General features: G+C 43.7%; 95 protein-coding genes and 1 tRNA gene (2 of these 96 only partly in view). 32 read left to right on the top strand and 64 right to left on the bottom strand.

Features of this window, described 5'->3' with window-relative positions; translation table 11 throughout:
• On the top strand, window positions 1-501 hold the 3' portion of the coding sequence (locus tag M1L62_RS14890; RefSeq protein WP_254560376.1) for a hypothetical protein. Its footprint begins 273 nt before the window's first position; the window shows 501 of its 774 coding nt (coding positions 274-774); the start codon falls outside the window, past its left edge; its stop codon occupies window positions 499-501.
• A gap of 57 nt (window positions 502-558) precedes the next feature.
• Here the strand turns inward: M1L62_RS14890 and M1L62_RS14885 are convergent, their stop codons facing one another.
• From M1L62_RS14885 to M1L62_RS14855, 7 genes are all read right to left on the bottom strand, one after another.
• Window positions 559-1,800 (bottom strand): SAM-dependent methyltransferase, encoded by a 1,242-nt coding sequence (locus tag M1L62_RS14885; protein ID WP_254560375.1) that lies wholly within the window; start codon window positions 1,798-1,800, stop codon window positions 559-561.
• A 44-nt stretch (window positions 1,801-1,844) separates the two neighbouring features.
• Window positions 1,845-2,657: a DUF1365 domain-containing protein gene (locus M1L62_RS14880; RefSeq protein ID WP_256527694.1), complete on the bottom strand. Its 813-nt coding sequence runs from the start codon at window positions 2,655-2,657 to the stop codon at window positions 1,845-1,847.
• Between the two features lie 24 nt (window positions 2,658-2,681).
• Window positions 2,682-3,956 carry an NAD(P)/FAD-dependent oxidoreductase gene (locus M1L62_RS14875; RefSeq protein WP_254560373.1) on the bottom strand — a complete coding sequence of 425 codons (1,275 nt, stop codon included), beginning with the start codon at window positions 3,954-3,956 and terminating at the stop codon, window positions 2,682-2,684.
• A 2-nt stretch (window positions 3,957-3,958) separates the two neighbouring features.
• Window positions 3,959-5,077 (bottom strand): alpha/beta hydrolase, encoded by a 1,119-nt coding sequence (locus tag M1L62_RS14870; protein ID WP_254560372.1) that lies wholly within the window; start codon window positions 5,075-5,077, stop codon window positions 3,959-3,961.
• The gene (locus M1L62_RS14865) at window positions 5,071-6,111 is read right to left on the bottom strand and encodes an SAM-dependent methyltransferase (protein ID WP_254560371.1); all 1,041 of its coding nucleotides are present in this window, start codon (window positions 6,109-6,111) and stop codon (window positions 5,071-5,073) included. Before M1L62_RS14865 ends, M1L62_RS14870 begins: the two co-directional genes overlap by 7 nt.
• Before the next feature lie 95 nt (window positions 6,112-6,206).
• Window positions 6,207-7,001 carry a DUF1295 domain-containing protein gene (locus M1L62_RS14860; RefSeq protein ID WP_254560370.1) on the bottom strand — a complete coding sequence of 265 codons (795 nt, stop codon included), beginning with the start codon at window positions 6,999-7,001 and terminating at the stop codon, window positions 6,207-6,209.
• A complete protein-coding gene (locus M1L62_RS14855; RefSeq protein ID WP_254560369.1) occupies window positions 6,994-7,329 on the bottom strand; it encodes a DUF1475 family protein in 336 nt (111 codons plus the stop codon). Before M1L62_RS14855 ends, M1L62_RS14860 begins: the two co-directional genes overlap by 8 nt.
• Window positions 7,330-7,553: 224 nt before the next feature.
• On the opposite strand from M1L62_RS14855, the gene M1L62_RS14850 reads away from it, so the two are divergent.
• A complete protein-coding gene (locus tag M1L62_RS14850) occupies window positions 7,554-9,401 on the top strand; it encodes a chloride channel protein (RefSeq protein WP_254560368.1) in 1,848 nt (615 codons plus the stop codon).
• A 71-nt stretch (window positions 9,402-9,472) separates the two neighbouring features.
• Here M1L62_RS14850 and M1L62_RS14845 read toward each other — a convergent pair whose 3' ends face one another.
• The 8 genes from M1L62_RS14845 to mgrA form a co-directional block, all read right to left on the bottom strand.
• The gene (locus M1L62_RS14845; RefSeq protein ID WP_254560367.1) at window positions 9,473-10,312 is read right to left on the bottom strand and encodes a DUF4097 family beta strand repeat-containing protein; all 840 of its coding nucleotides are present in this window, start codon (window positions 10,310-10,312) and stop codon (window positions 9,473-9,475) included.
• Window positions 10,313-10,316: 4 nt separating this feature from the next.
• Entirely contained in the window at window positions 10,317-11,183 is an 867-nt protein-coding gene (locus M1L62_RS14840; protein ID WP_254560366.1) for a DUF4097 family beta strand repeat-containing protein, read from the bottom strand.
• A gap of 23 nt (window positions 11,184-11,206) precedes the next feature.
• Window positions 11,207-12,049 carry a HEAT repeat domain-containing protein gene (locus M1L62_RS14835; RefSeq protein ID WP_254560365.1) on the bottom strand — a complete coding sequence of 281 codons (843 nt, stop codon included), beginning with the start codon at window positions 12,047-12,049 and terminating at the stop codon, window positions 11,207-11,209.
• Complete coding sequence (locus tag M1L62_RS14830) at window positions 12,018-12,560, bottom strand: RNA polymerase sigma factor (RefSeq protein ID WP_254560501.1); 543 nt, start codon at window positions 12,558-12,560, stop codon at window positions 12,018-12,020. The genes M1L62_RS14835 and M1L62_RS14830 overlap by 32 nt, the downstream gene beginning before the upstream one ends.
• A gap of 410 nt (window positions 12,561-12,970) precedes the next feature.
• A complete protein-coding gene (locus M1L62_RS14825; RefSeq protein WP_254560364.1) occupies window positions 12,971-13,867 on the bottom strand; it encodes an NAD(P)H-binding protein in 897 nt (298 codons plus the stop codon).
• A gap of 50 nt (window positions 13,868-13,917) precedes the next feature.
• Window positions 13,918-14,502 carry a TetR/AcrR family transcriptional regulator gene (locus M1L62_RS14820; protein ID WP_254560363.1) on the bottom strand — a complete coding sequence of 195 codons (585 nt, stop codon included), beginning with the start codon at window positions 14,500-14,502 and terminating at the stop codon, window positions 13,918-13,920.
• Window positions 14,503-14,551: 49 nt separating this feature from the next.
• Window positions 14,552-14,905: a hypothetical protein gene (locus M1L62_RS14815; protein ID WP_254560362.1), complete on the bottom strand. Its 354-nt coding sequence runs from the start codon at window positions 14,903-14,905 to the stop codon at window positions 14,552-14,554.
• A gap of 64 nt (window positions 14,906-14,969) precedes the next feature.
• A complete protein-coding gene (gene mgrA, locus M1L62_RS14810) occupies window positions 14,970-15,956 on the bottom strand; it encodes an L-glyceraldehyde 3-phosphate reductase (protein WP_254560361.1) in 987 nt (328 codons plus the stop codon).
• A 212-nt stretch (window positions 15,957-16,168) separates the two neighbouring features.
• Here mgrA and M1L62_RS14805 point away from each other — a divergent pair, with 212 nt between their 5' ends.
• The 4 genes from M1L62_RS14805 to M1L62_RS14790 are packed head-to-tail and all read left to right on the top strand — an operon-like array spanning window position 16,169 to window position 19,598.
• Window positions 16,169-17,533, top strand: a complete 1,365-nt coding sequence (locus tag M1L62_RS14805; RefSeq protein WP_254560360.1) for a sensor histidine kinase — start codon at window positions 16,169-16,171, stop codon at window positions 17,531-17,533.
• 37 nt (window positions 17,534-17,570) lie between these two features.
• A complete protein-coding gene (locus tag M1L62_RS14800; protein ID WP_254560359.1) occupies window positions 17,571-17,951 on the top strand; it encodes a response regulator in 381 nt (126 codons plus the stop codon).
• Window positions 17,941-18,987: an adenylate/guanylate cyclase domain-containing protein gene (locus M1L62_RS14795; RefSeq protein WP_254560358.1), complete on the top strand. Its 1,047-nt coding sequence runs from the start codon at window positions 17,941-17,943 to the stop codon at window positions 18,985-18,987. The genes M1L62_RS14800 and M1L62_RS14795 overlap by 11 nt, the downstream gene beginning before the upstream one ends.
• Before the next feature lie 32 nt (window positions 18,988-19,019).
• On the top strand, window positions 19,020-19,598 hold the full coding sequence (locus tag M1L62_RS14790; RefSeq protein WP_254560357.1) for an HD domain-containing protein: 579 nt from the start codon (window positions 19,020-19,022) through the stop codon (window positions 19,596-19,598).
• A 53-nt stretch (window positions 19,599-19,651) separates the two neighbouring features.
• Here the strand turns inward: M1L62_RS14790 and M1L62_RS14785 are convergent, their stop codons facing one another.
• On the bottom strand, window positions 19,652-22,879 hold the full coding sequence (locus M1L62_RS14785) for a cyclic nucleotide-binding domain-containing protein (RefSeq protein ID WP_254560356.1): 3,228 nt from the start codon (window positions 22,877-22,879) through the stop codon (window positions 19,652-19,654).
• A 180-nt stretch (window positions 22,880-23,059) separates the two neighbouring features.
• Here M1L62_RS14785 and M1L62_RS14780 point away from each other — a divergent pair, with 180 nt between their 5' ends.
• Entirely contained in the window at window positions 23,060-23,425 is a 366-nt protein-coding gene (locus M1L62_RS14780; RefSeq protein ID WP_254560355.1) for a VOC family protein, read from the top strand.
• An 80-nt stretch (window positions 23,426-23,505) separates the two neighbouring features.
• On the opposite strand, the gene M1L62_RS14775 is transcribed toward M1L62_RS14780, so the two are convergent.
• From M1L62_RS14775 to M1L62_RS14695, 17 genes are all read right to left on the bottom strand, one after another.
• Window positions 23,506-24,990 (bottom strand): mandelate racemase/muconate lactonizing enzyme family protein, encoded by a 1,485-nt coding sequence (locus tag M1L62_RS14775; protein ID WP_254560354.1) that lies wholly within the window; start codon window positions 24,988-24,990, stop codon window positions 23,506-23,508.
• An 81-nt stretch (window positions 24,991-25,071) separates the two neighbouring features.
• A complete protein-coding gene (locus M1L62_RS14770; RefSeq protein ID WP_254560353.1) occupies window positions 25,072-26,004 on the bottom strand; it encodes an RraA family protein in 933 nt (310 codons plus the stop codon).
• 97 nt (window positions 26,005-26,101) lie between these two features.
• On the bottom strand, window positions 26,102-27,646 hold the full coding sequence (locus tag M1L62_RS14765) for a SusD/RagB family nutrient-binding outer membrane lipoprotein (protein ID WP_254560352.1): 1,545 nt from the start codon (window positions 27,644-27,646) through the stop codon (window positions 26,102-26,104).
• Between the two features lie 20 nt (window positions 27,647-27,666).
• Window positions 27,667-31,080 carry a SusC/RagA family TonB-linked outer membrane protein gene (locus M1L62_RS14760; RefSeq protein ID WP_254560351.1) on the bottom strand — a complete coding sequence of 1,138 codons (3,414 nt, stop codon included), beginning with the start codon at window positions 31,078-31,080 and terminating at the stop codon, window positions 27,667-27,669.
• 270 nt (window positions 31,081-31,350) lie between these two features.
• Window positions 31,351-32,442 carry a FecR family protein gene (locus M1L62_RS14755; protein ID WP_254560350.1) on the bottom strand — a complete coding sequence of 364 codons (1,092 nt, stop codon included), beginning with the start codon at window positions 32,440-32,442 and terminating at the stop codon, window positions 31,351-31,353.
• 185 nt (window positions 32,443-32,627) lie between these two features.
• A complete protein-coding gene (locus tag M1L62_RS14750) occupies window positions 32,628-33,242 on the bottom strand; it encodes an RNA polymerase sigma factor (protein WP_254560349.1) in 615 nt (204 codons plus the stop codon).
• Window positions 33,243-33,416: 174 nt separating this feature from the next.
• Window positions 33,417-35,411, bottom strand: a complete 1,995-nt coding sequence (locus tag M1L62_RS14745) for a plastocyanin/azurin family copper-binding protein (protein ID WP_254560348.1) — start codon at window positions 35,409-35,411, stop codon at window positions 33,417-33,419.
• A 42-nt stretch (window positions 35,412-35,453) separates the two neighbouring features.
• Window positions 35,454-37,178 carry a 3-keto-alpha-glucoside-1,2-lyase-like domain-containing protein gene (locus tag M1L62_RS14740; protein ID WP_254560347.1) on the bottom strand — a complete coding sequence of 575 codons (1,725 nt, stop codon included), beginning with the start codon at window positions 37,176-37,178 and terminating at the stop codon, window positions 35,454-35,456.
• A gap of 485 nt (window positions 37,179-37,663) precedes the next feature.
• Window positions 37,664-40,258 (bottom strand): DUF3857 domain-containing protein, encoded by a 2,595-nt coding sequence (locus tag M1L62_RS14735; RefSeq protein ID WP_254560346.1) that lies wholly within the window; start codon window positions 40,256-40,258, stop codon window positions 37,664-37,666.
• Window positions 40,259-40,670: 412 nt separating this feature from the next.
• Window positions 40,671-42,194, bottom strand: a complete 1,524-nt coding sequence (locus tag M1L62_RS14730; protein ID WP_254560345.1) for a glycoside hydrolase family 32 protein — start codon at window positions 42,192-42,194, stop codon at window positions 40,671-40,673.
• Window positions 42,195-42,272: 78 nt separating this feature from the next.
• A complete protein-coding gene (locus M1L62_RS14725) occupies window positions 42,273-43,982 on the bottom strand; it encodes a RagB/SusD family nutrient uptake outer membrane protein (RefSeq protein ID WP_254560344.1) in 1,710 nt (569 codons plus the stop codon).
• A gap of 13 nt (window positions 43,983-43,995) precedes the next feature.
• Window positions 43,996-47,154 carry a SusC/RagA family TonB-linked outer membrane protein gene (locus M1L62_RS14720; protein ID WP_254560343.1) on the bottom strand — a complete coding sequence of 1,053 codons (3,159 nt, stop codon included), beginning with the start codon at window positions 47,152-47,154 and terminating at the stop codon, window positions 43,996-43,998.
• Between the two features lie 19 nt (window positions 47,155-47,173).
• Window positions 47,174-48,055, bottom strand: a complete 882-nt coding sequence (locus M1L62_RS14715; RefSeq protein ID WP_254560342.1) for a carbohydrate kinase family protein — start codon at window positions 48,053-48,055, stop codon at window positions 47,174-47,176.
• 17 nt (window positions 48,056-48,072) lie between these two features.
• Window positions 48,073-49,395: a sugar porter family MFS transporter gene (locus M1L62_RS14710; protein ID WP_254560341.1), complete on the bottom strand. Its 1,323-nt coding sequence runs from the start codon at window positions 49,393-49,395 to the stop codon at window positions 48,073-48,075.
• A 265-nt stretch (window positions 49,396-49,660) separates the two neighbouring features.
• Complete coding sequence (locus tag M1L62_RS14705; RefSeq protein ID WP_254560340.1) at window positions 49,661-52,396, bottom strand: hybrid sensor histidine kinase/response regulator transcription factor; 2,736 nt, start codon at window positions 52,394-52,396, stop codon at window positions 49,661-49,663.
• A gap of 130 nt (window positions 52,397-52,526) precedes the next feature.
• Window positions 52,527-52,913 (bottom strand): hypothetical protein, encoded by a 387-nt coding sequence (locus tag M1L62_RS14700; RefSeq protein ID WP_254560339.1) that lies wholly within the window; start codon window positions 52,911-52,913, stop codon window positions 52,527-52,529.
• Between the two features lie 127 nt (window positions 52,914-53,040).
• Window positions 53,041-53,436: a hypothetical protein gene (locus M1L62_RS14695; protein ID WP_254560338.1), complete on the bottom strand. Its 396-nt coding sequence runs from the start codon at window positions 53,434-53,436 to the stop codon at window positions 53,041-53,043.
• 142 nt (window positions 53,437-53,578) lie between these two features.
• On the opposite strand from M1L62_RS14695, the gene M1L62_RS14690 reads away from it, so the two are divergent.
• The 4 genes from M1L62_RS14690 (at window position 53,579) to M1L62_RS14675 (ending at window position 61,013) form a co-directional block, all read left to right on the top strand.
• Window positions 53,579-54,487, top strand: coding sequence for a LysR substrate-binding domain-containing protein (locus tag M1L62_RS14690; RefSeq protein ID WP_254560337.1), 909 nt, complete (start codon window positions 53,579-53,581; stop codon window positions 54,485-54,487).
• 71 nt (window positions 54,488-54,558) lie between these two features.
• Entirely contained in the window at window positions 54,559-55,749 is a 1,191-nt protein-coding gene (locus M1L62_RS14685; protein ID WP_254560336.1) for a threonine synthase, read from the top strand.
• A 388-nt stretch (window positions 55,750-56,137) separates the two neighbouring features.
• Window positions 56,138-59,374 carry a SusC/RagA family TonB-linked outer membrane protein gene (locus M1L62_RS14680; protein ID WP_310589977.1) on the top strand — a complete coding sequence of 1,079 codons (3,237 nt, stop codon included), beginning with the start codon at window positions 56,138-56,140 and terminating at the stop codon, window positions 59,372-59,374.
• A 43-nt stretch (window positions 59,375-59,417) separates the two neighbouring features.
• Window positions 59,418-61,013 (top strand): SusD/RagB family nutrient-binding outer membrane lipoprotein, encoded by a 1,596-nt coding sequence (locus tag M1L62_RS14675; RefSeq protein ID WP_254560335.1) that lies wholly within the window; start codon window positions 59,418-59,420, stop codon window positions 61,011-61,013.
• A 95-nt stretch (window positions 61,014-61,108) separates the two neighbouring features.
• On the opposite strand, the gene polA is transcribed toward M1L62_RS14675, so the two are convergent.
• The gene (polA, locus tag M1L62_RS14670; protein ID WP_254560334.1) at window positions 61,109-63,982 is read right to left on the bottom strand and encodes a DNA polymerase I; all 2,874 of its coding nucleotides are present in this window, start codon (window positions 63,980-63,982) and stop codon (window positions 61,109-61,111) included.
• Window positions 63,983-64,142: 160 nt separating this feature from the next.
• Here polA and M1L62_RS14665 point away from each other — a divergent pair, with 160 nt between their 5' ends.
• Complete coding sequence (locus M1L62_RS14665; RefSeq protein ID WP_254560333.1) at window positions 64,143-64,688, top strand: collagen-like triple helix repeat-containing protein; 546 nt, start codon at window positions 64,143-64,145, stop codon at window positions 64,686-64,688.
• Window positions 64,689-64,850: 162 nt separating this feature from the next.
• Window positions 64,851-66,935, top strand: coding sequence for a S9 family peptidase (locus M1L62_RS14660; RefSeq protein ID WP_310589976.1), 2,085 nt, complete (start codon window positions 64,851-64,853; stop codon window positions 66,933-66,935).
• An 85-nt stretch (window positions 66,936-67,020) separates the two neighbouring features.
• Here M1L62_RS14660 and M1L62_RS14655 read toward each other — a convergent pair whose 3' ends face one another.
• The 7 genes from M1L62_RS14655 to M1L62_RS14625 form a co-directional block, all read right to left on the bottom strand.
• Window positions 67,021-67,614 carry a beta-class carbonic anhydrase gene (locus tag M1L62_RS14655; protein WP_254560332.1) on the bottom strand — a complete coding sequence of 198 codons (594 nt, stop codon included), beginning with the start codon at window positions 67,612-67,614 and terminating at the stop codon, window positions 67,021-67,023.
• Between the two features lie 229 nt (window positions 67,615-67,843).
• The gene (locus M1L62_RS14650; protein WP_254560331.1) at window positions 67,844-68,389 is read right to left on the bottom strand and encodes an NADPH-dependent FMN reductase; all 546 of its coding nucleotides are present in this window, start codon (window positions 68,387-68,389) and stop codon (window positions 67,844-67,846) included.
• Window positions 68,390-68,401: 12 nt separating this feature from the next.
• Window positions 68,402-69,373: a hypothetical protein gene (locus M1L62_RS14645; RefSeq protein ID WP_254560330.1), complete on the bottom strand. Its 972-nt coding sequence runs from the start codon at window positions 69,371-69,373 to the stop codon at window positions 68,402-68,404.
• A 35-nt stretch (window positions 69,374-69,408) separates the two neighbouring features.
• Window positions 69,409-69,702, bottom strand: coding sequence for a DUF3861 domain-containing protein (locus M1L62_RS14640; protein ID WP_254560329.1), 294 nt, complete (start codon window positions 69,700-69,702; stop codon window positions 69,409-69,411).
• Between the two features lie 97 nt (window positions 69,703-69,799).
• Window positions 69,800-70,324 carry a DinB family protein gene (locus M1L62_RS14635; RefSeq protein WP_254560328.1) on the bottom strand — a complete coding sequence of 175 codons (525 nt, stop codon included), beginning with the start codon at window positions 70,322-70,324 and terminating at the stop codon, window positions 69,800-69,802.
• Between the two features lie 68 nt (window positions 70,325-70,392).
• Complete coding sequence (locus tag M1L62_RS14630) at window positions 70,393-71,343, bottom strand: helix-turn-helix transcriptional regulator (RefSeq protein ID WP_254560327.1); 951 nt, start codon at window positions 71,341-71,343, stop codon at window positions 70,393-70,395.
• 19 nt (window positions 71,344-71,362) lie between these two features.
• A complete protein-coding gene (locus M1L62_RS14625; RefSeq protein WP_254560326.1) occupies window positions 71,363-72,376 on the bottom strand; it encodes an LLM class flavin-dependent oxidoreductase in 1,014 nt (337 codons plus the stop codon).
• A gap of 503 nt (window positions 72,377-72,879) precedes the next feature.
• On the opposite strand from M1L62_RS14625, the gene M1L62_RS14620 reads away from it, so the two are divergent.
• Genes M1L62_RS14620 through M1L62_RS14610 form a run of 3 tightly spaced genes read left to right on the top strand, consistent with a single transcriptional unit; the run spans window position 72,880 to window position 77,254 of the window.
• Entirely contained in the window at window positions 72,880-74,070 is a 1,191-nt protein-coding gene (locus tag M1L62_RS14620) for a T9SS type A sorting domain-containing protein (protein ID WP_254560325.1), read from the top strand.
• 16 nt (window positions 74,071-74,086) lie between these two features.
• Window positions 74,087-75,721 carry a DUF1800 domain-containing protein gene (locus M1L62_RS14615; protein ID WP_254560324.1) on the top strand — a complete coding sequence of 545 codons (1,635 nt, stop codon included), beginning with the start codon at window positions 74,087-74,089 and terminating at the stop codon, window positions 75,719-75,721.
• 12 nt (window positions 75,722-75,733) lie between these two features.
• On the top strand, window positions 75,734-77,254 hold the full coding sequence (locus M1L62_RS14610; RefSeq protein WP_254560323.1) for a DUF1501 domain-containing protein: 1,521 nt from the start codon (window positions 75,734-75,736) through the stop codon (window positions 77,252-77,254).
• A 21-nt stretch (window positions 77,255-77,275) separates the two neighbouring features.
• Here M1L62_RS14610 and M1L62_RS14605 read toward each other — a convergent pair whose 3' ends face one another.
• The 5 genes from M1L62_RS14605 to M1L62_RS14585 all read right to left on the bottom strand — a co-directional run bounded on the left by M1L62_RS14605 (window position 77,276) and on the right by M1L62_RS14585 (window position 79,983).
• Complete coding sequence (locus M1L62_RS14605) at window positions 77,276-77,554, bottom strand: osmoprotectant transporter permease (protein WP_254560322.1); 279 nt, start codon at window positions 77,552-77,554, stop codon at window positions 77,276-77,278.
• Window positions 77,555-77,696: 142 nt separating this feature from the next.
• Complete coding sequence (locus tag M1L62_RS14600; protein ID WP_254560321.1) at window positions 77,697-78,392, bottom strand: SDR family NAD(P)-dependent oxidoreductase; 696 nt, start codon at window positions 78,390-78,392, stop codon at window positions 77,697-77,699.
• A gap of 39 nt (window positions 78,393-78,431) precedes the next feature.
• Complete coding sequence (locus M1L62_RS14595) at window positions 78,432-78,866, bottom strand: DUF2141 domain-containing protein (RefSeq protein WP_254560320.1); 435 nt, start codon at window positions 78,864-78,866, stop codon at window positions 78,432-78,434.
• A gap of 21 nt (window positions 78,867-78,887) precedes the next feature.
• The gene (locus tag M1L62_RS14590; protein WP_254560319.1) at window positions 78,888-79,340 is read right to left on the bottom strand and encodes a DoxX family protein; all 453 of its coding nucleotides are present in this window, start codon (window positions 79,338-79,340) and stop codon (window positions 78,888-78,890) included.
• Window positions 79,341-79,401: 61 nt separating this feature from the next.
• On the bottom strand, window positions 79,402-79,983 hold the full coding sequence (locus M1L62_RS14585) for a Crp/Fnr family transcriptional regulator (protein ID WP_254560318.1): 582 nt from the start codon (window positions 79,981-79,983) through the stop codon (window positions 79,402-79,404).
• A 120-nt stretch (window positions 79,984-80,103) separates the two neighbouring features.
• On the opposite strand from M1L62_RS14585, the gene M1L62_RS14580 reads away from it, so the two are divergent.
• Window positions 80,104-80,334, top strand: a complete 231-nt coding sequence (locus tag M1L62_RS14580; protein WP_254560317.1) for a hypothetical protein — start codon at window positions 80,104-80,106, stop codon at window positions 80,332-80,334.
• A gap of 60 nt (window positions 80,335-80,394) precedes the next feature.
• Here M1L62_RS14580 and M1L62_RS14575 read toward each other — a convergent pair whose 3' ends face one another.
• Complete coding sequence (locus M1L62_RS14575; protein WP_254560316.1) at window positions 80,395-80,988, bottom strand: peptidylprolyl isomerase; 594 nt, start codon at window positions 80,986-80,988, stop codon at window positions 80,395-80,397.
• A 176-nt stretch (window positions 80,989-81,164) separates the two neighbouring features.
• Between M1L62_RS14575 and M1L62_RS14570 the strand changes: the two genes are divergently transcribed.
• Together M1L62_RS14570 and M1L62_RS14565 are read left to right on the top strand one after the other, a co-directional pair.
• On the top strand, window positions 81,165-83,285 hold the full coding sequence (locus M1L62_RS14570; protein ID WP_254560315.1) for a Tex family protein: 2,121 nt from the start codon (window positions 81,165-81,167) through the stop codon (window positions 83,283-83,285).
• 77 nt (window positions 83,286-83,362) lie between these two features.
• The gene (locus tag M1L62_RS14565; RefSeq protein WP_254560314.1) at window positions 83,363-83,818 is read left to right on the top strand and encodes an SRPBCC family protein; all 456 of its coding nucleotides are present in this window, start codon (window positions 83,363-83,365) and stop codon (window positions 83,816-83,818) included.
• Window positions 83,819-83,896: 78 nt separating this feature from the next.
• Here the strand turns inward: M1L62_RS14565 and M1L62_RS14560 are convergent, their stop codons facing one another.
• From M1L62_RS14560 to M1L62_RS14525, 8 genes are all read right to left on the bottom strand, one after another.
• Window positions 83,897-85,219 (bottom strand): putative porin, encoded by a 1,323-nt coding sequence (locus M1L62_RS14560; RefSeq protein ID WP_254560313.1) that lies wholly within the window; start codon window positions 85,217-85,219, stop codon window positions 83,897-83,899.
• A gap of 620 nt (window positions 85,220-85,839) precedes the next feature.
• On the bottom strand, window positions 85,840-86,277 hold the full coding sequence (locus M1L62_RS14555) for an SRPBCC family protein (protein WP_254560312.1): 438 nt from the start codon (window positions 86,275-86,277) through the stop codon (window positions 85,840-85,842).
• Between the two features lie 64 nt (window positions 86,278-86,341).
• Entirely contained in the window at window positions 86,342-87,037 is a 696-nt protein-coding gene (locus tag M1L62_RS14550) for a helix-turn-helix transcriptional regulator (RefSeq protein ID WP_254560311.1), read from the bottom strand.
• A gap of 88 nt (window positions 87,038-87,125) precedes the next feature.
• Window positions 87,126-87,953 carry a 4,5-DOPA-extradiol-dioxygenase gene (gene ygiD / locus M1L62_RS14545; protein ID WP_254560498.1) on the bottom strand — a complete coding sequence of 276 codons (828 nt, stop codon included), beginning with the start codon at window positions 87,951-87,953 and terminating at the stop codon, window positions 87,126-87,128.
• Between the two features lie 143 nt (window positions 87,954-88,096).
• Window positions 88,097-88,750 carry an NAD(P)-dependent oxidoreductase gene (locus M1L62_RS14540; RefSeq protein ID WP_254560310.1) on the bottom strand — a complete coding sequence of 218 codons (654 nt, stop codon included), beginning with the start codon at window positions 88,748-88,750 and terminating at the stop codon, window positions 88,097-88,099.
• A gap of 67 nt (window positions 88,751-88,817) precedes the next feature.
• Window positions 88,818-89,228: an Rrf2 family transcriptional regulator gene (locus M1L62_RS14535; protein WP_254560309.1), complete on the bottom strand. Its 411-nt coding sequence runs from the start codon at window positions 89,226-89,228 to the stop codon at window positions 88,818-88,820.
• A 373-nt stretch (window positions 89,229-89,601) separates the two neighbouring features.
• On the bottom strand, window positions 89,602-90,021 hold the full coding sequence (locus M1L62_RS14530) for a DoxX family protein (RefSeq protein WP_254560308.1): 420 nt from the start codon (window positions 90,019-90,021) through the stop codon (window positions 89,602-89,604).
• A gap of 299 nt (window positions 90,022-90,320) precedes the next feature.
• A complete protein-coding gene (locus M1L62_RS14525; protein WP_254560307.1) occupies window positions 90,321-92,528 on the bottom strand; it encodes a T9SS type B sorting domain-containing protein in 2,208 nt (735 codons plus the stop codon).
• Between the two features lie 61 nt (window positions 92,529-92,589).
• Here M1L62_RS14525 and rlmD point away from each other — a divergent pair, with 61 nt between their 5' ends.
• The gene (gene rlmD / locus M1L62_RS14520; RefSeq protein ID WP_254560306.1) at window positions 92,590-93,993 is read left to right on the top strand and encodes a 23S rRNA (uracil(1939)-C(5))-methyltransferase RlmD; all 1,404 of its coding nucleotides are present in this window, start codon (window positions 92,590-92,592) and stop codon (window positions 93,991-93,993) included.
• A gap of 160 nt (window positions 93,994-94,153) precedes the next feature.
• Here the strand turns inward: rlmD and dnaB are convergent, their stop codons facing one another.
• A complete protein-coding gene (gene dnaB, locus M1L62_RS14515) occupies window positions 94,154-95,782 on the bottom strand; it encodes a replicative DNA helicase (RefSeq protein ID WP_254560305.1) in 1,629 nt (542 codons plus the stop codon).
• Between the two features lie 235 nt (window positions 95,783-96,017).
• Here dnaB and M1L62_RS14510 point away from each other — a divergent pair, with 235 nt between their 5' ends.
• From M1L62_RS14510 to M1L62_RS14500, 3 genes are read left to right on the top strand one after another with little or no spacing between them, the layout of a single operon-like run.
• Entirely contained in the window at window positions 96,018-96,965 is a 948-nt protein-coding gene (locus M1L62_RS14510) for a PhoH family protein (RefSeq protein WP_254560304.1), read from the top strand.
• The gene (locus M1L62_RS14505; RefSeq protein WP_254560303.1) at window positions 96,946-98,280 is read left to right on the top strand and encodes a M43 family zinc metalloprotease; all 1,335 of its coding nucleotides are present in this window, start codon (window positions 96,946-96,948) and stop codon (window positions 98,278-98,280) included. The genes M1L62_RS14510 and M1L62_RS14505 overlap by 20 nt, the downstream gene beginning before the upstream one ends.
• Before the next feature lie 9 nt (window positions 98,281-98,289).
• Window positions 98,290-100,380, top strand: a complete 2,091-nt coding sequence (locus M1L62_RS14500; protein WP_254560302.1) for a ComEC/Rec2 family competence protein — start codon at window positions 98,290-98,292, stop codon at window positions 100,378-100,380.
• Here M1L62_RS14500 and M1L62_RS14495 read toward each other — a convergent pair.
• Window positions 100,369-101,484, bottom strand: a complete 1,116-nt coding sequence (locus M1L62_RS14495; protein WP_254560301.1) for a DUF922 domain-containing protein — start codon at window positions 101,482-101,484, stop codon at window positions 100,369-100,371. The two genes, M1L62_RS14500 and M1L62_RS14495, sit on opposite strands and share 12 nt — an antisense overlap.
• 42 nt (window positions 101,485-101,526) lie before the next feature.
• Between M1L62_RS14495 and M1L62_RS14490 the strand changes: the two genes are divergently transcribed.
• Window positions 101,527-102,009, top strand: coding sequence for a deoxycytidylate deaminase (locus M1L62_RS14490; protein WP_254560300.1), 483 nt, complete (start codon window positions 101,527-101,529; stop codon window positions 102,007-102,009).
• Window positions 102,010-102,122: 113 nt separating this feature from the next.
• Here the strand turns inward: M1L62_RS14490 and M1L62_RS14485 are convergent, their stop codons facing one another.
• Window positions 102,123-102,635 (bottom strand): FKBP-type peptidyl-prolyl cis-trans isomerase, encoded by a 513-nt coding sequence (locus M1L62_RS14485; protein ID WP_254560299.1) that lies wholly within the window; start codon window positions 102,633-102,635, stop codon window positions 102,123-102,125.
• A gap of 99 nt (window positions 102,636-102,734) precedes the next feature.
• Here M1L62_RS14485 and M1L62_RS14480 point away from each other — a divergent pair, with 99 nt between their 5' ends.
• Genes M1L62_RS14480 through M1L62_RS14470 form a run of 3 tightly spaced genes read left to right on the top strand, consistent with a single transcriptional unit; the run spans window position 102,735 to window position 105,004 of the window.
• Window positions 102,735-103,337 carry an acyl carrier protein phosphodiesterase gene (locus tag M1L62_RS14480; RefSeq protein WP_254560298.1) on the top strand — a complete coding sequence of 201 codons (603 nt, stop codon included), beginning with the start codon at window positions 102,735-102,737 and terminating at the stop codon, window positions 103,335-103,337.
• 44 nt (window positions 103,338-103,381) lie between these two features.
• Window positions 103,382-104,401 carry a DNA polymerase III subunit delta gene (gene holA, locus M1L62_RS14475; RefSeq protein ID WP_254560297.1) on the top strand — a complete coding sequence of 340 codons (1,020 nt, stop codon included), beginning with the start codon at window positions 103,382-103,384 and terminating at the stop codon, window positions 104,399-104,401.
• 42 nt (window positions 104,402-104,443) lie between these two features.
• Window positions 104,444-105,004, top strand: coding sequence for a sugar O-acetyltransferase (locus tag M1L62_RS14470; protein WP_254560296.1), 561 nt, complete (start codon window positions 104,444-104,446; stop codon window positions 105,002-105,004).
• Between the two features lie 19 nt (window positions 105,005-105,023).
• Here M1L62_RS14470 and M1L62_RS14465 read toward each other — a convergent pair whose 3' ends face one another.
• Window positions 105,024-105,737, bottom strand: a complete 714-nt coding sequence (locus M1L62_RS14465; RefSeq protein WP_254560295.1) for a 2OG-Fe(II) oxygenase — start codon at window positions 105,735-105,737, stop codon at window positions 105,024-105,026.
• A 120-nt stretch (window positions 105,738-105,857) separates the two neighbouring features.
• Entirely contained in the window at window positions 105,858-107,636 is a 1,779-nt protein-coding gene (locus M1L62_RS14460; RefSeq protein WP_254560294.1) for an ABC transporter ATP-binding protein, read from the bottom strand.
• Between the two features lie 404 nt (window positions 107,637-108,040).
• Here M1L62_RS14460 and M1L62_RS14455 point away from each other — a divergent pair, with 404 nt between their 5' ends.
• Window positions 108,041-108,955: a DsbA family protein gene (locus tag M1L62_RS14455; RefSeq protein ID WP_254560293.1), complete on the top strand. Its 915-nt coding sequence runs from the start codon at window positions 108,041-108,043 to the stop codon at window positions 108,953-108,955.
• A gap of 30 nt (window positions 108,956-108,985) precedes the next feature.
• Here M1L62_RS14455 and M1L62_RS14450 read toward each other — a convergent pair whose 3' ends face one another.
• From M1L62_RS14450 to M1L62_RS14435, 4 genes are all read right to left on the bottom strand, one after another.
• Window positions 108,986-109,291, bottom strand: coding sequence for a winged helix-turn-helix transcriptional regulator (locus M1L62_RS14450; protein WP_254560292.1), 306 nt, complete (start codon window positions 109,289-109,291; stop codon window positions 108,986-108,988).
• A gap of 116 nt (window positions 109,292-109,407) precedes the next feature.
• Entirely contained in the window at window positions 109,408-110,319 is a 912-nt protein-coding gene (locus tag M1L62_RS14445; protein WP_254560291.1) for a helix-turn-helix domain-containing protein, read from the bottom strand.
• 63 nt (window positions 110,320-110,382) lie between these two features.
• Window positions 110,383-111,183 (bottom strand): SDR family oxidoreductase, encoded by an 801-nt coding sequence (locus tag M1L62_RS14440; RefSeq protein ID WP_254560290.1) that lies wholly within the window; start codon window positions 111,181-111,183, stop codon window positions 110,383-110,385.
• A gap of 244 nt (window positions 111,184-111,427) precedes the next feature.
• Window positions 111,428-111,501, bottom strand: a tRNA-Met gene (locus M1L62_RS14435).
• Between the two features lie 199 nt (window positions 111,502-111,700).
• On the opposite strand from M1L62_RS14435, the gene M1L62_RS14430 reads away from it, so the two are divergent.
• The 4 genes from M1L62_RS14430 to pnp all read left to right on the top strand — a co-directional run.
• Window positions 111,701-112,093 carry an START-like domain-containing protein gene (locus tag M1L62_RS14430; RefSeq protein ID WP_254560289.1) on the top strand — a complete coding sequence of 131 codons (393 nt, stop codon included), beginning with the start codon at window positions 111,701-111,703 and terminating at the stop codon, window positions 112,091-112,093.
• Complete coding sequence (locus M1L62_RS14425; protein WP_254560288.1) at window positions 112,093-113,598, top strand: LptF/LptG family permease; 1,506 nt, start codon at window positions 112,093-112,095, stop codon at window positions 113,596-113,598. The genes M1L62_RS14430 and M1L62_RS14425 overlap by 1 nt, the downstream gene beginning before the upstream one ends.
• A gap of 106 nt (window positions 113,599-113,704) precedes the next feature.
• Window positions 113,705-113,980, top strand: coding sequence for a 30S ribosomal protein S15 (rpsO, locus tag M1L62_RS14420; RefSeq protein ID WP_090335674.1), 276 nt, complete (start codon window positions 113,705-113,707; stop codon window positions 113,978-113,980).
• A 123-nt stretch (window positions 113,981-114,103) separates the two neighbouring features.
• A protein-coding gene (pnp, locus tag M1L62_RS14415; protein ID WP_254560287.1) for a polyribonucleotide nucleotidyltransferase crosses the window boundary here: on the top strand, window positions 114,104-115,343 show its 5' portion. Its footprint extends 896 nt past the window's final position; the window shows 1,240 of its 2,136 coding nt (coding positions 1-1,240); its start codon is at window positions 114,104-114,106; the stop codon falls past the right edge of the window.

Raw genomic sequence — 115,343 nt, 5'->3', positions numbered from 1 at the left:
CAGAAAAAGGATTCTTATTCCCTGTTGTTTCCGGTGGTTATGAAAGAAGACCGCAAGGCGTTACGCAGGATTGATACAGATTTACCAAACAGCCTTGGCCTGGGGCTTTTGATCGATTCCTATAACAAGGAGGCCGTTTGGAAAGATAAACAGGGGCAACGTTTTATAAACCTCGTTGAAGCCGATGGCAGTATTAAGTCTCACATCAGCATGGATAAAAATGGGGAACTGACGCAGCAAATGGCAATACCTTTCAGCCTGCTCGCGATGAATACCAGGGAATCTTCCTTGTTGGGCGTCAGTATTAAAATTGACGGTGCTTCATCTTCGCAATCCGGTTTTTCTCCAAGAATTGGTATAGGTCTTGGCGGTGGAATTGGCATGGGAGGCGGTATGGGCGTTGGCATTGGAACCGGCAGCGGTTATGGTTCGCGATATGGTGCCAACGACAGGGGTGTTGATATACGCCTGGAAGTACAGCTGGCCCGTGGAAATGGCTGATTTTGTTCGTTTTATATAAGAGAAAATGCCCGCTGATGATTTCGACGGGCATTTTCTTTATAAGAAATTCGTATTGTTTGGCCGGCTATAAACCAGCTGCATGACGCTGATATTTCGCATGACAAATGCCGCTTCACAATAACAAAGGTAATAGGTCCATTTGCGGATAAATTGTTCGTCATAACCGAGACTTTTGATCTCGGCCAAACGTTCATTGAATTTATCCAGCCAGGCTCTTAAAGTGTACGCATAGTGCAGCCCGAATTCTTTCAGGTCTACCAGACTCATGTCGCCGGTTTTGTTCACAGACCGGTTAATAGCCGCCACAGAAGGCAGCAGTGACCCTGGGAAAATATATTTTTGTATCCAGTCGACACCTTTTTTCAAACTGTCGTAACGGGAATCCGGGCAGGTGATAACCTGTATGGCCAGGATGCCGTCTTTTTTCAGAAGGGAATTACATTTGCTGAAATAGCTATCAAGGTATTCATGGCCGACTGCTTCGAGCATTTCAATGGATACAATTTTGTCAAATGAACCCTGGATATTCCGGTAGTCCATCAGTAGAACCTGAACCCGTTCAGATAAGCCGGCATTGGATATACGTTCCGTGGCAAGTTTCTGTTGTTCAACGGATAAGGTAAGTGATGTGACTTTACAGCCATAATTTTTTGCCATGTATATGGCGTTCCCACCCCAGCCACTGCCAATTTCAAGGACGTGGTCAGAAGGCTGTAAGTTGAGTTTCTGGCAAAGACGATCATATTTTTCCAGCTGCGCCTCTTCCAGGTCCATGCCTTCATGACGGAAATAGGCACTTGAATAAGTCATGGTTTTATCCAGAAAAACGCCGAAGAAATCATTGCTCAGGTCATAATGTTCCGATATGTTTTTCCTCGATCCTTCAAGGGTATTGGAACGGGAGCTATGGGTTATTTTATTCCATAGCCTTAAAATATTCAACGCAAAAGTCCGTGATTTGCTGCCCGAAACGCCCGGTGCATTTTCAACATTAAGCAGTACCCAGTTAATCACGCTGGTGATGTTGTCCGTTTCCCAGAGTCCTTCCACATAGGCTTCTCCAAAACCTATGTCGCCAAACAGGGTGAGACGTTTAAAAAATTCCACATCCGTAATGGTCACAGAAGCCGATATCGGGTTGACCCCGTCACCGAAAAACTCAGTCCGCCCATCCGGAAATGTTAATGCCAGCTTCCCCAAATTCATCTTATGAAGCTGGCTTAAAACCAGTTGCTGGTATAAGCCAGGTTTTGTTGCAACAGGTTCCGTTTTATTCAATTTTGCGTGGGTTTTTAGCATAGTAATGATGGGTGTCTGGCCTGTTAAGATTTGTACCTTCTGTATACTTCGGTTTGTAATTGAGGGTTGTCTGCCTTGCGATGGAACCCGATTTGCTTGGCCCAAAGTTTTAATGCCTGCCAATGAATAAGCCAGGTGATCTGCATGGTAACAAGCGGAATACTGAAAAAATACCGGATCATATTGGCATCCGTAAGCGCTGCTTTTTCGCCCTGCAATGCGCTCATGAAATAAAGCTCACCCGACTCATCATAATCATTAATGGCAATATTCAGTCGCTCTCCCGGTACTTTCACGTTGAAATCAAAATAGAAATCAAGATCGATAAAAGGCGAAACGTAGAAATTTTTATAGGTATGAAGATGAAATTTATTGTCGTTAAACGTTTCGTTACCAAGGAAATAAGGTTTCATTTCTTTAAAAGTGTTACAAACTTCCACGACGGTACAGACGGGTTCGTCAAGCTCATTGTAACAGATATAAAATGAAACCGGATTGAACTGATAACCCATCGTACACAGATTGGTAAGCAACATAATCCGCCCGTTTCCAATATCTACCAGATTTTCAGCCAGGTATTGCGTAATGTGTTCCCTGATTTTTTTCGATTTATCCGGATTTTCAATCGGTAACTGTAAATGATCTGAATCCCGGAAATTGAACAGGTTGAAACGATTTCTGCTTAGCCATCTGAACTTCTGTGAAATGAAATCAAGCTCTGCCAAGTCCAGATAAAACATAAAAATATCGTAATGAAATGTATGTTTCTTTGGGTGAAGCCTGTTATGCATCACCCGGGCCTTGTATAAGCAAGAATTTAAATGATCCTGTTTCATGTATGGATATACGATAAAACGGCCTTAATGGATTTCGTTGTTTAAAATTTTTGCCGTTGTCAGGTTCGCGCACAAATCAACAGCACTTTTAAACGCATCCTCATGAAATCCGTATTTGAAATAACTTCCACAGAAATAAACCGGCCCTGTTTCGTTCAGTAATTTTAAGCTGCTCTGCGCGTGCATGGCCGGGACGTCAAAAAGCGGATGCTCGTAGTCGATTTCCCGTATGATCTTGTTTGCATTAAGATCGTCCTGAGGATTGATCGAAACGAAATAGTTTTTTTTGTCAGATACCTGTTGCAGCCTGTTCATCCAGTAAACCGTGCTTGGCGCGATTTCAAACTTGCTTTCGGCGATCCGGTAATTCCAGCTGCTCCACGCCAGTTTTGTATCAGGCATTACTTTTTCGTCGGTATGTAAAACCGCTTTATTGTATTGATACTTGAAATTCGACAAAATATTTTGTTCAAGCACGGTCGGTTCACTAAGCATGGCCAACGCCTGGTCCGCATGACTGGCGATGATCACACGGTCGAAAACTTCGCGGGTGCCGTCCGATGCGAGTACGGTAACCTTATCATTTTCCCGCTTGATTTTTACGGCCTTCCGGTTAACGTGGATTTTATTTTTAAATGGCTTGATCAGGATTTCACGATAAGACTGACTGCCGTTATGGAGCGTATACCATTGGTGTTGCGTATCAATGCCAAGAAAGCCATGGTTTTTGAAGAACCTGATCAGGGTTACAGCCGGAAAATCAAGCATTTGCTCCATGGGCGTGGACCAAACAGCCGAGCTCATCGGCACCAGATATTTCCATAACATATCGTCGCTGTATCCAAATTCCCTGATATATTGTCCAATCGAATAATTCGAAAACTGGGGGTCGTCCAAAATCTGCACACTGTCCCGGTTAAACCTTGAAATTTCAGAGAGCATTCTGATGTATTTCAGGTTGAACAGATTTTTGCGCTGTGCAAAAAGGTGATTAAGACTTGACCCACTGTATTCCAGGCCGCTGGGCTTGTGCTGAACACTAAAAGACATATCTGTTTTTTTTACCGACGCGTCAATCTCTTTAAACAGCCTGCACAAATTGGGATAGGTTTCGTAATTGAAAACCATAAAACCGGTATCAATGTGAACAGGTTTTCCCTCTTCATCCACGGTAACCGTGTTGGTATGCCCGCCAACATAGTCATTCTGTTCGAACAGTGTGATGTCGTCTGTCTGGTGCAGGAAATGACCGCAGCCCATACCCGCAATTCCGGTTCCTATAATCGCTGTTTTAAGCATCGCTAATTGGTTACAGATTTTAAGAAATACATTACGGCATAGGTGGAAAGCTGCCCTCCCGGACCGTTCAGGTTATAGTCAAAAGCGTGTGTTGCCCACGGCAGGGTGAGCAAATAATGTTTAACCCCGTTGGTGCTCAGTTTGGCATTAAGCCTTTTGCTATGCTCGTAAGCCACCAGAACGTCGTTCTCTCCGTGAATTAAAAGGGTAGGAGGCGACTGGTTTGAAACATATAACAAAGGAGAACTTTTCTCAAAATTCTGCGGATGGGTATTGTAACTTCCGCCCAGATAATCTTCCATCACTTTGCGCGAGTCCATGATAAGTGGATTCGACGGAATTGAATAACCCCAGACCATATCGGCAGGGCCATAAAAATCGATAACTCCCTTTACCTCCGGATCTTTGAGGGTAAAACCGGCAAGCAACGCAATCTGTGCTCCCGCAGAACGTCCGAGCAAAATAAAATTACCTGAATCAATATGCCAGGCTGCTGCCTTTTCTTTTAAAAAAGCCAGTGCATCTCTGACGTCTTCAACCGGCGCGGGATTTTGATAAGATGGCGCGAGACGGTAATTAATAGCGGCCACATGATATCCTTTACTTGCCAGGACGCTGTTCAGTTCTGGCAATTGTTTGCTATCCCCGCTTTTCCAGGAACCTCCGTGCACAACAATTACGCAGGGTTTTACACCAGGAATAGCCGATGGATAAAAATCCATGGTCAAATTACCCTTATCTGTTTTTTTATAACTGACGGTACTATACGGAATACTGATATTACTTTTAAAAAGACCGGGGTATGAAAATGGTTTTTGGCTGGCCACACTGTGATCACCAAAAGCGGATGCCATATCGTTACGTATCTTTTTGGATATGAAGTAGGCTCTCGCAATGGGCGATGCAAAAATGAACAGGGCAATAAAAGAAACAATAAGTGTAGGTGTCTGATATGCCGATGGCTTGAACGAAACGAGAATAACAACCAGTAAAACCGCTATAAAAACCCACGAAAATTCATCCGCTGCGATTGCCAGCAGCCATAAATAGAAGGCTGGTGCGGGCAAAATGGTCAGCAGTGAAATCAGAAACAGGATGATTGTCAGCGATAGTTTTACCATGGCGCCGGGATTTTATGAAACAGATAATGACTTACCATCCATTCGTTTCCATCGTCGTAATTCCATAATTCAGCGCAGGACATATAGAAAATACGCCAGTAGACCCACCATTTTAAGGCTTCGTCTTTGCCATAAGTCTGCTCGAAGAGTGGCATGATTTCGTCCCGGTGAATGTCCATGTTATTCAGCCAGGCTTCGGAAGTTTTTGCATAGTGCGTACCGTTAACAAGCCATTGCTTTTCCATGTTAAGGTCATCGTTGAAATGCAGCAAAAGATCATTGCTTGGCATTACCCCGCCACTGAAAAAATACTTGCTCATCCAGTCCGTTTCATCCTTTACCTCAAACAGGTACGCGAATTCTTTGTGTGTGAAAATATGGACAAACACTTTCCCGTGGTCATCCAGAAAGGAAGCTACTTTCTGCATCAGCAGTTTGTAGTTTCGCATATGCTCAAACATCTCAACAGACACAATCCTGTCAAATTTTTCATCCGTATGAAAGGTATTCATATCGGCAGTAATGACTTTCAGGTTCTGAATATTTCTCAAAAAAGCCTGTTCGTCAATGTGTTGTTTTTGCGTTCTGGAATTGGAAACAACGGTAAAGATACTGCCGGGATATTTTGCTGCCATAAAAAGTGACAGCGAACCCCAGCCACAACCCAGTTCAAGAACATTCTGCCCGTTTATAAGCTCGGCACGCTCACAGGTCAGTTCAAGCATATCCCGTTCCGAGATATCAATGTCCGTGACGCCGGGTTTCCAGAATCCGCAGGAATATTTCAGATTTTCGCCCAGGCAATATTGATAAAATTCTGTCGGCACTTCATAATGCTGTTCGTTTGCATCAGCCGTATTTACCGCAATAGGTGAATTTTTAAGCGTATTGATAAATTGTAATAAATGGCGTTGCTGTGCCTCGCCGCCGCCCTTATTTTCTTCGCGCAAACGTTGTTTTAAATATTTTCGTATTCCCATCCTGATAAGGAAATCGGGTATTTGGTTATTAACCAAAAGTTTATCGTACCACATGGAGGACTTGCAGGTTTTTCTTGATGAGATTATGACGGATATACGCAGATCAGCACACTTTAGATTTATTTCTGGCAGTTTTTTGGAATTTTAGCTCAATTACTTTTTTTAAACCATGGAAAAAATGCGCTTGTCGATTTTTGATACGCCTCGTATAATGCGCCTTTTGACCGCAGCGATTGTTCCTCCGTCGCAGGAATACCCGTCACGTTAAAAAGCAGATACAGAATAATGGCGGGGCTGATCATGGCAAGATATCCATACGGCGAACCCAGTGCGAAGATGAAATACGAAACCCAGATCAGCCATTCAAAAAAATAATTCGGGTGCCGCGAATAATTCCAAAGGCCACTATCGCAGACTTTCCCTTTGTTGCCGGGATCTTTCTTGAAACTGTCCAGCTGCCAGTCTGCAATGGCTTCTCCGGTTACAGCAATAATCCAGATTGCCAGGCCTGTATATTCCCAAAATGACAGCACCGGAGACTGGTTCTGTGTGATGATAAAAAAAGGTATTGCCAGCAATACATTGGATACTCCCTGTGCCTGAAAAAACCAGAAAAACTTCTTCTCAGCAATCGGAGCCCATTCTTTTCTTAATTGTGCGTAACGTCCTTCTTCTTCATGAATATGCGAAATGACGCGCCTCCCCAGATGCGTACCCAGACGAACTCCCCAGATCATAACCATAGCGCAGATCATGAGTTTTCGGGTCTCAAATCCATTGGCGAGAAAGAACACAATTACGGCAATTACGGGAAAGTTATAAGACCAGAATATGTCGACAATACCTGCATTTTTGATCTTTTTTGCCCATAACCAAACGGCCGTCATGATCATGCTGCAAACGAATAATGAAACGGCCACCGGGAGAAATACAGAATTATTCATGGCGTTTGGTTAAAAGGTCGATCAGGCCTTCACCCGGTTGAAGACGGAATAATTCAATCAGGATATAAGCACAGCTGGCAATGCTGCCCAGGAAAAACATTAACAGCAACCATACAATTTTTAACAGAATGCTTGGTTCTTTATAAAATATCCACAAATAAATGATGAAGGCGTTGGCATAAAAATCCCAAAGTGTGGCACGCATCCACGGGATCGACCCTAAAAAATCCCATTCTTTGAACAAATTGCTTTTGAGGCTCGTACTGATCACGACGTAACACATCCAGATTAGTAAAACGCTGAAAATTATTTTTAATGCGGTGATCATGATTAAGGATGGTAAGTGTTAGATTATGAGTATTGTATCAATATTTTTATCTCTTGGTAAACAATTTTGTCGCAATGATTATGGCAAAAGCCGCCTTTCTCCCGGCAAGTCTTTCGAGTTAATCGTACATTGTGATACTATTAGTACGATTTTTTCATCAATCCGGATTAAGTAGGGAGCATAATACCTCAAAAAGATATTTTTTTGATGACAAACAACAGGGAGTGAAAAGCAAAAACATAAAGAAATATTACAGCTTCTTAAAGTTCAGGCGGGACTTTACACGATTCAGTATCGACAAAGTCAGAAGTTATGAAATTGTGATTTACTGGCTGAAAAGTGTGCTTACCCGCAGCCAGTTTCTTATTCTTTCCGGTATTTTGGTGGGTTGCACGGCCGGTCTGGCCGGTGTGATTTTGAAATCGCTGGTGCATTATATTCACTATGTGATCACCTATAAGGTGCACTTTGAAGATCAGGTGTTGTTTTATCTCATTTTCCCGTTTTCCGGAATCGTCATCACAACAATTGTTGTTAAGTTGTTTTTCAATGGCATGGATAAAAAGGGAATTCCTGTTATCCTCCACGAAATTGCTCAGAATGCGAGTAATGTTTCTTCGGTTAAAATGTATTCACAGATTGTCCAGAGCGCGATAACCGTCGGATTGGGCGGTTCTGCGGGTCTGGAAAGTCCGATTGCTGTGACAGGTGCGGCTATCGGTTCAAATTTTGCTCAGACCTATAAACTTGACTACCGCGAGAGAACCCTGTTGCTTGCTGCCGGCGCAACGGCCGGTATTGCGTCTGCCTTTAATGCACCGATCGCCGGAATGATGTTTGCCTTTGAAATACTGCTTACAGGTGTCGTTTTTTCAGACTTTATCCCGCTGGTTGTTGCCGCGGTTTGCGGCAGTTTGATATCAAGGATTTTATTAAAGGAAGAGGTACTTTTCCAGTTCCACACACGTGGCGCATTTGATTATCATAACATACCTTTTTACCTGATTCTGGGCGTTTTATGTGGTTTGTATGCCCGGTATTTTCTTGTGATCACCCGGTATATTGAAGAGTTCTTCCATGGACTTAAATTATCAAAGATTCAAAAAGCAATGCTTGGCGGTGGTATTTTGTCGCTGCTGTGTGTGCTTTATCCGCCGCTATTTGGCGAAGGTTACGATACCATCAAATCCTTTACAAACGGAGAAATCAAAGAAGTGATGGAAAACAGTTTCTTCCGTTTTATCGGATATCGCGAATGGGTGATCATCGTTTTTGTTGCCGTGGTTTGTCTGTTAAAGGCTTTTGCAACGTCAATTACCATTCAAAGCGGGGGAAATGGCGGTAATTTTGCACCCTCACTATTTGCCGGGGGCTCTTTGGGATATGTTTTTGCACTGCTCTGTATACAGGCAGGAATTAAGGATGTACCAATGGTTAATCTGGTCATCGTCGGAATGGCAGGTGTTATGAGCGGTGTGTTGTATGCGCCCTTGACTGCCATTTTCCTGATCGCGGAATCCAGCTCGGGCTATGACCTGTTTATACCTTTGATGATCGTTTCGGTGATTTCCTTTCTGATGGCAAAATGGTTTTCTGCCGTTTCTCCTGATTTGGAAAAGATGGCCAGTGAGGGCAAAATATTTACGAAAGAGCACGACAGAAATCTCTTGTCTTTACTGCGTACCCTCGACTTATTGGATAAGGATGTTCAGGTTATCAGCGATAGGGCGTCGTTTGATGAACTCCGGGAAGTTGTAAAAAATGGGAAAAGAAACCTTGTAGCGGTTTTAAATGAAGATCTAACACTGGTAGGAATTATAACTCTGGACGATTTAAGGCCGATCCTTTTCAGTCGGGATCTGGACGGCTCATTAAATATCGGTGATCTTTTAAAAGAACCCAAGGCAGTGATTATCGAAAATGACTCCGTGGTAGAAGTTGCCAGGAAGTTTGATGAAACAGGGTTATGGCATTTGCCGGTTGTTACCGTGACGGGTAAATTTGCCGGATTTATTTCCAAGTCCAGTGTACTCAATAGTTATCGCCAGTTGTTACAAGCGCATTCCGGATAACGGGAAAGAGAAACTCCTGTTAAAGTATTGGGTTAACTTTAACAGGAGCTCCGTTATGGCCTTGGTAACAATTACTTAGCTTTTCTTACATAAATGTTGCCGTTCATATTTTTCATCATCACTTCTTTTCCGCCGCCGTTTACTTTTCCCTGTACCCAATCGGAAATGCTTACTTTGTATAAACCATCTTTGGTCGAACGTGTTGCCTTGGGCTGGGTTTTGTCGACATCTACATCAAAGTCGCTGTAAATCTCACCACGGTCTGATTTAAGTTTTACATCAAATTTTGCTGTTGCCGGAAACGTAATATCCACATTGCCATTCAGTGTAGAAAAAGCCATTGGTGATTCCGGATTAACGGACTTAAATACTGCTTTCAGATTACCGTTGACTGTATTGGCCACAACCGACCCGGAAATATTGGTAAGCTGGATAGCGCCGTTGACATTTGAAATTTCAAGTTCTCCGCTCACGTTATCAACCGTAACATCGCCTTCATTGATCGTCCCAACCCGTAAACCAAACTGAACGGGCACTTTAATGGTCAGATGCATCGGATGTCTGCCCATACCGGTCTTGATGCTGACATTATTTTTTTGCTCTTCAACAGTCAGGTCAAGATCGCCTCTTCCCGATGTGATGCGTTTTAATCCTTTTGCATTTTCATCTTTCGAATCGTCATTTTTCTCGGTCGACACTTTTGATACCGCATCAATGATGACATCTTTTCCCGCATACCCGATCACATGGATGGAGCCTCTGATCAGTTTTACGTTCAATGATCCCGGTTTTCCCGGATCCGAGAGTGCCACGGTCAACTGTTCTTTTGTTTCATTCTGAGCGAGTAGGGGAAGCGTTTTGATACTTGCGGCCATGATCAAAGCAATGGCCATTAATTTGTGGATTTTCATATAATCAGGATTGTTTTTTTAGATAGATATTTCCGTTGAATGTTTCGAATTTGAAGGTCCTGCCTCCGTTTCCGATTCTTATTGCTGTCTCTGCATTTAATTTATAAACCGTTTTATTGTGATCTGTTTCCTGGCTTTTTACCACTCTTGCAGGCAATGTTTCTGTATTCGGGAAGTCTGTATAAAAGTCACCGCGAAAGCTTTTGAGCTGGCAGTCGGCTGAAAGATTTTCCGGATAACTGATGATAAGATCGCCATTGAGTGTCTTGAACTGAGATTCGCCCGGAGGGATGCTCACATAGTTGGCTTCCACATTTCCATTGACCGTCCTGATTTCGGAAGCGCCCTTGGCATTGGTGAGTTTTATAGCTCCGTTTACATTGGAGACTTTAAGCGAGCCTGTTACGTCATCAACCGTTACTTCGCCGCCGTTTACGGTTGATACCTGCAAATTCATGGAGTAGGGCACTTTCACTGTAAATTCAAGATGGAAATCATATTTTCTTTCCTGTCTGCTTCCCCAGTTTTTATTGCCCCGGTTAGGTCGGGTGTCCACAGGTTCGGATATGTATGCCAGGATGCTGTCTTCTTTTTGTTCAAAATTGAGCTTAAATTCCTCTTTGGCAACATTCAGGAGTTCCTGCCCTTCGGCCGACAATGTTTTATCAACTTCAAGCATCACCTTATCCCCGTCATAACCCTTTACCTTGATAAACCCGTTGATGTTGTAAATGGCCAGCACATTCTTTCCGGAGCTATTTGATACCGTAAATTGCTTGCTGATATGCTCTTTGAAAAACTGTTTTTGCGCTGGCGCCTGGGTACAAGAAAGTACCAGCCCCACCAGAAATGGGATTATTATTTTTTTCATGGCTAATAAATTTGATTGGTTGTTTAAGAAAGATCTTTAATCGTTTGTTCGATTTTATTTTTCACCAGTTCATCCAGGTTTTCCTGTCTTAACATTTGCCTGAAAGCCTTGATGGAGCGTTTTTCCTGCAATTTTACCATCACATCAGCAAGTGCCACCTGCACCATGGGAGAGTCTTGCCGGGCCAGCGACTGCACGAGTTCTTTACGAACCAGCGGATCATTCGCAAACTGCGTGATGGCTTCCAGGGTCACAAGCCTTACATTCACATTCGGATCATTATTCAGCGTCGAAAAAAGCGCTTCAATCACTTTTTCGTCCGCGTGTGTGATGTCATTCGTGTAACTTACGGCCCTGAGACGCTCGGTAGCGGAAGGGTTTTCGATTAACGTCAGCATCATCATCTGCCGCATTTCCTGAATCTGGTTTGCCAGTGTATCGATTTGTTCAGTATAAGCTGTTGAAGCCTTTGGATCCTTATTCATCCTGAACCCGATAATCCAGCCAAGCCCAACCAGTAAAAGACTGAAAGTAAGCTGAACCGTCCACTGCGGTATTACAAACTGACGAACCGCGTCGATCAGGTGATCAATGGAATATTTGTCCTTTTCTTTAACCGTTTTTTTATAGTCGTGAAGCATGCTGTTGAAATTGACACGCATGGTTTCGCTCGGTACTTCCACCCGGACTTCGCCCATCATTTCCCATAAATCCCTGCTTTCCGCAAATTCTTTCTGACACTCCGGGCATTGTCCAAGGTGTTTTTCGATCCTGATCCGTTCTGGGTCAGTTGCAGGTTTGTTTAACCAATCGGTAAACTGTCCTTTTGTATGGTCACATGTCATGTGTTTTCCTTCGGTTTTCATTTTTCAAAAATACTTTCTTCAACTCACCCAGTGCACGGTGTACGCGCACTTTTACTGTCCCCTCCGTGATATTCAAAATGCCGGCAATCTCTTCATATTTAAGTTCCTGAAACCGGCTCAATACCAATATTTCCCGGTGATCCTCACTCAACACCGCCATGGCTTTATGCAGTGACTCGGCGTCCTGCTGTTTTTCAAAAGCTGCGTCGGCGGATGTTCCTCCATCAATCCTGTCCGCATAGGCATGGACATCTTCATGGTTTCTCGACTTGTTTTGCTTGACGGAATCATTCAATACATTTCTGGCCAGGTGATACATCCACGTTCTGAATTCGCCTTCTCCCGTAAAAGTATGGCGGTATTTCAGCATCCGGTAAAATACGTTCTGCACAAGATCTTCGCTGACATCCGCCTTGCCTGTCATATGATACAGGAATGAAAACAACGGACGGTGGTACCGCTCAAAGAGCAATCCCATCTTATCAAGGTCCCCGGATTTTACCCGGAGCATCAGCGAATTATCCGTTAGCGTGTTCAACAGTATTTACCTTTTTTAGTGTTCTTATAGTGGAAACCTGAGCAGCGGTAAAAGGTTACAGGAAATTGTAAAAAAAAGTAAAATATTTTTTTGGTATGATTAAGCCTTTGATAAAACAGGCACATACATTCTAGTGTTAAATATAACTGTTTTTTGTAAGTTATTGATTAAATGGTATTTGTGAGATTAATGGAGGGCTCCCGGAGTGACTGCAAACAAAAATCCCCGGCATGCTGCCAGGGATTTTTAAGAATATTTTCTCACCTCAAATACGCTGAGTATTTGACTGGTGGCAAAGATTAAAAACTTTATTCTGTTAAATAATGACGAAGGTCAGTTTTTTAAAAATATGCGTTCTTACTTTCTGAAATAGATTTAGGCTATTAACTATTCTGATAAACCGCCGTAAACTCTTTTGCAAAGTCATCCAGGGAAGTCTGGGTTGTGTTTTCAGGTGTCCGGACAAAGTCCGCAAGATATTTCCCGGAATTAAGCCCCTTCCACAATTCTGTATAACCTTCGGCGATCGGTGCCGGTACTCCGGCAGAAATCATCCCTTCTTTCGCGGCATCAGAAGGATACTGGATATACTGCAAAGCAGGTAAATTAATGGCTTCTCCCAGTATTTTAGCGGCTTCCTGAATGGTGTAATCACGATTACCAGAAACGAATTCGCGAGAGAAACCTTTAAAATCAAGTGCAAGCAGTTGTTTGGCAGCTGCCTCGCCAATGTCTTTTGTATGGACAAAAGGTACTTTAAGGTCGGCGTGAAGGGAATCACCAAATGCGCCCTGGCCTTTAATCTGTGGTATGTAGGCGTAAAGATTCTCCATGAAAAATCCCGGTCTCAGTGCGAGGACGTTCAAACCCGGGACATTCTGCAATTGTTGTTCCCACTCACCAAGTCCGCTTACAGGTCCTGCGCCAAAAGGAGCAAGCTGAGAACCCATTGAGCTCAATATCACCACATGTTTCACCCCTGCGTTTTCAATTGCATTGGTGATAGCCGTACCCACGCGGCGCTGATATGCACGCCATGATTCTGTAATACTCCAGATAGGAGGAATAATGGCGTACACCGCATCGACACCGGCAAATGTTTTTGTTAGAAAATCTTCGTCGGTGAGATCGCCAATGGCAGCGGACGCTCCCTTCTCTACAAGCGATTGTAGTCCTTCCGCTTTCCGGCCCACAACAACGACTTCCTGTCCGGCCTCCAGTAATTTTTCTGCCGCTACTTTTCCTGTCTTTCCGCTGGCTCCTGTGATAACGTATTTCATATGTTTATAATTTACATACATACTAGTTGGTATGTATAAAGTGAAAAAAATTATTGTTTATAATTATTTAAGATTTTGATCAGCTGTTCAACGCAAACGATGAATTTTGAATAACTGTTAAATGATTTGCCAATGGCGTAACTTCCTTCCAGTGAGGCTAAAATGAAAAGTGTCAAAGCATCTGCGTCAGTATCTGCAAGAATTGTCCCATCCGCAATTCCACCCTCAATACCTTGCCTGATCATTTTTCTTTCCTCGTTCAGGATGGATGACAATCGCTTATTAAAACCTTCATCAAGAGGAGACATTTCCTGGATCAGGTTATTAAGCGGGCAGCCCAGGTGAATGGTTTCCTGGTTTGAATATCCGGCAATACATCTTAAAGTATTTGAAATTGCATCAATCACGTGCACGCCCTGCGTGCTTAAATTTTTCCAGGTATTGATGTAACTGGGTGCAATAAGCTCATCCACAACTGCATAACCTACATTGAGTTTGTCTTTGAAATAATGATAAAAGGCGCCCTTGGTAATCCCCATTTGAGCGATTACCTTATCCGTACGCAACCCCTGAAAACCATGCAAACGCATGGCTTCAAAATTCTTTTGCAATATTTCCCCTCTCGTATCAAGCATGATACAAACGTACATACTAGTTGGTATGCACGCAAGCTTTTGACGAATTTTATTTTATTTTCCTGAAATAGTAATAGTAGCGTTTTAATAAGCCTCTGTCCGGAAGTATCTGTGAATCATAATGTTGCCATCCGTTATTTTCCATATGGTTCAGCACGGCAGCCGAAGAAAAAAACGTAAGTGTCTTGCCTGTCAGGTCAGTGATTTGGGTTGTGGTTTTTTTTGTTTTTTGCCCGTAATCAAGAAAAATATCCACTTTATCGCCTGCAAGCCCATACCCAATCATTTCGATGGTACAGACCTTGATACTGTCAGATTTGTTGATGTCTACGCCGGAAACAATGATCTGGGAAAAGGAGGGAGTGGAGATCAGAATAAGGCTGATCAGGATTAAATTTTTCATGTGCCAGTGTAATTGTTTGTTGAAAATAAAAAAGGCAGCATTGTTAAAAATGCTGCCTTGCGGATTAAAGAATACCGGCAATTTTTTCCAGCTCCTCATTACTGAATTCCTGGTTTTTCAGACAAGTCAATGAATCAAGCAATTGTGATACACGACTTGCTCCAATCAGTACCGATGTGATCCGGGGATCTTTCAGCAACCAGGCAAGTGCCATCTGCGCGAGTGTTTGTCCACGTTCCTGGGCTATGTCATTCAGTTTCCTGATTTTCTCAATAACCTCAGGCGTTACCTGATTTTGTTGTAAAAAACCTTCCGGTTTTGCAGCTCTTGAATCGGCCGGAATACCTTTGAGATATTTATCCGTGAGCAGTCCCTGTGCCAATGGCGAAAATGGAATACATCCCACACCTTCACGTTCTAAGACATCCAGCAAACCACCTTCCACCCAACGCTCAAACATGGAGTATTTAGGCTGATGGATCAGGCAGGGTGTCCCCAGTTGTTTCAAAATTCCAATGGCTTTCTCTGCGTCTGCCGCCTCATAATTGGAAATGCCAACGTACAAAGCTTTACCCTGACGAACGATCAGATCAAGTGCTGCCATGGTTTCTTCCAAAGGCGTATCAGGATCCGGGCGGTGGTGGTAAAAAATATCGACATAATCAAGGCCCATCCGTTTAAGGCTCTGGTCAAGACTAGCCACCAGGTATTTTTTTGAGCCCCATTCGCCGTAAGGTCCCGGCCACATCAGATAACCTGCTTTTGAGGAAATGATCAACTCGTCGCGATAAGGCAGAAAATCCTTTTTCATCAGCAACCCGAAATTTTCCTCGGCAGAGCCCGGAGGCGGACCATAGTTATTGGCAAGGTCAAAATGAGTTATGCCGTGATCAAAAGCAGTAGTAAGAATAGACCGGTAGTTTTCAAAAACGTCGACACCTCCGAAATTATGCCACAAACCAAGAGAAATGGCGGGCAATTTAAGGCCGCTTTTGCCACACCTACGATAGGTCATTTGCTCGTAGCGGGCAGGATCTGCTAAATAAGTCATTGAAATGTTGTAAAGAAAGAGTAAAGATTTAAATCTGCGGAAAAGATAGCCGTTTTATTCTGGTTCGGAAAATTAACTTTTCAGGAAATAATGTTCTTCAAACTGTTTTTAAGTAACCAACACGGCTATTTTTGCTGAAAATCCATACATTGTTTATAGATTCACGATTATAATCGCACATTCTAATTCTGACATTAATTTCCTTTCCGGATATGGAGTTTTTTTTACTTTCTTTTTTCCTGATTCAGTTTATTCGTAAAAGGCTGGAAACAGCTGTGAAATCTCCGGAGCTGGATAAGATACTTGTGTTTGCCCGATATGCCTCCATAGGTTTGATGGCTGCGTACTATATTTTTAATCAATCCACTTTTATCCACTGGCTTTGGTATCCTTTTCTGGGAGGGCTGTTTTGGTTTTTATATAATCATGGAGAGTATAAACAGATCCGGTCACTCGTGCAGTCGGCGATCCCGTTTATTATTGTTTCGCTGATTGGTGACTTTGCACACCTTGTGCTGCCTATTAAAATTTACAACCGCTGGGATAATTATATTGATACGGCCAAGGCGTTCGCTTTGTTATGGCTCTTTGCACTTTGGTACAATTCTCAGAAACAGCAAAAGGCGTTGGAGCGGGAGCGGGAAGAGCAGCGTAGAAAAGATGAAATTAACGAAGCTAAAAAAGACGCGCTGGAATACCTTGTCAATGAGCGGACCATTGAGCTGACAAGACAAAAGGAAGAACTTCAAAAAACACTGGATGAATTAAAAGCAACGCAAAATCAATTGATTCAGAGTGAAAAAATGGCATCGTTGGGGGAGCTTACTGCCGGTATCGCCCATGAAATACAGAATCCGCTGAATTTTGTCAATAACTTCTCTGAGGTTTCCGTGGAGCTGTGCCAGGAACTGGAAGAAGAAATCAATAAAACGACGATCGCTGATGCTGATAAGGAATATATTAACGGGATCATCAGTGATTTAAGCCAAAATCAGCAGAAGATAACGCATCACGGAAAACGTGCTGATTCTATCGTGAAAGGCATGTTACAGCATTCCCGAGCATCGTCGGGGACGAAGGAGCCGACAGACGTAAACGCCCTGGCTGACGAATACATGCGGCTTGCCTACCACGGTCTGCGTGCGAAGGACAAGGAATTTAACGCCGCGCTGGTGACTGATTTTGACCCTACCATGGGCAAAGTGGATGTGATGCCGCAGGATCTTGGAAGGGTATTTCTGAACTTGTTTACGAATGCATTTTATGCCGTAGCCGAAAAGAAAAAGCTGAATAAAGATAATCCGGCTTTTGCCAATTATAAACCGGAGGTTAAAATTATCACGAAATTGTTTGGCGGCAAATTGTATATCCGTGTTTCGGACAATGGAACGGGGATGCCGGAGAGCGTTATTTCCAAGATATTCCAGCCTTTTTTTACAACAAAACCAACGGGGCAGGGAACGGGTCTTGGTTTATCCATGAGTTATGATATTATCACAAAATCTCACGAGGGAACATTGGATGTGACATCAGTGGCGGGAGAAGGAACTGAATTTAAGATTACGCTGCCAGTCTGAATGCAGGTCAGACTGGTTTAAAATAATGATTACCCATATGAAAATACTTGTTGTTGACGACGAACCGGATGTGCAGGCACTGTTTGAGCAGCGTTTCCGCAGAGAGATAAGAAATGGCGAATTTCAGTTTTCTTTTGCTTTTTCGGGAGAAGAGGCGATTGGTTATCTGGAAGGTCACGCGTCGGAGGTCGTCATGATCCTGTCAGACATTAATATGCCGGGCATGAGTGGGATTGAACTTTTGAAATCGATCAGAAAAGACCATCCGATGGCGCCGCCGATCGTTATGATGATTACAGCGTACGGCGACACGGATAATTACGACCAGGCTATGAAATTTGGTGCAGATGATTTTTTGACAAAACCGGTAAATTTCACAGAACTGAAACAAAAATTACAGGAAAGATATGAAGGCTAAGATCCTTGTGGTTGATGATGAACCGGACTTACAGTTACTGATCAAACAAAAGTTTCGGAGGCAGATCCGCGAGCAGTTGTATGAGTTTATTTTTGCAGAAAACGGAGAAGCAGCATTGAGAATGCTGGCCGAACACCCCGATGTTGACATGGTTTTGAGTGATATCAACATGCCTGAAATGGATGGCCTGACCTTGCTTATAAAACTGGGTGAATTGAGTCCGTTACTGAAATCGGTCATCGTGTCGGCTTATGGCGATATGGAAAATATCCGCACGGCGATGAACCGTGGGGCGTTTGATTTTGTGACAAAACCTATTGATTTTCAGGATCTTGAAGTTACGATGGAGAAGACTCTGAAATACGTTGAACAACTGAAAGAAACACTGAAAGCAGTTCGGGAAAATGATATCCTGCGTATGTATGTGGATTCGTCGGTGCTGCAATTTATGTCGAAAGAGGCGTTTGAAACCTCGCTGACCGCCAGCGAAAACATTGAAGCCAGCGTGGTTTTTATGGATATGTGCGGTTTTACGTCGATTTCGGAAAGAGAGCCCGCGGACCACGTGGTGAAAATGATCAATAAGTATTTTGATGTGATGGTCAAGGAAATTTTGGCTCACGGCGGACTGGTTGATAAATTTATGGGTGACGCCATTATGGCTGTTTTCAAAGGGGATTATCATCTCGACAGGGCGGTTGAAGCATCATTGTCGGTAAGAAATCAGATCAAGGCATTTTCAGAACAGCTTAGCAACCAGACGGAATATTTTCCCGATGTGGCTATCGGAATTAATTCGGGGGAAATGGTAAGCGGCAATATCGGTTCGGCAACTTTACGAAGATTGGATTATACTGTGATCGGTGATGCTGTTAATGTGGCGCAGCGGTTGCAATCCGCAGCCGGACCAGGACAAATTCTGGTACCGGAATGGGCTTATGAAAAAATCAAGGAAGCGTTTCAATGTAAATTGATTGGTGAGGTCAATTTGAAAAATAAAAGAAATGCGATGCAGATTTATGAAGTATTAGAATAAGATCCTGCATTGCAAATTAAAGCATACAGATAATGGAAGTAGCCGCAGCTGAAAAATTTGTCCTGGATCTACTGGGTTCCCGTTTGTCGGAGACGCTGTATTACCACGGCCTTCATCACACACTGGATGTGGAAAGTGCGGTTTTGGTCCTGGCGAAAGAAGAAGGGATTGAAGATGAAGCGTCTCTTAAATTGCTAAAAACGGCAGCATTGTTTCACGACTGCGGTTTTATCAATACCTATAAGGATCACGAAGAAGAAGGCTGCCGGATCGCGCGGAACCAGCTGCCGTTGTTCAGCTATTCAAAAGAGCAGATTGATGTAATCTGCGGCATGATCATGGCAACCAAAATTCCGCAAAATCCACAAAATCGCCTGGAAATGGTTATTTGTGATGCAGACCTGGACTATTTGGGACGCGACGATTTTGACCCCATTGCCGCTAATTTGTTCAAAGAGCTGGAAGTGAGGCAACTGGTGACAGACATCAATACCTGGAACCAAATTCAGATAAGATTTCTCGAAGCCCATCGATACCATACAAAAGCAGCCCAACAAAAACGAGAAGCCATCAAACAGCAACACCTGAACAAGCTGCGCGAAGGAAAATAACCCAGTGCCGTAGGCACGACCGATTTTGTAGCCACGGATTTTAATCCGTGGAGCTAGGCGAGGCGCATTTTTTCATTTTGCACCCGGATGCGCTGGCAAAGGATACGCAGCACATTTCTTAAAATTTCATCCCGCTCTTCCATCAGCTCAAAGAAATCTTCCTGGTCAATCCGGAACAACAGCACATCCGATTCAGCCACAGTAGAAGCCGATCTCGGTTCCGTATCTAGCAGAGCAAGCTCCCCAAATATCTCCCCTTTATCAAACAAAGCCAGCTGTTTCGGACCATCATAAATACCGATTTCACCGGAATAAATTATAAACATGCTGTCGCCGGCATCTCCCTTGGCAAATATTTCCTGTCCCTCCTGATAAGTCACCTCTTTCATGATCGGCGCGATTGAACTCAACACATTTTCAGGCGTTTGTGAAAATAATCTCGTATTTTTCAGAACGATAACACGCTCCATTTCAGAGATTTGCTGGGAAGATTCAGAGGTATGTTTCATGAGTTTTTCGTCTTGACTAATAAATTTCTGGTTGGGGAATTTTTGATAAGCAGTCCTGGCAGCTTCACGAAGCAGGCGGACCGGGTGGCTGGCAAATATTTCAAGGTTATCGATCCCGGCAGTTTCCGGTGTCCATTTTCCGATAGCCAGTGCGATCGTCCAGGTTGTGAAATATTGCTCTTTTTGTTTTAAAACGTAGGAAACAAAGGGTTGCGCCGGAACGTCCTGAATATTTAAATACTGACGCAAAGCATCCAGTTTTTTCTGCAACGGAATAACCTCAAAAAGCGCCCTTAAACATGGATATAGTTCTCGCGGCAACAAACTTTCAACCATTTCCAGCGAATTGGCCCTCTTTTCCTGCGATGCATGCCGTACACCTTTCCAGGCATTTTGCACAGTGTCCTTATCGTACAACAGCATAAACAGATAAAACAGCCGCTGATTTACCTGTTGCAATTCATATTGAAGCGCAGCATTCCAAGTTTCATTTCCGACCTTTTCGTCAGTCGCGTTTAAAATCTGGTATGCGTGCAGCAGTTCAATATCAACATAATTCCTGACAACCAGTTTTTGGTCAGTCGTCAGCTCCTGGTGTGACAATGCACGCAATGCAGCCGTATGCAAGCGTAATGTGGAAGCACCAGCATCGCCTTTTGTTGTATAAATGCGGCTCGTGAAATCAAATAGCACGGGCCTTATTGCCGGATTGGCCTGTTTTTCCGCAGCTCTTAAAAATGTATAAATTTCCTTCTCAGAACTTGTCGATTGAACCCAATCCTGCAAAATGCTGACACCCGCATGACCGGATTTAACCAAAGCAAGACTTGCTGTTTTTGACAATTTTCCTGAAAGAAATGGTTGTACTTCCCTAATCAGATCTGCGTGCCCGTTCGTTCCAACGATTTCAATAGCCCGTTGCCTGATTCTTATATTTTCACTTTTAAGCGAATTACTGATCTGCGATTTATAAGTGTCAACATCAAGTCCTTCGACACAATCAAGCGCAGTAAGCTGAGATTCAGTCCGATCCGACGAGAATAAATCCTGTATGGTTTGGCGGACCAACGTTGCCGACTTGCCTGATTGTCTCGCGCCTAGCACAGCGCCGCGAACAATATCCAAATCCTGATGTGAAAGGTATTGACCCAGTTTTTCCTGTGTCATCGCCTCCGACGCGCTGGCAATCTGCACGGCAAGAGTCTGACAAGGTGTATCCGCTTCGTTTTCAATATATTGATAAAATGCTTGTGACGGCTGGTAATTCCCGGTTTCAACCAAAGCTTCCAGCGTTTTCAGCCGCACCAGCTCTGACGGATTTTTTAGCAGAAGATCCACATTTTTCGAAAATGAATTGGGCTTGTTTTTGACAAGCCACGCTATCGCGTTGATCACTTCCTCTTTTTTCTCGCTTTTCAGGTTTTCCTTGATGATCGGAAGTGCCTCGCCGGGAGAAGCCATTTCACCGCTTTTCAAAAATCTCTTGCTGATCGCACTTTTCAGTTCGAGCACATACTGGCTGTATGCTTTCCTGAAAATAATAAGTGCGACAAGGGAAAACAAGAGCGAAAGGTCGAATGTCAAGCCGATATCTGACCACTGCATGGTGTAAATTACCCAGAGTAAAACTCCGGCGATGAGCATTCCCAGTGGCTCATACAAGCCTTTTGCAAGCGTATGACCTTTCAACCGGTTCTTGGTCGAAAGCGGCTGGAAAAGTACCAGAAAAACGGGATCAAAAAGTGTTCTTCTGATCAGTTCGAAAAGTAGGTAGGCGATGCAGTAGTAAACCAGTAACGACGGCTCGTCTTTTCGGAAATAGGAAGAAACAATAAGTCCGAGTGATACCAGAACGGTCGTTAAAGGCAGCAGGTACAACGTAATTTTTACACCAAAACGCTCAACAATTTTTCCGGAGAACAGCAATTTTACAACGGTAGAAATCATATAAGTGGCCGTCAACAGAGAACCTACGAACACAATGGTGTCGTGCTGGCTGTGGAATTTGTATTTTACATTGACGAAAAAATGATACTCGATCCAGGTAGCTGCTGCTGCTATGGCAACGGTACCAAGGCATAATGCTGTGAGTAATCTGTTTCCTCCAAAATATTTCTGAACCAGTTTCGAATCGGAAAGCCCGGATTGACGCGGTCTGGCATGATGCGGATTGGGTACAGCAGTATGCTTGAAAGTTAATTTTTGAGTATAAAACGCCAGTGCAAAACACACCAGTGAAACGGCTAAAAGAATCATCAATACGGATGGCGAATGAATCAACACCGCGAGCACGGCACCCAGAGCCTTCGCAGGCATATCTCCTGAACCGATAACACTGAATAATCTTTTACTTTGGCGGACATCAAATACAACGGCCGATAATCCCCAGAATTCCAGGTTGATCAGCAGATAAATAACCCGGAAACCGACCATAATGGCAATCGCTATGGCCATTCCATGACCGATCCATAACAGGATCATGACGACCAAAACAAGAAAAAGAGACGAAAGCATGGTGCCCAGGCTCAGTTTTTCAAGTGCAAGGTGGTGTTCGTAATGTTCGTATATCTGTCCGGCAGCCATAACCGCCAGCGCAGCGATCATGTAGGCGAGTGGCAAGGAAGATTCAGGATGGTTTTCCAGCAATAATATATTGGCAGACACGTAAACCAGTGTTGTGCCGACATTGATAAAGAAGTTATGGAAAAAGAATAAAAGCGTCTGTGGGTTAATTGTACTATTAAATCTACTTTTTGTAATGGCTGATATCATATTTATCGAAAAGCTAGCGTCACTTATGTAAAATAAACACTAATTCTTCCTTTTAAAAACAGAAACTGTTCATGTTATCATGAAATTTGCAGAAATTTGAAATTACAGACCCGGCGAATTCTAAAAGTTACAGCTTTTAGGAGCGGCTCGGAGCAGACATTATTTTTTAATTACCCAGTTATGAAGATTGATTTTAAGCGGATTGACCACGTGATGCTTTGTTTTCCGGAAGGGAAGGAAAAAGAAGCGCGGAGATTCTACGAAGAAGTTTTAGGTTTGGAAGAAATCATTGATCCCGAAAGACCTCATCTGAGAGGCGCAATATGGTATCAGATGGGAAATATTCAGCTGCATTTGATGACCGACCAGGGCAGTAATGCTTCGGAACGCCATCCGGCATTTGAAGTGACCAATCTGGAAGAATGTCGTCAGCTTCTGGAAAGTAATGGCATTCCCGTTAAAAACCTGACGCCGATTCCTGGACGCAACCGGTTTTCGTTCCGCGACCCGTTTGAAAACAGAATCGAGTTTCTTCAATATGATTAGATCGTAACAGATATTTTTGAAGTTTTAATTAAGAAAAATGCCGCCCGATCACATCGGGCGGCATTTTTCGTTCCTATGAATTAGCTCCACAAACGGTCATGTGAACGTTTGTCGTTCCATTGGTCGGTTGGTGCAAAATAACTTTTGTCTTTTGGTGTCAGATGTTTTTTGACCTCTTCATCCACCAGCTCAATGCCCAGTCCCGGTGCTTCCAAAGGAACATTGGCATAACCTTTTTCAATCAGTTTACGGCCGTCGGTTGTTTTAACGATACTTTCCCACCAGGGTACATCCACAGAATGGTGTTCCAGCGCCAGGAAGTTCTGCGTTGCAGCTGCACAATGTACGTTGGCCATAAAACTTACCGGTGATCCCGCAAAGTGCATCGCCATCGCGATACCATGGTCTTCGGCGTAGTCGCCGATGCGTTTGGTTTCCAGTAACCCTCCCGAAGACGCAAGATCCGGGTGGATAATGTCAACCGCGCGGCCTTCGATCAAATCTTTAAAACCTTCTTTCAGGTATATGTCTTCACCGGTGAGCGTAGGTGTTTCCAAAGCGGCTGAAATTTGTTTCCATTGATCGGTGTATTCCCAGGGCACCATATCTTCCAGCCATGCGAGTCTGTATTTATCCAGTGCTTTGCCCAAACGGATCGCATTGTTCAAATCAAAGTGGCCATAGTGATCCGAAGAAATCGGAATCTCGTACCCGACGATGCCGCGTACATCTTCCACGACTTTCGCCATTTCTTCAAGTCCCTGCGGAGTAATTTGTATGGCTGTAAACGGGTGTTTGGTATTGGCATAAGATGAATAATCTCCCGCCCATTGCGAGAATCCGCCACCCCAGACTTTATTATTTACCACGCCGCCCGGTTTGTTTTTTAACATACCAATGGAGATGTCCATTTTCAACCAGGTATAACCCTGCGTTTCGGTCCGGAATTTGATTTTTTCTTTGAATTCATCCAGATTATCCGATTCCGGGGTGTCAGCATATAATCTCACTTTATCACGATAACGCCCGCCCAGCAGCTGCCAGCAGGGAACGTTGTAAGCTTTTCCGCAAAGGTCCCATAAGGCCATTTCAATCCCGCAAACCCCACCAGCCTGGCGACCGTGCATGCCGAATTGTTTAATGGTTTTGAAAAGCATCTCAACATTACATGGATTTTGGCCTAAAAGCCGGCTTTTCAGCATCAGCGCATAACGCTCATCGGCACCATCACGCACTTCTCCCAAACCATAAATTCCCTGATTGGTATCAATGCGGATGATGGGCGTGCGTCCCACGTTCTGGATCACGCAGTAACGGATATCTGTTATTTTCAGGTCCGAAGGTTTTGAAGCACGGCTTACTTTGGAGGTAGCCTGCGCAACGGTATCTTCAATGGACATCGACATAAAAGTGCCCAGGGCAATACCACCAACAGCCGATTTTCTTAAAAAGTTACGACGGCTGTCTTTCGTGGCCGGGTTATTGATTTCAGTCTGAACGGCCAGTTTTTCGGCTTTTTCGACTTCTTTATTGGATGCAATGATTTGATTTAGGATGCTCTTCATGATTTTAAAGATATTTAGGAAGTATGGAATAGAATAAGGCTAAAAGCTATTAGCTGTATGCTAAAAAGCTGATAACGAAGGTTAGTAATTACGTTCTTTCAGATAGTCGTCGAGTTCTTTTTTGCTCATAGGCAAGCGACCGGGGTAGGCGTTAACCCATTTCAGGAAGTCCTTTGAGATCGCATCTGTCCATTTGGTATCGATTTCACCGGGTGTATATTTTCCTTCTTTAAGGCGCTGATGACCAAATTCATCACGAAGCGCGGTCACTTCGGAAGTAATCACAAGATCTTCCACCAGATGCGAAGGGATGAAAATCGTTCCGTATTTCTTGGCAAGAACAACGTCACCGGGCAATACAATCGCACGGCCGATTCGGATGGGGACGTTGATCCCGGTTAACATCATTTGCTGGATGTAGGAAGGATCCGATCCTTTGATCCAGGCGTTGTAACCGGCTATTTCACTCAGCCCTTCTACGTCACGTACGGATCCGTAAAAAATGGTCCCGCGTTTCGATTTAGCATAAATGGAATTGCCCAGGTTATCACCGATCAGGGTTCCGTCAGCGATTTTTCCGTAACCGTCTGCTACGTATACGTCGCCGTTGGTGAGTACGTCGATCGGCCAGGAATTGGTACCACCCGCCTGGCTACGGCCTTCTTTTTTACCCGTCTCTTTGATCAGATCCTGTAAGTCAGGGCGGAGCGGCATGTATTGTGCTGTCACCACGCGGCCGGTCATTGCACTGTCCGGATGGATCAGTATCCAATCGCCTTCAAACTGGTTCTGGTAACCCTTGTTACGCAGTACGCCCCAGGCTTCTTCAATGGAAATGTTTTTTAAACGACCTAAAATCGTATCTGAAACTTTCGGTCGGCCGTCTGCTGAGCGCTCGCCTTTCCAGTTTGAAGTTAATGCCTTGATTTGCTCAACAGTCGGAGAAATCGGTTGCGCATTGGACAAAAAGGAGAGCAGCAAAAACGCGGGTAGCAGTTTTGTTTTTTTGAACATAAGCAAAGTGGTTTAGATAGAAATTGGTTGATCAGGATTACTGCAAGCGATTGATCAGGTCGCTTGCAGTAGTATAGGCAGACGGGATATTGTCAGATTATTTATCCCAGAAAATATGCGTTCCAAGTTCGTCAGGACCCTGACGGGCAACGGCAGCGTTGTAGTTTGCGGTATTCACTGATTTTTCAAGAACCGGATATACCAAGCGGCGAATGAAATCTTTCACCGAAGGATCCGCTCCCGGATAAGGGTTTTTCGTCAGGGCAGGGAAGCCGCTTCTGCGGAAGTTTGCCCAGGCTTCTGACCCGTTCAGGAATGAAGCGATCCAGTATTGCGTATTAATCTGGTTCAGTGCCGTGGCAGCGGCGAAAGGGTTTGCGGTAAGATAAGCATCCTGACTTGCCGTTGGAATAGCCGCTGATGCATCATACTGAGCCATTTGATTCATATGCGCTCGCACACCTGCTTCGTAATAGGTTTTGGCGTCGCCGGTGATGTATCCCCGTTGTGCCGCTTCTGCCAGCAAAAGCTGTGTTTGCGCGTAGGTTACGAAAAATTCGGGTGCGTCAATCTTGCCCAAAGTACGACGGTTGATCTGCGAATACTTGAAGGCAGAACCACTTTTTCCAGGGAAATTGGGTTCGGTGCTGATCGTCGATTCGTTATAACCATAAGGTGCTCCCTGCTGACTTGCAGGATCGGTATCTTCTTTCCCAGCCGTTGCAATCGGATTTGCAGGCAGTTCATATTTTACGGCAATGACTTTGCTGCGCGGATCGCCGGTTGTTTTCAGATAATCGACAAACGGTTTTCCCAGATACACGTTACCTCGTTCAGTTCCCTGGAAAAAGTTGGCGTTAGGACTATTGAAAGTGCTGTTGAACGCGATCAGGGCATTGTCTGTATTGGCTGTCATGACCCCGCCATTGGCCGGATCGATCGCTTTGGCTACATAGGTTTTGGCTTTTGCTTCGTCTATTTTAGTATAACGCATGGCAGCCCTTAACAAAAGAGAGTTACCAAGTTTTTTCCACTGGGCGATATTTCCTTTGTAAAACAAATCACCGCTTTCAATACTTTTTGTCGCATCAAGAGCCTTGGTCGCTTCATCAAGTTCTTTCAGGATATCGTCGTAGATCAGCTTTTGGTCGTCATATTTTGGCAGGTTGATTCCGTCCGAATAGCCCTTCGCCGCGTCAAAATAAGGCACATCGCCATACGTATCTACCAAAACCATAAAGACATAGGCCTTCCAGATCCGTGACATTTGATAAATATTGGCTCTCAGAGGATTGTCTTTTGTCAGCCTGAGCACTGTGCCAAGCAGGTTCACCGGACCGCTGCCGGTTGCCGTACCAATGTACATGGCATTGAAGTTGGCATTGGAGTTCGGATCAAAAACGATGTTGTGGTTTCCACCTTCAAGTACACCGGTATAAGGCGTATTGATCTGCTGAACGATCTCGCTCTGGTAGTGAAAAGTAGCCAGTGCCGAGCTGAACTGGGCATTGGAAAACAGGTAGGCCGGGTCGCTCGTCGTAGCCAGCACCGGGTTTTTGTTCACATCCTCAAAGCCGCTGTCACAGGAAGTTGCTCCTACGAAAAGGCCTATAACTGTCAGGTATATATGTATCTTTTTCATATCTATCTTTTGGTGAAAAGTTATAGCTTAATGTTCAGGTTGATTCCATAACTTCTTGTGGTGGGAAGTGTGTGGGTTTCAATGCCCTGAAGGTTATCGGAGGACGACACCTGCGCTTCCGGATCCAGGTTATCGATGTGTTTCTTGATAAGCCACACATTGTTGACCATGGCTGAAATATTCAAACCTTTGATGAACGATTTGTTTACAAAACGCGACAAGTCATAACCAACCGACAAAGTTCTCCAACGGATAAAACTTCCGTTGTAAATAAATGGCGTGGCAATATTGGTGCTGCGGTAAGCAGTATAGAATTGTTGTGCTTCCACCTTTTTGTCGTTTGGACTTCCGTCTGCGTTTACAGCATCCAGCAATACGCCTCCGTCACGACCAACAAGCGATGGCTTCGACAAACCTTCACGTAAAAAGTTCAGGTTGGAGTTTGACATGATTTTGTAACCCGCCTTGAAATCAACCTGGGTAGAAATCCGGAATCCTTTTACATTAATGGTGTTCATCCAGGCACCGACCCATTTAGGAATAGCGCTTCCGAAAGTAGTAAGGTTGCCTTGCTGTGGCAGTCCGCCGGCTGTAAGAATTCTGCCCTGAGCATCACGTTTGTAATCAAAGCCGCGAAGCGAAGCCAGCGGCTTGCCAACCTCGTGGGATACAATTCCGAAAAACTCACCTTGCCCCACATCAAAACGTGTTTGTTCCTGTGCAAGCTCAATAACCTTGCTGATGTTATAACTCGCGTTAAAGCTGGTTTCCCAGGAAACGTTTTCCGTTCTTACCGGTACGATAGTCAGCAAAAACTCGATACCTTTATTTTGAAGTTTACCGATATTTACTTTCGTCCCCGTAAAACCCGAAGCATTCGAAACGCTTACATTCAGGATTTCGTCCACCGTATTTTTGCGGTAAACCGACATGTCAAGGTTCAGTCTGCTGTCGAACGTCTTAAATTCAAGACCCATTTCAACTTCTTTTACTTTCAAAGGGCGAAGGTTCGCATTGGGACTGATGTTGCTCGAGATATTTCCCAGCGCCACGCCATTGAAAGGGTTGGCGTTGATGGCATAGTAAAGATTGTTGGAGTATGGATCGGTGTCACCGCCAACTTCTGCATAGGCTGCACGGAGTTTACCATAATTCAGCCAGTTTGGAAGCTGCGCAAACGCCTGACTGAATACAAAACTACCACTCACCGAAGGATACAAATAGCTGTTTGATTCAGGATTGAGTGTTGAGAACCAGTCATTTCTACCAGTAACGTTCAGGTACAGAAAGTTTTTGTATGAAAGCTCGGCCGAACCGTAGATTGAGTTCACCTTCTTTTTGCTGTAATTATAGTTCGGGCTTTTAACCTGACCGTTTCCGATTGTGTACAAATCACGAACGTAGAAGTTTGTCACGGCGGTGGAAACATTGTCGCTCACCTGAAGCAATTGGTTTCCTCCCAATGTTACATCGATTCCGAAGTCGCCAAAAGTTTTGTTTGCACCGATCAGGATGTCCATGTTTCGTTCACGGAATGTGGAGATGTCCTGGTAATAATATCCGTTGAAACCGGTTGTGACAGCGCCAATAGAGCGGGTTCCCGTCGGGCGGTTGTAATTGTAAGGTCTTGTGTAATAATCCTGTCCGATACGTCCCTGCACATAAAGCCATTTTGTGAACTCATAACGCACGGAGGTATTTCCGAAAATACGGTCACGTCTTACATTTTCGAAACGGTCGTAGGCAACCCAGTAAGGGTTGTTTCTGTTTGTAAAACGGGACAGCGGCATTTCATTTCCATTCGCATCTTTGCGGTTTTTAAGCCAGTTCGCGTCGATACTTGTGGCCATGGTGTAGATCGTGGTATTGGCATTCATATCCTGAATCCCGATCTGCGGCGGATTTTTGTTGTATTCGTTCGAATAATTGGCGTTAAGCTGAACGGAAAGTTTTGGCGTGAATTTATAATTCAACCCCAGATTGAAAATCTTTTTATGGTAGTCAGAATTTGGCACAATCGCATTGGCATCAGTATTGGCAAATGACAGACGAAAATTGCCCTTATCGTTTCCGCCGGAAAGTGCTACCGAATTGGTAAAACTCGTTCCGGTACGATAGAAATCTTTGATACGGTTTCTGTTTGGTGAATAAGGCTGCGTCGAACCGTCAAACTGTGGTGTCATTTTTCCGTCCATTTTCTCACCAAAAGCAAACACGCCTGAGCTTTGTGCTTCTGCAACCGTTGTCGGTCTTTTTCCAAATTCACCCTGACCGTATTCATATTGAAAATCTGTGTAGTCGAGAGCCTGTTGTGCCTGAAAATTCGAGTTCAGCTCAACACCTATGCCGGAGCTTTTACTTCCTGTTTTTGTTGTGATGATGATGGCACCATCCTTGGCGCGAAAACCATAAAGCGCAGCGGCTGCCGCACCTTTCAAAACGGTCATCGATTCGATATCGTCCTGGTTGATGCTCTGTAAACCGTCACCTGAGTCAGACGAGCCACCGGTTGGGTTTCCCGTTCCGTTTCCCGAAGATCCACCAGCTGAAACACTCGAATTATTGATAGGTACGCCGTTTACGATGATAAGAGGGGAGTTGTTTCCACCAAAAGAAGACTGGCCGCGGATACGGATTTTAGTGGATCCGCCCGGACCGCTGGCTGGTGGTGAAACGTTCAGACCGGCTACTTTTCCCTGCAAACTGTTTCCAAGGTTGGTAGTACGGTTGTTTGTAATCTCTTCGGTATTGACGGTCGCCGTGGAGTAGCCCAGTTTTTTCGCGTCACGTTTGATACCCAGCGCCGTCACGACCACCACTTCCAGATTTCTTACGTCAGGTTTAAGCGAAAGATCAACGGTGGAGCGGTTGCCGACCGTAACTTCTTCCGGCGTATAACCTACATAGGAGAAGATTAAAACGGCGTTATCGTCTGGGATACTCAACTGATAAGTCCCCTCGGTGTTAGTAGCCGTGCCTGATTTTGATCCTTTCAAAACCACGCTTACACCCGGCAAAGGTTCGCCCTTTTCGTCTGTTACTTTCCCCGTGATATTACGGTCGATCGACGAAGCTTCTGTTGCGGACTCGTTCTTGAAACTGCTGGGTGTATTGACACCTTTCACAAGAATTACCTGCTTGCCTTCCAGTTTATAACCCAGGTTCATAGGTCTCAAAAGTTCATCCAGAACATCAGAAAGCGGCTTTTCGACCGCTTTAATTGTTACTTTTTTCTGTGTATTGATAACAGCTGAACTGTATGTGAAACGTACCTGAGTCAGTTTGTTCAACCTGGTCAGGACCGTTTTCATATCCTGATTGTTCACCTCGATCGTTACCTTCTGATTTAATATTTCCTGGGCATCAACAACCGTTGCGGAAGCGATGCTTGAGAAGATATAGGCCAATATTAACTGGTAGAATGATATTTTCATAAGACTACACATTAGCCGAAGCAAGTGTCGGGTTTTTTTCATAGTTTTGATTGTTTTGTTCAGTATTCGTGAAAAAAATAGGACAAAAAGATCCCCTTACATCTTTTTAAGATGATGCCGGACAGCGTTGGGGACGCGTGGGGCCGGTGGTGGCGCAATCACCACTGGTCCCAGAATTTTATAGTTTGGTCGAAGTCTAAATCATAGGCGTTTGCGTAGCTGGGTTAGTTATGGTACTGGGTTTGTGTTAATTATTCTCTTCCTTTGTAATTACTTCATACAACCTTTACTGTTGATAATAATCTGACCATCAACGACTTCATAAGTAGCGCCGATAGCCTGACAAATCGCATTCATCCGTTGTTTCAGGTTTTCTTCCTTAAAAATTGTGCTGATCGGGCAGCCTTTCAGACTTTCCTTATCAAACACAATCTCGATGCCGTACATGTTTTCAAGCGTGTGGAGTACATCGGCCACAGGCTGATCATCAAAAACAAGCTCCTGATTCGTTGCAGATTCCGAAAGCATATCCGGGTTTTCTACGATGCCTTTGTCAAGGCGGTTTTCCTTACGGTTAAAAACCACCTGCTGGTTTGGCCGGAGTATGACACCCACCACTTCCCGGTCATCCTTATCGGACAAGGTTTCGTAATCTTTCTCGGGATAAACCGAAACTTTACCCGTTTTTACAACAACCATGACGGTGTTATCGCCATCGACTGCTTTCACGCGAAAACTCGTTCCAAGTACTTTGGTTACGGTTTCATTCGCGAAAACGAGGAACGGTTTGGTTGGGTTTTTTGCCACATCAAAAAAAGCTTCACCTTTAAGAAACACCTTGCGGACATCCCCCGCGAAGTTCTTCGGGAATTCCAGGCTGCTGCCTTTCGATAAAGTCGCCACACTGCCATCGCTTAGCAAAATGGTCATTTGCTTATCGGAAGCATTTGTTTTGGTGACCATAATTGAGTCCGCAGATTCGTTCACCGCTGTATTTTTTACCTTGAAATGGCTGTTGTAATAAAACCAGCTAAGTCCTGAAATCAAGGTAAATAGGGCCGCGACTCGCCATATCGGGCTTCTGAAAACTGAGAACCGGTTTTTATCCTTCGTCGCTTCGGCCAGCGCAACCAGATTGCCAATCTCTTTTGCAATCGCGTCGTCGCTTAAATCATCTTTGTATTTCTCATTGACGGTTAAAAGCAGCTCCGTGGCCTGATTAACTGTGCCTTGCTTATCAGGGTTTTCTAAAAGCCAGTTATCCCAGAACAGGACCGTTTCGTCAGAAGGGTCAAGAATCCATTGACGAAACTTTTCGTCGGTGGCAAACTCTTCAACGGTGTAGTTACGGTAGTTAATCATAAAAGTTTTAGCAATGGGTATTTGTCAGGTTTAGGATTGTTTTGCGTAAATAGTTCAATTGAAAATTTACATTTCACCATTCTTATGGTTGTTTGTATAGGTATGTCTGATTTTTGGTGATGGATAACCAAAAAAATCAAAATATTTTTTGAAATAATACTATAAAGTTTTGGGCGGGTTGAAAATCAGGAGAATACGATCAGGATTAGTGCCCAGAAAAATTCTGCCGGCATCCATATTTCCTTGATTTCCTTGATGGTGCGGTATAAAAGATTGGCAACGCTTTGGCGTCCAAGGTTCATGACATGAGAGATATCTTCATTTTCCAGATTCTGGTAAAAACGAAGGTAGATGATTTCCTGCTGCCTTTTGGAGAGGTGTGAAACGATCTGGTTTAATCGTTTGATCTGATGTTTGAGATGTTCGTTTTCTATGATCGTGGCCTCCACGGATAAGTCAGCTCCGTCAGGGGCGAACAGCAATTCTTTGGGTTCTTTGAAGCGTTTCAGGCGCACGCTTTCTTTGATGAGTCTATGACGCAGGGCTTTAAGTAAATAGGACTTTACAAAAGCGGTTTCCGATAAAAATGCTCTGCGTTCCCACAAATCAAGATAAAGCTCCTGTATGCAATCGCGGATAAATTCGGAATCAGAAGAGAATTTTGTAGCGTAGTTGTATAATGAGCGATAATGTACCTGCGACAGCTCTCCAAATGCCGCGGCATCGCCAGACTTAAATTTAAGCCATAACACCGCATTGGCATCGGTTGGATTGGAGTTTATGTCTACTGCATTACTCAAATTACAAACAGTGGATATTGTTTAAATAAATCAGTAAATTATCATATTAAAGTGTGCTCATTTCTTAATCTCCTTGGTTTTTCGGTCTTTTTAAAAATAATATTGAAAAATAGGGGAGAGAGGAGATCTTGAAAAACTCCCCGCCGGTTTTAGACTGGCGGGGAGTTAGTTTGTTTACTTTACAACTTTTAATTTTCCCTGCATCAAGGTATAATGCCCTGGGAAAGTGCACAGATACTGGTAAGTACCCGGTGTTTTTGGTGCAATAAAATAGATGGACTCTGATTTTTCAGGTTCCACAATGTTGGTATGGAAAAGAACGTTGTCTGTCTTGGGAACATAGTTAAGTTCTGTTCCTTTCAGGCCCAGGTTCAATCCGGCTTCGCCCACTGCATTTGCGGTTCCCGGTTTGGTAATAACCAGGTTATGAAGCATATCATCGTTGTTGTTCAGGTTAATGCGGATACGACTTCCCGCTTTTACCTGGATTTCGGAGATATCAAATTTCAAGCCTGGTACGGTTCCGATGTTGATGACCTGATCAGGTCCTGTTGTCCAGGATGCAGGCATCTCGGTTATCCGTTTCGCAGAATTGCTTTCCGTTCCTTTTGCATCCGCCGCCGTTGCGGTATGCGCGCTGTGGTCCATAGCCGGTTTGGTGCTTGCAGTGAACTGAGACGCCGTAAGCGCCGCGCCGCCAGCGATTTCGTTCAATGTGTAATAACCTGTATTGTGCAAAAGAGACAAGCCGTCTTTTGACTGGACGCCTTCTGCTTTCACCTCATGAATGTAACCTTTTCTCAACGTAGCCGGATCCAGAACGATGCGGGCACGAAGGCCGTCTTCTGAAAGTGCTATGCCTTTGATCGACAACTCATTGGCGTTGATGATCGGGCTGCCGTAAATGTGGTGGTACTTGTATGTGAAGCTGTTCAGTTTGTAAGATTCAGCTTTTAAGGCGGTTTCCTTATCCACCGGAGTCGTGAATGTAATTTCAAAACCATCCGGCATCGAACGGATATTCTTCATTTCGAAAGGAGTCTGGCCTGTCCATACCAGGCGCTGAATACCAAAATCTTCTTTACCTGTTGCAGACCAACCACGGCTTGTTTGTCCGACGAACATCGAACCATCAAGTCCCCAGACCATGCGGATAATACCGGATTCAAAACCTTCGCGGAATGGGAAACAAGCGCCCTGATAAACACCATTTACTTTTTCCATATCCACACGCATGATCTTGCTGTGTCCCTGGTCACCTACGAAAAGCTGTCCCTCGAAAGGTCCGAAGGCTCCCGCCGTGGTATCTTCTTTGAAATCGGATGTAGAAATCCCCATCAGGGTATGCGGGAACCATACGGCCGGTGGTTTGATTCCGGGCACACGTTTGGCCACATCATAAAGAGGTTCGCCGGTATCGGGAATATCGCTTGGTTTCAGTTTAACCGGTGAACCTGGCTCGCTGCTCCACCGCAGACCTGCTACGTTTCCGGCGAAATCACCTTTTTCAAGGTGCGTCATCCGACCTGATCCAACCCAGTCACCCTGGTTTTCGGTGTAGAAAATATCACCTTTGTAAGAGCCAAAACCTGCCGGAGAGCGAAGACCGGTTGCATAGGGGGTTAAGGATCCGTCTTCGCCCAGTTTCAGCATCCAGCCTCTCCATTTCGACTGGCTAGCGCCGCGTCCAACCCAGTCAAGGTTCAGCGTTACCAGCATTTCGCCGTTTGGCATCGGAATAGGCCCGTATGAATACTGGTGATAGTTACCGGATAGCGGCCAGCGTGCAAAGGAATCGTAGACATCGGCTACACCGTCGTTGTTGGTATCGACAAGTCTGGTTACTTCTCCGCGCTGCGAAAGAAGGATATCTTTTCCACGATAAAACAAACCCAAAGGCTCATGCAAACCGGAAGCGAAACGATGGAAAGTTGGTTGGCCATCACCTTTCATATACGGATTTCCGATCATCCAAACTTCTCCGCGACGTGTGGAAGTGGCCAGTCGACCATCAGGCAATACCGCCATTCCGCCTACTTCCATCTGGATATTCTGAGGGATCGGCATGGTGATGATGCGGTAATAATCATCTTCGGTTTTTGCTTTGCTTTGCGCCTGGGCAGCCAGACAGCCAAGAGAAAGCAAGGTGGTTACAACTATATTTTTCATTTACTTATCAGTATAAATTTTTAGACAAAAGTTAAAAGGGCACTACCAGAACATGGAATAACTTGCTGAACCGGAAACCGGCAGCAGCAATTCCTGATTCTCTCCGGAGGTTCTTAACACTACTTTTGTCTTTTTGTCAATCTGGATATAATAACGGTCGTCGACCTGATAAAGGCCTTTTTCTATCATCTGAATCTGTTTTCCCGAAGCGAGTAAAGAATACAGCGTGCCCGATGGAGTTCCTTTTACCTCAATATTGCGGATGATACCCTCGGCTGTCGACGTGATATGATCCGATACTGATGCAGAACCCACTGCATAACGAATGGCTGGAAAACCCTGTGCATCCAGCGTATACCCCTGGTAGTTGACATTAGCGGAATCCGGCCAGGTGGCTTTTTCATCGTCAAGAACGGCAATGCTGCTTTTTCCTGAAACAGGAACCGTAAGTCCTGCCGGTTCTAGTAATTGCGGTTCGCCGCGCTCGTACCACATTTCCGTAACATTGGCAAACTGTCCGCGCCATGCCTGTAACAGAGCACCACGGTTTAAGTCCATGGTATAACTCCATCCCGTTGGGCTGCCAACAGAAAGACAATGCGTACGTTTGTATTTTTCGCCGCTTAAAAGAATAAACGAACGAACCATTTCAGGCCGTAAATCAGGTGTCACACCGATATAAGGTTTTGGTTCAGGTTCTGGCAACGACGACAGAATATGCAGATCGTACTGACGGATTCCTGCTTTTTGAACGCGAAGGCCCAAAGCAGGCTGGCGCCATGGAAAACGTGAATAGTGGATTTTAAAACGGTGTGTCCCTTTTGAAAGACTTACCGAACCGGTGTGTGATTCCTGAGAAGTACTTTCCCCGCTCGTTACAACTGTTTTTCCATCAATATCGAGGGTCAAAATCGGCCCGGAATAAATCGTGGTGAAAACATAGTCACCCTCTTCTTCGGCTGTCATTTCACCTTCATACACGAGATGGAATTCACGCATACCGTTGGTAACTTCCTGGGTCAGGCTTGGTGTTTTGGCTTCTTTTTCCAGTTTGGAATATTCTGTCGCATCCCATTTGTCTGAATATAATTTGTAAGTCAGGTTATTCAGCGACAATGGTTTACGGTCATTCAGAAGCTGGTATCCAATGTTGCGGAAAGCGATTGTGCCTTTGGTCACCTCGAAAGAAATCGGCTGTGCGTCTGCTACGGATTTGGATAATGGCAGATAAACGCTTTCTAGAACGGTTACGCCGTTCAACTTCAACGAATTTAAACGAGCCGAATTTTTTACAGTGGAAACGGACGCGTCGTAAGCAAGTTCAATCGCCTGCCAAAGCCCCGGTGCCTTTGCGGCATTCTGGCTAGGAAATTGTCTGATAAATCCTGTGGTTAAAGCACTTGGTTCTTTTTGTTTGTTATCTGCCAGGCGTAAACGCTGGCCGCCCGGAAGCACGATGTTTCCTTCGGCACCCGGCGAAAGCATGAATTCTGTGTAAAGGCGAAGGTCTTTGGCTTTAAATTTTGTACTGATCGCTGCGCCCGCGTTGCCAACAAGCGTACCTTCGCCACCTTGCGTTTTGGCGGCTTCTGTTTTGGAAGGATGTATGGCAATGCTGCCTTTTACCGACCAGTTTGAGCCGCTATTATCGAAAGAAGAAAGGTCTTTCAGGGAGACTGGGGAATAATTTCCTTTTCCCGTTTGAGCCGAAACCACAAGTGGAAAGGCCAGGAAAAAGAGACTGAGTTTTTGAATGATTGAACGCATTTTAAATATTAAGTGTAATGTTCACATTTAAAAAGCGAAGTACGGGTTTTTTTCTACTATTGTGTTACGATTTATTATTAATTTTTTTTGACATAGGACTTTGCCACGAATACTTAAATTTTTTCAAAGCTTTGGGGTTTGGCCAGTTATCGAAAACCTTACTAAAACTCACGTGTTACGAAAGATGCTGAATGTAAGCGAAATGTAGAAATTTAAATATAGTATTCTGTGTGTAAAGTGTTCATTATTAAATTGTTAATTGCTTAACAATGTGTTTAAAAATACGAAATAGGGAAGGGTGTTAAAGTTTAATCCCGACTTTTCTATATATCTGATCAATATAATGGAGATGTTAACCTATTTTACCCAATTCTGAAGCAATAAGGCCCGAAATCAGAGGGTGTTGAAGGCACGAGTACTTTTAGGTATCGTTAATCCCCTGTTTTATAGACATGGCGAATGCGGAAAAGCTGATGATGTCAGGATTAGTTTTCATTTGGATAGGTTGCAAGTTCTTGATCGTATTTGCCTACAAAAGTTTTCTGAACTCTGGCAGACTTATTCAGATAAGGGACCCAGATTGCAACTGCAATAATTTGCCGGGTAATTTCACTCAATGTTGCTTCACTTACGCTTAACTGAAAAAAGAGATTACTTATCGTGGCATCTGCTATGTGATACGCCAAAGTGGCGCCCATAAAAATGGAGTAGAGAAGAGGAAAAGAATCACGTTTCTTAAAGAATAGTGCAATCAATAAGATAGAGAAACAAGCGCCAAAAATAATGGCTGCCAGCTCGAATGTAAAGATCGTATGGAAGGCAAATATTTTAGAAGCAGATTGCCCTTGCAAAGCATTCCAGCCTGAATTTGTAAAATATACGTCAGCGGTACCAGCCATCAAATAAAATACAATCAAGACCGGACGGCTAACCAAGCCAATTGCAAGAAGTATCAACCAACCGCCAATGTCAATTCCGGGGAAGCCCTTATATTCAGAGATTGGAGAATACTTATAGATTTTAAGGCAAAACCAAATGCTGCCGGCCAGCACCAGAAATGAAATTAAAATCATTCCGATATTTAAATTATTGACATCCTCTACGCTTGGATCAGTTTCGTTCAACTCATATTCAAGATGATCCGAAATTTTGTCGATGTCTTTTCGAAATTGAGCTATCTGATCCGTTGCGATATGGTCCTTCAAGGTTTTATACGTGTAGTGGAGCTCCCAGACATTTTCTCCAGCAACCTTTTTTGAACTGAAACTAGCTTCATAAGCCTCTCTCTTGATTTCCCAATGATCCTCTGAAATATTTTGCCCACCCAACAAACTTACTTTAACAGTATAATCCATATTGTAGGGATATCTTAGAGATACTGGATTTTTTCGTGGCCGGTTTGGCAATTGAATTAATTGATCATAAAGCATTTTTCCTGTAATTCTGAAATAATACTTTCGCCGGGTGCTGTCGTATTGCCAGCCATTTTTCATAGAATACCGTTCAATTAAAGAGACATTATTCGCGTTTCGCTGATCGTAAAATTCCAAGGAATCCAGGATCTCGAACTCTGCGTGCTTGTAAGTATCTCTGTAATAATTTAAATAGTTCTTTTCAGTTTCAGAAAAACTGCTTCGTTGAAAGACGTCCCGTATATCATTCGCCTCGCCGCCAAAATAGATAGTTTTTGCAACCAGCGTCCCTTTTCCCGAAGTATCCGTTCGGTGGGGTGTAACAATTTCTTCAGTAATTGAAATACTGCCCGCGTCTTGATCGGAAATAGTAATGATATCTTTTTGCCCTTTTTTCAAAGGGAGGCCCATCCCGTAATCAGGAAAGGACACCTGAGAGGCTGTCCCTCCCTGCATGGAGATAGTAGCATCCACCAAATGAAAATCCTTTTTTTTATCCCCAACCGCAAAGCGAACCACCACGTGATTGAAATCTGCCGGGGTGGGGAGGTATTCGGTTACATGAGAACGATTGTACGTATTAACCAAAACTGGATCGCACTCAATATTATTAGCCTTCAGAAGTGCGCAAAGTAAAAATGCTTTGTCCTTACAGTCGCCATATCTTTGTCTGAAAACTTCCTCTGGACTATGCGGACGATGAGAATTTTCTCCGGTTTCGATACCCAGATACCGGATTTCGTCCTGAACAAACCGTATTGCCTGCTCTATATATTCATAATCACTTTGTTTTGCAATTTTCTTCCAGTCCTCAACTTTGCTTTTTAATTGTCCGGAAATATCAGGAACCTGATACAATTTCAGGCCCCAATTCACAACGTCCTGCCAGTTTTTAAATTCAGTAATCTGTACAAACGGATAATTATAAAACCACGAAGGTTTATATTCTTCCGAAGGAATACTTTTGATATTTTTAAGATCCCATTCGTAAACATTCTCACCACCTATTTTTTTGATTGTTTTTACCGGTGGCTTATTAAAATCCTTGAAGTAGAGAGTTCTATTCGTATTGGCAATGATTGCATAATGCATGTGAGAAACAAAGTCGTACGCTCCAAAACCAAAAATATTGGAATATTTATTGTCAAAAACAGAATTCCAACCGGTTATTGAGTAAGCATATTCAATACGATCTCCTTTTCGAATATCTTTTAGAATAAGTGAAGCAGAGTAATTTCCGTTGTAAATAAATCTTTGCCGGTCTGTTTCCTGAGGCATTACTTTAAAGTCCGAGATTTTCATCTGGCTAAAAGCCTTTCCACCACGCCAAATGATAATATTATGGAAGTTTACCTGTTCATAGGAGGGATCAAATAATACGGATATTTCAGAACCATTTTGAATACCGCTTTCAGATACTATTTGCTTAATAACCTTGTAATAAGATGTTTTTTTCTCAAGATTAACCTGCAAATCTGAAAACGTCACGTAATATCCATCCGCAAAATCCCTTGCCGATGCAGCTTTCCCACCAGGTACAACCGGGATAATCCAGGAAGGGACAGGCATAACTCCTACCGAGGCGCCAGCCAGAAGTCTTCCGCTAAACAAAATGATGAGAAAGAATTGCTGCCCAAATTTTTTAACAAAGCAAAAGATTAAATTCAAAAATAAATTTTTCAAGTTAGATAGAATGATTTAAAAGGAGGGAACTGGTTAGTATTATAATATCAGCTAAAATAATATTAAAAAAACGGATTTGTAAAAATTTGGTGACATTTCTGAATTTTCCGTCGTTTAATAGCTTTCAAGTACAATAAAAAATTTGTCAACAATCAATTCAATAGGTCTTTTATAAAAAACTTATCAGCTCTCCAAGCTACTATCTCTTTTTGGAATGGGTTCCGTTTTTTAGATTCCACGCCAAAAAGAGTTGAAATCTGTATGTCCGCGGTCAGTAAGGAGACACTGCCTGATGTACTGGTTATGGTTATAATGGACAGGTGGTTGTGTAAAAAGATGAAGCCGCAGATACGGTTTGTATCTGCGGCTTCATCTTTTAATTTTTATCAGTCCGTGTTTACTTAATCACCGACTGAATACTCAGCTTTTTGAAAACAGCCTGACCACCAGTCGAGAACAGCTCGATGTTTCCTTCATGTTTTGTCGGGAAGACAACGTCTGTCATTACCTGCTCGCCGCCGTTTGCGAAGATTTCAACAATCGATTTGTCAACAAGCAACTGCAATTTAATTTTGCCGTTTTGCGGTTTTACGACAATGGATTCTACACTTGGGAAACGGTCGCTAAAACCAATGTTTCCGGATTTGGTACGGTCGAAGGATAACGTATGGGTGGCAACGGTGTAGGTTAACACACTTTCTTCGTCTCCGCTTTTGAAAAGCCTGATGCCAAATTTCTCTGCTTTGCCAAGTTCTATTTCAGCTGTTAACTGATAGGATTCACCTTTGTAGGTCAGTGGCAAATTGCCGTTCACTTTAACATCGGATAAAACAGTTCCCTTTTTGAGCGAACCCGCTATGGAAAGTGGCGATTGTACCAGGCGATAACCGGCTTCCGTTTTTTTCAGGGACAACTCGCGGGGCACAGACATAGCGCCCTTGAATTTTTCTGTCGGGACTTTATTTGCATATTCCCAGTCATTGATCCAGCCAATCATCACCGGTTTTTGATGTTTTTCCGGCAGATTGTTAAAGGGAATTCCCGCGTAGAAATCTTTTCCTTCATCCATGTACAACACTTCGTTTTGTTTCTGCGCGATAAAGTTTTTTCCGTCAAAATCACCAACGAAATATTGCATAGCCAGATAATCCTTCTGACGATGGCCGCTTGACAAGGTCAGCACCCATTTTTTATCAGCACTGCCTTCAACCGGAACCTGAAATAACGCGCTGCATTCCCAGATTTTCGAAACGTCGCCCTGTTTGCCAAATTCACTGAGCAGTTTCCAGTCTTTCAGGTTTGGTGATTCGTAAAACTGCACGGTGTATTCCAGTGCCTTAACCACCGACATAATCCATTTTTTTCCGGGTGCATACCAGAACACAAACGGATCGCGAAAATCGGTGAGGCCGATGTCCAAAACAGGGTTTTTGTCGTAATGTTTCCAGGTACGTCCTTTGTCAGCGCTGTAAGCAAGGTTTTGGTATTGTGCCAGTCCTTTCAGGTTGGCATGTTTGTGGGCGGTGTAAATTGCCACCATCCCGTCCTTTTTTCCTTTTTCAAAAAAGCCGGAGGTATTTTCACGATCCACGACGGCACCTCCTGAAAAAATCATGGTCTGGGTTGAATCATCACCGTTTTTAAATTCTTCCAATGCGACAGGCAGATGCTGCCAGTGCAGCAGATCCTTGCTCACGGCATGTCCCCAGCTCATATGTCCCCAGACATTGCCATAAGGGTTATGCTGATAAAAAATATGGTATTCACCGTCCAGATACACAAGGCCGTTGGGATCGTTGATCCAGTTTTGTGGTGCCGAAAAGTGATAGGCCGGCCGATATTCTTCTTTTGCAGGCGTTTGAGCATAAAGTGTGCACGAAGCAACCAGTGCAATGGCTGTAATCCCGATGGATCTGATCATGATTTAGGATTTAAGTTTATAGATTGGTGAGCGTAGGACAGGACTGCACCTGTTTCCGAATGCAGTCCTGCGTTTAGTTTAGAATCCCGGATTCTGTTTGTAAAGTCCTTTTGTGAAACTGATCTCCCGTTGTGGAATGGGAAGATATTCATCCCTTCCGGCAGTGAATTTCGCCGTGGCTAAAAACGGTCTTCTCGTCTTTTCCTTGTCGATGTAGGCGTTCAGTGTCTTTTCTGCTATGCCCCAGCGGACCAGGTCAAAGAATCGTGGACTTTCTGTCGCAAATTCCAATCGTCTTTCCCATTGCAGCGCTTTTCTCGCAAAATCCTGTGTCCAGCCGGCAGCATATTCTTTGATGTTGTATTTTGAAGGCAGTGTTCCGTCCACTTTTTTCAATCTTCCCGTGCTCGCAGCCGCTCTTCTCCTGATCTGATTGATCAAGGGTAGTGCAAGTTCCTGCTGCCCGAGCTCAATGTATGCTTCTGCCTGAATCAGTAAAACATCGTCGTAACGGATGATATCTATGTTTTTTGATGACCCGATAAACGGACCTTCTTTATGATACGATGCACTTGTAGCCAGCTGCTGTTCTTTCATGGTATGGAAAAATCCATAAACGCCCGGGTCGCGGATCCAGCTGTTGCTGAATGGCTTTGTAGCATCATATTTGTACGGGTGGCCATCGATTCCGATGGTATGGTCTACCCGCGGATCAACGGTTTCGGTATTGAAATCAACATTTTTTTCGTTAAACGTGTCAAACAAGGGCAAACCGTTTGCATCGGTTTTATACGCGTTGGCCAAATTCTGACTAGGCTGGTGGAACCCGCAGCATCCGTATTGCGGAGCTCCGTGGGGATAATTTAATCCGGTTACGTAACTTAATCTGCCTGCGGCTGTACCATCGTTGATCGAGTACTGGATCGCAAAAATTGATTCAGGGCCATTTTCTGTTTCTGCAATAAAGTTTTCTGCGAAATCGGGTTGCAGGCTGTATTGTCCCGAGGCGATAACCTGTTGCGTCAGGGTCACAACTTCCTGCAATCTTGTTTTGTTGATATTCGTCACCTTGTGATTATCATCCTGCTCATAAGCCTGGAATAACCTTAGTTTTGCAAGATATGCCGCTGCCGATAATTTATTTGCACGACCAACCTGGCTTTGTTTCTGCGGCAGGTTATCAATGGCAAACTGGAAATCCTCTCCGATTTTATTCCATAACTCGTCGTTTTTGTACCGAACGTTTGACTCTTTCAAGATATCCTCACTGGTCAGGGTTTCCGTGATGTAAGGAATATTTTTAAACAGCATTTTCAACATAAAATGAGAATGGCCCCGCAGAAAACGCATTTCAGCCTGACGCGTCTTTTTTAACGGAAATTCTGCCTCGTTCAAAGCATCCAGACTGGTCAACGCTGCATTTGCTCTGGAAATGGCTTTGTAGAAATTTTCCCAGGTGTACGGATGCATAAAGGTCAGGTCCGGTCTTGTCAGATTGTAATGTTCATAAAAATCAACTTCCGCAACATCGGAAACACCGCCGCCGCCTTTGTAAGCATCATCTGAACGGACACTTCCGTACACCCACATGCTGGTCATTGGGCCGATCATTTCATCATTGCCAATACCGGCATAAGCGGCAGTAACCAGTGATTCAGCGGCGGACGCAGATTTTACGTTGTCGGAAGACAACAATCCCTGTGGTTCGTATTCAAGATAATCCTTGCAGGAGGTGGCTATCATCAAACTGCCAGCGAGTACTAACGGATATATAAGTTTATTTTTCATTGTTCGGAAAGAATTAGAATGAAACATTTAGTCCAACGGTAAGCGTACGTGGAATCGGGATCGCGTTGATGTCCATGCGTTCAGGATCTGGTCCGAGGAAGCTTTTCGACTTAATCAGGAAAAGGTTCTCCGCCATCAGATAAACCCGGATGCGTTGCAACTTTATTTTTTGGACAAACTCAGAATTGATTGCATAACCCAGCTGGATGTTTCTCAGCTTGAAATAGGATGTGTTCACATTGAAATAATCCGACGTACGGGTTTCATTATTAGCATCGGACAACGACAGGGCAGGAATTTTTGAACCCGTATTGGTTGTCGACCAGGCGTCAAATACACCAGGACCAACGTTATCACGTCCTCTTATGAAATTGTTGTAAAACGTGTAAGAGTCAAATCCTTTTCTGCCGGCGATACCTGAACCAAAAACTGACAGGTCAAAGTTTTTGTAAAACACTTCAACTTTCAGGTTGTATTCAAATGCAGGTAATGTTGTTCCGAAAAATACGCGGTCAAGATCATCGATTCTTCCGTCTCCGTTGGTATCCACATAGCGGATTCTTCCTGGACCCGCACCAACCTGTGTCGGAGCGGCGTCTACTTCCTGCTGGTTCTGGAAAAGACCGTTGGTTTTGTAGCCAAATAAGTCAAACTGTGAGTGGCCCAGGATCGTGTTTGTTACATTTCCTGCATACGCAGCTCTTACCTCTTCCGGCAATTCGGTGATTTTATCTCTGAACCGACTGATACCGGCCATGACGTTGTAAGTGAAATCGCCTTTTGGTTTTGCGTAATAACCCAGCGATAGTTCAAAACCACGGTTTGATTTAGCCGCACCATTAACAACTTTTAATTGTCCTTCGCCGACGGCGGAGGCAATAGGAGGGGTGATGAGGATGTCGCTGGTTTTGCGGGTGAAATAATCGAAGGAACCCTGGATACTTCCGTCAAGGAAGCCAAAATCAACACCGACGTTTGCTTCGTTTGTACTTTCCCATTTCAGGTTTGGATTGGCACCCTGTATTGAGACGATACCTGACGGTAGGTTGCCCGTGTTAGCGCCATTAAGGTCATAAGCCGTTCCTATGTTATAATATTGGTCAAAAAAGCTGTTATGGCCATTAGAAAATTGCGATTGTCTTGTTCCGTAACGGGTATCGTACAAGCCGAAGCGGGCAAGATCTCCGATCTCCTGGTTTCCTACGCGGCCAACGCCTGCTCTTAGTTTCAGGTTACTTATTTTCTTCACATTTTTGAAGAAATTCTCTTTGTCAATTCTCCATCCAACCGAAGCTGCCGGGAAAATACCATATGCGTTTTCGCTGCCAAAACGAGAAGAACCATCACGGCGGATCGTTACTGCGGCCAGGTATCTGTCGGAAAAGCCATAATCAACTCTGGCGAATTGTGACAGTAATCGGCTTCCGGATCCTGTGCCGGTTACGTTCGTATTGCCGGTACCTGCATTCAGCACAAAGTAATCTTCTGTTTGTACGGCAAAACCTTCTTTTCTTGCAATCTGATAATCTGAATTATTTTTGATCGCCTCAACACCGACCAGGAATTTGAGGTGATGGTCGCCAAGATCCAGGTTATATCTGGCAGTATTTGACCATGTTAAACTCAAATAGCGGTTTTCGTCAAGCGTTAAACTGTTGCTGGTACGTCCGAAGGATCCTTCTTCGAAAGCTTGTTCGATATTTTTGAATCGATAATTGGCGTTATCAGCACCGAGACTTGTTTTCAGGAAAAAGTTTTTCAACGGCTGAATTTCAACAAAGACATTGCCAAAAAGCGTCAGCCGTTGGGTGTTGTCCCATTTGTTAATATCCTGCATGTGAAGCGGGTTGTTTCTGTCGGAATACCCTGACCCGATCGCGCCACCCCAGGAACCGTCTTTGGCATATACCGGAATTGTCGGGGCAAGTGTCACTGCCAGACCTGGTGTAAGCGCACCGCCAATATCCGTAGACGCAAGCGTTTCGTTGGAAGTAGCGAGCTGCACGTTTGCGCCGATTTTCAGTTTTCCGTCAAAAGCGCTTGTCAGGGCATTGATACGGCCGCTGATTTTTTCATAATCTGTAAACCGTAACATGCCCGTGTTTTTGAAGTAACCCAGGTTAACCTGTAAGGATGAGTTTTTTGTTCCTCCCGAAATGGTCAGTTCATTGTTGGTAACAATACCGGTTTTGTACACTTCTTTCTGCCAATCCGTATCACCGGCCGGCATGTTTTGATTACCTCCAACAAACGGCTGAACTTTTACGCTGTTCAACACCGGATTTTTAAAGTCTTTGTTCCAGTCAAATGCGTACAATGCGCCATAACCATCTTCCGGATTTACACCATCGTTAACGGATGCACGCCATAAAGCACGTCCTCTGTCCACTGAATTAAGCATTTTAAACCGTGCGTATTTTTCAGACTGGGCAGAAATACTGCTGTTGAAATCGATATTAATCTTTCCGTTGGAATTTGCACCATTTTTTGTCGTCACAATAATGACCCCATTGGATGCTCTCGATCCGTAAATCGATGAGGCTGAGGCATCTTTCAAAACCTGGATCGATTCGATGGAATTGGGATTTAATCCCTGGAAAACTTCCGGTCTCTTCGTGGGTACACCGTCAATAATGTAAAGCGGGTCGGTGTTTCCCAGCGTGTTGGCACCACGTATCAGGATTCTGGAATTGGTCCCGTTTGGTGAGCCGGTCTTTTCAATATACAATCCGGGTACGCGGCCCTGCAATGCCTGCATCGGGTTTCCTGAACTGATATTTTTAAGCGGCGCCATATCAACGACCGCGATCGCTCCGGTTAAATCTTCTTTTTTGGAAGAAGTATAACCCACCACCACAACCTCACCAAGATTCTTGGAATCGTATTCCAGCGTCACATCCAGTTTGGAATTGTTACCTGCCGGAAGTTCCTGCGCAATCATTCCCACATAGGAAAATACCAGCGTTGCCGTTCCGGAAACAGAAATCGAGTATTTTCCGTCCACATCCGTGATGGCGCCGTTTGTTGTACCTTTTTCAAGGATGCTGACACCTGGCAATGTTAACCCGTCGGAGGCCTTTACGGTACCGGTGACGGTACTTTTGGTTTGTGCCCAGACTATCTGTATGGAGCACAGGATGGACAGTACCACCAGTTGTAGTTGTTTTTTCATAGATGTATAAGTTGATCGATTAGTTACTCAGGAATTTTTCAAGTTCGTATTCTGAAATCGAAGGAGTGGCGCCCTGGTAGGTTGCTACGAGCGCGCCCACTGCGCAGGCATTTTTCAGAGCTATCGCAACGGACGAGCCTGCCAGCATGTGTTTAAGGAACATGGCCAGAAACGAGTCGCCGCTGCCGATGGTATCCTGCACTTCTACTTCATAACCACCTTGGCTCGTAAAGCCATCTGCGTCCAGAACCATGGCTCCGGCAGCGCCAAGTGTCAGACAGATCATTTGGAGGTCGAACTTATCAGCCAGAAATTTCATCTGCGTTTGGGTATCCGGAAGTATGCCGTACCAGCCAGCTACAATGCTAAGTTCATGTTCATTGACTTTAACGATATCCGCTTTACCCATCAGGTATTCGATGGTAGCGCGGTCATAGTGCGGCGGGCGCAGGTTTACATCAAAAACTTTAAGCCGGGCTTTTTCCAGTAAATTGTAAAGCGTTTCTTTCGTTTGCTGATTGCGCACAGCCAGACTTCCGTACAGGAAAACCTCAGATTTTTCGACCAGCTCCGTCGTTTTTTGATCGGGCTGGATATAATCCCAGGCAACGGGCTGCACAATTTTATAGGCTACTTCGGTCTTATCGGTCAGGTTAACCTTTACTATGCCGGTCAGGTGCGTTTCGCCGACCTGTACATATTCGGTCGATAAGCCTTTGCGATTCAGATAATCGGTGAGTTCAACACCCAGGTCATCTGTGCCCACACGGCTGATGAAGGCTGGGTTTAATCCGAAGTTTTTTAAATGAATGGCTACGTTCATGGGCGCACCGCCGGGCTGTTTGCCTGAGGGGAGCATGTCCCATAACATTTCACCGAAGATTACGATTGCAGGTGTCATATGTTTTGTGGGTTGGATTAGTGTAAAACCATTGTTTTTTCAAGTCGCTCCAAGGACGTGCCTTTTGTTTCCGGCATAACCCGCCAGACAAAAACCAGTTGGAGCACCATCATTACTGCGAAAAAGGAGAACGTGATGCCGCCGCCGAGATATTCTGCAATAATGGGGAAGGAGAAAGCGACCAGTGCAGCCATAAACCAGTGGGTGAAACTTCCGAGCGCCTGGCCGTTGGCTCTGACTTCATTGGGGAAAATCTCGGAAATAAATACCCAGATCACAGCGCCCTGGGAAAAAGCGAAGAAGGCGATGTAAACAAAAAGGAAAACCGGAACGCCTGTGAAATCCTGAATAAAGAAGGCTCTGGCAACAAGACTGAGTGTTATGATCAAGCCAACGGAACCGATAAGCATTAAGGTTCTTCTGCCAAAACGATCGATAAAATTGATGGCGAGCAGCGTAAATGCAAAATTCACAAATCCGATGCCGGCAGAGGATAAAAAGGCTGATTTTGTACCGAGTCCGGTCATTTCAAAAATGCGGGGACTGTAATAGATAATGGCGTTGATACCGGAAACCTGATTGAAAATCGCGAACATGATCGCCAGGCCGACTGGTGATTTGTATTTGGCTGAAAAGAGTTTTGCCTTTGGCTGACTCTGCGTACTTTTTGTAGTGGCCAGAATATCGGAAAGTGTTTCCTCGCTGGTTTCAGCGTCTATTAATTCCAGTATCTCGCGGGCTTCATCCACTTTTCCTTTTTTCATGATAAGCCAGCGCGGACTTTCAGGGACATACAAAATAGCCAGCAGGAAAATAAGAGACGGAAGCGCCTGTATCCCCAGCATCCAGCGCCAGGCGTTTTCGCCCATATCCTGCATGAAATAGTTTGAGAAATAGGCAATCAGAATCCCGAACACGACATTGAACTGAAACAGTCCAACCATTTTACCACGTGAACGCGCTGGTGAGATTTCGGAGATATACATCGGAGCCGCTACCGATGAAGCACCGACGCCCAGGCCGCCCATAAAACGGAACAAAAGGAATAAGTACCAGTCGTGGGCAAGTGCGGAACCGAGTGAAGATACCAGGTACAATACCGCTATCCAGAACAATGTTTGTTTACGGCCCAGTCTGTCGGCCGGAATCCCGCCTAACATCGCGCCAAGGACGGTACCTATAAGTGCTATGGAAACTGTGAATCCGTGCTCAACCGCGCTGAGCTGCCATAGGATCTGGATTGCTTTTTCCGCTCCCGAGATCACCGCCGTGTCAAATCCAAAGAGGAAACCTCCCAATGCCACAACGATTGACCAAACTAATACTTTGCTGTTTTTCATTCGTAGTTCTGATTTTTTTGTCAAAACTACGGCCGCGGGCTACTTTGAATAACTAAATAATATATCAAAAAAGTTAAAGTTTGATACAGTGTAACCTTTTCGCGGTATTTTAATGAAAATGAGTGTTTTAGAACAAATTCAAGGAAAAATTGTTAACCCGTTATTTCAATTTTGATACACGAAGTTTAAAAATTGATACATACGGATCGCCCCGGTTTTAAAAAATAGTACAATGCAAAGAATGGATGAAACAAAATTGAAAGGATCAGCTGTTCTTATATTCCAGCGGTGTTTGATTGTATTTGGCTTTGAAGGCCGTGGAGAAATAAGTCGGGGACGAAAATCCGACGCTGTAAGCGATGTCGGCGACGGTGAGGTCGTTGCGTCTCAGTAAAAAACGGGCCTTGTTCAGGCGTACTTGCTGGATGTATTCGTTGACGCTGAAACCCAGCAAGGCCTTGACTTTTCGATACAGCTGCACCCTGGACATCCCCAGGTCGCGACCGATTTCTTCAACATTCAGATCCGAGTTGCCGTAATGCTGTTCGATGTAGGCTGTAAATTCCGTTACGAATTTTTTGTCGAGCTTATTGGGATTGTTGACCTGCGTGGTTTCCAAAGGAAGTTCGCTGGTATAATGCTCGCGTAAAAGCGAACGGTTTTTTAGCAACGTTTTAATAACTTCTTCGACGTATTGCAGATTGAACGGTTTCGTGATATAGGCGTCCACACCGGTCTGAATTCCTTCAATTTGTTGCTCCGTCGTGTTTTTGGCAGTCAGCAGAATGATCGGAATGTGTGATGTCCGGAAATCAGATTTCAATACCGAAGCCACGCTAAGTCCGTCTTTTCCCGGAAGCATGATATCACAGACTATGAGGTCAGGAATTTGATCAAAGGCAAGCTTTAAGCCCTCTTCGCCATCGGCGGCTTTGACAACGAAATAGCTGCTTTGCAATTTCTGTTCTACCAGACGTATCAAATCCTCATTGTCTTCGATCAATAATACCGTTTGTTCGTGATGCGTACCGGCGTCAAGTTCTGAGGTTTCAGGGGCCGGCTCTTCGGCGGGCTCCATATTCCTCACAAGAGAAATTTCCTCCGTTGGTTCATTCCATAACTCACTTTCCTGAAAATGACTGCTTCCCAACGGAAGTACTATCGTGAAACGGGTTTCCTTGCCGCGCTCGCTTTGAACGGAAATTTCACCATGATGCAAATTGATCAGCTCTTTGGACAGGGCAAGCCCCAGACCGGTTCCGAGGGCTTTATAACTTCCTTCACCCTGGTAAAAAATTTCAAAGGCATGCTGTACTTCCGAGGTCGTCATCCCGACGCCGTTGTCTTCCACGATGATCTGCGCTTGCGATGGGGACGATGTCTTCACGTGAATATATATACGTCCTTTGTCGGTTGTAAACTTGAAAGCATTGGAAAGCAGGTTGAAAATAACCTTATCGAGCATGTTGGCGTCAAACCAGGCCATGATCTGAGGATCGGGGGTAATCAGGCGGAAATCGATTTTACGCTTTGACGCTATTTTTTCAAAAGAAGTCATGATATCCTGAATAAAGGCAACCAGATTTTGCTCGCTTGCCCGGATCATCATTTTTTGCCCTTCAATTTTACGGAAATCCATGAGCTGGTTGACGAGCCTTAATAACCGCAGCGTATTTTTTCGGATAAGGGTCAATTCCTGTCTGATCAGCGAATCTTTGATTTTATCATTTCCGAGTAAATCCTCGATCGGGGCCAGGATCAGGGTCAGCGGTGTGCGGAATTCATGCGAGATATTGGTAAAAAACTTCAATTTGGCTTCATGTTCTAATCTGGATTTATCGGCCAATTGGGTGATCTGATCTCGCTGATCTGATATTTCATGATTCTGTTTTTCGAGCCGTTTATTGATTTTTCTGTTTTCCCGCAATGAATAAAAAGACAGCGCTCCAAAAAGCAGCGCGAGGGCGAGCGTAAAGGAAATAGCATAGATAATAACCGACTGATTCTCAGAAATCGCCCTTTGCTCTTCAATTTTATGCTGCCTTCTTTCGATATCTTCCTGTTGCGCGATTACCTTCTCGTTCTGAAGTTTCATGATCCTGACATTGGACGAATCAATCAGCGTGCTTTGCAAACGGTTTTCGCGTTTGAAAGGTTGTTTTTGCAGGATCGCGATTGCCGTCCGGATGGATTCTTCGCCACCGGTCGGATAAATGATCGTTGCGTTCAGAATATCGCGATCCACGAGATCAATACCTTCATTTTTGCCGTTTAACCCATCGACACCGATAATTTTGATTCTTTTTTCAAGACCGAGTTTTTTGCAGATTTTAAATGCGCTGATAGCTCTTCGGTCGTTTTGACAAAAGATAAAGTCAATTGCTGGCTCTTTTTTTAATATGTCCGTCAAATCGTCCTCGAAAGAATATTTATCCCAATCTCCATCCAGCTTGGCAACCAGATGAATGCCCGGAAAACGCTTGATCGTTTCAATGAAACCTTTATGTCTATCGATATCCGCCGATGATCCGGGAAGTTCGCTGATTTCAACCACATTTCCCTTCCCGTTCAGCACTGTATTGGCATAAGTTCCGGCCGTGTGCCCAACCTCCACATTTTCAGCACCGACATAAGCAGTGTATTGATCCGACGTCGTTTTTCTGTCAACAATAATCACGGGAATACCGCTTTCATAGGCTTTTTCGACAGCCGGTGTGATGCGTTTGGCCTCGTTTGGCGACACAATCAGCAAGTCGACTTTTTGATCGACGAGTTCTTTGATCTGTTCGATCTGTCGGGTACTTTGCCCGCCGGCGTCTTTCATCACAAAGTTAATTTCGGGATGAAAGGACAATTCCCGGTGCATATTTTCCTGCATTGTTTTACGCCAGTTATCGGCACCGGTGCACTGAGAAAATCCGATGGTAAACTGTTTTGGCTGCTCCTGCGAACAGCCGAATATCAAAAGTAAAACAAGTAATATCGACGCAGCAGATTTCAATTTTTTATTGTATTTATTCTATGACTTGGAGTAGTCAAAAGTATTACAATTTATCCATTGAATCAAATGGCGGCTTTATGCAGGACTGTTTTAATATCAGGAGAAACCTGGTTTGTATAGATGTTTTCGATTAGTCACAATAGCAGCTGCAATACATGATTCTTGCATCCGATTTGAGTGAATAAGATTTTGCAATTCCGCTGATTTCATAACTTAGATCAAGTGTTTTTTCGTCTTTCGACAATTTCCCTTTTACGGTAACCGGAACGTCACTGAACCCGGCGCCAGTGAAGGAATGATAACTGGCGCTGGCTGTAAAAGAGTTGTTACTTTTCAACTTGATCTTTGGGAAAACCAGATACTCACAGCATAATCCGGATAGCTTATAACCGTCTTCAAAAGAGGAGAAAACAGCACAGCCTTCTGACCAGGTGCCTTTCGGAGGAATTTCTCTGTCAGACTTACAACCGTTTAATGATAAAAACAAGACGAAAAACAGGGTGGATAAGTATTTCATGGCGTATGGATCTGGTGAAGGTTATATCAATCATACATTAATGACAACTTTTTATACAATTTGGTTGGACGACCTCATAACAAAATCCAATGGCTTGTTTAAGATAACCGAAATCAACGACCCTGAATCAGCCACAACCACAATAACACGCCATTACCGGCTTTCCGATTTCCATCGTGAAAGTTTTTGGAACGTTATCAACTGTATAGTTCAGGGTTAAAGTCTGTGCGTCTGCCGAGAGGTTTCCCGTGATCGTGAGGGGGAACTCTCTTGATTTTCCTTCTCTGGATGCAAAATATTTACCTCTGACCGAAAAAGAAGCCCCATTTTTTAACGTAAAGAATGGCATTTCAACACGTTCACAGCACATACCGGAAATTGAATAACCACCCGCAACCTTGCCAAAAGATGCACATCCGGCTGACCATATCTCGGATCGTGCCGTGCCAGGCGAAACGTCCTTTTTGGATCCGCATGAGACCAGGAATAAAGTCAGGATTAAAAGTAGTGTTACTGTTTTCATAGACTGGCACTAAAAATGGTTTAGCTGACGCATTTCTTGTACTTTGAATGACAACTTTTACCCAGAAAAGGTTGTAACGGACGGAATTCTTCGTTGTCTCTGTCAAATTAAATATCTTTGAGAAACACCATTTCAAGAGGTTATGATTTCTTTCCGGCACGAAGTCTTTTTTGAGGTTGCCAATCATCTGAGTTTCACGCGTGCCAGCCAGGTGCTGAATCTCAGCCAGCCGGCTATCAGCCGCCATATCAAGGCTTTGGAGGAACAATATAAAACCAGTTTGTTTGAACGCGCGGGTAACAGCATTAAACTGACAATAACCGGGAACCTGCTTCTGGATCATCTGAGGCAGGCAAAGGAAGTTCAGATCAGGCTGGATTATGCGTTGAGCACGCAGCTGGACGAATACAATGCGAAGGGCGAGTTACGTCTCGGGGCCAGCACCACGGTTGCGTTGTACATAATTCCTGAAATATTATCGGCTTTTCGTCAGCGGCACGCTAACGTCAGGATCACGCTGTTGAACCGCAATTCGGAAAATGTGTTGAAGGCTCTGGAAAACAATGAAATTGATCTGGGAATTATTGAAGGGCAGACCAAAACGACTGCGGTGAGTTATCGCTATTTTTTGTCCGACGATGTCGTTGCGGTATGTTCTCCTAAAAGTGAGTTATGGTTCAGGGAATCGGTTTCTCTGGATGAGTTGAAAAATTACCCGGTAGCACTCCGGGAACGGGGATCGGGGACACTGGCATCCGTTAAGGCTGCGTTGGAGGAGGTCGGGGTGAAGATTTCGGATCTCAGGAATAATATTTCACTTGGCGGTACGGAAGCATTAAAAAATTTTTTACTGGTTGACAACTGCCTCGGATTTCTTCCCCTGCGTTCTGTCCGGAAAGAATTGCAGGCTGGAAGTCTTAAACAGGTTTTTATTGAAGGACTTCGTGTGCAGCGGCAATTCTATTTTATTCAAAGACACGGCTCAGAAAACGACCCGTTTGCTCAGGCTTTTGTCCGGTTTGCTTTGCAAGGTCATAACAACATGTTATAGTGTATAGTTAAATAGCATTGGATTAGCTATAATGTTACGCCTAATTTTGGCAGAAATTAACACTATAAAACATGAAAACCACCGTCAATCTAACCTCCCACATTTCGCATCTGGAATGTGCTGTCAGTAAAGAAAAGTTCGATCACAGGCAGGTGCAGACTTTTTGCGAAAACGAACATGAGGGTTGGAAAGCGCCGCTTTATGCCCAATATGATTTCTCTCAGCCAGTAGATAAAAACATTCTGAAAACCCGGGAGTCGTCTCTTTGGCGGTATTTTGAATTTCTCCCGGTGCTGGACCCGGCGAATGTGGTGACGTTGGGAGAGGGCATGACGCCGCTGTTATCGCTCAACAATCTGGCGGAGACAACAGGTGTAAATAAATTGCTGCTTAAAGATGAATCCCTGAACCCGACCGGTTCTTTCAAGGCACGCGGACAGGCCGTGGCCGTTTCAAAGATGAAGGAACTGGGGATAACAAAGTGTATCGTTCCAACGGCTGGTAATGCTGGCGGGGCACTGGCTGCATATTGCGGAAAAGCCAATATTGAAGTAACGGTTGTCATGCCGAAACACACGCCGGAAATTTTCAAACAGGAGTGCCGGTATTTTGGTGCGGAATTAATATTGGTTGACGGACTCATTAACGATTGCGGAAAACTGGTTGCCCGGATTAAGGCCGAGAAAGGGTATTTTGACGTGTCAACGATGAAAGAGCCATACCGTTTGGAAGGCAAAAAAACGATGGGTTTCGAAATTGCCGAGCAAATGAACTGGCAGTTGCCGGACGTTATTTTTTATCCGACCGGAGGCGGCACCGGGCTTATCGGGTTATGGAAAGCGTTCCATGAAATGAAAGCTGCCGGATGGATCACCGGCAAATTCCCGAAACTGATCGCCGTGCAAACTGAAAACTGCCAACCCATGGTCTGGTCATTTGAGGGGAAACACCAAAATGCAGCCCATTATCAGGCTAAACCTTCGATGGCAAACGGTCTTGCCGTGCCGTCTCCTTTTGCAGAAAGACAAATTATGGAGGTATTGGCGGAGTCGAAAGGATTCGCAGTTTCAGTTACGGAAGATGAATTACTGGAAGGCGTGAAGACGCTTTCTAAAAAGGAAGGTTTGTTTGTAGCACCGGAAGGCGGCGCACTGGTCCCTGCCATGCAAAAGGCCATCGTCAACAAATGGATTAACCGGGATGAGACGATTTTGTTGTTAAATACAGGAAGTGGTTATAAATATGCGGAAAATTTGATGTGAACAATAGAATACGTTTAGTGTGTAACGTTAATTAATTAACGTTAAGATATTAATAGAATACGTGCAGATTTAGAAATAATTTATCCCCGTACCTATGTTGAATAGCCTTTGAATTATACCATTGGCCTCGATTGATCTGCCGGTCAGGCATGTTGAAAAGGTAATAGAATTTGATGATATCATTATAAACCAGTATTCAAGGTTTGTAGGATTGGTAGGTTGTTTTATTTATTGTAATCGTTTGTGATATAGTCTATTATAAAATTTTTAATTTTTCTTGCACTTTACTTTTTTTTAGATGAAGTTTACATATACTTAACATTACTTCAATGTTGTGGTAATGTTGGTTTGTTAGTTTTGCGTTTTTACAATAAACCACAAACTTTATATGATCCATTCTTTTACTCACCCCAGAGCTGCGTTAATGTTAATGCTGCTCTTCTGCTCTTTCCATGTATTTGGGCAGGTCAAAGTAACCGGAAAAGTTTCCGACAAAAGTACAGGGGAGCCGATCCCCGGTGCCAGTGTTATTGTAAAAGGTACCAATGCAGGTACCGGAACCAACTCCGAAGGAGCTTACGAATTATCAGTTCCTGATGGGAATTCTGTTTTGATTTTTTCATTTGTTGGGTTTGCCACGGAGGAAGTTGCGTTAAATTCCCGTACCAAACTGGATGTGGTACTAGGCATTGACAATAAGCAGCTGAATGAAGTTGTCGTGACTGCTTTGGGTATCAAAAAAGATGTAAGACGTATCGGTGTGGCGATTCAGTCGGTTGACGGAGCATCCACTATTAAGGCACGTGAACCCAATGCCATCAATGCGTTGGCTGGGAAAGTGGCTGGTCTGACGATCGGAGCGCAGCCAGAGTTGCTGAGAAAACCAAATATTAGCCTGAGAGGTAACACAGACGTTCTTTTTGTGGTGGATGGTGTTCCTGTGAACTCCGATACCTGGAACGTGAGTCCTGATGATATCGAAACTTACTCAGTTTTAAAAGGTGCCAGTGCATCGGCACTTTACGGGTTCAGAGGTAAAAACGGCGCGATTTTGATTACAACAAAACGGGGAACGAAGGACAAACGTGGTTTTTCGGTAGATTTTAATTCCTCAACGATGATGGATAAGGGTTTTTATGCGATTCCAAAAGTTCAGGATGAATATGGCCCGGGTGATCATGGCAGTTACGCATTTGTCAATGGAAGAGGTGGTGGTTTGAATGACGGAGATTATGATGGTGGCTGGGGGCCGAGATTTGAAGGGCAGCTGATCCCGCAATATGACAGTCCAGTGGACCCCGTGACGAAAGTACGTTCTCCAACGCCATGGATCAATCGGGGAAAAGATAACCTGAAGCGTTTTTTGGAACCAGGGATTTTGTCAACCAATAACGTGTCGGTTTCTGCATCGGGAGAAAAACATAATATCCGTTTTTCTGTCTCGAATATTTATCAGAAAGGCATTGTTCCGAATACGAAGTTGAATATCACGAACTTCAACATCACGGCCGATTATAAGTTCTCAGATCGCTGGAAATTTGAATCTGGTCTGCAATACAACCGTCAATATTCGCCCAATATTCCTGACGTAAACTACGGTCCTAACTCAATCATTTACAACATGGTTTTTTGGGCAGGTGCTGACTGGAATGTGGATGATATGCGCAACTACTGGCAGCCGGGTAAGGAAGGTGTTCAGCAGATTTATGCCGAGTATCAGCGTTACAACAACCCCTATTTTATGAGTTATGAGTGGCTTCGTGGCCATCAGAAAACGGATATTATTGGGCAGGCGGCTATGACGTACAAGATCAACAGTTTCCTGGAAACGACGTTACGTACGCAGATCACTACATGGAACTTGTTCAGGAATGAGAAAATGCCTTATTCGGCTACATCTTATGGCAGAGAGGAAGCAAAGGGTGATTATCGTGAAGATCGCCGGAACCTGTTTGAAAACAATACCGACCTGCTTGTTAAATTTGACAAGGACCTTTTCGAAGGATTCAATGCAAAAGTATGGGCTGGTGGTAACCTGCGGAATTTTTCATACAATTCGCAGTATGGTTCAACTGATTATTTGAATGTACCAGGGCTTTACAATTTTGGTAACTCTCTGAGACCGGTAAAAACCTCCAACTTCACTTCGGATATGCGTGTGAATTCAGCCTATTATTCAGCTGACTTTACATACAAGGATTATTTCACACTTTCTACAACCGGACGTGTCGATAAGCTTTCGACACTGCCAGCAGGAAGTAATACGTTTTTTTATCCTTCTGTTGCTGCTTCGACTATCATATCTGATTACGTACGGATACCGGAAGTTATTTCATTCCTGAAACTTCGTGGATCTTATGCTAATGTGAAAGATGGTCTGACCAGTGCAAACATTGGTACAACACCTTCGCTTGGAAACGGAAATCCGATCGGTTACGGAGATCAGTATTCCTCACCTTACGGTGGACCTAGTTATCAGAATGCAGCGGTTTATTCGACACCGTTTACTTATAATAACACACCGGCGGCATACTTTACCAATACGATCAATAACCCATCAATTGTACCCAGCACGACTTCACAAACTGAAATGGGACTGGATGTCCGTGTGCTTAAAAACAGGATCGGACTGGATGTAACGTATTTTATTTCTAATGAAGGGCCAACGATTTATCCATTGCCGATATCTACAACGACAGGATATGATTATTATCTCGTAAATGGGATCAATACACGTAAGACAGGTTGGGAGGTTGCTTTAACAGGTTCGGCCTTGAAGAGCTCAGACGGCTTGAACTGGGATGTGGTTGTGAACTATTCCACATACAAGGAAATATTGAAATCGATTTATCCGGGCGTAAACAAATTTAATACATTCTTTAAGGAAGGAGACCGGATGGATATGGTTTATGGCCGTTCTTTTGCAAAAACACCCGACGGGCAAATCATCAATGACGCATCGGGAAGTCCGATTTATCTTCCGGTTAATCAGTTTCTTGGTTATGCAAATCCTAAGTTTGTTTTTGGTGTCATAAATAAATTTGCTTACAAAAACTTCAATTTGAGTTTTCAGTTCGACGGACGTATCGGCGGGGTTATTTCAAATTATGTGCAAAAGCAAACCTTCCGTGGTGGACGTAACAAAGCGTTGGTAGAAGGTGCTCTGGGCGAAGCTCGTCAGAAAGATTGGGAAGGTTTCAAGGCTGGCACTCCTGATAACAAAAATTACCTGGGTGAGGGAGTACAGATTAGCAATAACAAGGCATTGAATTACGATACGGATGGTAAAATCACAAATATGTCGGAGTTGACTTTCAAGCCTAACGCCACCAAGCAATACGTACAGGACTGGGTAAGCCGCTATTACAATACTGAGGAAGGTAATTTGATGAGCCGTTCTTTTGGGATGTTGCGTGAAGTTGTGATCGGTTATACACTGCCCTCGAGCTGGCTTATCAAATCCAAAATCGTTAGAAATGCCTCTGTTTCCTTGGTAGGAAGAAACCTTCTTTATTTCGCCGAGAAAAAGGATATCGACCTGAACCAGTATTTGTCTGGAAATGAATCGTCTCCGCAAACTCCTTCCATGCGCCGGTATGGGATTAACATAAATCTTACATTTTGATCAATCCGACATTGGACATTTAAAAACTTTAACATAAAAAAAGATGCGTCGTCATAAAAAAATATTAGGTCTTTTGACACTCTCAGCTTTGTTATTTACAGGCTGCGAAAAGTCTTTTGAAGAACTTGAAATTGATCCAAACCGTGCAGGTTCAGCACCCCCTTCCCTTATTTTGCAAGGGATAGAATATGATATGTATAATAATACTGGTAAACCTTTTAGCTCGGAAATGCGCTGGAATCAGTTTTACGCGATCAATTACAATTACTACGGGAATAATGAGTACCAGTGGGCTGCTTACACGAACCATTACACAACATTGAAGAATGTAGTGCAAATGGAACTGGAACAGAAAAAAACGGGTGCAGCTGATGTTAATGGTTATTCAGTTTTGGGAAAGTTTTTTCGTGCCTTTTTTATGGATCAGATGTCAGCTCGTACCGGTGATCTGCCAATGAATGAGGCTTTACTTGGACGTGACAACCTTGTCCCAAAATATGATTCGCAAAAGGATATTTATATCCAGATCCTGAAATGGCTGGACGAAGCAAACACAGAGATTCCCGCTTTAATTGCTAAGGGTGAAACTGATGTGCCAGGAGATTTTTATTTTGGCGGAAAACTGGCAAAATGGCAAAAAGTGATCAACGCTTTCCGATTACGCATGCTGATACGCCTGAGCAAAAAGGAGGCAGAGGCAGGTTTAAATTTGAAAAGTCAGTTTGCAGAAATATTGGGTAATCCTGCTAAATATCCATTACCGGAGGGACTTACCGAAAACCTTGAATTTGTTTCAAATAATTTTAATAAATATCCCTCGAACCCAGACAACTTTGGTTTCGATGCAACCCGACAAAACATGGCCGCTACGTATGTAGGTTTATTGTCAGAGCGTAATGATCCACGGGTGATGATCACCACGGAACCTGCGGGGGCACAATTGAAAGCAGGTAAATTGCCATCTGATTTTACCGCTTTTGTAGGAGCAAGTTCAGGAGAAGCACTAGGGGATATGGCTGCTAAGGCGGGTATTGATAACGGTACAGGATTTGCACCGGGGGCGTATTCATTTCAAAGCCGTTCACGCTACTATTCGAATTACACGGGTGAAAATGTATTTATTGTTGGGTATCCGGAAATGTGTTTCAACATTGCTGAGGGGCTTAACCGTGGCTGGGCGCCTGGAAACGCGGAAGATTGGTATCAGAAAGGGATCAAAGCTTCCATGAGTTTTTATGGAATTAAAGAAGGCGCTAATGTCATGCGATATTCTAAAACGGGTGGGATAGATGCAGCAGGTTTTAACACGTACAGCGTGAATTTCAGTTTTGATGCGTATTATGCGCAGCCCCTTATAAAATACAGCGGCAATAATGTAGCTGGTCTTGAACAAATTGTAACGCAAAAATACCTGGCATTTTTTATGAATTCCGGTTCGGAGGCTTATTTCGATTACCGACGTACTGGATTTCCGAAATTCATGACAGGGGTAGGTACAGGCAATTCCGGCCGTATTGCCGTCCGTTGGTTATATCCTGCCTCAGAGATTCAATACAATGCTGAGAATTATAAAACAGCCATAGACAGGCAATTTTCAGGGAAGGATGTGATTAATGACGCGATTTGGCTGACAAAATAAAAGTGCGGTAACCAAGTTATATTAAGAGTTACAATAAAAATGTCCGGCCTGAAAGCCGGACATTTTTATTGTAAAGTATTTGAAAGCTCAGATTGTCAGTGCGCTTCAAGCCAGTTGGCGCCAATCCCGATCCCTGTTTCCATTTTAACGGCCAGCGGAATGGCTGTACGCATCAGCTCGTCCACTTTTTCTTTGATCAGCCCGATTTCATCACGATGAACATCGAACACCAATTCATCATGCACCTGCAAAATCATCCGTGAACGCAGTTTTTCCTGTTTGATAAAATCATGGATGTTAATCATCGCAACTTTGATCATATCGGCGGCAGAACCCTGAATAGGCGCATTGATGGCATTTCGTTCCGCAAAACCACGGTTGGTCTGATTACGTGAATTGATGTCAGGAAGATATCTGCGACGTCCCAGAATGGTCTGGACATAATGCAGGTCGCGCGCATCGACGATCACCTGATCCATATATCTTTTTACAGCCGGAAATTCTTCAAAATACGATTTGATAATCTCGGAAGCTTCGCCTCTCGGAATGGCAAGGCGTTGCCCCAGCCCAAAGGCCGAAATACCATAAATAATACCAAAATTCACCATCTTGGCTTTGCGCCGCATATCAGAGGTAACATCAGGAAGATCGACCTTAAATACTTTACTGGCGGTGGTAGCGTGGATATCCCTTCCCTGATTAAAGGCTTCAATCATACTGGCATCTTCGCTGAAGGCCGCCATGATACGCAATTCAATCTGCGAATAATCCGCCGAAAGAATCTGGAAGTCCTCGCTGTCCGGCACAAACGCTTTCCTGATTTCCCTTCCACGTGGCGTGCGGATCGGAATGTTCTGAAGGTTCGGGTTGGTTGAACTCAGTCGTCCCGTAGCAGCGACAGCCTGGTTGTAGGAAGTGTGAATGCGGCCTGTACGTGGGCTAACCAACGTCGGAAGTGCGTCAACATAGGTTGATTTCAACTTCTGCAATTCACGGTAATCCAGAATTTTCCTCGCAATTTCAAACTGGCCTTCCAACTCCGAAAGAATTTCTTCGCCCGTTGCGTATTGCCCCGTCTTGGTTTTTTTAGGCTTGTCGATCAGCTTCATTTTATCGAAAAGCACTTCTCCCAATTGTTTCGGTGAGCCGATATTGAAGGATTGTCCTGCGATTTCAAATATCTCGGATTCGGTTTTACGCAAATCACCTTCCAGTACCTGAGACATCTCCGCCAACGCATTCGTATCAAGTCTTACGCCTGTATTTTCCATCGACGCCAGTACCTGAACCAAAGGCATCTCTACCGTCTCGAACAATTTTTGTGCATTATACTTCGGCAGCTCTTTGCTGAAAATTGTATTGAGCTGCAAGGTAATATCCGCATCTTCACCGGCGTACTGCGTGGCCTCCGGAATGGAAACATCGCGCATATTGCCCTGTTTTACACCTTTTTTACCAATCAGCGAGGTGATCGAAACCGGTTCGTAATTCAGATACGTTTCCGCCAGGATATCCATTCCGTGACGTTTGTCCGGTTCCAGCAGATAATGAGCCAGCATGGTGTCCTGCAACTTGCCCTTTACTTCGATGTTATAGTTTTTCAGAACGAGAATGTCATATTTTACATTTTGTCCGATCTTTTCAATGGATTCATTTTCAAATACTTCTCTGAAATATTCGACAATTTCCTGCGCCTTTTCCTTGTCCGCCGGCACGGGTACGTAAAACGCCTCACCCGGGATATAAGCAAACGACAAACCGACCAGATCCGCATCAATGGTTTCCAGCGCGGTGGTTTCTGTATCAAAACAAAAAGCGGACTGAAGGCTCAGGTAATGTGCCAGGCTTTTCATCGTTTCCGGCGTATCCACAGTGTGGTAACGATGGAAAGTATTGTCGATGGTCTTTCTCGGAGAGGTAACAGCCGATTCTTCTTCACCTTCTGCCGAAGCTTCAAAATTGGCGATATCCTTGTCCTGCTGGGTTGGCGTTGCCGTTTCAGCAGCGGCTGGATTCCCAAATAAATCATACTGTCCTTTTTTATCGACCACCTTCACCTGGGGTGCAGGAGTGGTTGCGGCCGGTGTATCGCTGCCGAGAATTCGCTGACGCAGGGTCTTGAATTCAAGCTCGTCGAAAAGCGCATTGACTTTGTCGCGGTTAGCACCGCATATCGTCAGGTCTTCCGCATCGAAAGGAACCGGGACAGTGATGTCAATCGTTGCAAGTTTCTTACTCAAAAGTGCCTGATCCGCATGTTCACGGACTTTTTCACCGAGCTTCCCTTTTATTTCATGACCATGAGCGATCAGATTTTCAATCGTGTCGTATTCAGCAATCAGTTTTTGCGCAGTTTTTTCACCAACGCCGGGAATTCCCGGAATGTTATCAACGGCATCACCCATAAGACCGAGCATATCAATCACCTGGTCGATGCGCTTGATCTGCCAGCGTTCCAACACTTCATTGATACCCAGTTTTTCTGCGCCTTTGCCCATAAAAGCGGGCTTGTAAATATGTACATGCTCTTCCACCAGCTGACCGAAATCCTTATCCGGTGTCATCATGAAAACCTCAAAATTTGCTTTGGAAGCTTCCTTGGCAATGGTTCCAATAATATCGTCGGCTTCAAACCCGTCCAGAATGAGGATCGGGATACACATCGCTTCCAGCAATTTCTTCACATATGGAATGGCAACCGTGATATCTTCCGGTTGGGCTTCACGCTGTGCTTTGTAAGCCGGATACTCAATATGCCTGAATGTGGGAGCAGAAGTATCAAAAGCTACACCAATGTGCGTCGGTTTTTCCTTTTGCAAAACTTCCAGCAAGGTATTGGTGAACCCGAATACGGCACTGGTATTCAGTCCCTTGGATGTAATTCTGGGAGCTTTTATAAAAGCAAAATGTGCACGGTAAATCAACGCCATGGCGTCGAGTAAAAATAGCTTTTGGGTGGGTTTCTCCATAAGATTTTTGATAAACGAAAACCAAAGATAATGTAAGCCGGACTATTTTGTGACTACCGCGATCCTAAATCCGGCTCATTTTTTGCTTATGACCGGCCAAATCAGCATCTTCGCCTTATTTTTTAGCAGAGAATCATCAGTATAAGAGAAAATGAGAGCAATGAAAAAACAATTTACGTTAGCAATTTTAATGATGGGGTTGGTGTTTGCGCAGGCTTGCAAGGGCCCGGAAGGACCACAGGGACCGGCAGGCGTTAGCACGCCGGGAAAGGATGGTGCCACAGGACCGGCAGGACCGGCGGGTAGTGCCAATGTGTTTTATTCGAGCTGGGCTAAGGCCGGAACATGGAGCAAAATGAATTTCAACAGCATTGTCCGTTCCTACATTGACGTAACCGCGCCGCGGATCACACAGGATATTCTGGACAAAGGTGTTGTGCTTGTTTATGCAAAAGTTAATGTGGGCGATAACAACGTTCGTCAGCTTCCGCTGAGCATTAAGTCTCAGTTTACAGAAGAGTATATTGATTTCTCACTCAATGTAAACACACTGAGAATCTGGTCGACGCCTATTGAGGCAACTGTTGAGCCAGCTACAACGTATGAATTCCGTTACGTGGTCATTCCAGGCGGTCAGGCTGTTCGGATGAATTACGAAAAACTCAGCTACGAGGAAGCAAAAACGCTGTTCAATATCAAGGATTAAGCTTCTGCTGGCTTTTCATAAATTATTTATAATCAGAAAGCTGCCGGTTCCGAATGGGGAGCCGGCAGCTTTCTTTTTGATATAACGAGTCAAAAAAGGAGTGAATGCGAATTTTTTTTGTGATTTTCGCCGTTATCGTTTTTTGATATAAACCTAATTCAAGTGGAACAAACATATAACTGGCCTGATTTAACTCCTCCCGTTGCCGATCAGAAACCGTATGATACGGGTATGCACGGTGATGTACGCATCGATGAATACTACTGGATGGCCGATTTTTTTAGCGAAGGTCCGGACAGTGATAAGGTTGTAGGCTACCTTAATGAAGAAAATACCTATAAAGATGCCATGATGGCCGGTACGAAGCAATTTCAGGAAAACCTGTTTGCGGAGATGAAGGGCCGGATCAAGGAAAAGGATGAATCGGTCCCGGTTTTCAAAAATGGTTATTTTTATTACACCCGAAGTGAAGAAGGGGAGCAGTACTATAAATATTGCCGGAAAAAAGGTAGTCTGGATGCACCTGAAGAAATGATTCTGGATGTGGATCTTATGGCGAAAGATCATGCCTATTATTCTGCCACGGGTTTTAATATCAGTCCGGATAATAAATTGCTGGCCTATGGTGTCGACACCGTTTCGCGGCGTCAGTATACCATTTTTATCAAAAACCTTGAAACCGGTGAAACCTATGCCGATTCAATATTTCCGGCAAGCGGCGGGTCTGTTTGGGGAAATGACAACCGTACCTTGTTTTACACCGCCACCAATCCCAAAACGCTGCTGAGCGAAGAGATCAAAAGACATGCGCTCGGGCAGAATTCCAGCGAGGATGTGGTAGTTTACAAGGAGAATGATAACAGCAATTACATCGGCGTTGGGAAAACCAAGTCTGGGAAATATATCATCATCGGCTCGTCTGCGACGGTTTCTTCTGAGTATTACCTGTTAGATGCGGATCAGCCGGAGGGAGAATTCACGGTTTTTCAGGAAAGGATCAAAGATGTTCTATACGATATCGACCATCAGAATGACAAATTTCTGGTTGTAACGAATCAGGATGCGCTGAATTTTAAACTGATGGAAACTCCGTTGGACAAGACCGGTGTAGAAAACTGGACGGAGGTAATACCGACCAGCGCGGATGTGTTAATTGAAGGTATAGAGGTTTTTGAGAAGTATCTGGTCGTTACGGAACGGAAAAATGGGTTGCTGCAACTCAGGATCAGAAATAATGAAACAAACAGCGAATATTATGTTGATTTCGGAGAGCCAGCCTACGCCGCTTACGTCGGTTCCAATCCTGAATACACGAGCGAAACGCTACGCTATTATTATACGTCGCTGACTACGCCGGGTTCGACTTATGACTACAACATGATTTCGAAGGAAAAGGAATTGCTGAAACGTCAGGAAGTTGTGGGGGGGTATGATCCCGAACTGTATGTAACGGAAAGGTTGTACGCAACCTCATATGACGGGCTGAATATTCCTATTTCCCTCGTTTATAAAAAAGGGATTGTGCTGGATGGAAATGCGCCGCTGCTGCTGTATGCTTATGGTTCTTACGGCAACAGCATGGATGCAGGTTTCAGTACGAACCGGTTGAGTTTGCTGAACCGTGGATTTATTTTCGCGATCGCGCACGTACGTGGCGGGCAGGAAATGGGGCGACAATGGTATGAGGACGGCAAGTTGTTCAAAAAGAAAAATACGTTCAGCGACTTTATCAGCTGCGCAGAATATCTTATCGAAAAACAATACACGTCGCCCGCCCATTTGTTTGCCGAAGGAGGTAGCGCGGGTGGATTGTTGATGGGCGCCATTGCAAATTTGCGCCCGGACTTATGGAGAGGTGTGCTGGCCGATGTGCCGTTCGTTGACGTGGTAACGACCATGCTTGACGAGAGTATTCCTTTGACTACCAATGAGTTTGATGAATGGGGAAATCCCAAAAACAAGGAATCTTACGACTATATGAAATCCTATTCTCCATATGATAACGTGGAGAAAAAGGATTACCCGAATATGCTTGTAACCACTGGGCTGCACGACAGCCAGGTGCAGTATTTTGAGCCTGCGAAATGGGTTGCCAGATTAAGGACGCACAAAACGGACAAAAATGTGCTTCTCCTCCAAACCAATATGGAGGCGGGACATGGCGGTGCTTCGGGAAGGTTCGAGTATCTGAAAGAAATTGCCCTGCAATATGCCTTCATGTTTACTTTGGAAGGTATTGGTCAATAGGTTGTTACCGATTTTAAAAGCTGCCTGGCAAAAGAGGATTCAGATCTTTCGCCGGGCAGCTTACTTTTATGACTTCCTGCGGGAATTAACCTATGCCAATTTCCGTGGCTTCTTTTACCTCAATAAGCTGCCCTGATCTTACATCATACACAAACCCGTAAACTGGTATATCCTTTGGCACCAGCGGATGTGCCTTGATTCTCTTCACATCTTCCGTAACACTGTCTTCCAGATTCGTAAATGTAAGAAAGGGAATAAAACGTGCCTCGTCTGAGCCGCCTTCTTCCTGTATATTCCGCCAGCCATTTTCATCAACCGTTGCTGTTTTCAGACTTTTTGCCAAAAGATCCCTGATGATCTGATCTGTAAAAAGGGCCATTCCGCAGTCGGTGTGATGGATCACAAACCATTCTTTTGTCCCCAAAAGTTTGTGCGAAATAATCAGGGAACGGATCGCGTCGTCGCTGGCACGTCCGCCTGCGTTTCTGATCACGTGTGCATCTCCTTCGGCCAAGCCGGCATATTGAGCCGGGTCCAGACGGGCATCCATGCAGGTCAGGATCGCAAACTGGCGTGCCGGAGGGATTGTGAGTTTCGACTTATCTCCGAAGTTTGAAGAATATTGTCTGTTTGCTGATAAGACTTCCTTAAAAACCGAACTGTTTGGTAATGCCGACATAACAATAAATGTTTAAAATGGATAATTACGGACTGTACTGGGACGCGTTGGGTGGTTGTCTTTATGATTGCAAAATCAGCTTTCCGGCGATCTTGATGAAACGGGAATTGATTTGACCTTCAAATGTAGTTATATCTATATTAACTATATGGAAATTGTAGTCTTTTATCTTAAATTACCTACAACTACTGGTTGTGAGTCGATTGCAGCTGTCGGATTTAACCTGGTATTATTCTTTTTTCAGATGGACCAGTACAATCAGATTTTCAAGAAGAAGGGTAAGAGATTTTTGGAGCGATTCGTCGGTAATTTCTCCGGCTGTATTAAGTTTTTGTTTGATATTCGGGATCGATAGTGCAGATTTTTCATTTTTTACGGTCCCCAAAGCCGTTAGTGTTAATAGGAGCGAGGCAAGCGCTTTATCACCGCCGCTGTTCAGTGGCGAGGCACTGATTGCGGCAACCGGTTTGTCATTCAGTTCGCCTGTTGATACAATCCAGTCCAGGGCATTTTTCAGGACGCCCGGAACACCAAAAGCGTATTCGGGTGTGCAGATGATGACAGCATCTGATTTTTGTATTTTTTTGCGAAAATCACTCACGACGATATTGTCTTCGTCGAAGCCGGGATTAAAATGCGGAAATTTTTCCAGACCTTCAAAAATTTCAAAGTCGATATCTTTTGCAGCGATTTTGCCAATGTTTTTTAAGATATTAGTATTCGTGGAGTTGCTTCTCAGACTGCCCGAAATGGCAAGGATTTTTGTTTTGTTCATGCCTTTTGTTTTCTACTTAATTGCATTTAATGAAGATATTAAACTCTGCATATCCTGACTGATCGACCGTATGGTAGACTGCAACTGATTCAGCATCGTGGCCCGGGTGTGCAGATTGTCGGCATCATAAACCCCGCCATTTTTGAATAAAAGTTGGATAGTTGCTTTATCCATATTCTGATCCAGTTCAAATTTATTCCATCTTGCCTTAATGGTCTGTACCAGCGGCTCCTGCTGATTATTACTGAAACGTCTTTCTTTGAGCATGTACCACATAAAAGGCGAATAAATTCCCGATTGCTCCGGCGCGAACCATATGTCTTCCAGGACATTTCGCTCATGAACAAACTTTATTTTTTTGCCCGAAGGTTTGATGGTCAGAATCCCCAGACCGGCCGAAACCAGACCGCCTCCGATGCTTATTGCGTTTTGAGTCGCGTTGCTGTTCACCATCACAGCGGCAACCGTAGCGAGGGCACCCACAACAATGGAAGCACCCGTCAGGCGCGCAGTGTTTTTGTTATTGATGTTGTCGAGATAACCGGCAAAAAGATCAGCCCTTTCTCCTTCACAATCCAGCTCGGCGGAAATTCCTGCGATTTCGGTTGACAGCAGAAAGAGATGATCCTGGATCCGGTTGCTGATTTCCAGACTTTTGATTCTACCGGTTATGGAAGAATCTTTCCTGGCTTTAATCAGTTCATTGGTGAGTCCGAGCGTTCCCGTAGCATTCGCCATCAGTATATCATGAACCGACATGCGGGCAGCGAGCTCCTGGCTGTTACTCAAAATGGAATCTGTATTTTGATAGGGTAAAAAGGACGCGTTATATCGGTAAGGAATGGTTGGCGCGCAATACTGGCTTGGCACGTTTAATTTTAGATGACTGACCTGCCGAGAATTTTGGCAGGAGACAGCGAAGAAAAACAAGGCAGCAGCACAAAGAAGTCCTTTCCACAATTTATTCATAAGCGTCAGAATCATAATAGCCAGACTTCAATATACGCATTATGTTAAAATTACAAGGATTTTAGCTTTTTCATAAAAAGCCCGAATGCCGGCATCAGCTCTTCGAACAATGGGTTATTGCGATTTTTAATCATGACTTCACTGAACATTTTCAATCCGATCGCGAATTCCACTGCCTGCTCCCGATTCTGAAAAGGATCTTTTTCTTTCAGAATGTCGATGATCGCGAAAATGTTGTCATGATTTTCGAATTCGATTTTCACGGGATCAGTCTGCTGTTTTTCCCCTTTGGTATCCGTGAGATAATCGAGTTGGAGACGATATTGATGGCTGCGTTTTTCCATGGTTAATCCGTTTGATGGTTATATAAAAAAGTAACCTGACGCCGTTTTAGTTCAACGGTATCAGGTTACTTTTACGATTATTTTCTTTAACGGCTGATTACTTTCCTCTTACATTATAAAAATTATAGTCCGTCATAGGAGCGTCAGTGATACCCAAAATCCGCCCCATCGTTACCACCTGGCCGCGGTGATACGTGCTATGGTTCATGCATTGCATGATGTATTCGAAATTAGGGTAGTTGCATTCAAACCAGGGGTTCACAACCAGGTTATTTTCCTGAACTTCCTCACTGGTCATTTGTTCAACATAATGTACAATTTCTTCCGACTGAGAAACAAGGATCTGGAAAATTTCCTCTGTTGATCCGTTTGGCGAATGAGGCTTGAAATCCTTATCCTTTTGAATCACAGAAAGCCAGTAACTCTGTGTCTGATAAATATGAATAAGGGTTTGTTTGATTGTTGGGAAACTGGATGTGACGTCCTGCGTCATCAGTTCAACGGGCTTTGTTCTCAGCCAGTCGACCATTGTTTTATTTGCCCAGTGATTGTACGAGGCATAATTTTTCATTAAGTAAGTAAGACTGCTTTCCATGGTTTCTATTGCTGTTTCCTGTAACATGATCGTTGTCGTTTTTAGTACATTACAAAGTAATGTACCGGCACATGACAACGGTATGTCAGCAGGGTTTAGGGAATTGATAGATTTTCTAAAATAGTTGTCAGGCGTTTTTTGAGTTTATCTTTAAGTGCTTCGGGTTGTACGATCCTGGCAAAATCAGCAAACATGACAAACCACCGCAAAAAGCTTTCAACCGAAGCAACCAGAAAGCTGATTTCAAACTCGTCACCGGATTTTTTTTCGGAAACAAATCCATGCAGATACTTGTCGTTCTGGATGTAAGGCATGATGTGTTTTTTTGCACGTATCACAATCAGTTCCAGATTTTCAAGTTTTGGTAAACTGTCCATGTGCTCTTTAAGTGAGGCGTGTTGTTTACTGAATATCGTTTCCGTCAGTTCGATGTGTGAAATTCGGTCGGTCCTGAAATTACGGTAGCTGGTCCTGAGCAAACAATAAGCCACGACGTACCAGTAATTGTTTTCATGGTATATACCCAGAGGCTCAATCTGCCGTTCCGTGGTCTCCTCGGTATTGAACGCCGAATATCTCATGCGAACGACTTTTTTGTCCGCAACACTTTTGAGCAGGATTTCAAGCGTATTGTTTAATGTCGGATTAAAAGGCTTGTACTTTTGCCGGACCTCAATATGCTGTTCCATGTCTTCGAGTAAATTCTTTTCGGCGCTTTTTAACACCGATTTTACCTTGAACATGGCCGATTGATAATGCGATTTGGTCGACAGGTCGGTAAACTTTTCCATCAGTTTTTCCGCGGTAATGAAGGTTCGCGCCTCCTCCTTCGTAAACATCACGGGCGGGAGCCGGTAACCGTCCATAATGGAGTAACCCACACCAGCTTCTCCGATGATCGGGACGCCGGCTTCGGCAAGCGTATTCATATCCCTGTAAACCGTTCGTAAACTGATTTCAAACCGTTCGGCCAGGTCCTGCGCCTTGACTATTTTCCTGGATTGCAGCTGAATAAGTATGGCAGTGATGCGGTCAAAACGGTTCATGGACTGAGAATTGGTTATTTCAATGAGCTAATTTATTCAAATTAAACGCATCGGCTACTAATTCAAAAGACCGTTTTCTATTTTCATAATTATCACCCATGGTTGAAATGATAATCTCGTCCACCTCAAAATCGTTTGCCAGTTTTGTAAGTTGTTCTTTTACATCCTCTTTCGTTCCGGAAATGATCCGGCCGCTGTTGTATTTTACCCGTTCAAGTTCACCGGGCGTAAAACGATATTGTCTGACAACCTCCGGATCCGGGAATGGTCCGGATTTTCCTTTCTCAAATTCAATGAGGATATAATCCATCATTTTTCGCATTTCCCGTGCCTTTTCTTCGGTTTCACCGCAAATCAAAAATACAGACAGGATAACCCGCGGTTCCTGATACTGGTGCGAGGGTTTGAAATTTTTACGATACGTTTCTACCACATCCGGACCGACAAAACCATTGATGAATTTTGCCACAGCCAAACCCAGACCGAACCTTGCTGCAATTTTGCTGCTGCCACCGCTTGAACTTAAAATCCATTGCATCGGAATGGTTTCGGATTGAGGGGTTGCGTAAATAAATCCGCGCTCGGTTCCGGCCGTATCCTGAAAAAAATGCTGCAAATGTTCCAGCTGACGAAGATAACTTGACTCGCTGAAATCGTTGGAAGGGTTGAGGATCGAAGAAGTGAGACGGTCGGTGCCGGGTGCACGTCCCATGCCCAGGTCGATACGTCCTGGAAAAAGTGTTTCTAGCATCCTGAAATTTTCCGCGACCTTCAAAGCGCTGTGATTCGGTAACATAATACCACCGGATCCTATTCTGATGTGACTGGTTTCATCCGCTAGTTTTACCATTAAAACCTCTGGTGTTGAGCCCGCAATGAATGTAGAATTATGATGTTCGGATATCCAGAACCGGCTGTATCCTAGTTTTTCCGCAAGTTTAGCGGTTTCGATCGTTTCGCGTATCGCACCCTTTACATCCCCTTCATTTCTAACAACAGACTGATCAAGTATTCCTAATTTAATATCGCTCATGGTGAAATGTTATCTTTCCAACATAACAGCGGAAAGCAGGTTTGTATTCCAGGGTGAAGATCTAAAAAATTTGTAGAAAATAATTTCGCTGTAAATGAGTGGGTTATGTTAAAAGTAGTTTGAGATTTATGTCGATTTTAAAAATATTATTCTACAAATCTTTTTCGATTGTTTTTTATTCTTACTTTCGCAGCGTTTTCATCCCATCCTTCTATCAGTTTTGCAATAAAAGCAGCAATTTCAGATTGTTGAAATCTCGTTCGCATATGTTTTATGCGGTTTGAGCACTTTGTTGTGTTTCGGCATGATTCTTTTATAGTTCTATCTTGATTTGTAGAAGTAGTTTTTGAATTTTAACTCAAACTATTTCTTTTTATAATGTAGAATTTTTATTAGTTTTAATATTGATTTATGGTTTTTGAGCCTTTGTTTAGGTGAAATGGCTCTTTAAAATGATAATATCAGTGGCTATATTTTGTCTAAAACGTGTATTTCTCAACGTTATGAATAGGTTTTACAACAATTTTGGATATATTCTGGGCTGTTGCCTGGCCTTGGCCGCCCTTAACTCATTCGGACAGAGTGGAATTATTTCTACAAAACGGTCAGCACCACGTGGGGTGGTTACGTTTTCAGGTAATGCTGCACTCACCGGGATAAGTAACACGAAACATATAGACGGTTACGTTAAAAAGGCCGGAACTACAAAATTCGCCTTTCCGGTTGGAGACAATGGTGTTTACCGGCCCTTCGCAGCTTCAGGTGATGCAACAACAGGTGCCTATTTCCTTGAAAATGCCAATGGTGCTACGATTCCTGCTGGCGGTCCTTTTTTAGTCGCCAATAAGGAAAATACGCTGGATAAGGTCAGTGCCAAAGAATTTTGGGATATAGATGGTACAAATGCCACAGCAGTGACTTTGACATGGAATGCAGCCAGTGACATTACGGGCTTAACAGGAAGTGCGCTTTCTCGGCTAACGATTGTTGGATGGAATTCCGCAGCGTCAAGATGGGAGAAAATAATTTCTACACCAGATGCAACGGCTTTACTTGGAGGGGCCAGTACGCTTACCGCAGGGTCAATCACAACGAGCTCGGCGCTTGTTCCGAACGCTTATAGTATTTACACGCTTGGTGCAATGATATCGGGTCCGCTGCCGGTTACACTGATCAGTTTTAAAGCGGTGGCAGATGACGCCGGTCAGGCAAAATTAAGCTGGTCAACTACTTATGAATCTAATAGTGAAGTCTTTGATGTGGAGCATAGCTCGGATGGCAAAGACTGGACACTTAAAGGAAAGGTAGAGTCGATCGGTGAAAGTTCGGTATTGGTTAATTATAATTTTACGGATGTAACACCAGTCGTAGGAGAGAATTTGTATCGGTTAAAAATGATTGATAAAGATGGAACTTATGCTTACAGCCGGATTGAAAGTGTACAGATAGGAGAGAAGACGGTGATAACGTTCTTCCCAAACCCTGTTTCTGAGAAACTATTTATAAGGATACAGGATGTTAACACGGTAAAAGAAGTTAATCTCCATAGCGTAAATGGTGACAAAGTTTATAGTTCACCGTTAGTTACAAGTACAGGAATTGATGTAAGCCGGTATAACCCCGGAATTTATCTGGTTCAGGTGATTCTTAAAAACGGGACATACATTACGCAAAAAATAGTAATAACAAAGTAATTATAGCCTGAATACTATGGCATATCTGGATACATATACAGCTCCCTTAACGGCCAGCACCGCAGCACATTTGTTGCGGAGAGCTACATTTGGTCCTACAAATCAGGAAATTGTAGATTTTACCGGCAAGACCGCAACGCAAGCCGTCGATCTTTTAATCAGCAATGCGAGCTACCGCGCTTCTCCACCGCCGCCTGTGGAAATGGATGAGACGCGGGCCGACGCGGGGCAGGAATTTTTGACGAAGCCGTTTGATGGAAGCAGAACATACGAATATTTTCTATGGGTAAGGTATTGGTGGATTGGGCTAATGACCGAGCAAAACGGTCACCCATCTGTTTTGGAGAAACTGACGGCTTTTTGGCAAAATCACTTTGTCGTCGCTCAGTCTTCATTAGGAGATTATAGATTTCCGGATAGGTATCTCAGGTTGCTTAGGGCGAATGCCATGGGTAATTTTCGTACGATGACAATTGCAATTACAAAGGATCCTGGGATGTTGGTTTTTCAAAATGGAAATGCAAATACTAAGGAGAGTCCTAACGAAAATTATGCGAGAGAGTTACAAGAGTTGTTTACAGTAGGGCAGAAGGATTTCGCTGGTAATGCTAACTACACCGAAGACGATGTTAAAGCAGCAGCAAAGGTATTGACCGGGTGGCAGGATGTTAACCTTTGGGCTGCTGGATCTACATCAATTGGATCCGTTTTTACTCCAAGCAGGCATGATGTATCTAATAAAACGTTCTCTGGAAAATATAATAATACCGTGATAGCGGGTAGGAGTGGCGCTACTGCCGGAGATGAGGAGGTTGCAGATTTAATTGACATGCTTTTAAGACATCCCCAGACGCCGAAGTTTATCTGTCGAAAGCTCTATCGATGGTATGTCAATTCTAATGTGACACAAGAAATAGAAGATAATGTTATTACGCCTCTTGCAACTTTTTTCGCAAGCGCAGGAAATAATTACGCCATTCCGCCAGTGCTGAAAAGATTATTGACTAGCGATATTTTCTTTGATAACCGAAATGTTGGAGCACTTGTCAAATCTCCTGCCGAATTCATGATTGGTATGATGAGGCATTTAAATCAACCTGTTCCGGATATAACAACTGAATTTGCTCCTTTTCGAAGGATGATGCAATTTCAAGAATGGGGTATGAATACAATGCAACTAAGGTTTTTAGACCAACCACTTGTTTTTGGTTCTGTTCCGTACTATCAAACCGGATATTCCAAGAACTGGATAAATGGTACTACTCTGGGAATACGCGGAGCTCATACAGATGCGATGGTTTATCCGTGGCTTGAGATTAAACCGGGTTATATGCTGGGAATAGACTTTTATAAGTGGATAAGAGAAATTCAGCCTAATTTTTCAGATGTAGCAGGTACTCCTGCTATCCCCTGCGAAGAACTTTTTGCTCAATTTTCGAAGAATTTTTTTGCACTGGAATTGCCGGAATCTCAGAAAAACTTTCTTATTGATACAATCATGATGCGCAGTGTCCCGCGAAGTACCTGGATCTTTGAATTAAATAAATACAGAGCTGCACCGACCGACGCCGGATGGAGAAACGCAGTCATTGGGAGATGTCAGGCCTTGATGAAATATATGTTTAGGATGGCTGAGTATCAAGTATTTTAATAAGCACTTCCCATGAAAAGAAGAGACTTTTTTACAGCAGCTTCGTCTATGCTCTTACCCGTGATGGTTGACGGCTTTGGCGTGAAATCATTCGCAAAAAGTTCAGGATTGGTACAGTCCCTGATGAAAACCGCAGCTTTGAATACGGATCGTATCGTAGTGATAGTATATTTAAGTGGCGGAAATGACGGACTTAATACGGTAATTCCCTTGGAGCATTACTCAGACTATTATGGATTGAGAAGCAACATCGCAATTCCGGAAAATCAGGTTCTGGGGTTATCCGGAAATTTGGAGACCGGGTTACATCCGGTAATGACCGGTATGAGAGAAATGTACAATCAAGGTAAACTGGCAATAGTACACTCTGTGTCATATCCAAATCCCAATTTATCGCACATTCGTTCTACTGATATTTGGATGACAGGTGTTGATTCAGAACAGTTTTCATCTTCCGGTTGGGCGGGGCGGTATCTTAACGACAGGTTTCAAGGATACCCTTTAAATTACCCTAACAACGAGATGGAAGACCCGTTGGCCGTGCAAATAGGCCCCATGGGAACTACAACCTTACTTGGAACCACGCAGTCAATGGGAATATCAATAAAGGACCCGACGACTTTTTACCAATTAATAGGATCTCAGGTACCGTCTGACACTGACTTGCCATGTTGTGACGCTGGGGATTTAATCGGATACATCCGACAGCAGCAACTTTCAGCGGTCGGATATGCTGCCGAAATTAAAGCAGCGGCGGATGCCGGGAGAAATCTTGCAGTGTATCCTGATGCTTCACTGGGTAATGACCTTGCTGAGCAATTGAAGATTGTGGCGAGACTAATTCATGGTGGATTAAAATCGAAGATCTATTATGTAGAGATGGGCGGCTTTGACACCCATGCCGGGCAGGTTACGAATGTTAACACTGATGGTGTTCATGCGCAGTTACTCAAAAAACTATCTGACGGCATCGCGGCATTTCAAAACGATCTGAAATTACAGGGCACGGAGGATAAAGTAATAGGTATGACGTTCTCAGATTTTGGCAGACGGGCTACTTCCAATGCTTCCAAAGGAACAGATCACGGGGTTGGGGCGCCAATGTTTGTGTTTGGGACTGGTATAAAAAGACAGGTTGTTGGTACGAATCCGGATTTGGTTAACGGTTTATTGCCTGTAAATCCGCAGTCGTGGGAGACAAACAGAGATATTAAAATGCAGATCGATTTCCGCAGGGTTTATGCCGATATTCTTAACGATTGGTTTGGAACCGCATCGTCAAAAACAGATCAGTTGCTTTTTAAAAACTTCAAAACAACATCACTTTTTTCCGATACTGTACAAACCATTGCCTCGGGCGCATGGCCCAATCCGGAGATCTGGTCGAATGGGCGCGTTCCGTCTTCGGTTGAGAAAATTGTGGTCAATGCCGGACACATCATTGAAGTTGGACAAAATATTACAGCTAAAAATTTGCAGGTGGATGGCGAGCTGAAATTTCTTGGAGATTTCAACGTGAACATTACCGGCTGATTTTGTGATCACGTGTAACCATTACTGCCAGTTCTGATTTCCAAGATACAAGGCAAAAACACCAAATAGCAGGCCGGGAATTGCCATTAGGGATACGATAACCTTGGCCCACATAAGCTCGTTGTTGGATTTGAGGACATATCCAATGCCAAGTATAATGGCTGGAATAAGTAATAGCAAAAGCCACGAGCCGATGTTGGAAGCCGAAATGGTATGGTCGGCAAGGCCTTCGCCGAAAAAATATAATACGGTAAGTGCGATAATGGCGTCGATGCACCAGAATATCCAGAAGAAAATCATCCGTTAACAGGTTTAGGTTTTTTATCTGCTTTGTGTTGTTGTAAAATATTGATTCACAGATATTTTGCGGAAATTTAAAGCTGTAAATTTTCTGAACCTACCTGAATTGAGTTAACGGTTAACAATATTAGTTAACGGAAAATTACTTTAAAGTACTCATCCCTCCGTCGATATTCAATGTTTGTCCGGTGATCCAGCCGGCTTGTTCTGAAAGTAAAAATACAGTCATAGCGGCAATGTCGTCCGGTTGACCGATTCTTTGCAAAGGATGTCGTTTGTTGTTGGCTTCAATTTTTTCGGGCGTATTTAATAAGGGAGCCGCCAATGGTGTGTCGGTCAGTGATGGTGCAATTGCATTAACCCTGATTTTATTTGGCGCAAATTCGGCTGCCAGCGACCGTGTCAGACCTTCAATTGCTGATTTGGAAACGGCAACGGAACTGTGAAAATTCATCCCTAATCTGGCAGCTACCGTACTGTACAACACAATACTGCTCCCGTTTGCAGCCTTAAGTCTTGGCAGTATGAACTGGATAATGCGGATCGCACCCAAAACATTCTGATGGAAATCATTCAGGAAATCGGTCTCGGAAAACCTTGCAAAAGGCTTCAGGTTAATACTCCCCGGGCAATAAACCAGGCCGTGAATCTCGGAAGGGAGGGGATCCAGTTTTGATAAATCCTCTTTTGTGATATCAAGCTGATAGTGCGCGATATTTTCCTGCTTATCTTCATTTTCGCCTCTTGAAACACTGTAAATTTTACAATCATGACCAAGCAACTCAATTGTTTTTAGCCCAATTCCCTTTGTTCCTCCGATGATCAGATAATTTTTCATTTTCAGGTTCGACTTTGCAAGTGGTTATTTTTCATTGTTTTATTTCAAACGGATCAGGATTTCAGAGGGTTTGTTGGTGATTTCAAAAACCGCTTCACTAAAATTGGCAGCACGCGTCGCCGGCAATATGTTGTTTGAGAAACCATATTGCTCTTTTGGAATTCCAAGAAAATTTGTGTCCATCTGATCATTTTCGTTTTCATCCAGATAAACAGAAATCGCATACTTACCTGATGGAATATTGTCAAAGACGACAGAAACCCGGCCTTGCTTATCGACATCAGCCTTCTTTTTAAAGATCGGGTTTTTCCTTTCATCGTAACTGGCTTCATTGCTGTACCAGCCAATCATCAATTTACCTTTTTTACTTTTGATATTAGTTACAACAACGGTCTGTTTTGTATTTTGGGCAAAGCAGCCGGCAACTGTGACCATTGAAAGTGTAATGAGTAAAAATAATTTTGCGTGTGGCATAAAACGTTGTTTGATAGAAGTTTAACTTTTAACTGCAAAAAACCATACCCAAAAAATCAACAAGGCCTGCATTGGAATGCGGAACCACAAATATTCCGGCCCGTGCCCATCAAATGTTGCTTTTTGGTAATCAATGTGGTGAATGGCTGCGTTGATATTGGCAGGTAATATAAGGATAAAAAACAGGATCAGTAACAAGCCGGTCGTCTGACGTAACGCTGGAAAAAGTAAAGCCACGCCAGCCAGTATTTCTAGCAAACCGGTGGTAAGAACCAGCTCTCTTTTCTGTGGAATAAATTTAGGGATCATTTGTTCCATACCTGCAGAAAATTTAAAATGCCCGGCTGCCGTAAAGCAAAGCATAAGAAACATCGCGATGTTGCCACTGAGTACGTATTGCCAGTCGCCGGAAATAAGTTTGTTAACACCTGCGCTGGCTCCAAAAGTGGCAAAAAGAATAATGAGGACGATCATGGTTACAATGTTTGGTTCATGCAAATTTGAGGAAACCAATATTGAGCCGGAATAACATATGTTAGTTTCGAGCAAATTGCTTGCGGATTCTGCTCAAACTTTCAGGCTGAATTCCCAGGTAAGAAGAAAGGTGTTTGATCGAAATGCCTTGTACCAGTGCAGGATTGCGCTCCATCAATTTTGCATAACGCTGCTCAGCGGTTAGCGACAACAATTCCATTTCTCTTTCTAATCTCTTGATGTATTGTGCTTCGGCGATAAGTCTGCCAATTCTTTCACCGGTTTTGAATTTATCATAAAAATCATAGAGAAATGCACGAGGAATTAAGAACGTTCTGGAACTTTGTATAACCTCAATTGAAACAGGAGATGGCTCACGGGTGAGGAGAGAGTAGAAAGCAGTGATGAATTCGTCTTCAAAATGGAATCCGACAGTGAATTCTTTTCCATCCCGTGTAAAATAATTTCTGGTCGCACCGCTCAATAGAAAGAAAATATGTTGTTCAATTTGGCCTTCACGACATAAAAACGTACCGTTTTCGAACGACTTTATTTGCAGGTTCTTGCTGAAAAAATGAAACTCCTCGTCCGGGATTTCGGTAAATGAAGATAGTGCTGCTTTTAGCTGATCAATCGGGTTCATCTGAGACGGAAGTTATGCTTTGATTGTCTGGGATCTACGCGATCGAAACGGTTTAGGCGAGTTCCGGGCATAGTTTTTATAAAGTTATGTAATACTATTCATCATCAAACTAAAAGAAACATGCTTGAATTTCAATTTAACGACCTGTTTGGCGTCATTATGAATGAGTCACCCGGAGATCAGGAGCCCGCAAGTTTTCCGGATCCGAAACATCCAACACAAATGCCTCCACTTAACCCGACCCCCGATGTCCCAGGGACGGACGCGCCCGAGGTTGTTCCGGGTACCAACGTTAAACCACGGCGAGAAAGCGAAGAAGAGATCGCAGAAAAGAATAATTTATGGCGATAGTTTATATATTCAAAAAGTTATAATTTGTTAAAAGGTATTGCTTCTTCTAAGTGATATCTTTTAGTTGATTCTACTCATACTGATAATTTTGACGGGCTGTTTCAACGACTGCATTTTCTCCCCTTCTCCCGTTTCTCCCCGTTGGATTTTTTGTACAACATTCATTCCTGAAATTACTTTTCCAAATGCCGCAAAACCTTGTCTGTCAGGGTTTCTTTTTCCGGAAAAGTCGAGTTCAGGTTGATCGTTAATACAGATAAAAAACTCAGACGTTGCGCTTCCGGGGATTGTGCGTGCCATCGATAAAGTCCCGTTTTGATGTTTGATTTTGGTGATGTTTGTAGATTCATGCGCAATGGGTAAAAAATTTCCGGTCGTGTCGTTTTGTAGTCCGCCTTGGATAACTTCAATTTTTACTTTTTTATCAGGCTGATTGTTCATGCGTACAACCCGGTAGAAAATCGCACCGTCATATTTTTTTTCGTCAACGTATCTTAGAAAATTTTTGCAGGTAATCGGCGCTTTTTCGGGATATAATTCCAGCCGAATGTCGCCCTGGTCTGTCCTGACCAGAATTTTCTGAGCAGACAAAGTTGAACAGGAAATAAGGAAGGTGATTAAAAAAATGCCGGCGAATTTTTTAGTTAATTTCATTTTTGCTGGTTGACGGGATAGATCTGGAATAGTTGCAATTTGAATATTATTTCGGATAATATTCAGCTCATTTCTGGCCTGTTTATTTTGTAAAAAGTCTTTTTTATAATAAATGAGTATGTATTGAAAGGACTCACTACATTTACGAACGGATTATCACATGTTAAAATTTTGTCATGAATTACCCCCTGATTGCCCAACAAACCAGTATTTCTGAAAAACAGGTACGCAATACCATACAATTATTTGACGAAGGGGCCACGCTTCCTTTTATTTCCCGCTATCGTAAAGAAGCAACCGGCGGACTGGATGAAGTACAGATCGGTGCGATCAAAGATGCTTATGTGAAACAACAGGAAGTTGAGAAACGCCGGGAAGCAATTTTGAAAAATATTGAGGAACAGGGTAAACTTACGCCCGAGTTAAAAAAACAAATTTCAGGCGTTTTCTCCATGGTCGAATTGGAGGATCTTTATTTACCATACAAACAAAAAAGAAAAACGCGCGCCTCGATGGCTGTGGAAAAAGGGCTTGAACCTTTGGCTCAACTTATTTTCGCGGGAAAAGAATCTGATCCGGAACGAAAAGCATTGAGTTATCTGAATGATCAGGTCGAGAATGTCGATGCTGCATTGCAGGGAGCCCGGGATATTATTGCTGAATGGATCAGCGAAAACCAGGATGCTCGGAGTCGTGTGCGTTCGGTTTTTCAGCGGAATGCCGTGATCACTTCTAAGGTGAAAAAGAAAAAGGAAGAAGAGGGAGCCAAGTATCGTGACTACTTCGAATTTTCGGAACCGCTTTCAAGAATTCCTTCGCACCGCCTTCTGGCGTTAAGACGCGGGGAAGAAGAAGGTTTTTTAAGTGTTGATATTTCGCCGGATGAAGACCAGGCGATCGAAAATCTGGACCGGATTTTTTTGAAGGGAACATCAGGGAGCAAGGATCAGCTTGAACTGGCTATCAGCGACAGTTATAAAAGGTTATTAAAACCTGGTATTGAAACCGAATTTTCAAATCTTTCAAAGGAAAAAGCCGATTTGTACGCCATCCAGATTTTTACGGAAAATTTGCGTCAGCTTTTACTAGCTTCTCCGCTCGGACAAAAAAATGTCCTGGCTATTGACCCGGGTTACCGCACGGGCTGCAAGGTTGTAGTTTTGGATAGTCAGGGAAATTTGTTGGCCGACAAAGTAATTTATCCGTTTGATAAATCAGCCGAGGCAAATTATACTTTATCGGAGCTGATTCAAAAATATAAGGTCGAAGCGATCGCGGTAGGTAACGGGACAGCCGGAAGGGAAACCGAGGATTTTGTCAAGAAACTTCTGTCGTCCGCTGGCAAAGAAAATGAAATCGGTTTGTTCATGGTGAGTGAGCAGGGCGCTTCTATTTACTCGGCATCGGATGTAGCGAGGGAAGAATTTCCCGACAAAGATGTAACCGTTCGTGGCTCTGTTTCAATTGGCCGCAGATTAATGGACCCGTTGGCTGAACTTGTAAAAATTGACCCGAAATCTATCGGTGTCGGACAGTACCAGCACGATGTCGACCAAAATGCATTGAAGAATGCTTTGGATGTAGTCGTAGAAAGCTGCGTAAATTCCGTAGGCGTAAATCTCAACACGTCAAGTAAGCACTTATTGCGCTATGTATCTGGCCTGGGACCCGCTCTGGCGCAGAATATCGTGGATTTTAGGTCGAAAAATGGCAATTTCAAATCGAGACAACAACTTTTAAAAGTGCCAAGGCTCGGCGCAAAAGCGTTCGAACAAGCGGCCGGATTTTTACGGATTGAAAATGGGGTTAATCCACTGGATAACAGCGCAGTACATCCGGAAAGTTATCCGATCGTTGAGCGGATGGCCAGCGATGTCGGTGCAACTGTGAAAGATCTCGTTCAAAAACCGGAATTGCGCAAGCAGATAAATCCTGCGAAGTATGTAACTGATAATGTGGGACTTCCTACCTTGAAGGATATCTTACAGGAGCTTGAAAAACCATCGAGAGATCCACGGACGCCAGTGAAAAAATTTGAATTTGATAATGCTGTGCGCAAACCTGAGGACTTACGCGTCGGAATGGTACTTCCCGGAATCGTTACGAACATCACTGCGTTCGGAGCGTTTGTTGATGTCGGTGTCAAGCAGGATGGTCTTGTTCATCTTTCTCAGCTGGCGGATCGTTATGTGAAGGATCCGAACGAAGTGGTGAAGTTGCAGCAGATCGTGACCGTGAAAGTGACGGAAGTTGACCTGGGCAGGAAAAGAATCGCATTAAGTATGAAAGGTATCTAGTATTTGATCTGTCGGGATCTTGTCGAGGCGCGATTTTTTTAGAGCTAGGCGAGAACTCAAACCAAATTTCATTTTCAATGCAGGAATTATATTTTACGCAGCAATTACCAATTTCGTTGGATGAGGCATGGTCGTTCTTTTCGAATCCGTCAAATCTTAAAGAGATCACTCCGCCGCATATGGGATTTGTGGTTACATCTAATCACCATGGCGAGAAAATGTACGCGGGGCAGATCATCCGCTATATCGTAAAACCGGTATTGGGAGTTCCTTTAAAATGGTGCACGGAAATCACGCAGGTTGTAGACAAGAAGTACTTTATCGATGAGCAGCGTTTTGGCCCCTATGCTTTTTGGCATCATCAGCATCATTTTACCGAAGTAAGCGGCGGTGTATTGATGGAGGATATTTTGAACTACAAACTGCCTCTGGGATTTTTAGGTGATATCGTCGATTCTGTTTTTGTGAACAATGAGGTAAAAGGAATTTTTGCTTACCGGAAGAAAATTCTGATGGAACGGTTTGGCGCCTGAAAAAATGTTAGACCGATATATATAAAAGATGGCTGCAAGCGTTAGGAGCTTGCAGCCATCTTTTATATACGTGCATCTTTAAAAATTATATTGTACCCGACAGGTGAAAACGTCATCCGGTGCATCGCTGGTAAAACCAGGCAAACCTGACTTTTCATTTTTTACGTTTTCATAATAAAACATAAATTTCAGCGACTCATTGGGGCGGTAAACATAACCAACACCCAGCGTATTGTAACGCAAATCAGCTTTACTGAAACCGTTCGCGACACTTACTTCGGTGCCGGAAACTTTTTTATTTGGATCATACCAATCATACTTCACTACAAACTGATGGTCGGCGCTATTGAGATTTTGTAGAAAATAGAAATAAGCGCCGTCGAAATTTCGTACATAGAGAGGATCTTTGAGCCCGTTGCTCACGGGATATATTCCCGGAGTTTCACTACTGAGTGCTGTCGCAGTTTGTCTTCCTTTGATATACTCTGCTCTGAATTCGGTTTGACCGCGCTTGTTGGGGATGATCAGCTGGGCGTCAGCACCGGCATAATTCCGAGGTGTGGCTTTTCCAAGATTCTGTTGTGATGAATCCTGCACCATCGTATAATTTTCATTTTTCTTCTCTACCTTATATATAACCTGTGACTGGCTGGTGATCCCGCCCGCATAACCGGAGATGGCTGCTGAGAATAGCGCACGTGAAAAATTATTGATCCTCTTTGGTTTCATGCTAACTTTCGCGATAATATCCTTGTGGCTGTCGTAGTCATTGGGGCCTGACATTCCTTGTCCGTTAAACACCCCGATGTCCAATTTGAAATCCGAAGTTTTTCCGTCTTTTCTTCTTTTGTTCAAGGTTAACATTGCTCCGATATCGCGCTCGGTTTTCATCAGAATTTGTGACATCCGGCCCCGCTCAGGAGTCTCGCGATTGGCAGAGGAAAGGTTGACTTCGTAGCCGAAAGGACGGGCAAACATCCCGGTTGTCAGAGCAAAAAGTTTGAATTTATTTTCATAAAACCTTCCCCAAAAATCGCGGATTGCAACGCCTCTTTCGGTCCCGTCAAACTGAAAAACGAAGTAGGAGGTAGGCTCACCTTTTTCGTTTAAGTGAGCATAGTCGACACGAAGTCTTCCACGGCGCAGCATAAAACGGTTGTTGGAAATGTCTGAAAAATTGCCCCCGTTATAAGTGTCAGCTCCTTTTTCGGTGATGTATTGAAACTGTGGCTGAATGTATCCACTGATCCGGACGCGGTTGTAACGTTCATATATAGATAACATTCCCTTACCCATCTGGTTGGTTGTATCAACCAGATCCATCAGGAAACGTTGGGCAAAAGTATTATCGGGCTTGCATAAAATAAGTAGAAACAGGATTGCTGGTATCCATTTTTTCATTGAACAGTAAAATTAACTTGATGGTGGTGTCAGTTGTAAACTAGGAGTTCTATTTATAATAAATTGGTTATCAATTGATTATAAATATAAAAGAACTAAACTAATGATACATTAAATACATTTAAAAAGTATATGGTGTATTATTAGTTATATTTGTTATGATACGTTTTGATAGTATTAGAAGTATAATACTTATTGAAAGTAATGTTCATATGAAATGTATATTATTTATGGTGTCAGTAACAAAGGATGCAAAGAACTGTATTTAATATTAATTGTATGTTAACTCAATGTTAAATAATTAATTCTTTTGCACTGGTTTTCAGTTGCCTGTGATCGTTAATACAAGTATGCTTACGGATACTTTTTGATGTAGCAGTGGCGCGTGCAAGAAGATTGATTTGTTTCGCTATCGCGAGGTTTGGGATGATTTGTTCGGGGATAAAGTTGTGAGGTTTTTCAGGGTAAATTTATAGAACCGGACACCTGAAATATGACGCATTTCTCTTGGGTGTCGACAATTAATGATAACTGAAAGCAGGCGAATTGTCGGTTGGTAAGGGTTAAAAAACATTAAAGCCGGTGCTGTCCTCTGAGGAAACAACACCGGTTTTTAGAGGTTAATGCGTTTTCAATTCCAGTATCTTTTTTACTTTTTTCAACGTCGACATCCAGTTTTCTTCCGATTTGATCACCTTGTCTTCATCTTCTATATTGTCTTGTGTGACCGTCAGCGTCGTTTCGTCATCATATTCAGAAACGTGATAAGTGATAATCGAGTAATTGTCTTCGAAATCGTCCGTGCCCGACAGTGAACTCCAATAACTGTAACTCAAAACTCTTTCCGGAATTATATTGACGATTTCCCCTTTGTCGACATAGGGAACACCTTCCCATTCTCCCCTGAAAGTGATCGGAGAATGAAGTTTCCAGGTTGTCTCGGTTTCAGTTCCATACATATATTGTTTAATGATTTCAGGATCCACCAATGCTTTCCATACTTCGGAGGGACTTGCGAAAATAGAAATGGAGGTCGTCGCTATCAGTTCTCGGTTCATGATTTCCTGGTTTTAGTTTATAATTTCTTACAAAATACAAAGAAAAATCATGCCATGAAATGGATTAATCCAGTTGATGCATGGACATTTGGGCCAGATAATCGTTGAGACTGATATGGTCCGATTTTTTAAAACCGACATGAGTAGGATATAATTTGATGATCCGCGATGCCCTGAAATCACGGTATTCATTTCTATTCCAGCACCAGGCAATCACGTGCCAGTTCATCGCGTAAAAAAGCAATCCGATTGGCTCAACTTCCCTAACACTGAGCTGGCTGTTGACATTTTGGTAGTCGAGACGGAGTATCGTTTTGCTGGAAATGGCGTTTTGGATTTCCGATAAATAGGCAAAATCATTTTGTAGGACCTCCGGTTTAAAAGTCTTTATTTGTTCCGTGAAGTCATTAAGCGAGTCTTTCTGTGAGGTTTTAAGGACAGAAGTTACTTTTTGTAGTGCCGTTTCGTAGTGTTTCTGGATAGAATTGTCGGTAAAACGATGCGCGATCGCACCCATCAAAGCCAGCGCGTTAGCTTCTTCCGTGGTAAAGGTTACCGGGGGCAAAAAGTAGCCCTGTACAATCGTATAACCTTTGTTGGGTTCAAAGGTGACGGGTACGCCAATTTCGTCAAGCGCGCGAATATCGCGGTAAACGGTACGGATGCTTATCTCGAAGCGCGTGGCCAGATGCTCGGCCGTCACAAACTTCTTTGACTGTAAAATGGTCAGGATACCCAATAATCGGTCGACTCGGTTCAAAGAGAAAAAGTTTAGGTCTTCAGAATTAGTTTCCAAAGACCTAAATTACGTAAACACCAACTTCTTTCTAAACAGCACCGTTTTTTATTTAGCCAATCCGGACAGAAGTCATCGTTAAAGAGCCCATTACTGCTTTATCATTGAAAATGCTAACCTCATCTTTTTTAATTTGGAGGCCCAGCGAGTACAGTAACGGATAATAATGATCGGGTGTCGGGATAGCGTATTGTGCCGCAGTACCGAGCTTTTCATAATGGATGAGTGGATCGTGATTCCCATTGAGAATCAGCTCTTTGAATTTGGTATTCAGTTCGATGACCCAGTCGTAGCCAAATTCAGGTTCCTGCGCCTTGTCCCAGGCAATCATGCGGAGATTGTGCACCATATTTCCGCTCCCAATAATCAGCACACCCTTTTTTCTCAACGCTGACAGTTCCTGTGCCAATGCGTAATGGTAGCTAGCCGGTTTGCCGTAGTCGATACTCAGTTGTAACACCGGAATATTGGCGTCAGGGTACATTTGTTTTACTACCGACCAGGTTCCGTGGTCGAGGCCCCACTCATGATCGAGTCCTACATGAGTACTTTTTATCAGGCCAGCAGTTTCTTTTGCAAGCTCCGGATTGCCGGGAGCCGGATATTGAACATTAAATAATGCCTGCGGAAATCCGCCGAAATCGTGGATTGTTTTCGGGGAATTCATAGCGGTAATTTTGGTGCCTTTTGTTAACCAGTGTGCTGAAATGCACAATACTGCCGTCGGTTTGGCAATTTCCCGCCCCAGTTTTTTCCAGTAGTCTGTGAATTCGTTCTCCTCAATGCCATTCATCGGCGAGCCGTGTCCGGTAAACAGAACAGGCATCAGGTCGCTGCTTTTAAACTCGTCCGTGATATTTTTCAGATCGTTTAACTTCATGGATTGCAATGTAAAGGGGATTAATGAAGCCGCCTTGATAAAATGCGCTCTGTTCATTGGTTATCAGTATAAATTCAGAAACGAAAACGGGGCTTTGAGCCTCCCTTTTCGTTTCTGACGACGCTACAAATCTGCAATAAACCTCAATACGCAGCGGTAAAACGTTTTTTAATGAATTTTGGTTGTTCCGTTTCGTCAACGATCGCCACCGCCAGATCTTCCACGGAAAGTATGCTGCGGCCGTTTTCGTCGAACACAGGATTGTCCAGTGCAGTACGGTAGGTGCCTCTGCGAATACCGGCTGTTCCCTGGTGCATTTCGATAGCAGGGCTCAGGAAGGTCCAGTCAAGTTCTGTTTCGGTTTTCAGAATGTTAAGATACTCTCTGGCGGCACTTGCACCAGGTTTGTATTCTGCCGGGAACTCCGGTGTATCAACAAGTTGCAGTCCCGGGGCGATTTCCAAACTTCCTGCGCCACCCACTGTTAAGTACCTCTTTACACCTGATTTTTTAGTCGCTTCCTGGATCGAGGCCGAACCTTTCAGGAAATCAGCATAGATGTCCGGGTTGGTCCAGCCTGGATTATAGGCGCTTACGACGATATCGTTTCCTTTAATAAGTGTTGCAAGTGATTCTGTATCAAATATATCACCTTGTTTTACCGTAAGTAGCGGACTGTTTAAGGTTACTTTGGATGGGTCACGCACAACAGCTGTTACTTCGTGTCCGCGGTTTGTCAATTCGGTTAAAACATGTGAGCCTACAAATCCTGTTGCTCCGATTAATGCTACTTTCATTTTGTTTGATTTTTTTAGTTTTAAATTATTACTGAAATAAAAATTGTTACAGTTTTGATTAAAAAAATTAACTGAATTTTTGACAAAATTCAGCCAGTGTCATCTTTCCCAGACTGGTAATTAATGCGCGTTCCGACTCTTTGTAGAGGTCTTCCAGATGCTGATTGATTTGCTTTCCGACGGGACAATTCGGGTTGGGTTCGTTGGCGCTTTTTCCTAAAAAATGCTCCGGACGGACCGCCTCATAAATATCCGACATCGCAATAGACGTCGCCGGTTTTGCCAGGGCGCTTCCTCCGGATTTGCCTTCTTTGCTCAAAACCAGTCCATGGTTTCTGAGGTTAATTAATTCCTTGCGCACCAGCACCGGGTTGATATTGATGCTCCCCGACAAATATTCTGATGAGCACCATCCGTCCGTCTGTCCGGCCAGCAGCGTCATAATATGTACCGATATCGCAAATCTTCCGTTACTCATACTGTAATTTTTATTATTACAGTACAAAGGTAGAACAACTTTTTATTAAAACAAAAAACAGGAGGAAAATAAATATCCAGGAAAAATATCTTACCTGTTAATAATAGGTGTATTTTTAATGTACTGATTATTAATAATTTATATTTTTATTATTTTAATATGTTTAGTATTCTTTATACTTATTGATATTATTAAAAGTATAAAGAATAATATATTATTAAACATATTAGAAATACTATACTGATCATACTTTATTAAATATTTATATTTTCTTAAAGTACGATCAGTACGGTATTTTTTTAGTTAAAAGTAGTTATTGAAAGTATGATTAGTTCGATAAGTATTGAATGGCTTTCTAATATTGAAAGTATAATTAGTTTACTGATTTGTTTCTTTCAAGAATCAAATCCACAGCGAACAAATTGTATTCCTTTTCGAAGATCAGCAGGATAGAGAAGAAGGCTGCGTGAATGAGTTGAGAGCCCAGGGAGCCCCATTCTTCAATCATGGTGGTGCCGAAAATAAGCGCGATCATCACGAGCGCTCCTGCTATGAGTGACTGCCTTGTAAACAAGCCGATCAGTAAAAATACGCCAACCAGAAATTCGGCAATGGGAAGGATATAGCTGAACGGGATTACGACAATATCCGGCAGTATGGATTTTTCAAATTGCCCGACCATCCAGGCTCTGAATCCGGCCAGCTTCGGTAGTCGGACGAGACCGTGTCCAAACATACTCATGCCAATAGCGAGCCGGCCAAATAAAAAGGATAACTGTTGAGAAGAAATCATATAGGCAAAGGGGTTGGTTTAAAGGGTTACAACGGCAAAATTGTGTGTGAAGGTTTCGCTGTTTGTTATTAAAAAATGAAGTCAAAACAGGCTTGTTTTGCTTTTAGAAAGTTTGGTGCATATAATATTAATTGAAATAAAAATACATATATGACTTATTAAACTAATTAAAAGTATTAAATGTATTGATAGTATTTAATTTATATTACTTTTAATATTTCAAATTTATTATAATTTTGATAATCAGCATTTTGACTTTTTTGGGCGTTTTCCGGATAACCATTGATTGGTTTGTTGTATTATTTTAAAACAGTTAATCCACCCTTGTGGGATTTCTTAGTGTATTGGATTACGTAAAAATAATAACCTGCCGAAATAGAATCGGGGCACCAGTTTTGATACTTGTTTCTGGAATAATAAATCTGTTTTCCCCAACGGTTAAAAATGGTTATGTCCTTGAACTGATCAGCGCAGCTTCCGGTCGGGAGCTCGCTAAAAATCAGGCAGTCATTTTTGTTGTCGCCATTGGGCGTAATGACGTTTGGCAGGTCAATTACGGTTTTTGCCGTAAAATCGCTTAGCTTGACAAGAACGGAGGTTGTGTCCTTTGCAGCAGCGCAAGTCTTGTCCTGCGTTATAAAATCGATGGTAAACGTCTGGTTTGTGTCTCCGTTCATAATCGCACAATCTGGATTCCAGGAAAATTGCGAGGAAATTTGTTTAACCCCCGACTTATTGGCGAAAATCATGCCTGTTTTGCCAAGATCAAAACCTCTTCCCTGAGCGGTCAGCGTGATGGTGTTGGTATCCGGGTCGATGGCCGTCACGTCAAAGATGATCCCGCCGTCGGCTCCAATTGAATAACTGATACTTGCTGTGGTCAATGACGTACTCACGGTCGGCGGCCGGTTGGGAGATTCGTCGATAACGAAATAAACTGTTTTGGAGGCAGCCAGTGGGTTTCCGGTGCAGCGTAGATCTTTTGCCATAAAATCGACTTTTAGCGTATCGCCCTGAGCCGCATTGCAAGGTGGTATCCAGGTGAAATTTTGCTGTACAGAAGCCTTACCACTGACTGGGTTGAAAACCATGGATTTGGATGTCAGCGTAAAATTCTGACCGGCACCCGATAAGTTGAGGCTGTCGGCGTCAGCGTCTTTTCCGAAAACCGTAAAGGCGACGGGAACTCCTGCGGCCACATGAACGTAGTCGCCTGGCAGGGAAGTAGTCACCGTCGGCGCAGTATTCCCGCCGCCCTCACGCCGGATGTAGATCACCAGCGTATCCATCAGTGGCATCGGACAGCTTTCGTCCTGCGCGATTAATTCGATGCGGATCGGCCGGTTGTCATAGGTTACGAAACATTCGTCCAGACAAACCTGAAAACGCATGGTATCATTGGCCACGGTGGTCCGGTATTGCGTAGGCAAAAGTGAAAAATAGTTTTCGGAATGATCAATAGCTTGCCCTTGTACCTGTATCAGGTCGTTCATTGTCGGGTCGGTCACCATGACCTCGAAGCAGTTCGGGGCGTCCTTTTCGACTGTGATGATCTGGTTGCTGTTGTAGAAAGTGCTGCTTCCTTTTGGTTTGAAAAGCAATTTGGGCTTATCCATCTTCGGGCAGTCGACGACCCGTAACTGAAAATCACGCGTCAATGTCCCGATTTTGACGCCATTTCTGTACTCGTCGACCTGCACCGAAAAAACGTAGAGGCCTATGCTGCCCGGGGTGACCGAAAGCATTCCGGTTTTGCGATCAACCGTCAGAGGCTTCGGGCCTGGGATAATGTTGGCGGTTGTGATGCCATCGATCCAGCTTAGTGTGGGATAGTTGGATGAACCGATTGTCTGTACGCTTGGTTGATCTCTCGTGGAATATCCCTGTCTGGGCGTCACGAGTGTATAGGTCAGACTGTCTCCATCGGCATCTGTACCGCCAAAGTTGAAAAAGAACGGGGAATTGACGCAGGCATAATCACCCTGAATTTCCGGGAATTTTGGAGAGGAATTGTGAAAATCAGTATTGTTCTTCCTGATGGGAGGAAATTCAAGATAGAATAAACTTCCGGCGTCTCCGGGCGATTTTATATTCGTAATTGTTCCGTTCCGGCAGCAGCGGTCCCAAACCATGTAATAACCGCCAGGATCATCAAAATTGGCTGATTCTGCCCGCACATCCATGGCATAAGTGATCATTATTGTTTCCGTGGATGCTATTCCGCAGAGCGGATTGGTGTAAGAGACAGATTTTCGTCCTATTTTTGGGACTTGAACGGAAGCCATGGCTGCGTTGTCCCGCTTGCGAAAGACGTAAATGTTGACAAACGTGTCTTCCGCGCCGGGGTTACCATTAAGTGCATCGAAGTACATCGTGAGCCCTATATTGTAGTTGTAGTAGGCACCTTTGTTTTCTGTGAAGAATAATTGCCCGCCCACGATGTGTGTGGCATGAGCTTCCATAAAACATAGCAGAAGTACGAAGGATAGAATCAATCGGTTTTTCATGGCGGCCGTTACGGTAGAAATTATGCGATAGTATTTGAGTTTAGAAATAAAATAGAAAAAAATGTCAAAGGGTACCAGGTATGAATACGTTGAAATTACTGATTTCGCGGCAGAAGGCAAGTGTATTTTTAAATCGGAGGATGGGGTAATTTTTATCGAAGGAAATGTTGCGCCGGGGGATATTGTGGACCTGGAAGTGGTGAGGACAAAAAAGAAATTAAAGGAGGCCGTTGTTACAAAAGTGCATTCTTACTCTTCTTTACGTACGGATCCGTATTGCGAGCACTACACGGTTTGCGGGGGATGTAAGTGGCAACACATTGGTTATGAGCATCAACTGCGTTTTAAAAGACAGCAGGTTGTCGATCATTTTCAGAGAATCGGCAAGATTAAAGGCGTGGAAATTAACCCGATTCTGGCTGGTCCGAAAACGGAATATTATCGTAACAAACTGGAATTCACGTTCTCCAATTACCGTTGGGTGACAAAAGAACAGCTGGATACAGGTGAGAAATTTTCCAGAAATGCGCTTGGATTTCACGTACCAAAACGTTTTGACAAGATTTTTACCGTGGATACCTGCCACTTGCAGCCCGATCCGTCCAACGCGTTGAGGAATTCGCTGCACTGGTTTGGGGAAGAGCAGCAGATCCCGTATTACGATGTGAAGTACAACGTCGGGACTTTGAGAAACCTGGTGGTGCGTACGGCTAATACCGGTGACATCATGGTGATTGTTCAGTTTGGTGAACAAAATGATGAGGCGATTGATAAGGTGATGAACTATATGAAGGATAACCACCCTGAAATCACGTCGCTGAACTACATCGTGAACCTGAAAGGCAACGACTCTTATCAGGATCAGGAAGTGATCAATTTTGCTGGTGAAGCCACGATCAGGGAGACGATGGAAGACCTGACCTTCCTCGTTGGTCCGAAGTCATTCTATCAGACAAATTCAGAGCAGGCTTATAATCTTTTTAAGGTTACGAGGGAATATGCGGGACTGACCGGAAACGAATCGGTTTATGACTTATACACCGGAACGGGAACCATCGCCAACTTCGTGGCACGCCAGGCAAAAAAGGTTGTGGGTGTTGAGTACGTTGAGGCGGCTGTTAAAGACGCTCGCATTAATTCTGCGCTGAACGGCATCACGAACACTGAATTTTTCGCGGGTGACATGCGCTGGATCATGAACGAAGCCTTCCTTGCAAAACACGGAAGACCCGATGTGATCATTACTGACCCGCCGCGCGCAGGCATGGATCAGCCTGTGGTGGAAACGATTTTGAAAGCCGCTCCGGATAAAATCGTGTATGTTAGCTGTAATACGGCTACGCAGGCAAGAGATCTGGCGCTGATGTCGGACGACTATGAGGTAACCCAGGTACAGCCGGTGGATATGTTCCCCAATACACATCACGTTGAAAACGTAGCGCTGCTGTTGAAAAAAGACAGATAGATATAGAAATTTCTTAATAGTATTATTTTGATACCTGGCAAGAAATATTTCGGCAAAATACTTTTATAAATTGTATTTTATCAATAACGAAAAAGTCGCCTGGAAATATTTCCAGGCGACTTTTTCGTTATTGATAATCATTATATTTTTCTGAATCTCATCAGAAAGGAGGCTCGCTATCCGGGCCTTTGTAGTCGAAATTGCTTAAATCATTGGCACGGCTTCTCAAAGTGCCGCCGGCGGAGCTTGGCGGTTGCGGTGTGTTTCTGCTTTGACTTTCAAAAGAAGAAATAGGATTCGGGTTGTTGATCGGTCGGTCTGTCGTAAAAGGTACCGGGGCAAACTGAGAATCAAGATCGGCAAACTTGGTATACTTACCAATAAAACGGAGCTGAATCGTTTCCAGCGAACCGGCCCGGTTTTTTGCAATAATTACCTCACCGATACCAGCCACAGAATTACCTGTTTCGTCTTCTGTAATACCATAATATTCAGGTCGGTATAAGAAAATAACCATATCCGCATCCTGCTCAATCGATCCGGATTCACGTAAATCGGAAAGCTGAGGTCTTTTTTCGCCACCCCTTGTTTCCACGGCACGGCTTAACTGCGAAAGCGCAATCACCGGTACGTCCAGTTCCTTTGCCAGGTTTTTCAACGAACGCGAGATCATCGCAATTTCCTGTTCACGGTTACCGGCACCTTTTCCGCCTGTATCACCTGTCATCAGCTGCAAGTAGTCAATTACGACCATCTGAATATCATGCTGAGCTTTCAAACGGCGGCATTTGGCGCGCAATTCCAGAATGGAAAGGGCAGGGGTGTCGTCGATGTAAATCGGTGCGTTGGTAAGCCGGTGGATACGATGATGAAGCTGTTCCCATTCATGAGGGGCAAGACTTCCCTTACGTATTTTTTCACTATCGATTTCAGCTTCTGCCGAGATAAGACGATTCACCAACTGAACCGAGGACATTTCGAGCGAGAATATTGCTACGGCCATGTTGAAATCCACGGCAGCATTTCGGAGTGAAGAAACCACGAAGGCGGTTTTTCCCATACCGGGACGAGCCGCAAGGATCATCAATTCCGTTTTTTGCCAGCCAGACGTGATCCTGTCCAGCGCACTGAACCCTGATGGAACACCCGTCAAACCGTCCTTGTTATTCTTCTTCTGATCAAGTTCTTCCAGTGCCTGACGCATCAAAGAGCCCATATCCGAATAGTTTTTCTTGATATTGGATTCTGAGATTTCAAAGAGTGCCTGTTCGGTTTTGTCAAGCAGTTTGAAAACGTCCGTGGTATCCTCAAATGCTTCTTTCTGAATCTCCGAAGAAATGGTAATCAGCTCACGACGGATCGACGCCTGGGTTATAATCCGGGCGTGAAATTCGATGTTTGCCGCCGAGTTCACTTTTGAGGTAAGCCCTACGATGTAGGAAGAACCTCCAACGAGTTCAATTTCACCTGTGCTCCGCAATTTGGAAATTACGGTAAGCATATCGATCGGCTCCGAATCCGCGAATAAGGTTAAGATCGCCGAATAGATACGCTGGTGAACATCCTTGTAAAAACTTTGTGGTCTTAATATATCTACAACGGCCGTTAGCGCGTCTTTTTCGATCATTAACGCACCGAGAACCGCCTCTTCCAGATCAATGGCCTGAGGCGGTAATTTGCCGTAATTCTGCTCAAAACTCTGGGTACGTGCAACAGCCGGTTTCCGGTTGGAAACGCCTGATTTATTACCTGCTTTGTTGTACTGATTTGCTGACTTGTCATTTTCCATGTAACACAAAATTAATCATAACAAGACTGTCAGAAAAGAAGTATTTTTTTTAAAATTTTAAAAAGCATCTGCACGCCGGCTGTTTGCTTGATTATGAAACAGTTGATCTGAATATATTTATTTTACATTGTTAACTTTGGTATGGAATTTTTAATTCGTGCATCGTAATAGTTTAAATCTTGGTTATTATTACTAAATTTTAGAGTAATTCCTTAAACACTAAACGATCATTCATTTGCTAGAAAAAATAATCACGCTCGAAGACGTCTCTATGGTCGATTTTTTGGGCATTCATAATTCGAATATTAAAGAAGTGTCCGCAGCTTTTCCAAAAAGCAAAATTATTTCACGCGGAAATGAGATCAGGATTCAGGGAACAGCACCTGAAATTATGCGTATCACAGATATCCTTGAATCCCTGGTCGCTCATTATCAGAAGTATGGCAAGGTAACGAATGAAAATGTCAGGGTTTATTTGAACGGGATTTCAAAACCTGCCGTCCAGAATGCCGAGGATGACGCTGATGTGATTATCTACGGAAATAAAGGCTTGGTAGTAAAGGCCAAAACTGCGAACCAGAAACTTCTGGTGGAAGCGGCATCGAAATTTGACCTTGTTTTTGCCGTTGGACCTGCCGGAACAGGAAAAACTTATACAGCTGTGGCCATTGCAGTCAGGGCTTTGAAAAATAAAGAAGTACGCAAGATTATCATCACGCGCCCGGCCGTTGAGGCAGGAGAAAATCTCGGCTTTTTGCCCGGTGATCTGAAAGAAAAGATCGATCCTTACTTACGGCCGATCTATGATGCTTTGGACGATATGATCGCTCCTGAAAAGCTGAAACTTTACCTGGAAAGCCGTGTTATCGAAATTGCTCCGCTTGCATACATGCGCGGAAGAACGCTTAACAACGCTTTTATTTTGCTGGATGAGGCGCAGAATACGACGCCGATGCAGATGAAAATGTTCCTTACCCGGATGGGGCCAAGTTCGAAGGCTATTATTACCGGTGATAAGTCGCAGATAGATCTTCCGAAGAACCAGAAATCTGGTTTGATCGATTCGCTTACCATTTTAAAGGGCATTAAGGGCATCAGCTTTGTCGAATTGGATGGTTCGGATGTTGTACGCCACCGACTGGTTAAGGATATTCTGGCTGCTTATGAAAAAACGGATCAGTAATTTCAGGATTTTTACGAGCATAGTTCTCCTGGGGATTTTTATTCCCGGGAGAACTTTTGCGCAATTAACGGACTCCCTGCCGATTCGTTGCGTCACGCACGAACGAGAAGTTTTTCGGGGCAAGAAAAGTCCCGGGTTACTGCGCGACAGGATCAACACGGAAAATGCTATTCAGGAGTATCTGAATACGAACCGGTCGCAGCTGCGTACTGCCGCCTCAGATGAAATCATCAGAATTCCGGTGGTTGTGCATGTCGTGCATAACCGAAGAGATGGTGTGATTGGCGGTGCTGATAATCCCAACATCACGGATGAACAGATCAGAAGCCAGATAGCGATCCTGAATGAGGATTATCGTAAAAAAGCGGGTACCAAGGGTTTTAACTCCGACCCCGTTGGAGTCGATACAGGGATTGAGTTTTATCTGGCCGAATATGATGAAAATGGAAAGGGAACAACCGGCATTACTAGAACTTCTTACACGTCAAAAGACAACTTTAATCCGATAACAGACGATGCGCTGCTTTCCAGTATTGTTTACTGGCCTTCTGACAAGTATCTGAATATCTGGGTTTGCAGGTTGTCGGCAACGTACCTGGGTATCGCGCAGTTTCCTTCGGTAGAAGGTTTGGACGGACTTAATACGAAGAATGAAAATTATGACAAAACGGATGGCGCCATTATTGACTTCCGTTATTTTGGCAGAAACTCCGTTGCGAATTCCAGCAAGATTTATAATCTTGGAAGAACCACGACCCACGAAATAGGACATTGGCTTGGGCTTATTCATATCTGGGGTGATGCCGTGTGCGGGGATGATTTTTGTGACGACACACCAACTGCCGAAGGCTCAAACCAAACCAGTTTTTGTACGGATAAATATTCAAATTGTTCGGGATTCAGAACCCGTAACATGATTGAAAATTATATGGACTATTCGCCCGATTCCTGCATGAATATTTTTACGGCTGATCAGCTTGGCCGTATGCGGGCGGTTTTGGCGCTAAGTCCCAGAAGAGCAAAACTGATCGAATCTGCCAGGCTGGGTAGGCTGGATCCGGCTGAAAATCTGACTGTGGAAGTCTTTCCGAACCCGGCGAGTGAAGAGCTCAACGCTAACGTTCGCTTTGCAGATTTTCAGAATTTCACGCTTTCCGTTTATGATCAGCGGGGAAATCAGTTGCAATCCCAAAGTTACATCGATGTATGGAGCCGGAAGGTTACCGTGGATATCAATAAATACAATACCGGATTATATATTTTTAAAGTGACCACCGACAAAGAAACCGTCACAAAGAAGTTTGTAATTAAATAACAAAAAAGTATGCTCTCGCGAGTACCTTTTGTTGGCTTGGTTCTGACTTTAATGACAGGGATTTTGTTCGGTGACTGGCTGCTGGCCTATCATCCGGCACTTTCTTTTTCTGACCCGATTATACAGGCGGCTGTGATCCTTTCGATCGCAGCCGCTTCTGTTTTGTTTTACCGAAAGAAAAAGCCAACAGCTTTTGGGATAACCCTCTCACTGTTTGTCTGGGTTTCGGGTTTTAGTGTATTAAATTATCATGATAAAGGTTTGACCGATGAGATCGAACAGCTATCAAAACAGCCTTATGATCTCTATCAGGCAACGGTACAGTCTATCCCTGAAAAGCGTCCGAAATCAATACGAATCACCGCGATTGTCAATCGTATACGGGTTAAAGGGAAATGGGTTAATGTGCAGATTAAAGCCTATTTGAGCATCCCAAAAGACGCTGCACAGGTTCCCGATGTTGGTGATCAAATGGTGGTTAACGGAAATCTGGAACGCCCGAAACCGCCCATGAACCCCCATGAATTTGATTACCGGAAATACCTTTGGGATAAGGGTGTTGCCTGGACGGCCTACCTGCCGGATCAAGCGTATCGTGTGATTAAATCCTCGGGAGAAACGTCTGGCGTTTATGCATGGAGCCATTCAATTTCCCAGTGGTCCGACCGCCAGTTTCGGGTTTATGTGTCAAACGATAAATCATACGGACTGGTTAAAGCGATGCTGCTTGGCAGGCGTGATGACCTGAGATCGGACCAGATCGATGATTATACAACGTCCGGCACCGTGCATATTTTGTCGGTTTCCGGGATGCACGTGGCCGTGATTTTTTTGGTTCTGAAAAGTTTGCTGGGATGGCTTAAACGTCTCAGGGGAGGGAAATATATTTATCTGGTTATCATTACGTCACTACTTGGGTTTTATGCGCTGGTAACCGGGCTTCCGCCTTCCGTTCAACGCGCAGCGCTGATGTGTGTTGTCTTCGTGATAGCCGAGGTATTTGGCCGAAAGGATAATGCCATGAATACGCTGGCGTTGTCCGCTTTTATTATCCTGCTGGTCGATCCGCGAGCGCTGTTTGACGTCGGTTTCCAACTGTCATATCTGGCCATGACGGGAATTTTCCTTTTTTACAAGCCGCTATGCACGATTTTCTCACCCTCGAACTGGCTGGTAAAATATGTCTGGCAGATTACCACCATGTCTTTTGCGGCACAGCTGGCTACTTTCCCATTAAGCCTGTATTATTTCCATCAATTCCCGTTTTATTTCTGGCTGGTTAACCCGTTTGTTATCACTTTCACAAACTTTTTGCTGCCAGCTGCGTTAATGCTGCTTTTTACGTGCCTGTGGCCGTTTTTGTGGTTGCAGGCGTGGATTGGTTTATTTGTTGATTTTTGCGGTCGCCTGACTAATATTTCGGTTTCACTTCCCAAAAAACTGCCCGGTTATCTGGTTGAGAATTTATCACTTGATAAAACGGAGCTTCTATTGCTGTATCTGATCCTCTTTTTGATCTGGCTTGCTTATGAATCCAGGAGTTATATCTGGATTAAATACGGTGCGGGCCTGGTGCTCGTGTTTGTTTTTTACGCTGTTTCAGTCAGTATTCAAAATTACATGGTTCCAAAAGGTGTCATACACGCCGTCTCCAAACATACTGTAATCAGTTTCAAAGAAAGAGACCGGCTTTATATTTATGCCGATGAAGGGTTTCTAACTGACACAAACGCCTATGATTCCCATATCAGGAATTATGCAGTTAATACCGGTGTGTTGGAAACGGTATTTTTAAGCATAGGAGATAAAAGTTACCCGGAAAGTATCAAAATACAATCGGTTGCAAACGGAGATTTGCTGACGTGGCGTGGCATTACGATTTACAAAGGCGATTTTGTTTCCACGAAAGCAGCGATGGATTATCAGATTTTAAGTTCATCCGTTTATCCGAAAATAGCACAATTCAGAGCCAGTCCGGCCACTACATTTTTAATTGGTGGCGAAGTTAAAAAACGGGCTGCCGAACGCTGGCGGCAGGTTATTTCAGAAAATGGTTCTAAAACCCACGATTTGAATGAGGGGGCACTGTTATTGCCGTGAGTAGATATTGGTAATTTCTTTTGAAATTTTCCGTTCCCATTCCGCCTGGGCGGCATTGTTCAATCCGTGGTCCGTTGCGCGGTCATAGTTTTCCTGTTCGGTATTCATTTCCCGAAACGATTGCAGAAACTGATATTGAATTTCGCTGTCGTAATCCTCAATGGTCAGCTCGCCTGATTCCAGATTTTTCTTGAACTTTTCTACGACAAGCCTGGTGATATCAAAATGGAGCTGTTCGTGCCTTAGCGTGCCTGCGTTCCTCGCTTCCGATAACGCCCAAGACATGCTTTTAACCATGAATATTTTCAGGCCGATTTCCAGTATTAAATCATCGTCTTTGGGGTAGGAGTGTCCTTCATAAGCAAAACTTGTGAAAACGGCTGCTGCATACCTGCTGCCTGGCCGGTTCTTCTGACCCTGGAAATCAGCCCATATGAGCGGTCTTTTAACACTGTAAAAAATTGTATCAGCCTTATCCTGCGTTGTAATCTCTTTAAAAACGATTTTTAGGTTTTTAGCAAGTGCCGGATTTTTACCTATATTAGAGCCCATCCATTTTTGAAAATGGATAAGGGACTGGTCCAGCATCTGCCGGATTAATTTCTGATGGTCGAATTCTTTTTCTGCACGCGTATAAGTAGCGGAGGTCTGATAATTGGTCAGGTCCACCGACAGCATATCCCGGTACCAGCGAAAGGATACGTCCAGTTTGATTTCTCCTCCAACACGGTTGGGACCTAAACGTCTCTCATTGAGCTGGAAATCTTTAACGCTGATATACAGAGGCAAAAGATCGTTGCTCACTTTCGGCACGGAATAAGACCAATATGCGGTCAGGTCTTTTTCCACTGAATTACTCATGGCCGCAGGTTTTTCTTTCCCCAAAAATATTACTTTGCCAATATTCGGTCCTTTTATTTTTCGCTTGTCTTCGACTTCCTGGATAAAGAATTTATTCGACCGGATCACAGACGACGGATCCCGCCCAAGTGTGATAATTTCAGTGGCGGTCTGAGCAAAAGAAAGCGGTTTCAGACAAATAAATAAGTTGATCAGCATCAGAGTTCTGATCTTATTTACTAATCTATATTGAATCCAATCCATGCTTTATCTAAGTTTGCAGGTAATTTAAGTTTTACCAATCGAATGACTTTACTAACAACGAAAAACCGGCCGGAATTTGATGACATTTTCATGGAGCTGGCAATAAATCTAGCCAAACGGTCTCATTGCATTAAAGCACAGGTCGGTGCAGTGTTAACCAAAGATACCCGTATTATTTCAATTGGTTATAATGGTCCGCCTGCCGGAACGCACAATTGTGATGAAGAATTTCCGGAGGAAGGCTGCCCCCGCGACGCAAAAGGTAGCTGTTCACTGGCTTTGCACGCAGAACAGAATGCGATTCTTTTTGCCGTAAAAAATGGCTCCAACATTGAAGGCGCGACACTTTTTGTAACCCTGGCTCCTTGTATCGCCTGTGCCCGTGTTATTTATACGATGAAAATAAGCAAAGTGATTTTCCTGCACTCGTACGCTGCGTACAAAGGAATCGGCCGAGAGGAAGGTGTCGAATTTTTGAGGACTTTTGGCGTGGAGGTGGAGCAGTATGTTGTAAGTGCGGAGTGAAGAATTAAGAATGATGAATTAAAAATTAAGAATAAAATATTAGAGAAGAAAAGATGGGAATTTCCCGTTTCCCTCGCTATTCATCATTCTTAATTCATCATTCTTAATTAATATTAGTGATGATGTCCACCCTCGCCATGTACGTGGCCGTGGCTTATTTCTTCTGCTGTTGCGGCGCGGATTGAAAGGATAGAACCTTCAAAGTGCATTTCTTTGCCTGCCAACGGGTGATTGAAATTCATGATCACAACATCGTCCTTAACTTCAACAACCTGGCCGTGCATACGCTCGCCGTCTTCGTTGGTCATCGGGACAATATTTCCGATTTCAAGAAGTTCTTCCTGGTCAACACCCTCCATCTGGAAAACGGCTTTTGGAAGTTCAACAATTGCCTCAGGATCAAACTCTCCATAACCTTCTTCAGGTGCTACAACGAAGTCAAAAGTGTCACCTGCAGCAAGTCCTTCGATCTTATCTTCAAAGCCTTCCGGAAGTCCGCTGATGCCTTGAATAAAATACATCGGATCTTCTTCCGTTACTACTTCTACGATATCCATTTCGCCGTCGTTGTCAGGGATTCTCAGACTATATATGAGTGCTACGACATTATTCTTTTCGACTTTCATTTGCTTGTTTGGTTAAAATAATGGTTGTTGTAAAATAATTGTTCCATGGTGATTTGGAGAAAACAAACGTACGGGAATTTTGCCAAAATGTCTTTTTTTATGAATTTTTTAGCGCATTTATTGCTTTCCGGAGACGATGAGGAGGTTATTGTAGGAAATTATGTCGGTGATTTTATAAAAGGCAGATTGACGGGTGACAAAATCATTGGCTGGACTGACTCTTTTTTATTAGGCGTAAAATTACACCGGCATATTGACATGTTTACGGACGAACACCCAACCGTCAGAGAAGCAAAGAGAAAGGCGGCTCTGGTGCTTGGGAAAACGGCAGGAATAGCGACAGATATTTATTTCGATTACTTTTTAGCCAAATATTTTAACCAATTTTGCAGCGAATCTCTGGAAGATTACAGCGCGCGTATGTACCAGGTGATCCGCGAAAACGATCCGCTGATTCCCGTGCATATGAAGTCGATGGTGCGGACGATGATCAAGCAGGACTGGCTTAATACTTACCGGACGCTGGATGGTATCAGGCTTACGTTCAGTCGGTTGTCCGGGAGAGCTGATTTTCTGTCGGTGCTTAATCTCGCTGAGGAAGATCTGGAAGCAAACGAACCGTTTTATCACGATAAATTCAGTACGTTTTTTCCGCTGCTTCAAGCCGAGGCATCGCGTTTTATTTCAGAGCATGGAAATTAACCGGATTTTCAGCGCTCATTATTTATTAAAATTAAGATTAAAAAATGGCTCAAACGCCTGATGCTGCCCTTAAAGAAATTAAATCTAAAAAGTTTAAACCCGTGTATTTTCTGCACGGAGACGAACCGTTTTATATCGATATCATTGCCGAGTCGCTCGAAGAACGCGTAGTGCCTGAGTCTGAACGCGGTTTTAACCAATTTGTACTTTACGGAAAAGATACTGATGTTGCCGGTGTGCTTAGCCATGCCAGAAGATATCCGTTTATGGCAGAGCGCCAGCTGATTATCGTCAAAGATGCCAATAAACTGGGCGGGATTGAGCAGAAAGAGCAACAGGCGAGGCTGGAAGATTATGTCCTGAATCCGCTGCACAGCACGGTGCTGGTGTTATGTTTTCATGCCAACGCCGATGAGCGCAAAACTTTTGTGAAGGCATTCAATACCCACGGTCATGTTGTGCAGTCGAAAAAGATGTACGACAACAAATTGCCGGACTGGGTTGCGTCTTATTGTCAGTCGGAAGGGGTGAAGATAAGTCCCAAGGCGGTTCAGATGATGGTTGACAACATTGGAAACGACCTGAAACGTCTGACGAATGAAATCCGTAAAATCATGGTCAACCTGCGGGTGGATCAGGGTATAGATGCGGAAGTCGTGGAGCGTTTTGTGGGTATCAGCAAGGAATACAATGTTTTTGAATTCCAGAAAGCATTGCTCATGCGTGATGTTATCAAGGCAAACCGCATCGCCAACCACTTTTCGGCTAATTCGAAAGACAATCCACTGGCACCGATCCTGATCATCCTTTTTGGGTTCTTTTCAAAAGTGCTTCTGGTGCATGCGAGTGCGGATAAGTCGGAAAAAGGTCTTGCGACAGCGCTCGGGGTTAATCCTTTTTTTGTGAAAGATTATTCGCTTGCAGCGAGGAATTATCCTTTACCGAAGGTTGCACACATTATTCATTACTTGCGTGAATCTGACAGCCGTTTAAAGGGGCTTGACGGCGTAAGCACGCCGGAAGGAGAGTTGCTGAAAGAGCTTGTGTTCAAAATTGTTCATTAAGCGAAGAGAGAAATTGAAGTTTTTAACTTAAAGCGGACAGATTTGAAATCAGAATTGGAAAAAATGCTGGCAGGCGAACTGTATGACGCCAGTGATGCAGTGCTGTTGGCAATGCGGATTAATGCGCGTCGTATTTTTACAAAATACAACCAGATCCCTTTCGAAAATGGTGAAGAACGTAAGGAGGTTTTAAAAGAATTACTCGGAGGTTTTGCGGGTGGTATCGATATTCAAACCCCCTTTTATTGCGATTACGGAAGTAATATTTTCGCTGGTGATAACCTGTTTATCAATTTTAACTGTACGATTCTGGATTGCGCGAAAGTTACCTTAGGAAACAATGTGTTCTTCGCTCCCAATGTACAGATCTACACGGCGACTCACCCGGTTATTGCTTCCGAAAGGATCAAAGGCCCGGAATATGCGCTTCCCATAACAATCGGAAATAATGTCTGGCTTGGCGGTGGTGTCATCGTTTGTCCCGGCGTTACCATTGGCGATAACACCACCATTGGCGCCGGCAGCGTGGTTACGAAGGATATTCCGGCCAATGTCGTGGCTGCCGGTAACCCATGCCGGGTGTTGCGGACCTTACCGGACTGAACCGCCCGGTAAGGTCGTTCTAGCTCAGTGCGTCATGGAAAATGATGCCCAGCGTATACCGGTTTCCTTCATGGATTTCGCTGACACCATGTTTCATATTTACCCGGTAATAGCCTTTGCTCCCTTTTACCGGCCGGAAATTGGTTGTAAACAAGAGAATATCTCCTTTTTTTGGTTTCAGAACAATCGCTTTTGACTGCGCTCTTGGCGTTTGCTGAACGAGGACGAATTCACCGCCCGTATAATCAGCTTCCGGTTCATTCAAAAATATCACCAGTTGCATTGGGAAAAATACTTCACCGTAAAGGTCCTGATGCAGCGTGTTGTGGCCTCCTTTGCCGTATTTCAAAATCAAAACCGTTGGCTTTACCTGATTGTTTTCGCGGCAAAGCTGTTGCAATCCGGTAAAAGTTTCAGGGAATTTCGTTGGGATATTTAAAACCTTCATCCAGGTGTTGGCGATCGGCGCAAGTTTTGGATAAATGGCTTCTCTGATATGCTGGATCAGATCCGGCAGTGGATATTGAAAATATTTATATTCTCCGAGGCCAAACCTGTACCGTTCCATAACGATTGTTTTGCGGTAAAACTGAGGCGAATTATACTGATCAATAAGCTGATTGCAGGCTTCGTGCGGGATTATTTTAGGTAGCAAGGCATAGCCGGTTTCGTTCATGTTTTCAGAAACGTTTTGCCAGTCAATGATATTCAGGTTGGCGGAAATGCTGTTCATTTTATCAGATTTGATGTTTGATAAACAAAACTACCATGGCTGTTAACCGAAAAAAACCTGAATCTTGCGCAGTTAAACTGGCCCGATTCAGGTTTTTGAATGTGTGCGGATGTCGCGGTTTTATGCTTCCATAACATGGACGTCTTTGCGCTCGCCGATTTGTTGGCGCCACATGGCGTAATAAAGCCCTTTTTCTTCAAGCAGGGCATTGTGACTGCCCGTCTCTATAATATTTCCCTTTTCGAGGACATAAATGCGGTCAGCGTACATGATCGTCGAAAGCCGGTGGGCAATCATCACTGTGATATGCTGGCGCTGACTTGTGATACTTCTGATGGTATTGGAAATTTCCTCTTCTGTCAGCGAATCCAGGGCAGAGGTTGCTTCATCAAAAATCATCAGATGAGGATTACGTAACAGGGCGCGCGCAATCGATAGGCGCTGGCGCTCGCCACCGGATAATTTAAGTCCCCCTTCACCAATAACGGTGTCGATACCGTTTTCTGCCCTTTGCAGCAAATTATAACAAGCCGCTTTTTTCAATACTTCGGTGATCATTTCATCCGTTGCCGAAGGATTTACAAAAAGCAGATTTTCCTTGATTGTTCCTGAAAATAGCTGGGTGTCCTGCGTCACAAAGCCGATCTGATGTCTTAATTCATCAAAATCGATACTGCTGTCGCTGTGGTTGTTGTAGTATATTCCTCCGGTATTCGGGTGATAAAGTCCTACCAGCAATTTAACCAGTGTCGTTTTTCCAGAGCCCGACGGACCTACAAAAGCAATGGTTTCTCCACGTTTTACTTCAAATGAGATTTCATCCAGTGCGGGACGTCTTGCGGTTTGATGCTGGAAATGGACTTTTTCAAAACGAAGTGTTTCCACAGCATCAATTTTTTCAGGATGTTCAGGTTTGCGTTCAATAGGGCGATTCAGCAACTTTTCAAGGTTACCAAGCGACGCCTCTGCTTCCCTGTACGAAAGGATGATGTTGCCAAGTTCCTGTAACGGGGTGAAAATGAAGAACGAATAAAACTGCATCATCATCATTTGCCCGACTGTGATCTTGTCATGAAAAACGAAAAACAGCAGGGAAAACATAATACATTGTTGCAGGAAATTCACGAAAGTACCCTGGATAAAACTGATTGAACGGATGCTTTTTACCTTTTTTAATTCCAGTTTCAGGATCTTAAATGTCGTTGTGTTAAGTCTGCGGATTTCCTGTTGTGTTAGCCCAAGACTTTTTACAAGCTCAATATTACGCAGCGATTCTGTGGTTGATCCGGCAAGCGCGGTCGTTTCTTTTACAATGTTTTTCTGAACTTCCTTTATTTTTCGGCTTAAAATGCTGGTTAACAGCGCCAGCACTACTGATCCAACCAGGTAGATCACCGGAAGCATCGGGCTTAATTTAAAAGCAACAATGGTTACGAAAACGATCCCGACGATGGTTGCAAAAAGGACATTGACAAAATTGGTGATGAACTTTTCACAATCGGCCCGTACTTTTTGCAGGACGGATAATGTCTCGCCGCTGCGCTGGTCTTCAAAATCCTGATAGGGAAGGCGTAGAGCATGACGTAACCCATCGGTATAAAGGTCAGCCCCGAATTTCTGAATGACCACATTGACCACATAGTCCTGAAATGCCTTGGCGATACGGGAGACCATCGCGGCGCCGATGATCATCAGCAATCCCATGGTTATCCCCCGGAAAAACTCGTTATCCAGGCCGCTGTCGCGGAAATGTTTTGCTTTGTTGGCATATGGATCAATCAGCACGTTCCCCAAAATGTAGGGATTGAGCAGTGAAAAAACCTGATTGATGGAGGCGAGCAACAGTGCGAGTAAGATAAGCCCTTTGTAGCGGCTTAAATATTGTAATAGTAATTTCATATCACGGTGTAATGACTGTAGTATTTAGCTGGTAGTAATACTAACTCAAAGTTGACAAATTTAATTCTTCCGAACGGATGGAAATTCTCAGAAAGCAAAAAGACATCCGGATTGACGCCTTTTTGTAACTCTTTTGAGCAGTTCTCACACTCTTGTGGGAGGTGCGAACAATTGCTTTCACTGTAAATCTATGGATCGGTAATGTGGCCCGGAAACATCTTCGGTGCAGAGCTGATACTTAAGTCAGGACAAAATTATGCGGTTGTAAATAGCTGATTTTGTAAATAAAAATAGTCACAAAAAATAGACCTATTGATCCGCAAAATCCATTTCCAGACCTTCGTTCAGACATTTTTTACAGGGTATCGCATAACGCGGTAGTAGTAACACGAGTTTAAATGAATATGGGAAACAACATCAATCCACTTTTGTGTGATCCGGAAACAGGGTTATGCGAGCTTCCGGAGACCGGTAATGCGTTAGCCTCACAGGAACCCGAAAAGCTTATCGATAAGGTAAAGATCATTTATTTCACCGATCCTATATGTTCCTCTTGCTGGGGCATAGAGCCGCAACTCCGCAAATTAGAGCTGGAATATGGCAATGCGGTCGAGCTTGATATCCATATGGGCGGATTGTTACCGGACTGGAGTTATAACAGTGGCGGAATTAGTAAACCGAGCGATGTAGCGCATCATTGGGATGAGGTCAGCCAGCATTACGATATGCCTATCGATGGGGACATTTGGCTGGAAGACCCACTGGATTCTTCTTATCCGCCATCGATCGCCTTCAAGGCAGCGCAATTTCAGGATCCAAAGAAAGCAGTGGTTTTCCTGAGAAAAATGCGGGAATTTCTGTTTTTGGAAAAGAAGAATATTACGCGTTGGGAGCACCTTGCGGCAGCAGCCGTATACAGCGGTCTGGATGAGCAGAAGCTTAAATCGGATTACGACGGGCCGGCAAGGGAATCTTTCCAAAAAGATCTTCAACTGGCGGCGCAGCTTGGTGTGCGTGGATTTCCGACCATGATTTTTGTCGGCAGCGATCAGCGGAAAAACATCGTTCGGGGATCGCAGGCCTACAAGGTTTATGAAGATGCTGTGTTAGCATTAAGTGCGGGAGCCGTGAAAAAAGCGTATGACAGGTCTGTTGCCGGATTGTTTCAGAAATACCCAACGCTGACGATCAGGGAATTTGCTGAGTTGGCGGGAACCGCGAGAGCTGAGGCGGCAATCCTTTTGAAAACATTAGCTGAGTCAGGGAAATTACAGGAATCGCAATCAAAAAATGGCCCGCTCTATCATGTTGAATTTTGAGGTTGAAGTTTGTCAGGTACTCATAAAGTGCTAAATACCTTCAAGTTGTCGAAAAACCGAAGTCAGAGTTTTTCCTTTCTCCGATAACTTATACTCAATATGTAAGGGTTTAAGTTTGATCACATTCTTTTCCAGCAAGCCCTCGTTTTCTAATTCCTTTAAAGCGAGGGCAATGCTTTGTTTGTTTGAATTTTCAAGGGTTTTAAGCAAGCTGCTAAAACGCAAAGGACCCTCAAGTGCCAGCCTGAAAATCTGCGGACGCCATTTACCTGACATGATTTTGAGTAAATCTTCGGCAGGACAAGCCGGCTTGTCCAGTTTGCAATTCGGTTCCATTGGTATGGTTACGTTTTAAGATGTTTGTGCGCTAAGCTAACTTAAACTTGACGAATTTAATTCTGTTGAACAAATGGAAATTAACAGTCATTAATATTTTTTACCGAAACCCGCCGTCAGTTAAAGGTCTGCCTGAATTCCAGGGGCGAGATATTCACTTTCTTTTTAAACAGTTTATTAAACGACTGAGGGTATTCAAAACCAAGCTGATAGGCAATTTCAGCGACTGATAAATTGGTTACAGAAAGATATTCTTTGGCCTTTTCAATCAGTTTTGTCTGAATGTGTTGTTGAGCGCTTTGGCCGGTCAGTGAGCGTAACATATCGCTTAAATAATTGGGCGATACATGAAAAGTTTTTGCCAGGAGCTCAACGGACGGAAGCCCGTTTTTTAAGGTTTCTTCGTCCTCAAAATACGCGTTGAGAAACGTTTCCATCTTAGTCAGCAAATCGTGGTTCACGGCTTTTCGGGTAATGAATTGTCTCTCGTAAAACCTGTTGCTGTAATTTAGCAGCAGATCAATTTGCGACAGAATGATATCCTGCGTGTGCCGGTCTATATGCTGATACTCTTCATCGATTTTCTCAAAAATCCCGATGATGTTTTTTTCTTCTTTTTCTGAAAGATGTAATGCTTCATTAACAGCATATGAAAAGAAGCCGTAATTTTTGATCATTGCGGCAAGGGGATGTTTGTATAGAAAATCATGATGGAACAGCAATGCATATCCTGCGCCTGGCTCCGAATTCAGGATTTCGGCGTGTGGGGCATTAAGCGACTGAATCTGCTTAGTAGACACAAAAGTCATGACACCCTTGTCATAGTCGTAATACTGCTGACCATATTTCACTTTGCCGGCGATGTCTTTTTTCAGGGATACGCAGTAGAAATTCAGCGTGAAATGTTCCCAGACAGCGTTCTCGGCAAAACGCATATCCTGAACGCGAACCACGCTGACGAGCGGATGTAATGGCTCCGGCAATGATACCATGCGATGAAACTCGGATATGGAGTTAATGACCTTCATTTTCTTGCTTTTATTAAGTTTAAACCTGCAACCGTCTTTTTGGCAGTTGCAGGTTTTTGATAACTATCCCAGAATCTGACTTCTGATTTCCTTTCTGAATTCTTCTCCGCCAACTTCCAGGCGTCTTGCATATAGTGCTTTGGCATCTTCACCCGCAACATAACGGATCTGGTCTTTGTCGTCCGTTGCGGCTTCATATACAACTTCGGCAATTTGTTCAGCGGTTGAGGCTGCCTTCATCGTTTCAATCGCGGCAAAAAGCTTGTCTTCGAGCTCCTGATACTCGGGGTGACTGCTTTTATCAAGCGATCTGCCGGTGAAGTCCGTTGCGATGCCTCCGGGCGCAACCGTTTTTATTTTAATGTTATGCAAACCCAATTCAAAGGACATACCCTCCGACCAGCCCTCCAACGCAAATTTAGTAGCATGATAAATGGAGTGCAAGGGGAATGTAAGAAATCCGCCCATGGAAGTTGTGCTAATGAACAAACCGTCTTTCTTTTCTCTGAAATGAGGAATAAACGCCTGTGTGACGCGCAGCACAGCCAAAAGGTTGGTGCTGATCTGTTGGGAGATCTGTTCTTCGGTAAGCGCTTCCAGGGCACCCATAAGCCCATAACCTGCGTTATTGAACACCACATCAATTGGCTTTAAAGAAATCGCCTTAGTCACAGTCGCTTTGATCTGCTCGGCGTTGGTTACGTCCAGCGGCAGAAGTGTCACGTTTTCCAGTTGATTAAGTTCTGTTTCTTTTGCCGGGTTTCGCATGGTGGCAATGACGTTCCATCCTTTTGCCTGAAATAGTTTTGCGGTTGCCTTGCCTAATCCTGAAGATGCTCCTGTAATGAAAATTGTTTTTTGCATTTTTTCTGTGTTTTAATGTCTGATGCAAAATTCCGGCAAGTTTCATCGGGATGTGTTTCCAAATCAAGGTTACTTGTTTCCAAATCGGGGAGGAGCGTTTTTCTCAGTACTACGAAGCAGTATTTTTAATCGGAAAGCGATTTCTCGAATGGCTCAGGGGAAAAGATAATTATTAGCCGTGGTATAAGAAGAAAATATAATTCCTGAAAAGCAAAAAAGGCATCCGTTTGGATGCCTTTTCTCGTAGCGGGGAGCAGAATCGAACTGCCGACCTTAGGGTTATGAATCCTACGCTCTAACCATCTGAGCTACCCCGCCGTACCGTTATTGTGGTGCAAAAGTATGTTAAAGAAATTTAGAATGCAAGTCTTTTTGGAAAATTCATTGTAAAAAACTAAATTACAAAAAAACAGAAAAGCAGGTTTCTGATTTTTATTAGTGATTTGTGTTATATTACAACTTTTAAGATCAGCAGGTTAACAATTTTGCAATGGAGAAACCCATAAACCCAGTTACAATGGAAAAATTTAAGTTTATTACTGAATTTGAATTGCGCTCATCACCAAAAGTTTTATTTCCATACATCTCCACGCCCTCTGGTCTGGAACAATGGTTTGCAGAAAAAGTAACTGTTTTGCCTAATCAGCGATTCGATTTTCAGTGGGACGGGGATAGCCACGTGGCAAAACAGACCGGGTTAAGAATAAACAAAGCTGTTAAATTTGAATTTGAAAATACCAGTGACGACGACCTGGATAATAATCATCTGGAAATGAAGCTGGAAGTCAGTGAATTGACGCAAACAACGTTTTTAAGGGTTATAGATTATTCATCAAATAAGGATGAAGCTGAACTAATATCGTTGTGGAATGGGTTTATGGATAATCTTAAAGAAATTGTAGGGAGTTGATGAAAAAGCTGGATAAGCTTATACTAATGTCCTTCTGGGGACCATTTATAGTTACAATGTCGGTAGTGGTTTTCATATTTTTAATGAAAATCATGATTTTTTATATTGATGATTTTGTGTCGAAAGATCTGGGGCTATGGGATTATGCCCGGCTTTTCTTTTTCTTCAGTCTCATTACAGTGCCCACTGCGCTTCCGCTGGCCATGCTGCTGTCTTCACTGATGGCCTTCGGGAATCTTGGAGAGTTCTTCGAGCTCACGGCAATCAAAAGTGCGGGCATATCGGTGGTGCGGGCCATGGCGCCTTTGTTTATTGTGGCGGTGCTGGTCAGTATTTTTTCCTTCTATTTTAATGATCGGGTCTCGCCCTGGGCGAATTTAAAGGGTTATAGTTTGCTCTATGACATCAAGACGACCAAGGCAACGCTCAAAATTAAGGAAGGGATTTTTTACAATGACCTTCCGGGATATAGCATCAAGGTTGATAAAAAAATGGCCGATGCGCAGTCTATGAAGGGGATGGTGATCTACAAGCACGACAGCCGCTCTTACGAACGCGGCAACACACAGATCATTCTGGCTGATTCTGGCAAGATGTATACCATCAATGAAAATTCCAATCTGGTTATTGAGTTGTACAGCGGTACGAGTTATACAGAAGATAATGAGCAGAAAGGCGGAACGGCCACATACATTTCACCAATAGCGTCAGGAGTGGAGGCAAAGCCGTTGAGTACAAAATTCACGAGAAATGCATTTGATCATTTCAAAATGGTTGAGAGTTTATCGTCATTTGGCATGAAACGCACGGACGAAGGGCAGTTCAAGTATCATGAGTTTATGAAAAATATTGATGATCTGAACCACACCGCCGATTCGATCAAAACTTCTTATGACGAAACGAAGAAAAATCTCCTGCCGAACAGTCAGCAATATTTCTCGTATAACTACAAGCAGGGGACTGACAAAACACTTAAAGCCGGCAAGTGGATCGATTCGTTGCTGACCCGTCCGGTGACTGACAGTTTAAAGAAAGAAATTCTGACAACGGCCAAAAGTTCGGCGGCGAGTATGCAGAGTTATGCAAAATCCAATCAGGATTATCTCCAGGCGAAATTAAAAGATGCCAGCAAATATGAACTGGAAAAACATCATAAATATACCAATGCGTTATCTTGTCTGATCATGTTTTTAATCGGTGCCCCGTTGGGTGCTATCATTAAAAAAGGGGGCTTTGGAGTACCGGTACTGGTGTCGGTATTGTTTTTTATCCTGCTGTACGTTCTGATCAACCAGGGAGATAAGTGGGTGAAAGAGGGGTTGTTGAGTGTGCCCGTCGGAGCCTGGATGGCCAATACGGTGTTATTTATCGCCGGTGTTTATTTCATAGACCGTGCCCGCAGCGACTCGCGTCTTTTTGATAAGGATGTTTATCAGATGCGTGTCAAAAGAATTAAATCTTTTTTGGCAAGTAGATTTGGAAAAACACGGCTTATCAATTCATAGTAAAATTATATTTTCTTTATATCAGGAATAATTCTTAATTTTGCGTCCTTGTTTTGCAGCATAGTGCTGTAAATTATTTTTACATATTTAATCTGTTGTTACAATCATGTATTTAACTACGGAAAAGAAGAGAGAGATCTTCGAAACCAAAGGTTTTAAAAAAGAAGGCGGTGATACTGGATCTGCCGAATCACAAATTGCTTTATTTACGTACCGTATCAATTATTTGAACGAGCACTTAAAAACGCACAAAAAAGATAACGATACTCGTCTGGGTCTACTTAAAATGGTAGGAAAGCGCAGAAGATTATTGGATTATCTTTACAAAAACGACATTACTCGTTACCGTGCGATTATCGCGGAATTGAACATTCGTAAGTAATTTACTAAATCAGGGAACTTGCTTTCATAGTAAGTTCCCTGATTTTTTGCGGAATTTAATCAGAAAATTATACAGGAAACGTTCTGGTGACGTTTTCACAGCTACCCAAACATTACATATTCTATGCTATTTAACATAGTGACCAAAACGATACCATTGCCTGATGGTAGAGAAATTACAATTGAAACAGGAAAATTAGCAAAACAGGCAGATGGATCCGTTGTGGTACGTATGGGTAATACCATGCTTCTGGCTACCGTTGTTGCCAATAAAGATATTAGAGAGGGAATTGATTTCTTGCCTCTTTCAGTGGATTACCAGGAAAAATTTGCTTCGGCAGGTAGAATCCCTGGTAGCTTTATGCGTCGTGAAGGTAAACTTTCTGACCATGAAGTTTTGGTTAGCCGTTTGGTTGACCGCGTTCTTCGTCCTCTTTTCCCGGATGATTACCACGCAGAAATTCAGGTTAACCTGATGTTGATCTCAGCAGACGCTGAGGCTTTGCCGGACGCATTGGCAGCATTGGCTGCTTCGGCTGCGCTTGCTGCTTCTGACATTCCTTTCGGCGGACCGGTTTCTGAGGTTCGTGTTGCGAAAATTGACGGACAACTGGTGATTAACCCGGGTGCATCTGTTCTTGAAAATGCTACTTTGGATCTTATGGTGGGTGCTACTTACCAGGATATCACGATGGTAGAAGGAGAAATGGACGAGGTTTCGGAAGAAGAAGTGATCGAAGCTTTGAAATTTGCTCATGAAGTGATCAAACAACAGTGTCTTGCTATCAAAGAATTTGAAGCAGCGGTTGGTAACACAGTAAAAAGAGAATACGTAGGAGATGTGCAGGATGAAGAGCTTGAAGCTCGCGTTCGTGCTTTCTGTTATGATAAAGTTTATGCAGTTGCCCAGTTGGGTTCTAAAAACAAAAATGTACGTAAAGAAGGAGCGAAAGCTGTTTTGGCGGAGTTTTTAGAAACAATCGGAGAGGAAGAAGAAGTTAACCTTGGTCTTGTAAAACGTTATTTCCACGACCTTGAATACGATGCATCACGCCGTTTGGTACTTGACGAAAGAAAACGTCTTGATGGCCGTAAATTGGATGAGGTTCGTCCGATCGCATCAGAAGTTGATTTCTTGCCAAATGCACACGGTTCTGCCTTGTTTACCCGCGGGGAAACACAGTCATTAACTACGGTGACATTGGGTACCAAAAACGACGAGCAGATCATCGATACACCTTTGAAATATGGTTACAGCAAATTCTTGCTTCACTATAACTTCCCGGGCTTCTCAACAGGTGAAGTAAAACCAAACCGCGGACCAGGACGTCGTGAAGTAGGTCACGGAAACCTTGCTTTGCGTG

This window comes from Dyadobacter diqingensis (assembly GCF_024220585.1).
Lineage (GTDB): Bacteria > Bacteroidota > Bacteroidia > Cytophagales > Spirosomataceae > Dyadobacter > Dyadobacter diqingensis.
The sequence above is the reverse complement of the archived record's forward strand: the minus strand, read 5'-3'. Positions and strand labels throughout refer to the sequence as shown.

Bases quoted from the DNA above. Each gene is read 5' to 3' on its own strand.
- M1L62_RS14880 (WP_256527694.1), bottom strand. From the start codon at position 2,657: ATGAAACAGGATCATTTAAATTCTTGCTTATACAAGGCCCGGGTGATG.
- M1L62_RS14875 (WP_254560373.1), bottom strand. From the start codon at position 3,956: ATGCTTAAAACAGCGATTATAGGAACCGGAATTGCGGGTATGGGCTGC.
- M1L62_RS14870 (WP_254560372.1), bottom strand. From the start codon at position 5,077: ATGGTAAAACTATCGCTGACAATCATCCTGTTTCTGATTTCACTGCTG.
- M1L62_RS14865 (WP_254560371.1), bottom strand. From the start codon at position 6,111: ATGTGGTACGATAAACTTTTGGTTAATAACCAAATACCCGATTTCCTT.
- M1L62_RS14860 (WP_254560370.1), bottom strand. From the start codon at position 7,001: ATGAATAATTCTGTATTTCTCCCGGTGGCCGTTTCATTATTCGTTTGC.
- M1L62_RS14855 (WP_254560369.1), bottom strand. From the start codon at position 7,329: ATGATCACCGCATTAAAAATAATTTTCAGCGTTTTACTAATCTGGATG.
- M1L62_RS14845 (WP_254560367.1), bottom strand. From the start codon at position 10,312: ATGAAAATCCACAAATTAATGGCCATTGCTTTGATCATGGCCGCAAGT.
- M1L62_RS14840 (WP_254560366.1), bottom strand. From the start codon at position 11,183: ATGAAAAAAATAATAATCCCATTTCTGGTGGGGCTGGTACTTTCTTGT.
- M1L62_RS14835 (WP_254560365.1), bottom strand. From the start codon at position 12,049: ATGAAAACCGAAGGAAAACACATGACATGTGACCATACAAAAGGACAG.
- M1L62_RS14830 (WP_254560501.1), bottom strand. From the start codon at position 12,560: ATGCTCCGGGTAAAATCCGGGGACCTTGATAAGATGGGATTGCTCTTT.
- M1L62_RS14825 (WP_254560364.1), bottom strand. From the start codon at position 13,867: ATGAAATACGTTATCACAGGAGCCAGCGGAAAGACAGGAAAAGTAGCG.
- M1L62_RS14820 (WP_254560363.1), bottom strand. From the start codon at position 14,502: ATGCTTGATACGAGAGGGGAAATATTGCAAAAGAATTTTGAAGCCATG.
- M1L62_RS14815 (WP_254560362.1), bottom strand. From the start codon at position 14,905: ATGAAAAATTTAATCCTGATCAGCCTTATTCTGATCTCCACTCCCTCC.
- mgrA (WP_254560361.1), bottom strand. From the start codon at position 15,956: ATGACTTATTTAGCAGATCCTGCCCGCTACGAGCAAATGACCTATCGT.
- M1L62_RS14805 (WP_254560360.1), top strand. From the start codon at position 16,169: ATGGAGTTTTTTTTACTTTCTTTTTTCCTGATTCAGTTTATTCGTAAA.
- M1L62_RS14800 (WP_254560359.1), top strand. From the start codon at position 17,571: ATGAAAATACTTGTTGTTGACGACGAACCGGATGTGCAGGCACTGTTT.
- M1L62_RS14795 (WP_254560358.1), top strand. From the start codon at position 17,941: ATGAAGGCTAAGATCCTTGTGGTTGATGATGAACCGGACTTACAGTTA.
- M1L62_RS14790 (WP_254560357.1), top strand. From the start codon at position 19,020: ATGGAAGTAGCCGCAGCTGAAAAATTTGTCCTGGATCTACTGGGTTCC.
- M1L62_RS14785 (WP_254560356.1), bottom strand. From the start codon at position 22,879: ATGATATCAGCCATTACAAAAAGTAGATTTAATAGTACAATTAACCCA.
- M1L62_RS14780 (WP_254560355.1), top strand. From the start codon at position 23,060: ATGAAGATTGATTTTAAGCGGATTGACCACGTGATGCTTTGTTTTCCG.
- M1L62_RS14775 (WP_254560354.1), bottom strand. From the start codon at position 24,990: ATGAAGAGCATCCTAAATCAAATCATTGCATCCAATAAAGAAGTCGAA.
- M1L62_RS14770 (WP_254560353.1), bottom strand. From the start codon at position 26,004: ATGTTCAAAAAAACAAAACTGCTACCCGCGTTTTTGCTGCTCTCCTTT.
- M1L62_RS14765 (WP_254560352.1), bottom strand. From the start codon at position 27,646: ATGAAAAAGATACATATATACCTGACAGTTATAGGCCTTTTCGTAGGA.
- M1L62_RS14760 (WP_254560351.1), bottom strand. From the start codon at position 31,080: ATGAAAATATCATTCTACCAGTTAATATTGGCCTATATCTTCTCAAGC.
- M1L62_RS14755 (WP_254560350.1), bottom strand. From the start codon at position 32,442: ATGATTAACTACCGTAACTACACCGTTGAAGAGTTTGCCACCGACGAA.
- M1L62_RS14745 (WP_254560348.1), bottom strand. From the start codon at position 35,411: ATGAAAAATATAGTTGTAACCACCTTGCTTTCTCTTGGCTGTCTGGCT.
- M1L62_RS14740 (WP_254560347.1), bottom strand. From the start codon at position 37,178: ATGCGTTCAATCATTCAAAAACTCAGTCTCTTTTTCCTGGCCTTTCCA.
- M1L62_RS14730 (WP_254560345.1), bottom strand. From the start codon at position 42,194: ATGATCAGATCCATCGGGATTACAGCCATTGCACTGGTTGCTTCGTGC.
- M1L62_RS14725 (WP_254560344.1), bottom strand. From the start codon at position 43,982: ATGAAAAATAAACTTATATATCCGTTAGTACTCGCTGGCAGTTTGATG.
- M1L62_RS14720 (WP_254560343.1), bottom strand. From the start codon at position 47,154: ATGAAAAAACAACTACAACTGGTGGTACTGTCCATCCTGTGCTCCATA.
- M1L62_RS14715 (WP_254560342.1), bottom strand. From the start codon at position 48,055: ATGACACCTGCAATCGTAATCTTCGGTGAAATGTTATGGGACATGCTC.
- M1L62_RS14710 (WP_254560341.1), bottom strand. From the start codon at position 49,395: ATGAAAAACAGCAAAGTATTAGTTTGGTCAATCGTTGTGGCATTGGGA.
- M1L62_RS14700 (WP_254560339.1), bottom strand. From the start codon at position 52,913: ATGAAATACTTATCCACCCTGTTTTTCGTCTTGTTTTTATCATTAAAC.
- M1L62_RS14695 (WP_254560338.1), bottom strand. From the start codon at position 53,436: ATGAAAACAGTAACACTACTTTTAATCCTGACTTTATTCCTGGTCTCA.
- M1L62_RS14690 (WP_254560337.1), top strand. From the start codon at position 53,579: ATGATTTCTTTCCGGCACGAAGTCTTTTTTGAGGTTGCCAATCATCTG.
- M1L62_RS14685 (WP_254560336.1), top strand. From the start codon at position 54,559: ATGAAAACCACCGTCAATCTAACCTCCCACATTTCGCATCTGGAATGT.
- M1L62_RS14680 (WP_310589977.1), top strand. From the start codon at position 56,138: ATGATCCATTCTTTTACTCACCCCAGAGCTGCGTTAATGTTAATGCTG.
- M1L62_RS14675 (WP_254560335.1), top strand. From the start codon at position 59,418: ATGCGTCGTCATAAAAAAATATTAGGTCTTTTGACACTCTCAGCTTTG.
- polA (WP_254560334.1), bottom strand. From the start codon at position 63,982: ATGGAGAAACCCACCCAAAAGCTATTTTTACTCGACGCCATGGCGTTG.
- M1L62_RS14665 (WP_254560333.1), top strand. From the start codon at position 64,143: ATGAAAAAACAATTTACGTTAGCAATTTTAATGATGGGGTTGGTGTTT.
- M1L62_RS14655 (WP_254560332.1), bottom strand. From the start codon at position 67,614: ATGTCGGCATTACCAAACAGTTCGGTTTTTAAGGAAGTCTTATCAGCA.
- M1L62_RS14650 (WP_254560331.1), bottom strand. From the start codon at position 68,389: ATGAACAAAACAAAAATCCTTGCCATTTCGGGCAGTCTGAGAAGCAAC.
- M1L62_RS14645 (WP_254560330.1), bottom strand. From the start codon at position 69,373: ATGATTCTGACGCTTATGAATAAATTGTGGAAAGGACTTCTTTGTGCT.
- M1L62_RS14640 (WP_254560329.1), bottom strand. From the start codon at position 69,702: ATGGAAAAACGCAGCCATCAATATCGTCTCCAACTCGATTATCTCACG.
- M1L62_RS14635 (WP_254560328.1), bottom strand. From the start codon at position 70,324: ATGTTACAGGAAACAGCAATAGAAACCATGGAAAGCAGTCTTACTTAC.
- M1L62_RS14630 (WP_254560327.1), bottom strand. From the start codon at position 71,343: ATGAACCGTTTTGACCGCATCACTGCCATACTTATTCAGCTGCAATCC.
- M1L62_RS14625 (WP_254560326.1), bottom strand. From the start codon at position 72,376: ATGAGCGATATTAAATTAGGAATACTTGATCAGTCTGTTGTTAGAAAT.
- M1L62_RS14620 (WP_254560325.1), top strand. From the start codon at position 72,880: ATGAATAGGTTTTACAACAATTTTGGATATATTCTGGGCTGTTGCCTG.
- M1L62_RS14615 (WP_254560324.1), top strand. From the start codon at position 74,087: ATGGCATATCTGGATACATATACAGCTCCCTTAACGGCCAGCACCGCA.
- M1L62_RS14610 (WP_254560323.1), top strand. From the start codon at position 75,734: ATGAAAAGAAGAGACTTTTTTACAGCAGCTTCGTCTATGCTCTTACCC.
- M1L62_RS14605 (WP_254560322.1), bottom strand. From the start codon at position 77,554: ATGATTTTCTTCTGGATATTCTGGTGCATCGACGCCATTATCGCACTT.
- M1L62_RS14600 (WP_254560321.1), bottom strand. From the start codon at position 78,392: ATGAAAAATTATCTGATCATCGGAGGAACAAAGGGAATTGGGCTAAAA.
- M1L62_RS14595 (WP_254560320.1), bottom strand. From the start codon at position 78,866: ATGCCACACGCAAAATTATTTTTACTCATTACACTTTCAATGGTCACA.
- M1L62_RS14590 (WP_254560319.1), bottom strand. From the start codon at position 79,340: ATGATCGTCCTCATTATTCTTTTTGCCACTTTTGGAGCCAGCGCAGGT.
- M1L62_RS14585 (WP_254560318.1), bottom strand. From the start codon at position 79,983: ATGAACCCGATTGATCAGCTAAAAGCAGCACTATCTTCATTTACCGAA.
- M1L62_RS14580 (WP_254560317.1), top strand. From the start codon at position 80,104: ATGCTTGAATTTCAATTTAACGACCTGTTTGGCGTCATTATGAATGAG.
- M1L62_RS14575 (WP_254560316.1), bottom strand. From the start codon at position 80,988: ATGAAATTAACTAAAAAATTCGCCGGCATTTTTTTAATCACCTTCCTT.
- M1L62_RS14570 (WP_254560315.1), top strand. From the start codon at position 81,165: ATGAATTACCCCCTGATTGCCCAACAAACCAGTATTTCTGAAAAACAG.
- M1L62_RS14565 (WP_254560314.1), top strand. From the start codon at position 83,363: ATGCAGGAATTATATTTTACGCAGCAATTACCAATTTCGTTGGATGAG.
- M1L62_RS14560 (WP_254560313.1), bottom strand. From the start codon at position 85,219: ATGAAAAAATGGATACCAGCAATCCTGTTTCTACTTATTTTATGCAAG.
- M1L62_RS14555 (WP_254560312.1), bottom strand. From the start codon at position 86,277: ATGAACCGAGAACTGATAGCGACGACCTCCATTTCTATTTTCGCAAGT.
- ygiD (WP_254560498.1), bottom strand. From the start codon at position 87,953: ATGAAGTTAAACGATCTGAAAAATATCACGGACGAGTTTAAAAGCAGC.
- M1L62_RS14540 (WP_254560310.1), bottom strand. From the start codon at position 88,750: ATGAAAGTAGCATTAATCGGAGCAACAGGATTTGTAGGCTCACATGTT.
- M1L62_RS14535 (WP_254560309.1), bottom strand. From the start codon at position 89,228: ATGAGTAACGGAAGATTTGCGATATCGGTACATATTATGACGCTGCTG.
- M1L62_RS14530 (WP_254560308.1), bottom strand. From the start codon at position 90,021: ATGATTTCTTCTCAACAGTTATCCTTTTTATTTGGCCGGCTCGCTATT.
- M1L62_RS14525 (WP_254560307.1), bottom strand. From the start codon at position 92,528: ATGAAAAACCGATTGATTCTATCCTTCGTACTTCTGCTATGTTTTATG.
- rlmD (WP_254560306.1), top strand. From the start codon at position 92,590: ATGTCAAAGGGTACCAGGTATGAATACGTTGAAATTACTGATTTCGCG.
- dnaB (WP_254560305.1), bottom strand. From the start codon at position 95,782: ATGGAAAATGACAAGTCAGCAAATCAGTACAACAAAGCAGGTAATAAA.
- M1L62_RS14505 (WP_254560303.1), top strand. From the start codon at position 96,946: ATGAAAAAACGGATCAGTAATTTCAGGATTTTTACGAGCATAGTTCTC.
- M1L62_RS14500 (WP_254560302.1), top strand. From the start codon at position 98,290: ATGCTCTCGCGAGTACCTTTTGTTGGCTTGGTTCTGACTTTAATGACA.
- M1L62_RS14495 (WP_254560301.1), bottom strand. From the start codon at position 101,484: ATGGATTGGATTCAATATAGATTAGTAAATAAGATCAGAACTCTGATG.
- M1L62_RS14490 (WP_254560300.1), top strand. From the start codon at position 101,527: ATGACTTTACTAACAACGAAAAACCGGCCGGAATTTGATGACATTTTC.
- M1L62_RS14485 (WP_254560299.1), bottom strand. From the start codon at position 102,635: ATGAAAGTCGAAAAGAATAATGTCGTAGCACTCATATATAGTCTGAGA.
- M1L62_RS14480 (WP_254560298.1), top strand. From the start codon at position 102,735: ATGAATTTTTTAGCGCATTTATTGCTTTCCGGAGACGATGAGGAGGTT.
- holA (WP_254560297.1), top strand. From the start codon at position 103,382: ATGGCTCAAACGCCTGATGCTGCCCTTAAAGAAATTAAATCTAAAAAG.
- M1L62_RS14465 (WP_254560295.1), bottom strand. From the start codon at position 105,737: ATGAACAGCATTTCCGCCAACCTGAATATCATTGACTGGCAAAACGTT.
- M1L62_RS14460 (WP_254560294.1), bottom strand. From the start codon at position 107,636: ATGAAATTACTATTACAATATTTAAGCCGCTACAAAGGGCTTATCTTA.
- M1L62_RS14455 (WP_254560293.1), top strand. From the start codon at position 108,041: ATGGGAAACAACATCAATCCACTTTTGTGTGATCCGGAAACAGGGTTA.
- M1L62_RS14450 (WP_254560292.1), bottom strand. From the start codon at position 109,291: ATGGAACCGAATTGCAAACTGGACAAGCCGGCTTGTCCTGCCGAAGAT.
- M1L62_RS14445 (WP_254560291.1), bottom strand. From the start codon at position 110,319: ATGAAGGTCATTAACTCCATATCCGAGTTTCATCGCATGGTATCATTG.
- M1L62_RS14440 (WP_254560290.1), bottom strand. From the start codon at position 111,183: ATGCAAAAAACAATTTTCATTACAGGAGCATCTTCAGGATTAGGCAAG.
- M1L62_RS14430 (WP_254560289.1), top strand. From the start codon at position 111,701: ATGGAAAAATTTAAGTTTATTACTGAATTTGAATTGCGCTCATCACCA.
- M1L62_RS14425 (WP_254560288.1), top strand. From the start codon at position 112,093: ATGAAAAAGCTGGATAAGCTTATACTAATGTCCTTCTGGGGACCATTT.
- rpsO (WP_090335674.1), top strand. From the start codon at position 113,705: ATGTATTTAACTACGGAAAAGAAGAGAGAGATCTTCGAAACCAAAGGT.